The organism is Streptomyces sp. NPDC001848, assembly GCF_042891915.1.
Lineage (GTDB): Bacteria > Actinomycetota > Actinomycetes > Streptomycetales > Streptomycetaceae > Streptomyces.
In genome coordinates, this window is record NZ_JBIATP010000021.1 from 1 (window position 1) to 112,096 (window position 112,096).

Consider the following 112,096-nt stretch of genomic DNA (forward strand, 5'->3'; position numbering starts at 1 on the left):
ACCCCCCAGGTCATCCGTTCGACAGGGGGGAACAGCCATGCCGGGCCCGGAGGCCAGCGGCCCTCTTGCAGGACCGCGAAGAACATAACGGGGGCAGCTGCCGTGCGTATCCGTCGATGGGTGAACGGGCGCACGGTGGCGGGGCGCACGGTGGCGGGGCGCCCGGGGGTGGGGACGTGCGGGGGTGAGTATCGCTTCCCGGCGCCGGCAGGGTGCCGCTGCACCCACCCTCCCCCAACAAGCTCTCGGCTTCGCTCGAGCAGGGGACCCCCATCGCCCCAGCGGCACGAATGCCCGCAGCCACGAGTGGCAGATCTTGTCCCACCGCCCAAGAAACCCCAGCTCAGCCGCGTAAGTGACGTCCCGGCACATGGCGCAACACTTCGGCAACACAGCTTTCCCTACCGCATCGGTATGGTTCAAAACATGCCCTCCACCGACCGCATCCGAGACCACGCCGGTCAGGGCGCCGCGACCACCGTCGCCGCCCACCGCATGCGTCGCCGGCTGCGTGCGGACCAGGCCAGGCAGCTCGCCGATCTCCTCCGCCACCAGATCCTGACCGGCGGTTTCGCGGACGGTACGCTCCCCCACGAGACCACCCTCGGCGCCGACTACGGTGCCTCCCGCAACACCGTCCGCCAGGCCCTCGACCTCCTCCGCGCCGAGGGCCTGGTGGACCGGGTGCCCGGCGTCGGCACGGTCGTCGCCGCCCGCAAGTACCCCCATGGGCTGGACCGGCTGATGGGCCTCGCAGAGACCCTGCGCGAACACGGCCGCGTCACCAACGAGGTCCGCACCATGGGCCCCGCCCCCGCCCCCACCCCCGTAGCCGAACGCCTCCACGTCCCGCCCGGCTCCGACGTCCTCTACATCGAACGCCTGCGCAGACTGAACGGGCTCCCACTCTCCCTCGACCTCACCTACATCCCCCTGGACATCGGTACCTCCCTTCTGGATGCCGACCTGGAAAACACCGATGTCTTCCGCCTCCTGGAAGCCATCACCGGCCGGCGCCTCGGCCACGCCGAGATCACCCTGGAGGCGGTGAACGCGGACGCCCACTCCTCCGCCGTGCTCCAGGCTCCGCGCGGCGCCGCCGTGCTGATGCTGGAACGCCTCACCCACCTCGCCGACGGCCGGCCCGTCGACCTGGAGTTCATCCGCTTCCGCGGCGACCGCATCACCATGAGCGGTCTGCTGCACCGGTCTCGGTGACCCCTGTTCGCCCCCCTTTCGCCCTGTTCGCAGCACCTGCCTGGAGACAGCCATGCCCTTGGCGCCCCAGCGGGCCGACGTGCCCGTGACCATCGACGAGTCGAAGTGCATCGACGGCTGCACGCTGTGCGTGGACATGTGCCCGCTGGACTCCCTCGCCATCGACTCGGGCACCGGCAAGGCGTACATGCACGTCGACGAGTGCTGGTACTGCGGACCGTGCGCGGCCCGCTGTCCCACCGGAGCGGTCACGGTCAACATGCCCTACCTGCTCCGCTGAGAGGCCCGAACTCCCATGAAACGCACGGCAGTACCCCTCGCCACCCTCGCCCTCCTGCTCCCGCTCGCCGCCTGCGGCGGAGGCGCTCAGGCGGGCACCGGCTCCACGGTCACCGTCACCGTCGGCTACCAGTCGAAGACCATCAACACGGTCACCGCGGGCACCCTCCTGCGCTCCCTCGGCTACTTCGAGCAGCAGCTGAACGCCCTCCATGACGGCCACACCTACAGGGTCGTCTGGCAGGACTACGCGACCGGAGCCCCCATCACCGCCCAGATGACCGCCGGGAAGATCGACATCGGCTCGATGGGCGACTTCCCGCTCCTCATCAACGCGGCCCGCGGAAGGCAGCTGGGCCGCCCCACCCATCTGGTCTCCGTCACCGGCTACAACCTCCGCGGCGGCCTCAACACCATCGTCACCGCACCGGATTCGAAGCTCTCCTCGCTGCAGGACCTGAAGGGCAAGAAGGTCTCCACGAGCGTCGGTTCCGCCGCGGACGGCACCCTCGTACGGGCCTTGCAGCGTGCCGGCATCGACCCGGACAAGGGCATCGAGAAGCTCAACCAGCAGCCGGCGGTGGGCGCTTCGGCACTCGCGGCGGGCAGCGCGGACGCGCTGAGCCAGTTCGTGGCCTGGCCTGGCCTGCTCGCCTACCAGGGCAAGGCGAAGGCGCTGTACGACGGTGCGCGGCTCAACCTGCCGACGTTCCACGGCGTCACCGCGCGCGAGGACTTCGCGCAGCAGCGTCCGGCCGTCCTGGAAGCCTTCCTGAAGGCGCAGGCGCAGGCGACCGACTACCTGGGCGCCCATCCCGTGGCCGCGGCCGAGAAGGTCGCGAAGGCCACCGGCCTGCCCGCCGAGGTCGTCTACCTGTACAACGGCGCCCACGGCATCTCCACCTTCGACCCGGCCGTCAAGCCGCAGCAGGTGTCCGCGCTGAAGCAGGACGTGGCGGTCCTGAAGTCCGCGAAGCTGACGGGTGACATCGACGTGGACTCCTTCGTCGACGACCAGTACGTGAGGAAGGCGCTCGGCTCGGCGTACCCGAAGGATCTCGCTGCGACGCCTCCGCCGGCCGCCGGCGAGGTGTGGCCCAAGGGCGCGGAGACGACGCGTACCTTCAAGTCCGCCGATGAACTCCTGAAGTACGTGGCGCAGCACCGCCCGGACGTCCGTGCCGCGTACGTGCCCGACGCCACCACCGGCACCCTGTGGTTCGCCGACAAGGCGGTGTGGGTGGCGGACGGCAGCCGTCTGCTTCCCTTCGTCGCACCGGCCACCGCGCAGGCGTACGTCGGGGCGCACCCGGGGGCGCGTACGGTCTCGTACGCCGACGCGCTGGGACGGGCGTCATGAGCCGGTACCGCCGGTATGCGCTGAGGGTAGCGTCCCTGGCCGCCGCCCTCGGTCTGTGGCAGCTGCTCACCAGCCTGAAGGTGAACGTGTGGCTGCGCTTCTCGCAGTTCCCCACGGTCACCGAGGTGGCCCACGCCTTCGCCGGCCGGCTCGCCGGCGGCGACTACTGGACCGACCTGGCCGACAGCCTGACCCGCATCCTCACGGGCTTCCTGCTGGCGGCGGTCCTGGGGGTGGCCACGGGCGTGCTCGTCGCCCGCTCGCGCCTGGCCGAGGACCTGCTCGGCCCGCTGCTGGAGGTGGTCCGCCCGATCCCGGCGATCGCCCTGGTTCCCGTCGCGATCCTCCTCTTCCCCAGCAACGAACAGGGCATCGTCTTCATCACCTGCGCGGCCGCCTTCTTCCCCGTGCTGGTCTCGACCCGGCACGCGGTCCGCGCGCTGACCCCCGTGTGGGAGGAGGCGGTGCGGACCATGGGCGGCGGCCGGTGGCGGGTCCTCGGTTCGGTGGTCCTGCCGGGGGCGCTGCCCGGCATCTTCGGCGGCCTGTCCGTCGGCATCGGCGTGTCGTGGATCTGTGTGATCTCCGCCGAGATGATCTCCGGCCAGTACGGCGTCGGCTACCGCACCTGGCAGGACTACACGGTCGTCGACTACCCGGACGTCTTCGTCGGCATGGTGACGATCGGCGCGCTCGGCTGGGTGACGTCCACGGCGGTGGAGCTGCTCGGACGCCGTCTGACCCGCTGGCTCCCGCGGACCTCGTACGCCGCCTCGGACCGTGTTCCCCGGGAGCGCTTCGCCGCTTCCGCACCGATCACCAGCAGCCCCGAGACGACCGTTGCGGAGGTCCCCGATGACCAGCTCGTCTGACGTCCTGCCGCCGTCCCGCACCGGTGCCGGCCTCACCCTGCGGGCGGCCACGCTCGGCCGCCCCGGCGCACCCGCCCTCGAGGGCGTCGACCTGGACATCGCCCAGGGTGAGATCCTCACCGTCGTCGGCCCCTCGGGCTGCGGCAAGTCGACGCTGCTGCGGACCCTTGCCGGGCTGCTGCCGCCACTCGCCGGGACGGTGGAGCAGGACGGCCGCCCCCTGGACGGCCCTGCCGCGGACCGGGCTCTGGTGTTCCAGGAGGACGCCCTGCTGCCCTGGCGCACCCTGCGGGCGAACGTGGAACTCCCCCTCGCCATCAAGGGCGTTCCACGCACCGAACGCCGCACCCAGGCCGACGCCTGGCTGGACCGGGTGGGACTCGCCGACCGCGCACGACACCTGCCGCACCGCGTGTCCGGCGGCCAGCGCCAGCGCGCACAACTGGCGCGCGCCCTCGCCGCCGGCCCGCGCACCGTCCTCATGGACGAGCCCTTCGGCGCGCTCGACGCCCAGACCCGCGCCGGCATGCAGGACCTGCTGGTGGAGGTGTTGCACGGCACGGGCGCCACCGTCGTCTTCGTCACCCACGACATGGACGAGGCCCTGTACCTGGGCGACCGGGTGGCGCTGCTCGGCACGGGACGGCTCCTCGCCGTGCGGGACGTGCCGCGCCCGCGCGACCGTACGGCGCACCACGACCCGGCACGGCGCGCCCTGCGCCGCGAGGTCCTCTCCTCACTCGGTTCCTGAGCAAGCGAAAGGCGACCCTGGTGGACACCCCGATGGAGATCCCCGCCCTCACCGACGCCGAGGAACTGTCCTGTGACGTCCTCGTCATCGGTGGCGGCACGGCCGGCACCATGGCGGCACTGACGGCCGCCGAACACGGCGCGGACGTGCTGCTGCTGGAGAAGGCGCACGTCCGGCACTCCGGAGCGCTCGCCATGGGCATGGACGGCGTCAACAACGCGGTCGTCCCCGGGCGCGCCGAGCCCGACGACTACGTCGCCGAGATCACCCGCGCCAACGACGGCATCGTCGACCAGTCCACGGTCCGCCAGACCGCGACCCGCGGCTTCGCCATGGTGAAGCGGCTGGAGTCGTACGGGGTGAAGTTCGAGAAGGACGAGCACGGCGAGTACGCGGTCCGCCAGGTGCACCGGTCGGGCTCCTACGTCCTGCCGATGCCGGAGGGCAAGGACGTCAAGAAGGTCCTGTACCGGCAGCTGCGGCGGCGCGAGATGCGGGAGCGGATCCGGATCGAGAACCGCGTGATGCCGGTGAGGGTGCTGACGTCCGGGGGCCGGGCCGTGGGCGCGGCGGGCTTCCACACCCGTACCGGCCGCTTCGTGGCCGTCCGCGCGGGCGCGGTGATCCTCGCGACCGGCGCCTGCGGCCGCCTCGGCCTGCCCGCCTCCGGTTACCTGTACGGCACGTACGAGAACCCGACGAACGCGGGCGACGGATACGCGATGGCGTACCACGCGGGCGCCGAGCTGACCGGCATCGAGTGCTTCCAGATCAACCCGCTGATCAAGGACTACAACGGTCCGGCCTGCGCCTACGTCGCCAACCCCTTCGGCGGCTACCAGGTCAACCGGCACGGCGAACGCTTCGTCGACTCCGACTACTGGTCCGGGCAGATGATGGCGGAGTTCGCGGCGGAGGTTGCCTCGGACCGGGGCCCGGTGTACCTCAAGCTGAGCCATCTGCCGGAGGAGTCGATCTCGGCGCTGGAGTCGATCCTGCACTCGACGGAACGCCCGACGCGCGGCACCTTCCACGCGGGCCGCGGCCACGACTACCGCACCCACGACGTGGAGATGCACATCTCCGAGATCGGCCTGTGCGGCGGTCACTCGGCCTCGGGCGTCCGCGTCGACGACCACGCCCGGACGACGGTCCCCCGCCTGTACGCCGCCGGTGACCTGGCCTGTGTGCCGCACAACTACATGATCGGCGCGTTCGTGTTCGGGGAGCTGGCCGGCGTGGACGCCGCGCAGTACCAGGCGTACGAAGGCGAGTTGCCGCAGGACCAGCTCCGCGAGGCGCACGAGTTGATCTACCGCCCGCTGCGCAACCCGGACGGCCCGCCGCAGCCCCAGGTCGAGTACAAGCTGCGCCGCTTCGTGAACGACTACGTGGCCCCGCCGAAGTCCGGCGCCCGCCTCTCCCTCGCCCTGGAGGCGTTCGAGCGGATGCACGCCGACATCGCCTCCATGGGCGCCCGCACCCCGCACGAGCTGATGCGCTGCGCGGAGGTGACCTTCATCCGCGACTGCGCGGAGATGGCGGCCCGTGCCTCCCTGGCCCGCACGGAGTCGCGCTGGGGCCTCTACCACGACCGCATCGACCATCCGGGACGCGACGACGCGTCCTGGTTCCACCATCTCGATCTGCACAAGTCCCCCTCTGGTGCCATGGAGTTCACGGCCCGTCCCGTGGCTCCCTATCTGGTTCCGGTGGAAGGCTTCGCCCCCGTGGGCGGTGCCTCCCGGCGCCTCGGCGAGGTGCATGCCGAGCAGGTGGCGACGGCAGGGGCGCGCGAGGTGGCGCCCACCGCGGTGCAGGTGCGACCCGCGGCGAGCGACGAGACCGTCCGCCCCGCGGCCGACCCGGAGACACCGACGTCACCCCGCCTGCTCGACCTCCTCGCCCTGGCCGACGAGCAACCCGAACTCACCGCCCTGCGGCCGTACCTGGCCGACCCCGACCCCTCGGTCCGGCGCACCGCCGTCACGGTGCTGACCGAGACCGTGCCGCACGGCACCGGCCCCGCGCTCGCCTCCCTGCTCAGCGACACGGACGCCGACGTACGCGCCGCCGCGGCCGCCTCCCTGCGCGAACTCGTCGAGACGCTGCCACCGGAGCCGGCCCTGCGCGACCACCTCGCCACTGCCGTGTCCGAGCCGGACCCCGTCGTGCGCGCCGCCGCGCTGGACGTCCTACGGGCGCTGCGGCTGGGCGACGCCGACCTGTTCGCGGAGGCTCTCGCCGACTCCGACACGGCGGTCCGTATCGAGGCCGTGCGCGCCCTCGTCTCGATCGACACCGTCGCACCACTCGTGCGCGCCGCGACCGCCGACCCGTCCCGCGAGGTCCGGGTGGCGCTCGCCAAGGCCCTCGGCACGGTGGGCGCGGGAGGCCCCGGTGGCGGGGGCTCGCCGGGACCGGAAGGCGTTCTGTCCGCCCTCGCGGCCCTCACCGGCGACGCCGACGCCCTGGTCCGTGCGGCCGCCTATGGCGCACTGGCCGCTGTCGGCTGCCCGCCACCACTCGCCGACCGCGCCACGGCCGCCCTGTCCGACTCTGCCTGGCAGGTACGCGCCGGTGCCGCAGCCGCGCTGGCAGCCGCCGATCCCGAGCCGGCCGTCCCCGCCCTCGCCAAGGCCCTGGCCGACCCCAATGCGGACGTCCGGAAGGCGGCCGTCCTTGCACTGACCCGGCACAGCGGCGCCGATGACGCCCGCGCGGCCCTCGCCACGGCCACGACGGACTCGGACGCGGACGTCAGGGCGTATGCGGCCCGTGCGCTGTGAGCCCTGCCGGGCGGCTCGTACGCCGTCGCCTCATATCCAGTCGTCGGGCTCCGGCTCGTCGTCGGGCTCGGGCCAGTCGTCCGGGCCCGGTTCGTCGCTGGGCGCCGCGGCCTGCTGGGCGGCCGGCGGTCCGCCCAGTGAGGCGAGCACGTCGAGCACGCCCTCCCCGTAGGTGGCCAGCTTCTTCTCGCCGATTCCACTGATACCGCCGAGCTGGGCCACCGACGTGGGCCACACGGTGGCGATCTCCCGCAGCGTGGCGTCGTGGAAGATGACGTACGCCGGGACGCCCTGTTCCCGGGCCTGTTCGGCACGCCAGGCGCGCAGGGCCTCGAAGGCGGGGGCCAGCTCCGGGGGCAGCTCGGCGGCGGCCGCCTTCGGTTTGCGGTCGGACCGGGCGGAGGGCGACGACGAGCGGGGAGCGGCCGTCGGCTTCTGCGGCTCCTTGCGCAGCGGCACCTCGCGCTCCCGCCGCAGTACCGCCCCACTGGCCTCGGTCAGCACCAGCGTCCCGTACTCGCCCTCGACCGCGAGCAGCCCCTGTGCCAGCAACTGCCGGACGACGCCCCGCCATTCGCCCTCGGTCAGCTCCTCACCGATGCCGAACACGGACAGCTGGTCGTGGTCGAACTGGATGACTTTGGCCGTGCGCCGCCCCAGCAGGATGTCGACGATCTGCACCGCGCCGAACTTCTGCCTCCGCTCCCGGTCCAGCCGCCACACCGTGGACAGCACCTTCTGCGCCGCGATCGTCCCGTCCCAGGTGTCCGGCGGCTCCAGGCAGGTGTCGCAGTTGCCGCAGCCGCCCGGCTCCGGGTCCTGGCCGAAGTAGGCGAGCAGCTGGCCACGGCGGCACCGGGCGGTCTCGCACAGCGCCAGCATCGCGTCCAGGTGCGCCTGGGCCCGGCGGCGGAAGGACTCGTCGCCCTCCCCGGACTGGATGAGCTTGCGCTGCTGTATGACGTCGTTGAGCCCGTACGCCATCCAGGCCGTGGACGGCAGTCCGTCGCGGCCCGCACGTCCCGTCTCCTGGTAGTAGCCCTCGACCGACTTCGGCAGGTCCAGGTGCGCGACGAACCGCACGTCCGGCTTGTCGATACCCATCCCGAAGGCGATCGTCGCGACCACCACCAGGCCCTCCTCACGCAGGAACCGGGACTGGTGCGCCGCGCGGGTGCCCGCGTCCAGACCCGCGTGGTACGGCACCGCCTCGATGCCGTTGCCGGTCAGGAACTCGGCCGTCTTCTCCACCGAGTTCCGCGACAGGCAGTAGACGATGCCCGCGTCGCCCACGTGCTCCTCGCGCAGGAACGCCAGCAGCTGCTTCTTGGGGTCGGCCTTCGGCACGATCCGGTACTGGATGTTGGGCCGGTCGAAGCTGGCCACGAAGTGGCGGGCCTGCGGCATGTTCAGCCGCTGGGTGATCTCCTGGTGCGTTGCATGTGTGGCCGTCGCCGTGAGCGCGATCCGCGGGACGTCCGGCCACCGCTCGCCGAGCAGGGACAGCGCCAGGTAGTCGGGCCGGAAGTCGTGGCCCCACTGGGAGACGCAGTGCGCCTCGTCGATGGCGAAGACCGAGATCTTGCCGCGGGAGAGCAGGTCGAGGGTGGACTCCAGGCGCAGCCGCTCCGGTGCCAGGTACAGCAGGTCCAGCTCGCCGGCCAGGAACTGCGCCTCCACCACGCGCCGCTCGTCGAAGTCCTGCGTGGAGTTGACGAACCCGGCGCGCACACCGAGCGCCCGCAGGGCGTCGACCTGGTCCTGCATGAGGGCGATGAGCGGGGAGACCACGACTCCCCTACCGGGTCTGACCAGGGACGGAATCTGGTAGCAGAGCGACTTGCCGCCGCCGGTCGGCATGAGCACGACCGCGTCGCCGCCGGCCACCACATGCTCGACGACCGCTTCCTGCTCACCGCGGAAGGCGTCGTATCCGAAGACCCGGTGCAGCGTGGCCAGCGCCTCGCTCCCACCGTCCACCGCCGGCGCGCCCACCTCGGTCATCACAGCCGTCCCGTCCATCGCCCGTCCCCCGTCGGTCGCCCTTCGACCACTGCGTCCACGATAGGGGGCCGCGCCGACAGCCCTGGACTTATCCACAAGGCCCCTGGCCGACCCCGGTCAAGGACACGGCCATCGTTCACACGTGCGTGGGAGACCTGCCCGTTTCCGGTCGATAGTCTGAGTGGACCGGCGAGACTCCGTCCCATGGGAGCACTGATGAGCGTCGCACCGAAGGCGTCCACGCCCGCCTGGCCGATCCCGCCGGAGGGCGGCTGGACCGCCGACGACCTGGACCGGCTTCCGAATCTGCCTCCGCACACGGAACTGATCGACGGGAGCCTGGTCTTCGTGAGTCCGCAGACCATCTTTCACGAGCGTGCCATCGATTTCTTCAAGTGGCAGCTCCAGTCGCTGGCGCCTGCGGACCTCGAGGTGTTCCGCGAGTTCACCATCGATCTCGACAGCCAGAACCGGCCCGAACCCGACGTGGTGGTAGTGCACGGAGACGTGGTGGAGGACCCGGAGCAGACTCGCTTCCCGGCAGAGGCCGTCGTCCTGGCCATCGAGGTCGTCTCGGAGGACTCCGTATCACGCGACCGCGAGACCAAGCCCCTGAAGTACGCCCGGGCCAAGATCCCGCACTACTGGCGCGTCGAGAACGAGAAGGGCCGCGCGGCCGTGCACGCCTTCGAGCTTGAGCCCACCACCGGCACGTACACCAGCGTGGGGATCTTCAGGGAGCGGATGAAGATGGATGTTCCGTTCCCCGTGGACCTGGACCTCACCCAGATCAGGACGCGTCGCACCGACAGGCAGTAGCCCTGAGCAGCACACGGTCCGCCACCCCCCGAGCGGGTGCCGGACCGTTGCCCATAAGCGGCCGAACGCCTCAGCGCACGAACACCCCCGCCTGGCTCGCCAGGTCCAGGAAGTACTGCGGGGCCACGCCCAGCGCCACCGTGACCGCCACGCCGAGGCCGATCGCCGTCATCGTCAGCGGTGAGGGGACCGCCACCGTCGGACCCTCGGGGCTCGGTTCGCTGAAGAACATCAGGACGATCACCCGGATGTAGAAGAACGCTGCGACCGCCGAGGAGATCACACCGATCACCACCAGCGGGATCGCCCCGCCTTCCGCCGCCGCCTTGAACACCGCGAACTTCCCGGCGAAGCCGGAGGTCAGCGGGATGCCGGCGAAGGCCAGCAGGAACACCGCGAACACGGCGGCCACCAGGGGAGACCTGCGGCCGAGTCCGGCCCACTTGGACAGGTGCGTCGCCTCGCCGCCCGCGTCGCGGACCAGGGTGACGACCGCGAAGGCGCCGATCGTCACGAACGAGTACGCGGCCAGGTAGAACAGGACCGAGGACACACCGTCGCGGTTCGTCGCGATGACACCCGCGAGGATGAATCCCGCGTGCGCGATCGAGGAGTACGCCAGCATCCGCTTGATGTCGGTCTGCGTGATCGCCACGATCGCACCGCCCAGCATGGTGACGATCGCGATCGCCCACATCACCGGCCGCCAGTCCCAGCGCATGCCCGGCAGCACCACGTACAGCAGCCGCAGCAGCGCGCCGAACGCGGCCACCTTGGTCGCCGCCGCCATGAAACCGGTCACCGGGGTCGGCGCGCCCTGGTACACGTCCGGCGTCCACATGTGGAACGGCACCGCGGCCACCTTGAACAGCAGACCCATCACGACCATCGCGGCGCCGACCAGCAGCAGCGCGTCGTTGCCCATGGTGTTGGCGAGCGCCGGGTCGACGTTGGTGACCGTGCCGTCGACGACCTGCGCGATCCTGGCGTACGACACCGAGCCCGCGTAGCCGTACAGCAGGGCGATGCCGAACAGCGTGAACGCGGAGGCGAACGCTCCGAGCAGGAAGTACTTGACCGCGGCCTCCTGCGACATGAGCCGCTTGCGCCGGGCGAGCGCGCACAGCAGGTACAGCGGCAGTGAGAAGACCTCCAGGGCGACGAAGAGGGTCAGCAGGTCGTTCGCCGAGGGGAAGACCAGCATGCCGCCGACCGCGAACAGCAGCAGCGGGAAGGCCTCCGTCGTCGTGAACCCCGCCTTGACGGCGGCCTTCTCGCTCTCGCTGCCGGGTACGGACGCGGCCTGCGCGGCGAAGGAGTCGACCCGGTTGCCGTGTGCCTCGGGGTCGAGGCGGCGCTCGGCGAAGGTGAACACGCCGAGCAGGCCCGCCAGCAGGATCGTCCCCTGCAGGAACAGGGACGGTCCGTCGACCGCGAGCGCGCCCATCGCCGCGATATGGGCCTTGGTGGTGCCGTATCCGTCGGCCGCGAGCGCAACCACCGCGGCGAACGCGGCGGCGAGCGCGACCATCGATACGAACACCTGCGCGTAGTAACGGGACTTGCGCGGCACGAACGCCTCGATCAGCACCCCGATGAGCGCCGCGCCGATCACGATCAGGGTCGGCGACAACTGCCCGTATTCGATCTTCGGCGCCTGGATCTTCGCGATCGGGTCGGCCGCGGTTGTCCACAGGCTGTGGACGGCTACTGCGCTCACTTGGCCGCCTCCACCTCGGGCTTGGGATCGGTCTGGTGTACGTCGGACATGGTGTGCTGGACCGCCGGGTTGATCATGTCGGTCACCGGCTTCGGGTAGACGCCCAGGAAGATCAGCAGCGCGATCAGCGGTACGACGACCACGAGTTCGCGTACGCGCAGGTCCGGCATCGCGGCGACCTCCGCCTTCACCGGGCCCGTCATCGTCCGCTGGTACAGGACGAGGGTGTAGAGCGCGGCGAGGACGATGCCGAAGGTGGCGATGATCCCGATCGCCGGATGGCGCGTGAACGTGCCGACGAGGACGAGGAACTCACTGACGAACGGCGCGAGTCCCGGCAGGGACAGCGTGGCCAGGCCGCCGATCAGGAAGGTGCCGGCGAGCACGGGCGCGACCTTCTGCACGCCTCCGTACCCCGCGATCAGACGCGAGCCGCGGCGCGAGATCAGGAAGCCCGCCACCAGCATCCAGGCGGCCGTCGAGATGCCGTGGTTGACCATGTACAGCGTCGCCCCGGACTGGCCCTGGCTGGTCATCGCGAAGATGCCCATGATGATGAAGCCGAAGTGCGAGATCGACGCGTAGGCCACCAGCCGCTTGATGTCACGCTGGCCGACCGCGAGCAACGCCCCGTACAGGATGCTGATCAGGGCCAGGACCAGGATGACCGGTGTCGCCCACTTGCTCGCCTCCGGGAACAGCTGGAGGCAGAAGCGCAGCATCGCGAACGTGCCCACCTTGTCCACGACCGCCGTGATCAGCACGGCGACCGGGGCGGTGGCCTCGCCCATGGCGTTGGGCAGCCAGGTGTGCAGCGGCCACAGCGGCGCCTTCACCGCAAAGGCGAAGAAGAAGCCGAGGAACAGCCAGCGTTCGGTGCTGGTGGCCATGTGCAGCGAGCCGTTCACCCGCGCCTGCACGATCTCCGGGAGCGAGAAGTTGCCCGCCTGTACGTACAGGCCGATCACGGCGGCCAGCATGATCAGCCCACCGGCCAGGTTGTAGAGGAGGAACTTCACGGCTGCGTACGACCGTTGCGTGGACGCCGCCTTCTCGCCGTGCTCGTGGGCGCGGTCCCCGAAGCCTCCGATGAGGAAGTACATCGGGATCAGCATGGCTTCGAAGAAGATGTAGAAGAGAAAGACGTCGGTGGCCTCGAAGGAGAGGATCACCATCGCCTCGACGGCCAGGATCAGGGCGAAGAAGCCCTGGGTCGGCCGCCAGCGGCGGCTTCCGGTCTCCAGCGGGTCGGCGTCGTGCCAGCCCGCCAGGATCACGAACGGGATCAGCAGCGCGGTCAGCGCGATGAGCGCCACCGCGATGCCGTCCACGCCCAGCTCGTACCGCACCCCGAAGTCCTTGATCCAGGCCTGGGACTCGGTGAACTGGTAGCGGGCGCCGCCCGGATCGAAACGGAACCCGATCACCGCGGCGAGCGCGAGCGTGGCGAGCGAGACGACCAGCGCCAGCCACTTGGCGGCGGTGCGCTGCGCGGCCGGTACGGCGGCCGTGGCGATCGCCCCCACGGCCGGGAGCACCGCCGTCGCTGTCAGCAGGGGAAAGGACATCGCTATCAGACCGCCCTCATCAGCAGGGTCAGGGCGACGAGCACCGCCGCACCGCCGAACATCGAGACCGCGTACGACCGTGCGTAGCCGTTCTGCAGCCTGCGCAGCCGTCCGGACAGGCCGCCGACCGAGGCCGCCGTGCCGTTGACGACGCCGTCGACCAGGGTGTGATCCAGGTACACCAGGGAGCGGGTGAGGTGCTCTCCGCCGCGGACCAGGACGACATGGTTGAAGTCGTCCTGGAGCAGGTCCCGCCGGGCGGCCCGGGTGAGCAGGGAGCCGCGTGGGGCGACGGCCGGGACGGGCTTGCGGCCGTACTGCGCCCAGGCGATGGCGACGCCGATGACCAGGCACACCATGGTCGCTCCGGTGACCGTCAAGGCGCTGACCGGCGAGTGGCCCTCGCTGTGCCCGGTCACCGGTTCCAGCCAGTGCAGGAAGCGGTCGCCGATGCTGAAGAACGCGCCGCCGAAGACCGATCCGACGGCCAGCACGATCATCGGGATCGTCATGACCCCCGGCGACTCGTGCGGATGCGGCTCGGCGTGCTCGCCGCGGGTCTCGGCGGCGGGCTCCACGCTCGGCTCGGCCGGGGAGGGGGTCGGGGCGTGACGCCAGCGCTCCTCGCCGAAGAACGTCATCAGCATCACGCGCGTCATGTAGAACGCCGTGATGGCCGCGCCCAGCAGCGCCGCACCGCCCAGGATCCAGCCCTCTGTGCCGCCCTTCGCGAACGCCGCCTCGATGATCTTGTCCTTGGAGAAGAAGCCGGACAGGCCGGGGAAGCCGATGATCGCGAGGTAACCGAGGCCGAAGGTGACGAAGGTGATCGGCATGTACTTCCTGAGGCCGCCGTACCGGCGCATGTCGACCTCGTCGTTCATGCCGTGCATCACCGAGCCGGCGCCCAGGAAGAGCCCCGCCTTGAAGAAGCCGTGCGTCACCAGGTGCATGATCGCGAAGACGTAACCGATGGGGCCGAGGCCCGCGGCCAGCACCATGTAGCCGATCTGCGACATGGTCGAGCCGGCCAGCGCCTTCTTGATGTCGTCCTTGGCGCAACCGACGATCGCACCGAACAGGAGCGTGACCGCACCGACCACGGTGACGGCCAGCTGGGCGTCGGGCGCCGCGTTGAAGACGGCCCCGGAGCGGACGATCAGGTACACGCCCGCGGTCACCATGGTCGCGGCGTGGATCAGGGCCGAGACCGGGGTCGGGCCCTCCATCGCGTCACCGAGCCAGGACTGCAGCGGCACCTGGGCCGACTTTCCGCACGCGGCGAGCAGCAGCATCAGGCCGATGGCGGTGAGCTTGCCCTCGCTCGTGCCCCCGACGTGGCCGAGGACCGGCCCGAAGGCGAAGGTTCCGAACGTCGTGAACATCAGCATGATGGCGATCGACAGGCCCATGTCGCCGACGCGGTTGACGATGAACGCCTTCTTCGCCGCGGTGGCCGCGCTGGGCTTGTGCTGCCAGAAGCCGATCAGCAGGTAGGAGGCGAGACCGACGCCCTCCCAACCGACGTACAGCAGCAGGTAGTTGTCGGCGAGGACGAGCAGCAGCATCGCCGCGAGGAACAGGTTCAGATAGCCGAAGAAGCGGCGCCGGCGCTCGTCGTGCTCCATGTACCCGATCGAGTACAGATGGATGAGCGAGCCGACACCGGTGATCAGCAGGACGAACGTCATCGACAGCTGGTCGAGCCGGAAGGTGACGTCGGCCTGGAAACCGGCCACCGGGACCCAGCTGAACAGGTGCTGGGTGACGGTCCGGTGGTCGGCGGCCTTCCCCAGCAGGTCGGTGAAGAGGACCGCACCGAACACGAAGGAGACGGCCGCGAGCACGGTGCCGACCCACTGGCCGACCGCATCCAGCCTTCTGCCGCCGCACAGCAGGACGGCCGCTCCGAGCAGGGGCGCCGCGATCAGCAGCGCAATCAGGTTCTCCACGATTCTCCCGACCCCTTACAGCTTCATCAGGCTGGCGTCGTCGACCGAGGCCGAGTGGCGGGTACGGAACAGCGACACGATGATCGCGAGCCCGACGACGACCTCCGCGGCGGCGACGACCATCGTGAAGAAGGCGATGATCTGGCCGTCGAGGTTGCCGTGCATCCGGGAGAAGGTGACGAACGCGAGGTTGCAGGCGTTCAGCATCAGCTCGATGCACATGAACACCACGATCGCGTTCCGCCGGATCAGCACGCCGGTGGCGCCGACCGTGAACAACAGGGCTGCGAGATACAGGTAGTTGACCGGGTTCACTTCGACGCCTCCTCGGTCCTCTTGAGCGCCGGCCGCTTCTCCTCGGTGCGCTCCAGGCGCTCGGCGGCGTGCTGCTCCAGCGCCTTCAGATCACTGATCGCCTCGTCGGACACATCGCGGATCTGCCCGCGGGCGCGCAGCGTCTTGTTGACGGTCAGCTCGGACGGGGTGCCGTCCGGCAGGAGGCCCGCGATGTCCACCGCGTTGTGCCTGGCGTAGACGCCGGGGGCCGGCAGCGGCGGAACGTGCTTGCCCTCCCGTACGCGCTGCTCGGACAGTTCGCGCTGGGTGCGGGCGCGCTCGGTGCGCTCGCGGTGGGTGAGCACCATGGCGCCGACGGCGGCCGTGATGAGCAGGGCGCCGGTGATTTCGAAGGCGAACACGTACTTGGTGAAGATGAGGGCGGCCAGGCCCTCCACGTTGCCGTTCGCGTTCGCTCTCCCCGTGCCGGCGAAGTCCTTCAGAGAGGCGTTGGCGATGCCCGCGATCAGCAGGATGCCGAAGCCGAGTCCGCACAGGAGGGCCAGCCAGCGCTGACCCTTGATGGTCTCCTTCAGGGAGTCCGCCGCCGTGACGCCGACCAGCATCACCACGAACAGGAACAGCATCATGATCGCGCCGGTGTAGACGACGATCTGTACGATCCCCAGGAAGTAGGCGCCGTTGGCGAGGTAGAACACCGCCAGAACGATCATGGTGCCCGCGAGGCACAGCGCGCTGTGCACGGCCTTCTTCATGAAGACGGTGCCGAGGGCGCCGAGCACCGCGACGGTGCCGAGGACCCAGAACTGGAAGGCCTCTCCGGTGGAGGTGGAGTAGGCCGCGAGATCAGTCATCCGCCGATCACCTTCTTCGACGCCGGCTCGCCCTCGCCGAAGGTGGAGGCGGCCTCCTGCGGGACCTCGCCCTTGGAGACGGCGACCTGGCGCACCGTGCCGGGCGCGGCCTGAGTCACCAGGCCCCGGTAGTAGTCCTGCTCGTCCGTCCCCGGGTAGATGGCGTGAGGCGTGTCCACCATGCCCTCTTCGAGGCCGGCGAGCAGTTGCTCCTTGGTGTAGATGAGGTTGGCGCGGCTGGAGTCGGCCAGCTCGAACTCGTTGGTCATCGTCAGCGCGCGCGTGGGGCACGCCTCGATGCACAGGCCGCACAGGATGCAGCGGGCGTAGTTGATCTGGTACACCCGGCCGTACCGCTCGCCCGGCGAGTAGCGCTCCTCGTCCGTGTTGTCGGCGCCCTCGACGTAGATCGCGTCGGCGGGGCAGGCCCAGGCGCACAGTTCGCAGCCGACGCACTTCTCCAGGCCGTCCGGATGGCGGTTGAGCTGGTGCCGGCCGTGGAACCGCGGAGCCGTGGTCTTCTTCTGCTCCGGGTACTGCTCGGTGAGCCGCTTCTTGAACATGGCCTTGAAGGTCACGCCGAAGCCGGCCACCGGGTTCTGGAAGCCCGGCTTGGTGTCCTTGGGCTCGTCAGCCATCGGACGCCTCCTTTCCATCCGAAGATCCGTCACTGACAGTGTCCGACCCACCACTGACAATAAGCTCCCGCTCCCGGCGCGGGCGGCGCCTCAGCACCGGCGGAAGCGTCTGTCCCGGCAGCGGCGGCACGGGGAATCCGCCCGCCATCGGGTCGAAGGCGGCGGGCTCCTGCGCGGGCCGCTCCGCTTCCGCCTTGGCGCGGAACATGTCGACGACGAACGACAGCAGGAGCAGTGCGAGGACTCCGCCCGCGACGTACAGGGCGATATCGCCGAAACCGTAGTTTTCGTTACGAAGCGCCCGTACGGTCGCGACGAGCATCAGCCAGACCACGGAGACCGGGATGAGGACCTTCCAGCCGAGCTTCATCAGCTGGTCGTAGCGGACGCGCGGGAGCGTGCCGCGCAGCCAGATGAAGAAGAACAGCAGCAGCTGGACCTTGATGACGAACCAGAGCAGCGGCCACCAGCCGTGGTTCGCGCCCGCCCAGAAGGTGCTGATCGGCCAGGGGGCCCGCCAGCCGCCCAGGAAGAGGGTGGTGGACACGGCCGAGACCGTCACCATGTTCACGTACTCGGCGAGCATGAACATCGCGAACTTGATCGACGAGTACTCGGTGTTGAAGCCGCCGACCAGGTCGCCCTCGGACTCCGGCATGTCGAAGGGGGCACGGTTGGTCTCGCCGACCATCGTGACGATGTAGATGATGAACGACACCGGCAGCAGCAGGATGTACCAGCGGTCGTGCTGCGCCTCGACGATCCTCGACGTCGACATCGACCCCGAGTAGAGGAACACCGAGGCGAACGCGGCGCCCATGGCGATCTCGTAGGAGATCATCTGCGCGCAGGAGCGCAGGCCGCCGAGGAGCGGGTAGGTGGAGCCGGAGCTCCAGCCCGCCAGCACGATGCCGTAGATGCCGACCGAGGCCACCGCGAGGATGTAGAGCATCGCGATCGGCAGGTCGGTGAGCTGCATCGTGGTGCGGTGCCCGAAGATCGAGATCTCGTTGCCGGCGGGCCCGAAGGGGATCACCGCGATCGCCATGAAGGCCGGGATGGCCGCGACGATCGGCGCGAGGATGTAGACCACCTTGTCCGCGCGCTTGACGATGAGGTCTTCCTTCAGCATCAGCTTCACGCCGTCGGCGAGCGACTGGAGCATGCCCCAGGGGCCGTGCCGGTTGGGGCCGATGCGCAGCTGCATCCAGGCGACGACCTTGCGCTCCCAGACGATCGAGAACAGCACGGTCACCATCAGGAAGGCGAAGCAGAACACCGCCTTGATGACGACCAGCCACCAGGGATCGTGGCCGAACATCGAGAGGTCTTCAGCGGCGAGGTACGGGCTCATGCCTCCACCTCCTTGGGGGCTTCGGCGGCGGGCGTCGCCGGGCCGATGCGGACGAGGGTGCCGGGCTGCGCCCCGGTGTCGGAGGGGACGCCGCCGCCCGTGGAGTTCATCGGGAGCCACACCACGCGGTCGGGCATCTCGGTGATCTGCAGCGGGAGTTCTACGGTTCCGGACGGGCCGGTCACGGCCAGCAGGTCGCCGTCCTCGACGCCCGCCTCGGCGGCGGTGGCGGCGGACACACGCGCGCGTGCCGCGTGCCGGGTGCCGGCGAGCGCCTCGTCGCCGTCCTGGAGGCGGCCCTGGTCCAGCAGCAGCCGGTGACCGGCGAGCACGGCCTCCCCGGCGGCCGGGCGGGGCAGCTGTGCGCCGATCTCCAGAGGGTTGCCGGCCCGCGGACCGTCCCAGGCGCCGAGCCGGTCCAGCTCGATGCGGACGGTGCGCAGATCGGGCAGCCCCAGATGCACGTCCATCGCGTCGGCGAGCATCTGCAGCACGCGCGCGTCGGTCGGCATCAGCGGGCGGGTCATCTGGTCGGGCTTGAGCGCGGCCTCGAAGAAGCGGGCCCTGCCCTCCCAGTTGAGGAAGGTACCGGCCTTCTCGGCGACCGCCGCGACCGGCAGCACCACGTCCGCGCGCTCGGTGACCTCGCTGGGCCGCAGTTCCAGGGAGACCAGGAAGTCCACCGCGGAGAGTGCTTCACGCGCGCGTGCCGGATCGGGCAGGTCGGCGACCTCGACGCCGGCCACCACCAGGGCGCGCAGTTCGCCCGTGGCCGCGGCCTCGACGATCTGGCCCGTGTCCCGGCCGTAGCGAAGCGGAAGATCGGCCACGCCCCAGGCGGCGGCGACCTCCTCACGCGCGCGGGGATCGGTGGCCGGACGCCCGCCCGGCAGCAGCGAGGGCAGCGCGCCCACCTCGACCGCGCCGCGCTCCCCGGCCCGGCGCGGGATCCACACCAGCCGGGCGCCGGTCGCGGCCGCGGTCCGTACGGCGGCGGTCAGGCCGCCCGCCACGGCGGCGAGGCGTTCACCGACGACGATCACGGCACCCTCGGTGCGCAGCGCCTCCGCGGCACGTACGCCGTCCTCCTCCAGGCCGACCCGTCCGGCCAGCGCGTCCAGCCACTCGGTCTCGGTGCCGGGCGCGGCCGGCAGCAGCGTGCCACCGGCCTTCTGAAGGCCCCGGGTGGCGTGGGTGGCGAGCGCGAAGACCTGCTGCCCGTGCTTGCGCCAGGCCTTGCGCAGCCGCAGGAAGACGCCGGGCGCCTCCTCTTCCGACTCGAACCCGACGAGCAGGACGGCGGGCGCCTCCTCCAGGGAGGTGTACGTGACGCCCGTACCGTCCAGGTCGCGGCCCCGTCCGGCGATCCGGGCGGCCAGGAAGTCGGCCTCCTCGCCGCTGTGTACGCGCGCGCGGAAGTCGATGTCGTTGGTGTCGAGCGCCACGCGCGCGAACTTGCTGTACGCGTAGGCGTCCTCCACGGTGAGGCGGCCACCGGTCAGCACCCCGGCCCGGCCCCGCGCCGCGAGCAGCCCCCGGGCGGCGATGTCGAGCGCCTCCGGCCAGGACGCGGGCTCCAGCTCACCGCTCTCGCGCCGCACCAGCGGCACATCGAGTCGGTCCTTCAGCTGCGCGTACCGGAACGCGAACCGCCCCTTGTCGCAGATCCACTCCTCGTTGACCTCGGGGTCGTAGGCGGCCAGGCGCCGCATGACCTTGCCGCGCCGGTGGTCGGTGCGGGTCGCGCAGCCGCTGGAGCAGTGCTCGCAGATCGAGGGGGACGAGACCAGGTCGAAGGGGCGGGAGCGGAAGCGGTACGCCGCCGAGGTCAGCGCGCCGACCGGGCAGATCTGGATGGTGTTCCCGGAGAAGTACGACTCGAAGGGCTCGCCCTCGCCGGTGCCGACCTGCTGCAGCGCGCCCCGCTCCAGCAGCTCGATCATCGGGTCGCCCGCGATCTGGTGGGAGAACCGGGTGCAGCGGGCGCACAGCACACACCGCTCACGGTCGAGCAGCACCTGCGTGGAGATCGGGACCGGCTTCTCGTAGGTGCGCTTCTTCCCGTCGAAGCGGGACTCGGCGCTGCCGTGCGACATCGCCTGGTTCTGCAGCGGGCACTCGCCGCCCTTGTCGCAGACCGGGCAGTCCAGCGGGTGGTTGATGAGCAGGAGCTCCATCACACCCTTCTGGGCCTTCTCGGCGACGGGCGAGGTGAGGTGGGTCTTCACGACCATCCCGTCCGTACACGTGATCGTGCAGGACGCCATGGGCTTGCGCTGGCCCTCGACCTCGACGATGCACTGGCGGCAGGCACCGGCCGGGTCGAGCAGGGGGTGGTCGCAGAAACGGGGGATCTCGATGCCGAGCTGTTCGGCGGCGCGGATGACCAGGGTGCCCTTGGGCACGCTGATCTCGACGCCGTCGATCGTCAGCGTGACGAGGTCCTCCGGCGGGACCGCCGCCTCTCCCCCACCTGAGGGAGCGCTGGTGGTCACAGTCATGCGGTCACCTCCGCGGGCTTGTCCGCCCAGGCCGTGGACTTGGCCGGGTCGAAGGGGCAGCCCCGGCCCGTGATGTGGTCCTCGTACTCCTCGCGGAAGTACTTGAGGGAGGAGAAGATCGGCGAGGCGGCGCCGTCGCCGAGGGCGCAGAAGGACTTGCCGTTGATGTTGTCGGCGATGTCGGCGAGCTTGTCGAGGTCCGACATCACGCCCTTGCCGGCCTCGATGTCCCGCAGCAACTGCACGAGCCAGTACGTGCCTTCACGGCAGGGCGTGCACTTGCCGCAGGACTCGTGGGCGTAGAACTCGGTCCAGCGGGTGACGGCCCGGACCACGCAGGTCGTCTCGTCGAAGCACTGCAGGGCCTTGGTGCCGAGCATGGAACCGGCGGCGCCCACGTTCTCGTAGTCCAGCGGGACGTCGAGGTGCTCCTCGGTGAACATCGGCGTGGACGAACCGCCCGGCGTCCAGAATTTCAGCCGGTGACCGGGCCGCATGCCGCCGCTCATGTCGAGGAGCTGCCGCAGCGTGATGCCGAGCGGGGCCTCGTACTGGCCGGGGTTGGCCACATGGCCGCTGAGCGAGTACAGCGTGAAGCCGGGCGACTTGTCGGTGCCCATCGACCGGAACCACTCCTTGCCCCGGGTGAAAATGGCGGGAACCGACGCGATCGACTCGACGTTGTTCACCACAGTCGGGCACGCGTAGAGGCCCGCGACCGCAGGGAAGGGGGGACGGAGCCGCGGTTGACCACGGCGGCCTTCGAGCGAGTCGAGCAGTGCGGTCTCCTCACCGCAGATGTACGCGCCCGCGCCCGCGTGCACGGTGACGTCGAGATCGAGCCCGCTGCCGAGGATGTTCGCGCCGAGGTAGCCGGCCGCGTAGGCCTCGCGGACGGCCGAGTGCAACCGCCGCAGCACGGGGACGACCTCACCACGCAGATAGATGAAGGCATGCGACGACCTGATGGCGTAACACGCGATGACGATGCCCTCGATGAGGCTGTGCGGGTTCGCGAAGAGGAGCGGGATGTCCTTGCAGGTTCCGGGCTCCGATTCGTCGGCGTTGACAACGAGATAGTGGGGCTTGCCATCACCCTGGGGAATGAACTGCCACTTCATTCCCGTCGGGAATCCCGCGCCGCCACGCCCGCGCAGTCCGGAGTCCTTGACGTACGCGATCACGTCGTCCGGCGACATGGCGAGCGCCTTGCGGAGCCCCTCGTAGCCGTCGTGCCTGCGGTAGACGTCCAGCGTCCAGGACCTCTCCTCGTCCCAGAAGGCCGACAGCACGGGGACGAGCAGCTTCTCGGGGCTGGTTTCGTTGAGCTCGGGTGCCAAGGTCATCACTGCCCTCCCTCGTCGGCTACGGGCCCGGCCGGGTGGGACGGGTCGGAGGCCGACGTGTCCTGCGGCGCGTCGTGCGAGCTGAGGTGCTCGGCCGGGGACGGCTCGTGCACCGCCGCGTCCCCCGGAGCCTCGTCCCGTGGCTCGTCGTGCGGCCCGCCGTCCCGCGGGTGCACCACGCGTGCGGCGGGGGACTCCCCCTTGGCCAGCCGCAGGCCGACCAGGGAGGCCGGGCCCGCGCTGCCGGTCGCCTCGACGGCTCCGTCCCGTTCGTCGGGGAAGCCGGCCAGCATGCGGGCGGTCTCCTTGAAGGTGCACAGGGGGGCGCCGCGGGTGGGTGCGACCTGCCGTCCCGCGCGCAGGTCGTCGACGAGGCGCCGGGCGGTCTCGGGGGTCTGGTTGTCGAAGAACTCCCAGTTGACCATCACGACCGGTGCGTAGTCGCAGGCCGCGTTGCACTCGATGTGCTCCAGGGTCACCTTGCCGTCGTCGGTGGTCTCGCCGTTGCCGACGCCCAGGTGCTCCTGGAGGGCCTCGAAGATGGCGTCGCCGCCCATGACGGCGCACAGGGTGTTGGTGCACACACCCACCTGGTAGTCACCGGAGGGCCGCCGCCGGTACATGGTGTAGAAGGTGGCGACCGCGGTGACCTCGGCCGTGGTCAGGCCCAGCACCTCGGCGCAGAACCGCATCCCGGTGCGCGTGACATGGCCCTCCTCCGACTGCACCAGGTGCAGCAGCGGCAGGAGGGCGGACCGGGAGTCCGGGTAGCGGGCGACGATCTCGTGCGCGTCCCGCTCCAGCCGGGCCCGTACGTCGTCCGGGTAGTCGGGGGCGGGCAGTTCGGGCATGCCCAGGCTGACGCCCCGCTCCGAAGAAGAGGTGGTCACCGGTCGACGCCTCCCATCACGGGGTCGATGGACGCGACGGCGACGATCACGTCGGCGACCTGGCCGCCCTCGCACATCGCCGCCATGGCCTGCAGGTTGGTGAAGGACGGGTCGCGGAAGTGGACCCGGTAGGGGCGGGTGCCGCCGTCTGAGACGGCGTGCACGCCGAGCTCGCCCTTGGGCGACTCGACCGCCGCGTACGCCTGCCCCGGCGGGACACGGAAGCCCTCGGTCACCAGCTTGAAGTGGTGGATCAGGGCCTCCATGGAGGTGCCCATGATCTTCTTGATGTGGTCCAGGGAGTTGCCGAGCCCGTCCGGTCCGAGGGCCAGCTGGGCGGGCCAGGCGATCTTCTTGTCGGCGACCATGACCGGGCCGGGCTGCAGCCGGTCCAGGCACTGCTCGATGATCCTGACCGACTGGCGCATCTCCTCCAGGCGGATGAGGAAGCGTCCGTAGGCGTCGCAGGTGTCGGCGGTCGGGACGTCGAACTCGTACGTCTCGTAGCCGCAGTAGGGCTGTGCCTTGCGCAGGTCGTGCGGCAGGCCGGCGGAGCGCAGGATCGGTCCGGTGGCGCCCAGGGCCATGCAGCCGGCCAGGTCCAGGTAGCCGATGTCCTGCATACGCGCCTTGAAGATGGGGTTCCCGGTGGCGAGCTTGTCGTACTCCGGGAGGTTCTTCTTCATCTTCTTCACGAACTCGCGGATCTGGTCCACGGCGCCCGACGGCAGGTCCTGGGCGAGTCCGCCGGGGCGGATGTAGGCGTGGTTCATCCTGAGGCCGGTGATCAGCTCGTAGATGTCGAGGATCATCTCCCGGTCCCGGAAGCCGTAGATCATGATCGTGGTGGCGCCCAGCTCCATGCCTCCGGTGGCGATGCACACCAGATGCGAGGAGAGCCGGTTCAGCTCCATCAGGAGCACCCGGATGACCGTGGCGCGGTCGGGTACCTGGTCCTCGATGCCGAGGAGCTTCTCCACGGCGAGGCAGTACGCCGTCTCGTTGAAGAACGGCGTCAGGTAGTCCATGCGCGTCACGAACGTGGTGCCCTGCGTCCACGTGCGGTACTCGAGGTTCTTCTCGATGCCGGTGTGCAGGTAGCCGATGCCGCAGCGGGCCTCGGTGACCGTCTCGCCCTCGATCTCCAGGATGAGCCTGAGCACGCCGTGGGTGGACGGGTGCTGCGGGCCCATGTTGACGATCAGGCGCTCGTCGTCGGCGCGCGAGGCGGACTCGACGACCTCGTCCCAGTCACCGCCGGTGACCGTGTAGACGGTGCCCTCGGTCGTCTCACGCGCGGAGGCAGAGGAGGGGGTGTGCGTGCTCATGAGTACGACCTCCGCTGGTCCGGAGCCGGGATCTGGGCGCCCTTGTACTCGACGGGGATGCCGCCGAGGGGGTAGTCCTTGCGCTGCGGATGGCCCTGCCAGTCGTCCGGCATCATGATCCGCGTCAGCGCCGGGTGGCCGTCGAAGATCAGGCCGAAGAAGTCGTACGTCTCGCGCTCGTGCCAGTCGTTGGTGGGATAGACGGAGACGAGCGACGGGATGTGCGGGTCGGCGTCGGGCGCGCTGACCTCCAGGCGGATCAGCCGGTTGTGGGTGATCGAGCGCAGGTGGTAGACGGCGTGCAGCTCGCGGCCCTTGTCGCCCGGGTAGTGCACTCCGCTCACGCCCGTGCACAGCTCGAAGCGGAGCGCCGGGTCGTCGCGGAGGGTCTGGGCGACGGCGAGCAGGTACTCGCGTTCGATGTGGAAGGTCAGTTCGCCGCGGTCGACGACGGTCTTCTCGATGGCGTTCTCGGGGACGAGGCCCTGCTCCTCCAGGGCGCCCTCGAGCTCGTCGGCGACCTCGTCGAACCAGCCGCCGTAGGGGCGGGTGGCCGGGCCGGGGAGGCGGATCGAGCGGACCAGGCCGCCGTAGCCGGAGGTGTCGCCGCCGTTGTTGGCGCCGAACATGCCGCGCTGGACGCGGATCTCCTCGCCGCCCTCGCCGCGCCGGCCGGGGAGGTTGGCGGCGCCGAGGTCCTTCTCGGGGTTGACGCCGTTGCCGTTGACGCCGTGGCCGTTCACGCCGCCCGGCTGCGTGCCCGCGCCGTTGCCGTTCGCGTCGCTCATCGCAGCAGCCCCTTCATCTCGATCGTCGGCAGGGCCTTGAGCGCCGCTTCCTCCGCCTCACGGGCCGCCTCCTCGGCGTTCACGCCGAGCTTGGAGGACTGGATCTTCTGGTGGAGCTTGAGGATCGCGTCCATCAGCATCTCGGGCCGCGGCGGGCAGCCGGGCAGGTAGATGTCGACCGGGACGATGTGGTCGACGCCCTGGACGATCGCGTAGTTGTTGAACATGCCGCCCGAGGAGGCGCACACGCCCATCGAGATCACCCACTTGGGGTTCGGCATCTGGTCGTAGACCTGCCGAAGGACCGGCGCCATCTTCTGGCTGACCCGGCCCGCGACGATCATCAGGTCCGCCTGGCGGGGCGAGCCGCGGAAGACCTCCATGCCGAAGCGCGCCAGGTCGTAGCGGCCGGCGCCGGTGGTCATCATCTCGATGGCGCAGCAGGCCAGGCCGAAGGTGGCGGGGAAGACCGACGCCTTGCGCACCCAGCCCGCGGCCTGCTCGACGGTGGTCAGAAGGAAACCGCTCGGCAGCTTTTCTTCGAGTCCCATGACGTAAGGCCCCTCAGTCCCATTCCAGGCCGCCGCGCCGCCATACGTACGCGTACGCGACGAAGACGGTGAGCACGAAGAGCAGCATCTCCACGAGCCCGAAGATCCCCAGGGCGTCGAAGGTGACGGCCCAGGGGTAGAGGAAGACGATCTCGATGTCGAAGACGATGAAGAGCATCGCCGTCAGGTAGTACTTGATCGGGAAGCGCCCGCCACCCGCCGGCGTGGGGGTCGGCTCGATACCGCACTCGTAGGCCTCGAGCTTGGCGCGGTTGTACCGCTTCGGACCGATCAGCGTGGCCATGACCACGGAGAAGATCGCAAAGCCTGCCCCGAGGGCTCCCAGTACGAGGATGGGCGCATACGCGTTCACCGCTCCTCGCTCCTCTCAGTCGGCACTGACTGCTGGCGGTTGCGCTGGGCTCGCATCCGCCCCACATGCCCCGAAAGCCCCGCTCGCCCCAGCGAAGATCGCGGACATGTGAAGCAGGTCACAAGCCCAACTGCCGTGCATCTTATGCCCGCGGGTGTGTGATCTGCGACACGGGGGTCGGCACGTACTTTGTGATCTCCACCACCCGGCGAAGGATCATGAAGTCGGATGAGCGGTGATCTACGTACGCGAAGCAGTCGAGTGATCACCAAGAGGTGACATTTTCGCTCGTCTCCGCTGGTCGGGACGGTCGTGCACTATCAAACGGCAAGCTCTCAAAGCAAATTGGCGTTGGACCAGATCCCTTGCTAAGGGAGCGCGTTCACACATCAGAGGGAGGAGCGGGGCGAATGTGGACGTGTGCACGCGTTCACGAGCAGAGGGGTGGCTTCTCGCACAGAGGTGCATGCATTCACAAGCTGCGGGGCAGGCGACGGACCACGGCGATCCGCTGCGCGCGCGTGACGCCTGCATGACGGTGACCGTTCCGTGACCTGCGCCACACCTATGTGAGGGTTCAATAAAGCGGGCTTGGCCATCTGCCCCAACCGATGGTAGGGGCGGAGCAATTCGGTACGTAACGACGAAAGGCCATGATCACAGGCTTGATCGCCGCTGTCCGCTTTGCCCGTTACGGCGTCAATAAAGAACGACACGCCCGGGATTCAGGCCGCCCGTTGAACAACTGTGGCGCACCACACGTTTCTTGAAGGTATGGAGGAGTCCCTGGTACCGCTTGTCCCCATGTCCCACACCGCTCACATACGCAGCCACCGGAAGCCCCGCAATCGCAGCGCGTCGACCATCGCGATGCGGGCCGGAGTCGCCGGTGGTGTCCTCAGCACCCTGGCCGTGGCCGGAGCGTCGGCATCGGCCGACGCCGCAGAGCCGGTGACCCAGACGCTTGAGCTGCCGACCCTGACGGCAGACGTCGCCTCGCAGGTCGCACAGTCCGCGGCGGCCACCCAGCAGGCCGCGGCCAACTACCAGCTGCAGGTCGAGCGTGACGCGGCCGCCGCGAAGGCCGCCAAGCAGGCCCAGGCGGACCTGGCCGCGGCAAAGAAGAAGGAGGCCGAGGCCAAGCGGAAGGCCGAGGCGGAGCGCAAGCAGGCGGAGGCCGCCTCGCGCAGCAGCGAGCGGACCGTTCTCAGCGCCTCGGCCGACGTCTCGACCGGCTCCTCCACGGCCACCGGTTCGGCCGCGGCGGTCGTCGCCTTCGTCAAGGCGCAGATCGGCAAGGCGTACGTGTCCGGCGCCACCGGTCCGTCGGCGTACGACTGCTCCGGACTGGTGCAGACGGCCTTCAAGCAGGTCGGAATCAACCTTCCGCGGGTCTCCCAGGACCAGTCGACCGCCGGCACCCAGGTCTCGCTGAGCAACCTGCAGCCGGGCGACATCCTGTACTGGGGCGGTGCGGGCAGCGCCTACCACGTCGCGGTGTACGTGGGCGACGGCATGTTCGTCGGAGCGCAGAACCCCTCCAGCGGCGTCGGAGAGCACCCGCTGTCCTACGACCCGCCGTCCGGCGCGGTCCGCGTGCTCTGACCGAGCCGTCGTAAAGCGGTACGGGATCGCAGGGCCGCCGCCCCTCGAGGCGGCGGCCCTCCTGGCTCACCCTCAGCCGACCCGGCTCGCCCTCAGCCGGTTCCCCTCACCCCCAGGCGACCCGGCTCGCCCTCAGCCGGTTCCCCTCACCCCCAGCCGACCCGGCTCGCCCTCAGCCGATTCCGCTCACCCCAGCCGATTCCGCTCGCCCCCAGCCGATTCCGCTCATCCCACGTCGAACGTGTTCGGCAGGCCGAGCCGGTAGCGCACCTCGTCGACCCGCTTGAGCGGCTCCAGCTCCGGCGGGCGGTACAGCTCCCAGATCCGGCACCGCTCGGCGTCCGCACCGTCCGCGTCCAGCAGTGCGTTGACGGCCCTGCGCGCCGACTCGTTGGCGCCCTCCATCGTGGCCAGGTCCACATCCGTGCGGACGTAGTCGCCCGCGAGGAAGAAGTTCGGCACGGCCGTCCTCGCCGAGGGACGGTTGTAGAGCGTGCCCGTCGGATGAATGAGGAGCGGCTCGCGGTTCTGCGGGTCGGGGCCACCGAGACCGGTGACCGCGGGATCCATGAACCAGCCGAGACGGTCCTCGTCCCGGAGCGTGGTCTTCCCGGAGTCGTTGAGTCCGTCCTTCAACTGGGCCCACAGCTCGGCGACGATCTCCTCCTTGGTGCACTCGCGGGCCGTCTTGCCGTACAGGATGCCGGGCTTGTCCCACTCCGAGATGATCGCGGACAGGCAGTCCCGGGCCCGACCGTCGCCGTAGTCCCGCGCGAAGTCCCGTACGTCCCAGAACTGGGCCTGCCCGATCCCGGTCACCGACCAGGGTGAGTCCAGGCAGTTGATGTGTCCGTGGACGACGGGCGTGGGCGTGCGCAGATAGAACTGCACGCCGGTCATCCAGTCCGTCTTGAGCGCGTCACACCGGGCGAGCTGCGGGTCGGCGGCGCGTAGGGCGGCGCCCCAGGTGCGGCAGGCGTGCTCGACGGGCATCGCGGAGACGTAGTGGTCGGCCGTGACGGTGCGTTCGTCGCCGCCGTCACGGACGGCGACCCGTACGCCCGTGACGCGTCCGCCCGCGTACCGCACCTCGCGGACCTCGGTGCCGAGCACGAACTCGACCCCAAGGGAGCGCAGGTGCGCGGCCCAGGGGCCGATCCAGGCCTCGCTGGTGGGGGCGTTCAGGACGCGGTCGATGTCGGCGTCGCCGTCCAGGCCGCGGCCGAGCAGGCCCCAGAGGATGAGGGCCTCGATGATGACGCGGCCGACCGTGCGCGTGGACGCGACCTGCGCGCGCGTGGCGACGAGGTTGCGGGTCTGGCCGATGCCGAGGAGGGTCCGGTACTCCTCGCTCATCTCCTCGGCCCGGATGAAGTCCCACCACGAGGTCTTCTCCCACTGGTCCTCGCGGCGGGCGTCGCAGCTGGTGAGGTGGACCAGGAGGCGGTCGGCGAAGTAGGCGGCCTCGTGGGCGGGGAGGTGGGTGGCCAGGTCCAGTACGGAGAGGATCTGGTCGCGGAGCCAGGACGTGGTGATGTCTCCGGGAGCCGGCGGGGTGGTCACCCGGCGCAGCGGGAAGTGCAGGTCGGGGCGGCCCGAGCTGCGGGCGAACAACTCCTCGGTGCCACCTCGGAGGTTGTCGTGGACGCCGTTCGGATTGCCGGGGAAGGGGATGCGCCGCATGGTGTCCGGCAGGTTCCGGTAGAAGCCGGGGAAGAACCGGAAGCCGTGCTCGCCCGGCAGGGGCTTGCGGCCACCGGTCCCGGTGCCGGGCACGTCCATGGAGCGGGCCTTGCCGCCGAGGACGTCGTAGTACTCGTAGACGGTGACGGCATAGCCGCGCTCGGCGAGCTCCTGGGCGGCGCTGAGCCCGGAGACACCCCCGCCGAGCACGGCGACGCGCTTGCCGGTCGCCGCGGTGGCCGTGGTGGACCGTAACGAGAGGGCAGCGGCGGCTGCTCCGGCGCCGGCACCGGTGAGGAAGCGTCTGCGGGTGGGTCCCTGCTGTTCTGTTGTCATGGGCACCGGAGAGTAGGGAGAGACGGACCGCGACGGAAGGTCGCGGCCCGGTCACCCACAGCACCCTCACGTGCCGGTCACCCGTTCATGCCTTCGGGGCCACCTTCGACAGCCCGTTGATCACCCGGTCCATCGCGTCACCGCCCGTCGGGTCGGTCAGGTTGGCCAGCAGCTTCAGGGTGAACCTCATCAGCAGCGGATGCGTCAGGCCCCGCTGCGTGGCGACCTTCATCACCTTCGGGTTGCCGATGAGCTTCACGAAGGCGCGGCCCAGCGTGTAGTAGCCGCCGTAGGTGTCCTTCAGGATCTTCGGGTAGTTGTGCAGGGCGAGTTCGCGCTGGCCGGGGGTGGCGCGGGCCAGGGCCTGGACGATGACGTCCGCCGCGATCTGCCCGGACTCCATGGCGTAGGCGATGCCCTCGCCGTTGAAGGGGTTCACCAGGCCGCCCGCGTCGCCGACGAGCAACAGGCCCTTGGTGTAGTGCGGCTGGCGGTTGAAGGCCATGGGCAGGGCGGCGCCGCGGATCGGGCCGGTCATGTTCTCAGGGGTGTAGCCCCAGTCCTCGGGCATCGAGGCGCACCAGGCCTTGAGCACCTCACGCCAGTCCAGCTCCTTGAAGGAAGCGGAGGTGTTCAGTACGCCCAGACCGACGTTGCTCGTCCCGTCGCCCATGCCGAAGATCCAGCCGTAGCCGGGCAGCAGCCGCTCCTGGCCGCCGCGCCGGTCCCACAGCTCCAGCCAGGACTCCAGGTAGTCGTCGTCGTGGCGTGGGGAGGTGAAGTACGTACGGACCGCGACGCCCATGGGGCGGTCCTCGCGGCGGTGCAGGCCCATCGCCAGCGACAGCCGCGAGGAGTTGCCGTCCGCGGCCACCACCAGCGGCGCGTGGAAGGTGACCTCGCGCTTGTCGTCGCCGAGCTTGGCGTGCACGCCGGTGATCCGGCCGGTGCGGTCGTCGACGATCGGGGCGCCCACGTTGCACCGCTCGTACAGGCGCGCGCCCGCCTTCTGGGCCTGCCGGGCCAGCTGCTCGTCGAAGTCGTCGCGCTTGCGGACGAGCCCGTAGTCCGGATACGAGGCGAGATCCGGCCAGTCGAGCTGGAGCCGCACCCCGCCGCCGATGATGCGCAGACCCTTGTTGCGCAACCAGCCGGCCTCCTCGGAGATGTCGATGCCCATCGCGACCAGCTGCTTGGTGGCGCGCGGCGTGAGGCCGTCGCCGCACACCTTCTCGCGCGGGAACGCCGTCTTCTCCAGCAGCAGGACGTCCAGACCCGCCTTGGCCAGGTAGTACGCGGTGGTGGAACCGGCTGGCCCGGCCCCGACGACGATCACATCGGCGGTGTGTTCGGTAAGGGGCTGGGGCTCGGTCACGGCGGGTTCTCCCCAAGACTCGACGACGGCGACACCAGCGCCGGCCGCAGGCAGTGAGAAGGCCCCGGGGAAAGCGCGGCCAAAACGACGTGCTGACGGGCACTGGACATGGGCAGTCTATTCAGCGTCACCGACCTCCCGGCTGAAGGGCTGCCCCCATGAACCGAGCTCTCCCCGACGTACGGCTGCGCGTCCCCACCGACGAGGACGCCTTCGCCTGGCACCGGGTGTTCGCCGACCCCGAGGTCATGGAGTTCCACGGCGGCAAGGCCGCCGAGCTGTCCGTCTACGAGGAGCTCACCGCCCGCCAGCGTCGGCACGACGCCGAGTACGGCTTCTGTCTGTGGAGCGTGCTCGATGAGTCGGGGGAGGTCATCGGCTTCACGGGCGCGCAGCCGTGGCCGCGCGAGTGGGGCCCGAAGGGCGAGATCGAGATCGGCTGGCGGCTCGGGCGGGCCCACTGGGGCAAGGGGTATGTGACGGCGGCGGCCCGGATGACCCTGGAGCGTGTGCGCGCGGCGGGCGTGAGCAGCGTGGTGGCCATGGTCGACTCCCGCAACGCGCGGTCCATCGCGGTCACACAGCGGCTGGGGATGCGGCTCGCGGAGACCTACCTGACGCCGACGTCACAGCGGGAGGGCCACTGCTACCGCCTCGATCTGTGACCGACAGTCATCGACTGTCACAGAAAGACACCTGACGCTTCCGGGTGGCACCCCTGGCCGGTTACCCTTCCAGTACCGCTGGGGGTGACATCTGTGCCTATACCACCCAAAACACCCGAAGTGCGCGTGCCGCGGCTGATCGGTCTGATGGCGATGGACGCGCGCGAGGCCGCCAAGCAGCAGGGCGTCCTGCTCGCCGCGCCCGACCGGCCCGACTTCCGCCACACCGTCGTCGACTACGTCGTACGGCAGTACCCGCAGCCGGGCGCCGAGGTGCCGCGCGGTGCCGTCGTCACCGTCTGGTTCGACCTCGGCGAGGGCGAGGGCGGCGGAGGAGCGGGCGTACGCGAACCCCGCGTACCGCCACCACCCAGGGGCGGCCTGCAGCGCGAGCTGAACGAGCCGGGCGACCCGTACGCGGTCAGTCCTGCTTGAACCCCCGGTGCAGGGCCACGATCCCGCCGGTGAGGTTCCGCCACGCCACCTTCGACCAGCCCGCCCCGCGCAGCAGCCGCGCGAGGGCCGGCTGGTCGGGCCAGGCGCGGATGGACTCGGCGAGATAGACGTACGCGTCGGGGTTGGACGACACCGCGCGGGCCACCGGCGGCAGCGCACGCATCAGGTACTCGGTGTAGACCGTGCGGAAGGGCGCCCACGTCGGGTGCGAGAACTCGCAGATCACGACCCGCCCGCCGGGCCTGGTCACCCGGTACAGCTCGCGCAGCGCCGCTTCCGTGTCCTGCACGTTGCGCAGCCCGAAGGAGATGGTGACGGCGTCGAAGGTGTCGTCCTTGAACGGCAGCTTCGTCGCGTCGCCGGCGGTGAAGGGCATCCAGGGGTGGCGCTTCTTGCCGACCTGGAGCATGCCGAGCGAGAAGTCGCACGGCACGACGTACGCGCCCGTCCGGGTGAACGGGAGCGACGAGGTCGCCGTGCCCGCCGCGAGGTCCAGGACCTTCTGCGCGGGCCGCGCGTCGACCGCCTTCGCGACCTCCTTGCGCCACAGCCGCGCCTGCCCGAGTGACAGCACGTCGTTCGTCAGGTCGTACCGTTCCGCCACGTCGTCGAACATCGAGGCGACTTCGTGCGGCTGCTTGTCCAGGGATGCGCGGGTCACGGGGCCATTGTGGCAGCAGGGGGTACGGCGTCGTGTCGGCAGCCTCGCCATCGGCGCCGGTGCACCAGGCCTCGCTACCGGCGCCGGTGCACCAGACGTCCGGCGATGACGGTCGCCACGCACGTTCCGGCTCCACGTTCGGCGAGCGCCGCCTCGTCCGGGACGTCGAACACGGCGAACGTGGCGTCCATGCCGACGAGCGGCAGCGGCAGCAAGATCGCCTCCTCCAGGCTCCGCCCGGTCAGCGGATCGAGACGCGGCGGCCCCGTGGGAGCCCCGAACCGCTGCTCGACCGTCAACCCCGCCCGGTACACGGCGTCCACCACGGCGGGGCGCCGCAGGTCCCCCGCCACCGCGACGGTCCCGTACGCCAGCATCCGCTGCACCCCGCGCCGCGCACTGGCGCGCCAGCGGGCCTCACTCAGGGGGAGCGCCGCGAGGGCGTCGCCCGTGATCGGCTCGGTGCCCAGGTCGTCGGCCTCGCGGGGATCCGGGTGGTAGGCGTGCTCCAGCAGTTCGGGGCCGTAGGGATTCACCAACCCGGGGGCGAGCAGCCCCGGCCAACGCCGCACCCGGGCCGTCGGGTGGTCCGCCACCAGTTCCTCGTACGGGCCCACGGCCGCGCACTCCCGGCCGTCGACGAGCACGGCGCCGCCCGGCACGGGAGGCCGTTGCCGGTCCCCCGTCAGCACGAGGTCCGCGGCGTGAATCGTCAGCATCCGAGCCCTAGTCGGACGCCAGCAGCTTCAACTCCGGGTGAGCCGTGCCACCCTCGATCGCCGTCGACGAGATGTGCGACATCACGCGGTCGTCGACCGGGTCGTTGGCAGGGTCCTCGTGGACCACGAGGTGTTCGTACGTCGTCGACCGCTGGGCCGGGACGCGCCCCGCCTTCCGGATCAGGTCGATGATCTCCATGCGGTTGGAGCGGTGCTTGGCGCCCGCCGAGGAGACGACGTTCTCCTCCAGCATGATGGAGCCGAGGTCGTCGGCTCCGTAGTGCAGGGTCAGCTGGCCGACGTCCTTGCCGGTGGTCAGCCAGGAGCCCTGGATGTGCCGGACGTTGTCGAGGAAGAGGCGGGCGATCGCGATCATCCGCAGGTACTCGAAGACGGTCGCCTGGGTGCGGCCCTTCAGATGGTTGTTCTCGGGCTGGTAGGTGTACGGGATGAACGCCCGGAACCCGCCCGTGCGGTCCTGCACGTCGCGGATCATCCGCAGGTGCTCGATGCGTTCGGCGTTGGTCTCGCCCGTGCCCATCAGCATGGTGGAGGTGGACTCCACGCCCAGCCGGTGCGCGGTCTCCATGATCTCCAGCCAGCGCTCGCCGCTCTCCTTCAGCGGCGCGATCGCCTTGCGCGGCCGCTCGGGCAGCAGTTCCGCGCCGGCGCCGGCGAAGGAGTCGAGCCCGGCGGCGTGGATGCGGGAGATGGCCTCGTCCACGGACACGCCCGAGATACGGGCCATGTGCTCCACCTCGGACGCCCCCAGGCTGTGGATGACCAGCTGGGGGAACGCCTCCTTGATGGCCCGGAAGTGCTTCTCGTAGTACTCCACGCCGTAGTCCGGATGGTGGCCGCCCTGGAACATGATCTGGGTGCCGCCGAGTTCCACGGTCTCGGCGCAGCGGCGCAGGATGTCGTCGAGGTCGCGCGTCCAGCCCTTCTCGGTGTCCTTGGGCGCCGCGTAGAAGGCGCAGAACTTGCACGCCGTCACACACACGTTCGTGTAGTTGATGTTGCGCTCGATGATGTACGTCGCGATGTGCTCGATCCCGGCGTACTTGCGGCGGCGTACGGCGTCGGCGGCGGCGCCCAGCGCGTGCAACGGCGCGTCGCGGTACAGCGCGAGCGCTTCCTCGGGGGTGATCCGCCCACCGTCGGCGGCACGGTCGAGCACGGACTGCAGGTCGGCCTTCTCGGTCACCGGGCTCCCTTTCGGCGGGGGTGTGGACGGACACGTATGGGTCGTGAACGGACCGAATCAGCCTACGCCAGCGGTTTTACCAGGCCGCGCTCAGGCCGCGTACGCACCGATGAGCAGCCCGACGAACGCGCCCGCCATGAGGAACGGTCCGAACGGGATCGCGGTCCGCCGCCCGGCGCGCCGGGCGAGGACGAGCCCGAGCCCGTACAGCCCCCCGAACAGGAACCCGGCGAAGGTCCCGAGCACCACGGTCCCCCAGCCGTACCAGCCGAGCACCGCCCCGAGCCCGGGCGCCAGCTTGACGTCCCCGAAGCCCAGGCCGTGCGGGTTGAGGAGGAACAGCAGGAAGTACGCGCCGCCCAGCACCAGTGCGCCGAGCAGTGCGGTGCGCCACCGTCCCGCGTGTTCGGGCGCCAGCGCGGCCAGCCCCAGCAGGGCGGGGGCCGCTCCGGCCAGCGGCAGGGTCAGGACGTCCGGCAGGCGCTGCACCCGGAAGTCCACGATGGTCAGCAGAACGCCCACGGGGGCGAGCAGCAGCCACACGGCCAACTCCGGGCGGGTGCCGGTGGCGAGTGCGAGCACCCCGCACACCAGTGCGGTGACCGCGCCCACGAGCACCGTCCCGGGGCCGTACGCCCGCCCGTCCGCGCACCGCGCCCGCCCGACCCATCCGCCGACCGGGTGCCCGTCCGGGCACCGGTCCCGCCACGGCTGCCCGGGCTCGACGGACAGCCGGTACGCGGCCCGGGGCACCAGCGCACCGGCCGCCGCACCCCACACCGCGGCCCCGACGGCCGCCCAGAGGTCCAGATCCACCCGGACAGCGTAGGGACCGAGCGGTGAACTCCCCTACTGCTCTAGCAGCTTCACCTTCACGTCCGCCGGGAATCCGGTCGTGGGGCCGACCCGGCGGGCGAACTCGGCGACCGCCTCCAGTTGCGGTCCCCCGAAGCTGAAGTCGAGGGTCGTGAAGTACCGCTCCAGAACCTCCTCGTCGAAGGCCTCCCAGCGCGCCGCCTGTTCCGCGACCTTGCCGACCTCCTCCAGCGACAGGTTGCGGGAGGCGAGGAAGGCCTCGTGCACCTTGCGGGTGATGAGCGGCTCCCGCTCCAGGTAGTCGCGCCGGGCCGCCCACACCGCGAAGACGAACGGCAGGCCCGTCCACTCCTTCCACAGCGTGCCGAGGTCGTGCACGTCCAGGCCGTAGCGCGGTCCGTCGATGAGGTTGGCGCGCAGGGCGGCGTCGCCGATCAGCACGGCCGCCTCGGCCTCCTGCATCATCAGGCTGAGGTCGGGCGGGCAGGTGTAGTAGTCCGGCTTCACCCCGTACCGCTCGGCGAGCAGCAGCTGGGCGAGGCGTACGGAGGTCCGCGAGGTGGAGCCGAGGGCGACCCGGGCGCCGTCCAGCCGGTCCAGCGGGACCTGGGAGACGATCACGCACGACATGACCGGGCCGTCGCAGCCGACCGCGATGTCGGGGAAGGCGACCAGGTCGTCGGCGTTCCTGAGGAACTCGACCAGGGTGATCGGACCGATGTCGAGGTCGCCCTTCACGAGCTGCTCGCTGAGCTTCTCGGGCGTGTCCTTGGTCAGGTCGAAGTCGAGGAGGGTGCCGGTTCTCGCGAGCCCCCAGTACAGGGGCAGGCAGTTGAGGAACTGGATGTGGCCGACGCGCGGCCGGGTGCGAGAATTGTCCACATCGCGAGACTAGCTCCCACCCCATACGGCGCCGTCTTCACCCCTGCTGTCAAGGGTCCCCGGATCATTCAAACGTACGGGTGACGTGATCTTGACCTCTATTGCTTTCGGCTCCCCACGTGCTAAGCTCGCAGCAAGTTGCAGTTTGGTTTCCTTGCAGTACAGAGCCTGCGGAGCATGTGACCGCGGGCTCTCGTCGTTTTCAGACATATGCAGTTGTGCGGCGGTTCCGTTTTCACACTTGCAGTTCTGGAGCAGGGCGACCCTTTGGGCCCAAGGAGGGCTTATGGCTACCGGAACCGTGAAGTGGTTCAACGCCGAGAAGGGCTTTGGCTTCATCGCCCAGGAAGGCGGCGGCCCGGACGTCTTCGTCCACTACTCCGCGATCAACGCGAACGGCTTCCGTTCCCTCGAGGAGAACCAGCAGGTTTCCTTCGACGTGACGCAGGGGCCGAAGGGCCCGCAGGCGGAGAACGTCACCGCGATCTGAGATCGCTGAGTCCCCGATCCAGAACTGAGAGCAGTACCCAAGGAGCCCCGCGCCATTTGGCGGCGGGGCTCCTGCCTTTCGGTGAATTCTTTGCGAATTCACCGGGACGCCCCGGTCTCCGCCCGAGAGCCGCGCGCGTTCAGACGTGCTGCATGACGAGCACGAAGGCGCTTCCGGGCGCCAGCGCCTCGTACGAGTGGGCGACGTCACCGCGGAACGCCATGTAGTCCCCGGGACCCAGCTCCACCTCCGCGCCGCGCGGCCCGGCGAGCACCCGCCCCCCGCTCACCACCAAGTGCTCGACGCTGCCCGGGATATGGGGTTCGGACACGCGCGCGGGCCCCGGCTCCAGCCGGATGTGGTAGAGGTCCCGGCGCGCGCCGGGCGGGCTCGCGGACAGCAGGGTCGCCGCGTAGCCGGCCTGCTCCGAGTGCACGGTCGGGCCCTGGCCGGCGCGGATCACCTGAACGGCCGGGGCGGGCGGTTCGACCAGCGCGCTGAACGGCACACCGAGCGCGACGCCGAGCGACCACAAGGTCTCCACGCTGGGATTGCCGCCCGCCGCCTCCAGCTGGGACAGCGTGGACTTCGCGATGCCGGCGCGCTTGGCGAGCTCGGAGAGGGAGAGCCCGGCACGGGCGCGCTCCCGGCGCAGAGCGGTGGCGATCCATTCCAGCGGGAGGCGGGGCGGTGGGGTGGCGGTGTCGTCGGTCATCGGGCGTTCGCTCCGTCGGTACGTTCGTTCGTGTTGACGAACAGAGAGGCTACTGTCCATTGTAGAAAACATGCGTTCGCTCTTCCGAACACCCGACCTGTTCAGGACTCCGGATCTGCTCCGCCGACCGCCGGCCGTGGACCGTGCCCTGCTCCGCGACATCTCCCTCGTCTGCCTCACCAGTGGTGTGGTCGGCGTGTCGTTCGGGACGATCGCGGTCGCGGGCGGGCTGCCGGTGTGGGTACCGGTGGTGATGTCGCTGGTGGTGTACGCCGGCTCCGCCCAGTTCAGCGCGGTGGGGATCCTGCTCGCCGGGGGCGGCCCGGTGGCCGCGGCGGCGACGGGCCTGCTGCTGAACACCCGCACGGCGGCGTTCAGCCTCGCGGTGCCGGACGTACTGGGCGACGGGGGACGCGCGGCCCGGTTCCTGGGCGCTCACCTGGTGACCGACGAGACGGCGGCCTTCGCCCTGGCCCAGCGGGACCCGGCGCGGCGCCGGGCGGCGTTCTGGATCTCCGGGATCGGGATGTACACGGTGTGGAACCTGTCCGTGCTCGGCGGCGCCCTGGCCGGCGGCGCGCTCGGCGACACCGGCACCTTCGGGCTGGACGCCGCCTTCCCCGCCGTCCTGGCCGCGCTGGTCCTCCCGTCCGTACGGCACGACGCGGGCGTACGGCGGGCCGCGCTGGCCGGCGGTGCGGTGGCCCTCGCGGTCACGCCGTTCGTGCCGGCCGGACTGCCGGTGCTGCTGGCACTGGCCGGGCTGCTCGCGCTGGGGGGACAGGACTCGGGGAGGCGGGCATGACGGCGACGCTCGCCGCGATCGTGGCGCTGGCCGTGGGGACGTACGCCTTCCGGCTGGCGGGCCCGCTGCTGCACGGCCGCATCGAACTCCCCGACCGCCTCCAGCGGTTGCTCTCGGCGGGTGCGGTGGTGCTGCTGGTCGCGCTGCTGGCGACGGGCGCGCTCACCGAGTCGGGCGGCTTCGCCGGGTGGGCGCGCCCGGCCGGGGTCCTGGTGGGCCTGGGCCTGGCGTGGCGGCGGGCGCCGTTCGTGGTCGTCGTGCTGGGCGCCGCGGCCACGACGGCCCTGCTGCGGGCGGCCGGGGTGGCCTGACCGCCCGGCCGGCCCTACCAGGTCACCGGCAGCTCCAGCGGGAAGCGGCGGATGGTCTCCTTGTCCCAGCGGATCTCCTCCGCCGGCACCGCGAGGCGCAGCGTCGGGAAGCGCTCCACGAGGCGCCCGATGGCCACCTCCAGCTCCGCCATGGCCAGCGGCACGGCGATGCAGCGGTGGCCGCCCCAGCCGAACGTCATATGGGGCATGGGCGGCCGCTCCGGGTCGATGACGTCCGGGTCCGGGTAGCGCTTCGGGTCGCGGTTCGCCGTCAGGTACGACACATGGACGAAGTCGCCCTTGCGGATCCGTGCGCCGTCCATCTCCACGTCCTCCAGCGCCACCCGGGGGATGCCGACCCCCTTGCGGAACGGGATGTAGCGGAGCAGCTCGTTGATGACGTCCGTGAGGGACTCCGGCCGGGTCCTCAGGTGCTCCATCAGCTCGGGACGGGTCAGCAGCAGGTAGCAGATGTCGCTGATCTGGCAGGTGGCGGTGTCCTGCCCGCTGAGCACCAACGTCAGTGCCATGACCGCGAGTTCCTCGTCGTCGAGGGCGTCGTCGCCGTCCTTGGCCGCGGCCAGCGCGCTGATCAGGTCGTTCCCGGGGCTGCGCCGCCGCTGTTCGACCTGCTCCAGGAAGTAGGAGCGCAGGGCGGCCTTGGCGCTCGCGGCGGTCTCCCGGCTGTCCGGCCCGGTCTCCAGCAGCTGGTGCGCGTACTCCTGCATCCGCGCCCAGTCCTCGCGGGGGATGCCGAGGACGTCGTAGATGGTCTGCTGCGGGAGCTGGTTGGACAGGTGCTGGACGAGGTCCGCGGGCGGCCCGTGCTCGGCCATCTCCTCCAGCAGGGTGTCGGCCAGCCGGACGATCCGCTGCCGCATCCGCTCCACGTGTCCACGGGCGAAGCCCTGGGACGCCAGACGGCGCAGGCGGCTGCTGTGCGGCGGGTCCATGACGTTGATGGACTCCGGGGAGACGATGGGCTCCGGGGTCAGCCGCGGGTAGTCGTGCCCCATGATCGCCGCCCGGCTGAACCGCTGGTCGGTGGTCACCTGCCGTACGCCGTCGAAGTCGGTGATCAGCCAGGCGGCGCCGTCGCCGTACGGCAGCCGGATGCGGGTGACGGAGTCGCGGGCCATCAGTTCCGCGAGCGTGGGATCGAACTCCAGACCCTCGCTGAAGTCGAACGGGCACATCATCGGTTCGCTGCTCTGGGTCATCGCGGTGTTCTCCCTCTTCCACGTGCTCTGCTAGGCCCCCGGCGGTACCGGAAGCGGGGGATGACGTCTCTTCAGCCGGCCGGTGCCGCGTTGGTGGCGTCCACCGCGGGGCGCAGGCGCCGGGCCAGCGTGACGCCGTCCCCGACGGCCCAGAAGTGGGTGAAGAACAGGCGGGGTTCGTCCCTCAGCCCGTGGTTGTGCAGCTCGATCAGCTCGGCCCCGGCGCGTCTGAGCGCCGTGAGGACGTTCTGGACCTCCCCGGCGACCATCGCGACGTCGCCGCTGATCGCCACCCGGTCGCCGCCCAGCGGCTGCCAGTTGAACGCGGTGGTCGACCCCAGGCCCGGGGGCAGCGCCATGCCGCCCTCGGTGATGGTCTCGCGGCGGATGAAGAGGCTCTTGTAGACCCCGTCGTCCCAGGTGCCCTTGACGCCCAGCGCGGCCTCGATGCCCGCCGTGTTCAGGGTGTGGCTCGACGGTGCGGGACGCTGCGGGGGCGGGGTGCCGGTGCGGTCGAAGGCCGCGCGCAGGCCGCGCGCGACGGTCACCGGGTCGTGGCCGTGCGCGTGGACGTGCACCCACCAGATGTGGGGCATATGGGAGAGCAGGTGCTTGTGCAGCGCGGTCACCGCGATCCGCTGCTGTTGCAGGACGTCGAGGAACGGCTGCAGTTCCTGCTCGGTGACCACCAGGTCGCCCATCGTCATCGTGCTGCCGTCGGCGTAGCGGACGAACGACACATGGGAGCCCAGGGCGAGTTCCGGTTTGATGAGGACGCCCTTGGAGATCACCGACAGGTCCCGGCGCGGCAGGCCCGTGTGGTACATCAGATCGCGCTTCATGTCGCCGACGCGGCCCAGCGCACGGGCCACGTCCGCCCAGTCCGACAGGGCGGTGCGCACCGGTCTGACCGGCCCGTCACGGTGTTCGTGGTCCGCCGCGGCGGGCAGGGCACGGGCGGGGGCGGTGGGAGCGGCGGCCAGCGCGGGCGCCAGTGCGGCGGCCGCGGCCAGTACGCGCCTCCGGGACGCACCCGATCGGGCGCGGGTGTCCTGCTGTGGATCCTCGGCCATCATGTGAGCCTCCTCGACGCCTCTGGACGCGATGGAAGCACGGGGGGACCCGGAGCGCCGCCAGCAGCGCCGCCGCCTGCGGCCATGTGGGGTAGTCCCCGTCGGCGATCGGGTGAGGCCGCCGGGCGCCGGGACCGGGGGTGCGGGCCTACGGCGCGTACAGGCCCTCCACCTCCTGGGCGAAGTCGCGCATGATCACCGCGCGGCGCAGCTTCATCGACGGTGTGAGGTGCCCGGCCTCCTCCGTGAAGTCCACGGGCAGGACCGCGAAGCGGCGGATCGACTCGGGCCGGGAGACCAGCTTGTTGGCCTCGTCCACCGCACGCTGCAGGACCGCGTGGAGCTCCTCATCACCCAGCAGCAGTTCCGGCGGCACCGGGTGTTTGCCGTTCATCCGGCGCCAGTGGGTGATGCCGTCCGCATCGAGCGTGAGGAGGGCCGAGACATAGGGGCGGCCGTCGCCGATGACGAGGCACTGTGAGATCAGGGGGTGGGAGCGCAGCCAGTTCTCCAGCGGGGCGGGCGCCACGTTCTTGCCGCCCGCGGTGATCAGGATCTCCTTCTTCCGGCCGGTGATCGTCAGGTAGCCCTCGTCGTCCAGGCGGCCGATGTCGCCGGTCGGGAACCAGCCGTCGGGGGTGGCCGGGACCACCCCTCCCGCGTGCGGGTCCCAGTAGCCGCGGAAGACCTGGCCACCGGACAGCAGCACCTCGCCGTCCGCCGCGATCCGCACCCGGGTGCCGGGCAGCGGCCAGCCCACCGTGCCCAGCCGGGGCTTGAGCGGTGGCGTGACGGTGGCCGCGCCGGTCGACTCCGTCAGGCCGTAGCCCTCGAAGATCTGGATGCCGACGCCCGCGTAGAAGGCGGCGAGCCGGCTGCCCAGGGGGGAGCCACCACTGATCACATGGCGGACCCGGCCGCCCAGGGCGCCGCGGATGCGGCGGTAGAGGAGGGGGTCGTAGAAGGCGCGGGCCGCCTTCAGGGCGCGGCCGGGGCCGGGGCCGGTGCCGTGCTGCCGGGCCTCCAGCGCCTCGCCGTAGCGGCGGGCCACCGAGGCCGCCCGGTCGAACAGCGCGCCCCGGCCGCCGCGCTCGGCCGCGGCCCGCGCGTTGTTGTAGACCTTCTCCAGCATGTACGGGATGACCAGCAGGAAGGTCGGCCGGAAGCTCGCCAGGTCGGCCAGCAGGTCCTCCGCCCGCAGGCTGGGCGCGTGCCCGAGCCGTACCCGGGCGCGGATGCAGGCGACCGCGACCATACGGCCGAAGACGTGCGACATGGGCAGGAACAGCAGCGTCGACGGCTCCTCACCGCTCTTGGCGTGGAAGACCGGGTGGAGGAGCTGGGTGGCGTTGTCCACCTCCGCCAGGAAGTTGCCGTGCGTCAGCGCGCACCCCTTGGGGCGTCCGGTCGTGCCCGAGGTGTAGACGAGGGTGGCGAGGGTGTCCGGGCCGAGCACGCCCCGGCGGACGCTCACCTCCTGGTCGGGGACCGTCGCGCCCAGCTCGGCCAGCCGCTCCACGTGCCCCTTCTCGATCACCCAGGCGTGGCGCAGGTCGGGCAGGCGGTGGCGTTCCGGGCCGATGGCCGCCGCCTGGCCGACCGTCTCCGTGATCAGGGCCACCGCGCCGGAGTCCTGCAGGATCCAGAGGGTCTGGAACACCGAGGAGGTGGGGTAGACGGGGACCGTGACCAGGCCGGCCGCCCACGCCGCGAAGTCGAGCAGCGTCCACTCGTAGGTCGTGCGCGCCATGACCGCGATCCGGTCGCCCGGCATCAGGCCCTCGGAGATCAGCCCCTTGGCCAGAGCGAGCACCTGGTCGGCGAACTGGCCCGCCGTCACGTCCCTCCAGCCGCCGTCCGCGTCCCGGCGACTGAGGACCCGATGGCCGGGCGCCTCGCTCGCGTTCTCGAACGGCAGGTCGGCGAGCGAGCCGTGGGTCACCGCCGGCACCAGCGGCGGCACGTAGGCCTCGCGTACCTCCCCGTTCAGCCGCCGGGTCTCCGGCTCCACGAGCACCGGGCCGCCGTCGTGGTCGAGGTCGACCGGGACGGCGGGCAGGGGCGTGGACGAGTACGAGATGGGCATGGGCAGCTCCTGGGGCCTGCAGCTGGACACTGCTGTGCTGCATAGGTACGCGCCGTGCGCACCGAGACGTTCACCGGCGACGGCGGCTCGCTGTTACCGCCGGTTAGCACGTGCGATCGTACGGCGCCGGCGTGGGGAGTCTGTGCGGGTTCGGGGATGGTCCGGGGATGGGGGTGTGCAGGGGTTGCCAGGGCGATGTGAGGCGTCGTCAGGCGGTCGCCGATCGCCAGCGACATGGACTTACCGCCGGTAACATTACTCCGGAGCAAGCATTCGGGCGAGCAGGGAGCCGGGCCATGACGACCGAACGCCATCCGCGCGTCACCGGACTTCCGCCGGTCGCTTCCGCACCGCCGGTCGCGCCCACGCGACGAAGCCGCATGTCGATACAGCCCCGCCCCTGAAGGGGCGCGGCACCTCCCCCGGTTCCCCAGTCTGGAGACAACAGTGCTGCTTCCCGCCCTTCTCCGCGGTGCCCTTCTCTCCCCCTTCAAGCGGCCCCGCCCCGACGCCCCGTTCCCCCGTACGCCCCTCACCCTCCCCGGCGTACGCGTCGGCCTCCCGCACCTCGCCGCCTACGAGCGCGTCTGCGGATTCCCCACCGGTGTGGACGCCCTTCCCCTCACCTATCCGCACGTCCTCGCCTTCCCCCTCGCCATGCGGATCATGGCCGTCCCGGCGTTCCCGCTGCCCCTCCTCGGGCTGGTGCACACCTCCATCGAGATCACCCAGCGCGAACCCCTCGGACCCGACCGTGAGTACGAACTGACCGTGCGGGTGGCCGAGTTGGCGCCCCACCGGCGCGGTACCCAGGCCGTCGTCGTCACCGAGGCCCGTACCGGCGGACGGCTCGTGTGGGAATCGGCCGGCACGTATCTCGCCCGGCATCGCACGACCGCCCCGGCGGGATCCCCGCCCACCGAGGACCGCTCGCCCCTTCCCGCCCTCGCCGAGTGGCGGCTGGCCGAGGACGTCGGGCGGCGGTACGCCGCCGTGTCCGGGGACCGGAACCCCATCCATCTGCACCCGCTCACCGCGCGCCTCTTCGGCTTCCCCCGGGCCATCGCGCACGGCATGTGGACCGTCGCCCGGTGCCTCGCCGAGCAACCGGTCCTCGCCGACGTCCGTCTGCGGGTGGAGTTCAAGGCGCCGGTCCTGCTGCCCGGCACCGTCACCTACGCGGCCGACGACGGACGGTTCGAGCTGCGCGGCGGAGACAGGACGCACCTCATCGGGGAGCTGCGGCCTCCTGAGGCGGAGTGAGGCCGGGCGGTGACCAGGGCCGCCCCTCCATCAGGTTGCCCAGCCCCGCCCAGGCGAAGTTCATCAGGGTCGCCGCGGCCTGCCGGGCCGAGACACCGGGGGTGGCGTTCGCCCAGGCGGCGAGCGATTCGGCGGCCCCGACCAGGGCCTCGGCGAGCCCGGCGACCTCGTGCTCGGGCAGGTCGGGGTCGCGGTGGTCCCCCACGCTCTCAACCCCGTTCGAGCAGGGGGCACCCCCATCACGGGCCGCGACGGCGATGAGCCGGGTGACGAACGCGACGATCTCCTCGCGCATCGCGGTCACCTCGGCGGCGAAGGGTTCACCGTGGGTACGCGCCTGGAGATGCAGGACGGCCCAGCCGTCCGGGTTCCGCGCGGTGTGGGTGAAGAAGGCCTGGAGCCCTTCCCAGAGCCGGCGGTCGGCGGCGGTCCCCGGGCGGACGCCGGAGCGGACCGCCTCGGTGAGGGCGGCGGCCTCGCGGCGGATGCAGGCAGTGAAGAGGTCTTCCTTCGAGTTCAGGTACAGGTACACCAACGGCTTGGACACACCGGCGAGTTCGGCGATCTCGTCCATGGAGGCGGCCATGTAGCCGCGCTGCCCGAAGGTCTTCACGGCGGCATCGAGCATCTGCTGCTCCCGCACGGCCCGCGGCATCCGCTTGGTCTTCACGGAACCCATGCGGGCAAGACTACGGCCGGCCGGCCGCGGCACAGGGCCTCAGGCCCGGCCGTCGACTTCCCGTCTGCCGAGCGACGCCTCGGCCTAGGAGGTCTGCCCCTGCGCCCGGGACGTGTCGTCGGCCACGTCCTCCTGGCTGCGGTTCGCGTCCAGGTTCGCCTTCATACGGTCGACCCGCTGCACGATCTGCACCGACGCCCGGTCCCGCTCCTTGCGCAGCACCACGAAGCTGATCGGCGCCGAGATCACCAGCGCCAGAAGGATCATCCACAGGCCGTTGGAGTCGCCGAGGCCGCGCGGGGCGATGCCCGAGTAGACGAGGCCCCAGACGACCATGAAGCAGCCCGCGAGGATGCCGAGGCGCATCAGCGTGTAGCGGAGCATCTCAATCCACTCTTCCGTTCAAACGACGCCAAAGGGGCACCGTCCAGTGAAGCACGCCGGGGACCCGATCATGCAGTGGGGTGCGCGCGACCCTGGTCACCCCAGCGGCAGCAGCATGGTGATGTCGTCGCGGTCGTCCCCGGGGGCCACCCGTATCGCATCGGGGACCCGGCCCACCTCCTTGTAGCCGCAGGTGCCGTAGAACCGCTCCAGGCCCATGCCGCCGCGGCAGCTGAGCCGTATCGCCTCGATGCCGTCGAGGCCGCGGGCAGCGTCCGCGGCGGCGGCCAGCAGGTCACGGCCGTGGCCCCGGCCCTGGTGCCGCGGGTGGACCATGACCGTGTAGAGCCAGATCCAGTGGGTCATCAGCCGGTGCGTGTTGAAGGTGAGGAACGCCGTCGCGGCCACCCGCCCGTCCTCGTCGTGCCCGACGAGGAGCCGGCAGCGCCCCTCGATCATGGCCGCGAGCTGCTTCACCAGCTCGGGCCGTATCTCCTCCCGGGTGACCGGCGCCACGAACCCCACGGCTCCTCCGGCGTTGGTCACGTCGGCCCAGAGGTCGAGGATCCCGTCGCGCAGGGCAGGGGTCATGGCGGGGTCGAGCGTGAAGGTAAGAAGCATGGCCCGAGGCTACCCATTACAGGGTCGAAGGCTCAACGGAGTTCTCCGCCGGGGTCACACCCTCATCGGCTGCGGCTGCTCCCGGAGCGCCGGGTCCGGGCCCTCGTACTCCCGGATGATCTCGTACCGCGTGTTCCGCTCCACCGGCCGGAACCCGGCGTCGCGGATCAGCTCCAGCAGGTCCTCACGGGTCAGCTTGTTCGGCGTGCCGAAGTCGTCCGCGTCGTGCGTGATCTTGTACTCGACGACCGAGCCGTCCATGTCGTCCGCACCGTGCTGGAGGGCCAGTTGGGCGGTCTGGACGCCGTGCATCACCCAGAACACCTTCACGTGCGGGACGTTGTCGAAGAGCAGGCGCGAGACCGCGAACGTCTTCAGGGCCTCCGCGCCCGTCGCCATCTGCGTGCGGGCCTGCAGGCGGTTGCGGACCTTGCCGTCCTTCACGTCCACGAAGTCGTGCTGGTAGCGCAGCGGGATGAAGACCTGGAAGCCGTTCGTCTCGTCCTGGAGCTCGCGCAGCCGCAGCACGTGGTCCACGCGGTGGCGCGGCTCCTCGATGTGGCCGTACAGCATGGTGCACGGGGTCTTCAGACCCTTCTCGTGCGCCAGGCGGTGGATGCGCGACCAGTCCTCCCAGTGGGTCCGGTGGTCGACGATGTGCTGCCGGACCTCCCAGTCGAAGATCTCCGCGCCGCCGCCGGTCAGCGACTCCAGACCGGCGTCGATCAGTTCGTCCAGGATCTCGGAGGCCGAAAGACCGGAGATCGTCTCGAAGTGGTGGATCTCCGTCGCCGTGAACGCCTTCAGCGACACGTTCGGCAGCGCCTTCTTCAGCTCGCGCAGCGACCGCGGGTAGTAGCGCCACGGCAGGTTCGGGTGCAGGCCGTTGACGATGTGCAGCTCGGTGAGGTTCTCCGACTCCATCGCCTGGGCGAGCTTGACGGCCTCCTCGATGCGCATCGTGTACGCGTCCTTCTCGCCCGGCTTGCGCTGGAAGGAGCAGTAGGCGCACGACGCGGTGCACACGTTCGTCATGTTGAGGTGGCGGTTGACGTTGAAGTGGACCACGTCACCGTTCTTGCGCGTACGGACCTCGTGCGCGAGGCCGCCCAGCCAGGCCAGGTCGTCCGACTCGTACAGCGCGATGCCGTCCTCGCGGGTCAGCCGCTCACCGGAGCGGACCTTCTGCTCCAGCTCGCGCTTGAGCCCGACGTCCATGCGGATACCTCTTTCTGAGACAGACTCCGACAACCGTAGCCCTACGCCTGTTCCGGCAGGTCCCCGACCCTGTTCTCCCACTTCGTCGACAGCACGATCGTGGTACGGGTCCGCGAGACGCCCTTGGTGCCCGACAGCCGGCGGATGATCTTCTCCAGGCCGTCCACGTCCGTCGCCCGCACCTTGAGCATGAAGGAGTCGTCGCCGGCGATGAACCAGCAGTCCTCGATCTCGGGCAGGTCCTTCAGCCGGCGCGCCACGTCCTCGTGGTCGGCGGCGTCGGAGAGCGAGATGCCGATCAGGGCCGTGACGCCGAGACCGAGCGAGGCGGCGTCCACCGTGGCGCGGTAGCCGGTGATGACGCCCGCCGCCTCCAGACGGTTGATGCGGTCGGTGACGCTCGGTCCCGACAGGCCGACGAGGCGCCCCAGCTCCGCGTAGGAGGCCCGGCCGTTCTCCCTCAGGGCCTGAATGAGCTGCCTGTCCACCGCGTCCATGCGATCGAAGCCTTCCGGTGAAGAGAGATCCGATGAGAGATCTGCAGAGTTCCTGAAGTGATGAGTGGTGCTGCTACTGCGTGGTGCTCACGGGTACCGACGCCTCTCAGGCGGTACGGGAGCCGCCGAGTTCGCCCTCCCAGCGGCGGTACAGCCGGTGCGGCACCCCGGCCGCGTCCAGCACCCGCCCCGCGACGAAGTCCACCAGGTCCTGGATGTGCGTCGCCCCCGCGTAGAACGCCGGCGACGCGGGCAGCACCACCGCGCCCGCCTCGTCCAGCGCCACCAGGTGCTTGAGCGTCTGCCCGGCGAGCGGCGTCTCCCGTACGGCGACGACCAGGCGCCGCCCCTCCTTGAGCGTGACGCTCGCGGCCCGCTGCAACAGGTCCTTCGACAGCCCGAGCGCGACCCCCGCCACACACGCCGTGGACGCGGGCACGATCAGCATGCCCTTCGCGGGGTACGACCCGGAGGACGGCCCGGCGGCCAGGTCCCCGGCGCTCCAGTGCCGCACCCGGTCCCCGTCGACGTCGACCACGAACGTCCCGGGCTTTCCGTCGGCGCCCCGCCCCAGCCACTCGCGCAGGTCCTCCCGCCAGTGGGCGTCCCGGAAGGCGATCTGGGTCTCGTCGAGCAGGGTCAGCCGCGAGGCACGCGAGACGACGAGGTCGACGCTCTCCCCCGCGGCGAGGAGACCGCGCAGCACGGCGGCGGCATACGGGGTGCCGGAGGCACCGGACACCCCTACGATCCAAGGCGTACGCGGCGTCGCTCCTGGCTTGACTGGGTTCACGACACCGAGCCTATCCGGCGTCGCGGGGCGGGAACGGGCCAAGGGGCCGGTTCGACGGGCAGCGGACATGACGACGGCCCCACGCCCGCGAGTGGTTCGGGCAGGGGCCGTCCGAGGGGCTCCGGTCAGTGGCCGGGCGCGCACCGGTACAGCGTCTGGGCGGTGGCCGCTCCATCGGCCGTGCCCGGGGCGGAGTCCGTGCCGCCGTAGGCGGAGGCCGGGACCGGGGTGCAGGCCGACCGGACCCAGTCGGTGATCTGTGCCGTGGCCGTCGTCCCACTGCCGCCGCCGAACAGGGCGCCCGTGCCACGGCCACCGCCCAGCAGCACGTACCGCAGCCTGCCGGTGTCGACCAGGTGCCGGAACTGCGCCTCGGTCGGGAACGGCACCCTGCCGCTGAAGCCGCCGAGCGGCAGGACGCGGGCGCCGGTGGCCAGGATGTACGGGGACGCGCCGTTCCAGCTGGTGGTGGCGAACACGTAGTCGGCCGAGCCCTGGTGCGCGCTGGTGTAGTCGAGCACCTTCCGCTGGGCCGCGCTGAGTCCCCCGTGCACTCCGATGCCGCCGAATCCGCCGAAGCCGCCCATGCCGCCGCGGGTCGCCGTCGTGCCGCCTCTCGCGCCGCCGCCCCAGAACAGTCGGCCCGTCCGGCCGGCCGCCCAGCTCACCGAGCCGTGACCGCCGTTCGTGGCTGTCGGGCCGACCGCGCCCATGCCGGAGCTGCCGTAGGAGGGGTTGAACACCTGCACCGCCCACGCGCTCGGCGCGAGCAGCAGCGCCGCGAGGGACACGGCCGGCCCGACGAGGGCGAGCCGGCCACGGAAGGGTCCACGACCGGGACGGGCCCACACCAGCAGGGCGACGGCGCCGAGACCGAGCACGCCCACCGCGGGTGCCAGCCACGGCAGGAACGACGGGAACCGGCCGGCGAGGTACGCGCTCCACGCCGCCGTCGCCGCCACCGCGCCCGGCAGCGCCCCTGCGCGACGGCCACCGGCCCGGTAGGCGCGCCACATCAGCACGATCCCGCCTCCGGTGAGCGCGGCCAGCGGTACCGCGATCACGCCCATGTAGTACGTGTGACCGGCGACGCTGCCCGCGCTGAAGACCAGGAAGTACGTCGCCAGCCAGGTCCCCCACAGGACGAACCCGGCGCGGAGCCGGTCGGTGCGCGGCCTGCCCCGGCGCCACAGCAGACCGCACACGACGGCGACGGCGGCGATCGGGTAGAGCCAGCCGGTCTGCGAGGCGAGCGACGTACCGAACATCTTCGACCAGCCGTTCTGGTCACCGCCCCGGCCGCCACCGCCGCCCGCCTGACGCGCGGCGCCCGTCCGGGCTCCCGATGCCTGCGCGTAGGCGGCAACGCCCTGGGCGCGCCGGGTGCTTGCGGCGCCCATCGCCCCGGTACGGCGGGGGTGGGCGCCCTCGTCGGCTCCGGTGCCGCCCGCCCCGCCGGCCCCCTGCCACGGGCCGCCCCGCCCCCCTCCGCCGCCCTGTGTCGCGCTCACGCTGCCCGTGGAGGCCGCGCTGATACCGAGGGAGGAGAAGCGGTTCAGGAAGTTGTAGCCGACCACCATGCTGAACGCGGAGTTGTTGGTGGTGCCATCCACGTAGGGCCGGTCCTTGGCGGGGGTGAGCGTGACGGCGAGCATCCAGGACGCCGACACGGCGGTCATCACCACCGCGGACACGCCCAGATGCGCCAGCCGCCTGCGCAGGGTGATCGGTGCCGAGAGCAGATACACCAGGGTGAGCGCGGGCAGCACCGCCCACGCCTCCAGCATCTTGGCCTGAAAGCCGAGCCCGACCCACACACCGGCGAGCACCAGCGGGCGCAGCCGGCCGTCCCGGGCGGCACGCTGGGTGGCCTCGGCCGCCAGCAGCAGACACAACGTGAAGGCGGGGTCCTCGACGGCGGTGCGGAAGAGGCCCACGGCCACCGGGGTCAGCAGGAACGCCGTGCACGCGATCAGCGCCGCGTTCGCACCCGCCCAGCGGCGCACCAACCGGTACAGGACCAGCAGGCTCGCCACCCCCTCGACGACCTGGGGAAGGACCAGCGCCCAGGGATGGAATCCGAAGATACGGGCGGAAAGCGCCTGCGGCCACAGGAATCCCGGCAATTTGTCGAGCGTGATGGAATTCCCGGGGTCGAAAGAGCCGTAGAAGAAAGCCTTCCAGCTCTCCGTCATGCTGCGCACGGCGTTCGCGTAGAACGTGTGGTACTGAATGTGGTCGATCCCCCATGCGTAGAGCACGACGGCGAGCACGGTGATGACCAGCAGCGCCGGGCGCGCGTAGGCCGGCTGGCCCGCCGGCGATCTCCACGGCGCGCGGCGATCGGCACCGGTGGGCGGGTCGAGGACTGTCGTAACCATGCACAGCAGTCTTGGCGCATCGGGCGCGCGACACCCAGCGAAACGGCCCGTTTCAAGGAAACTCTCGCCAGAATCAGACGGATTCTTTAACCCGACCGGACGGCATTTCAATCCGCGAAGTGCCGCCCGTTACCAGCCCTTGCACATACCCAGCCCACATGAACAACACAGTGGACGCACAGCTTTGACGGTCCGCCTTGAGAGTCCGCCTTGAGAATCCGCCTTGAGAATCCGCCTTGAGAATCCGCTTTGAGAATCCGCCTTGAGAATCCGCTTTGAGAATCCGCGAGAGTGCGCCGCTTTCAGACCGTCAGACCGCGCACCAGCAAATCCAGGAGCGCGCACACGAACAGGGCGATGCCGATGAACCCGTTGACGCTGAAGAACGCCCTGTTGAGGCGGGTCAGGTCGTGTGGGCGGACGATTGTGTGCTCGTAGACGAAGGCGCCCGCCACGATCACCAGGCCCAGCCAGAAGAAGAAACCGGCGCCGGTGACGACCGCGTACCAGACGAACAGCGCCGTCACGATCGCGTGGCAGACGCGGGCGCCCCAGATCGCCGCCGGGATGCCGAAGCGGGCCGGCACCGACATGACCCCGATCTCGCGGTCCGTCTCCACGTCCTGGCAGGCGTAGATCAGGTCGAAGCCGCCGATCCAGATGCCGACGGCGAGACCGAGGATCACCGCCTCCCAGTCCCACCTGCCGCTGATTGCCAGCCAGCCGCCGATCGGGCCCATCGCCTGGGCCAGACCGAGGATCGCCTGCGGGAAGTTGGTGAACCGCTTGCCGTAGGGATACACCACCATCGGGATCACGGCGATGGGCGCGAGCGCCAGGCACAGCGGGTTGAGCAGGGCCGCGGCGCCCAGGAAGAAGACCAGCGCGACCAGCGCACCCGTCCATGCGTGCCGCACCGTCATGGCGCCGGTGACCAGCTCGCGGTGCGCGGTGCGCGGGTTGCGGGCGTCGATCTCGCGGTCGATGATCCGGTTCGCTGCCATGGCGAAGGTGCGCAGTCCCACCATGGCGACCGTGACGAGGAACAGCCGTCCCCAGTGGATGTTCCTGTCCCACTGGTACATCGCGGTCAGCGAGGCGATGTACGCGAAGGGCAGGGCGAAGACGGAGTGCTCGATCATCACCAGCCGCAGGAACGCCTTGGTGCGTCCGGGCTGTGGAATGGCGGCGGAGGCGCTGCTCACAGGCCGTACTCCGGATCACCCCCGCGTCGGCGGGGGAACCCCGTCTCCGCGCTGCCTGCTTCCAGCATGTCGATAGGCATCACAGCCCGTACTCCTTCCAGCGTCGCGTCACCCGTTCGGATGTCTCCGGATCGGACAGGACCATGTCGGGCCAGCCGCCGTCCCTGGTGTAGCCCTCCTCGGGCCACTTCTTCGTCGCGTCGATGCCCGCCTTGCCGCCCCAGAACTGCTGGTAGGAGGCGTGGTCGAGATGGTCGACGGGGCCTTCGACGACGGTGAGGTCACGGGCGTAGTCCGTGTTGCCGAGGGCGCGCCAGGCGACCTCGTGCAGATCGTGGACGTCGCAGTCGGCGTCGACGACCACGATCAGCTTGGTGAGGGACATCATGTGCGCGCCCCAGACGGCGTGCATCACCTTCTGGGCGTGCTTGGGGTACTTCTTGTCGATGGAGACGATCGCGCAGTTGTGGAAGCCGCCCGCCTCGGGCAGGTGGTAGTCCACGATGTCCGGCACGATGATCTTCAGCAGCGGCAGGAAGAAGCGCTCCGTGGCGCGGCCGAGCGGTCCGTCCTCCGTCGGCGGGCGGCCCACGACGATGGACTGGAGCAGCGGGCGGCGGCGCATGGTGACGCAGTCGATCGTCAGCGCCGGGAAGGGCTCCTGCGGGGTGTAGAAGCCGGTGTGGTCGCCGAACGGGCCCTCCGGCAGCATCTCGCCGGGCTCCAGCCAGCCCTCCAGGACCACCTCGGCGTTCGCCGGGACCTGGAGCGGCACCGTCTTGCAGTCGACCATCTCGATCCGCTTGCCCGCGATGAACCCGGCGAACAGGTACTCGTCGATGTCACCGGGCAGCGGCGCGGTGGCGGCGTAGGTCACGGCGGGCGGGCAGCCGAAGGCGATGGCGACCGGCAGCCTCTCGCCGCGCCGGGCCGCCACCTGGTAGTGGTTGCGGCTGTCCTTGTGGATCTGCCAGTGCATGCCGATGGTGCGCTTGTCGTGGCGCTGGAGGCGGTACAGCCCGAGGTTGCGGATCCCGCTCTCCGGGTCCTTGGTGTGGGTGAGCCCCAGGTTGAAGAAGGAGCCGCCGTCCTTGGGCCAGGTGAACAGGGCGGGCAGGGTGTCGAGGTCGACGTCGTCGCCGTGCAGCACGACTTCCTGGACGGGCGCGCTGTCGGCCTTCACCTTCCTGGGCGGCACGTGCGCCATCGCCCCGAGCTTCCCGAAGGCCTCGCGCACGCCGACGAACCCGTGCGGCAGCTCGGGCCTGAGCAGGCCGCCGATCTTCTCGGAGATCTCGTCGTACGACTTCAGGCCGAGGGACTTCAGCAGCCGCCGGTCGGTGCCGAAGACGTTCATCGCCAGCGGCATGCTCGACCCGCGCACGTTCTCGAAGAGCAGCGCGGGACCGCCGGACTTCTGCACCCGGTCGACGATCTCCCCGACCTCCAGATAGGGGTCGACCTCGGCTTTGATGCGCTTGAGGTCTCCCTCGCGCTCCAGCGCCCGGAGCAGGGACCGAAGATCGTCATAAGCCATGCGTCCCAGTATCTGCCACCCGCTACCCTGACCCCGTCACCGGGGCCCGTCGCACGCCCCTCGCCGTCTCCTGGGGGATCGCACCACCATGTTCAGGTATCTGCCCTTCCTGCTGGTCCTGGCGCTGTGGATATACGCCTTCATCGACTGCCTGAACACTCCCGAGGAGCAGGTGCGCGGGCTGCCGAAGGTGGTGTGGGTCATCGTCATCCTGCTCTTCGGCGAGGTGCTGGTCGGCCCGATCGCCTGGCTGGTGGCCGGCAAGCACCGGGGGCCGGTGGCGGCGAACGGCGCCACGCCCTCCGAGTGGCACCGCAACCACCGCACCACCTGGGTCGCACCCGACGACAACCCCGAGTTCCTGAAGTCCCTCAGGGAAGAGAACAAGAAGGACGAGGCCCTGCTCAAGGAGTGGGAGGCCGACCTGCGCCGCCGTGAGGAGGAGCTGCGGCGCCGGGAGCGGGGCGAGGGGCCCGCGGCCGACTGATGGAACTCAGGCTGCTGGTCACCTTCGAGAAGGTCGCCACCGTCCTGAGCTTCACCCGGGCCGCGGCCGAGCTGGCGTACGCGCAGTCCAGTGTGACGGCCCAGATCCGGGCCCTGGAGTCGTCGCTCGGCGTGGAGTTGTTCGACCGGCTGGGCAGCCGCATCCGGCTGACCGAGGCGGGCGAGCGGCTGCTGCCCTACGCCCGGCCGATCATCGAGCTCAGCGACGAGGCACGGGCGGCGGTGACCGGTGCCGAGGAGCCGGCCGGCACCCTGACCGTCGGCACCATGGAGTCGCTGACGTCGTACCGTCTGCCCCCACTGCTGGAGTTCTTCCACCACCGCTACCCGGGGGTGCGCCTGGCGCTGCGCACCACCATCGGCGACGAGACCCGGCTGGCGCTCCGGCAGGGGACGTACGACCTGGGCTTCCTGATGGAGGAGGAGGACGAGCACGCCGGGCTGGAGTCGGAGGTGCTGGCGGTGGAGCCGCTGGCGCTGGTGGCGGCGGCCACCCAGCCGACCTTGGCCGCGGTGAGCCGCTCGCGGAACAGCAGGGCGCCCAGCAGCACGACGTAGAACGGCTGTGTGTGGTACACGACCGTCGCCACGGAGATGGACGTGTTCCGGTACGACTCGAACAGCAGCACCCAGTTGAACACGATGAACACCCCGCCGAGGACGGCGAGGGCCAGGGTGCGTCGGGTGAAGCCGTGGCCGCGCAGCCGGCCGCGGGCCGTGACGTAGGCGCCGAGGGCGAGGGCGCCGAACAGGACGCGGAAGAAGACGACGTCGAAGGGTGAGGCGCCCGACTCGACGACGAAGACACCGAGGGTGCCGGAGAGCACCATGGCGGTCGTCAGCTGGGCCGTGCCCTTGGTCTCAGGGGTTCATGTCCTGGACGCTACGAGCGGGTGGGTGGACGGGTCCACGCGCTGGTGGGGCGTACTGCCGATGGGCCCATCGGCGCCGTCGACGGGCTGGGGACGCTCACGTCATGGTCGCGGGGCGGCCACCGTGACCAGTGGCCGCCCCGCTCGGCCGGCTACTGCCGGTGGGTCGTCCTGAAGCCGTCCAGGTGCGGGTCGGCGCCCATCGGGCCCGAGCGTGCCGCCGTCGTGGCGTCGCCGTCGGTGCGCGGCGCGAAGGCGCCCTGCGCCGAAGGGACGACGCCGTTGTAGAACGGGTGGTACACGTACTGTCCCGGGCCCGCGCTGATCGAGGCGCCCGCCGTGTTCAGCGTGGCCGCCGTGACGGAGCCGGTGCCGCCGAAGGTGGTCGCGAACTGCACGCTCGCCGACTCCTGCGTCAGGTAGCTGTTGACCGTGCCGGACAGGCTGGTGCCCGAGGTCCACAGCACCGGGCCGAAGACGTTCATCGCCGCGCCCGCGGAGAGTCCGTCGCGCCAGCTGCCGCTGCTCACGAGGGCGACCTGGCCGGGCGCGCTCCACCAGAACCTGGCGAGGGCGACCGCGGTGCCCTCGTCGGTGCTCGACGTGATCGGGTAGTACGTGTACGTCGAGGGCCAGTTGGAGAAGGACGTGTGGGTCAGCGCGTACTTCGCCGCGGAGTCCACCGTGATGATCATGGTCTTCTTGGGGTCGAGACCGTTGAGGTAGGCCTTCACCGACGCGGTCAGCTTGTTGCCGTTGGTGAGGACCACGCTGCCCGCGCTGCTCGTGCCGTCCGCGCCGGCCGCCGCGGCGGCGGCGAGGGCCGAGTGGTAGTCGGTGCCGGTGGCCAGGAACACGTACTTCGGCGCGCCGGTGACGGACTTGGCCACCTGGACCGAGGTCGCCCAGCGGTCGGCGCCCGCCAGCCGCTGCGGGGTGAAACCGAGCGCCTTCACCTGGGAGGCGACCGTGTTGCTCAGGATCGAGGTACCGCCGACGAGGTAGACGTTCGCCCCTCGCTTCAGCACCCGCTTCAGCTCGTTCTTCACCGCCGAGGTCAGCCCGGTCCCCGGCGTCATCAGCACCGGCCCGCCCTTCTTGCCGGCCAGCGCGGGCGCGGTGAGCGAGTAGGCCGAGACGTCCCGGTTGACCAGCACCGCGGCCCTGGCGTTCATCAGGCCCGGCACGCTCGGGGCGCCGACGGTGTTCCAGGTCCAGCGCGACCCGGCGACGGTGGTCGCGGAGGCGTCGGCGCCCCACACCCGGCCGGTGCTGTTCTTGCGCAGCGGCTGCCAGCTCGGGTTGTAACCGAAGGAGCCGTAGGGGTGGTCGGCGACCTTGGTGACCGCCCCGTCGGCCAGGTCCACGTACTCGGTGGTGTGCACGCCGATGCTGTCGCCGGAGGTGTCGGCGTCGACGAGGATCCGCTTGCCGGTGGGCGACCAGGACGGGTTGGCGTACCAGCGGGCGTCGGTGGTGCGCTGCTGGACGTCGGTGCCGTCGGCGTTCGCCGTGAAGATCTGGGGGTGGCCGCCGGCGTCCTTGCGGACGAAGGCCAGCTTGGTGCCGTCCGGCGAGTAGGCGGGCTGCCCGGCGTCGGTCAGAACGCGCTTGAGCGTCTTCGTGGCCGGGTCGTAGACGTAGACACCGTCGTTGTCGTAGCAGCCGTAGTTCTTGCGGCGCTCGAAGGCGACGAGGCCCTGCGGGCTGACGGTCGGGTCGGTGTCACAGATGGTGGACGGCTCCTGTGTGGCCGACAGCAGCGGGCGCGGTGCGAACGAGCCGTCGGAGGGGCCGTAGGCGAGCTGTCCGCCGGTGGAGAAGACGACGAAGCGGCCACCCCACCAGAAGGTCAGGTCCTGGTACTCGGCGCTGGAGCGCACACCCTGCGCCCAGGGAAGGGTGATCCTGGCGGTCCCGTTGGGCCGGATGCTGGAGATCTGACCGGCGGAGGCGATGAGCCGGCTGCCGTCCGGGGCCCAGGCGGCGTAGTCGCCGCCCTGGTTCGGCACCTGGGTCGTGGCACCGGTGGCCGGGTCGATCAGCGCCGGCCCGTCGACGAGGATCTTGCCCTCGGTGCCGGGCCACGGGCCCGCGTCGTCGGCGGCGGCACCGGGCGCGGCCGCCAGGGTGCCCACCGCGGCGAGCGCCGCCGCGGTCGCGAGCGCCGCGGCGCGGCGGCGCGTGAACAGTCTCAAGTTGTCGACCCCCCATGGATCGGATGCGTGGCATCGAAAGAAGTGGGCCGCGCGGGGCGGGTCGGCGTACGTCCCCCGGTCGACTCGCAGTCGCACCACAACGGCTGGGCAACTGTAGTGCCCGCCGAGGCCGCAGGGGAACAGAGTTACGAATGAGGGGTGTTCTGCGGGTCCGGGCGCAGCACCAGGTCGAGGAGCCCCGGGAAGCGGGCGTCGAACTCCGCGCGCCTGAGGCGGTTGACGCGCCTCGGCCCCTCGTCGCGCTGTTCCACCAGGCCCGCCGCCCGCAGCACCGTGAAGTGGTGGCTCAGCGCGGCCTTGCCCACGGGCACGTCGAAGCTGCCGCAGCTGCGGGACCAGTCGGGGCAGCCCGCCAGCTCCCGGACCAGCGTGAGGCGTACGGGGTCGGCGAGGGCGGCGAGCGCGACCTGGACGGGAACGTCGTCCGGGTGGACGTGCTCGGGCGCGACACGATGCCCGGTGGTGCCGCGTTGCGCCATGCCGTCCTCCCGGAATCCGCTTGCCGAGTGTTCGATCAAAACCATACACTCCCGAGTGTTCGCTTTCTGTTGAACACTCATGGAGGAGCGTGCCATGCGCGCGGTCGAGTTCGTGGAGCACGGCGGTCCCGAGGTCCTGAAGGTGGTGGAGGCGGACGTCCCCGAGCCGGGCCCCGGCCAGGTGAGCATCGACGCCGCCTACGTGGGCGTGAACTTCGCCGACCTCAAGGCACGCTCCGACGGCTACCGGGTGCCGTCCCTCCCCTTCCGGCCCGGCCTTGAGCTCTCCGGACGCGTACGGGCCCTCGGCGCCGGTGTCAGCGGTCTCGCCGTCGGCCAGGAGGTGGCCGCGCTGACCCAGGGCGGCGCGTACGCGGACGTGGTAGTCGCCGACGCCGCGACCACGTTCCCCCTGCCGGACGGGGTCGGCCTGCGCACCGGCGCCACCCTGCCCTCGGTCCTGCCGACGGCGTACGCGCTCGTCCACACGGTGGGCCGGCTGCAGCCCGGCGAGACGGTCCTCGTGCAGGGGGCCGCGGGCGGAGTGGGGACGGCGGTGGGCCAGTTGGCGAAGGCCGCGGGGGCCGCGGGGGTGTACGGGGTGGTCTCCGGCGCGGCGAAGGCGGCGTACGCGCGGCGGTACGGCTACGACGACGTGTTCGTGGGCGACTTCGAGGAGCCGGTGCGCGCCGCCACGAACGGCCGTGGCGTCGACCTCGCCCTGGACCCGGTCGGCGGCGCGACGCTCCGCGCCGGCCTGGCGTCGCTGGCCCGCTTCGGCCGCCTGGTCTCCTACGGCAACGCGAGCGGGGAGGCGGCCTGGACGGTCGGTCAGCCGGAGCTGTACCCGCGCGCGCTGTCGGTGGCCGGCTTCTCCGTCCTCACCCTCGCCGAGACGGCCCCGGACGACCTGCGCACCCTGGCCGAACGCGCCTTCGCGACGGCACTCGACGGCACGGTGACCCTGCCCGTGACGGCGGAGTTCCCCCTTCAGGAGGCGGCAGAGGCGCACCGGCTGATGGGGGCCCGCACCAGCACGGGGAAGCTGCTGCTGCGGGTGGCGGCCTCCTGAGCCCTCTTCCTCGGTCTGACGCGCGACCTCTTCGGGAAAAACCCGGTTCTGTGGAGTGAGCACTGCGGCATCGACTTCAGGCAGGAGCACGACCGTGACCGAGCCCCGTATCCCCACCATCGACCTGCGCCCCTGGCTGGACGGCGCCCCCGACGCCCGCGCCCGGACCGCCCGTACCGTCGACGAGGCCCTGCAGACCGCCGGGTTCCTGCTCGTCACCGGCCACGGCGTGGACCCGTCCCTGCGCGAGCAGATCCGTGCGGTCGCGCGGAGCTTCTTCACCCTGCCCGTCGAGGTCAAGGAGAAGTACGCGGCCAAGGTCGGCGGACGCGGCTGGCTCGGTCCGGGGGCCGAGGCCAACGGCTATGCGGAGGGCACCGAGACCCCGCCCGACCTGAAGGAGTCGCTGACGTTCGCGACGCGGGAGCCGTTCGAGGACCCGAAGGTCAACGCGGAATGGTACGCGCCCAACGTGTGGCCGGCGGAGGTGCCCGAGCTGAGCGGGCTGTGCGAGGAGTACCTGACACGGATGACGCGGCTGGAGAACCACCTGCTGTCGCTGCTGGGTGAGGCCCTGGGCCGGCAACCGGACTTCTTCACGCGCCACATGGGCCACCCGACATATGGCTTCAACATCAACTGGTATCCGGGCACGGAGGTGGTGGGTGAGCCGGAGCCGGGCCAGTTCCGCATCGGCCCGCACACCGACTTCGGCACCGTCACGATCCTGGACCGGCAGGCGGGCAAGGGCGGTCTGCAGGTGTGGACGGACGACGGCGGCTGGGAGGACGCCCCGTACGACCCGGAGGCGTTCACCATCAACATCGGTGATCTGATGGCCCGTTGGACCGGCGACCGCTGGCGCTCCGGCCGCCATCGGGTGCTGCCGCCCCCGGCGGACTCCCCCACCGAGGAGCTGATGTCCCTGGTCTACTTCGGCGAGTGCACCCCGGGGACGATCGTGGAGTCGGTGCCGGCGCCGGTGGGACGGGTGGCGTACGAGCCGGTGGACTCGCACGTGTATCTGCGGCAGAAGCTGGACTCGATCACAGTGGGCTGAGGACCGGTCCGAAACGGAGAACTTCCGCGACCCGACCGTCACGCTGTGCCCCGGTCCGGATCAACTGCCCATTTTTCAACGGTGGTCTGGGTATACCTCCCTTCTGGGTATGGCTCACATCTGGGTACGGCTCACATCTGGGTACGGCTCACGCCTGGGTACGGCACAGATCTGGGTACGGCTCACGCCTGGGTACGGCACAGATCTGGGTACATCCCACAGCAGCACATCGAAGCGGACCGCGCCGGGGGGAGATGCGGTGGACGACAGACGGCTGCACGGCCGGGAGCCTCTGTTCGACACCGAGCCGCCCGGGCTCGCCTCGCGGCTCGTCGGTCTGCGGCCGCACCAGCTCCGCTCCTGTCCGTACGAGCACGAGGGCGACCTGCCGTTCGTGGTGTTCGCGGGCGGGCGCGGCCTGGGCAAGAGCGCCCTGCTCGCCGAGGTGCGGGCCGCCTACCGGGGGCACACGCCCGTCGCGTTGATCGACGGTGAGGAGCCGCAGTTCGCCGGGCCGCCGCCGGAGCGGCCCGGCGAGGTCTGGTCACCGGTCGCGCAGGCGCTGACCACCGTCGCCGAGCAGCTCGCCGAGCCGGTCACGGGCGCCCGGCGGATCGGGTTCCCCAGGCTCGCCTCCGGGCTGCTCGCGGTCGCGGCGGGCGGCTGGGGCGACCGAGACGTACCGCGCATCCGGCAGGAGGCCGAGCGGATCCTGCTGCTGAACGACTCCCGGTCCTTCCTGGACGGCTTCGCGGGCCGCTGGGTGAGCAAGGTGGTCGCCAAACTGATCGCGTCCATGTCGAACACCGGGCCCGTCGTCGAGCCGATCATCGAGGCGACCCTGGAGTCCTTCAGCGAGGGCGTCTCGCCCACCCACCGCCGGCTGCGCAGGGCGGCCACCTGGTACCGCGACTACCCGAACGCGGGCGGCAACCCCAAGCTGGGGCTCATCCTGCTGTCCGGACACTTCCGGGCCGGCGGCGACTCCCGCACCCACGCCGAGCGCCACCTCGTCCGGGCCCTGCTCGCCGACCTCGACGACGCCTACGCCGGGGTGGTGCAGCGCTCCCGCCGCGTCGGCCGCCCGGTGATCCTGGTCGACAACGTGCAGGAACCCGCCGGGCGCGGCCTGATGGAGTGCGTCCTGCGCGACCGCGCGGACGGCATCCGCGACCAGGTCGTCTTCTTCGCGGCCCTGCGCGGCTACACCCTCCCGCACTCTCGACTTCACTCGAGTGGGGGGACCCCCATGGCACTGCGCAACGCCGCCCGCCGCACCCTGACCGAGGTCGCCCGCACCACCGGCTGGGAGCCCGGCGCCTCCCCGTCCTCCCGGGCGCTGCTCGTGTCGCTGCCGCCGCTCAAACCGGACGACACCCTGCACATCGTGGGCGCGGTGTGCCGGGGCGTCGACGTACCGCCCCAACTCCCCCACGCCACACACCGGCTCACCGGCGGCAGTCCGCTCGGCATCACCCTGCTCGCCGAGTCGGCCCGGCAGAACCTGCCGCGCGGGGCCGCGTCCCTCGGCGCCCTGCTCACCGGGGACGTCACCGTCCACGACGACCACGACGGCCGCCCCGCCTACCAGGAGCTGCTGGACCGGCTGGTCCCGGGCGGGCGGCTCGACGAGCTGACGGTACTCGCGACCGCCCACGACCGCCCGTCCGCGCTGGCGCTCGCCCGGGACCGCCTCCCGGACGACTTCGGCGCGGCCGGGGTGCTCGGTCTGGAGGAACGGCTCGCCGCGGAGGGGTGGCCGAGCGCGCCCGGCCAGTTCGTCGGTGACCCGTTCCTGCGTGCGCTGCTCCTGCTGCGGCTGCACCACCTCGACGCGGACCACGCCCAGTGGCAGGCGGCGCACCGCACGCTCGTCGACCACTACGGCGAGCAGGGCGGGGCGGACGCCGCACGCTACCGGCTGCACCACGAACTCGCCCTCGGCAAGGCGGACTTCGCGGTGGCCCATCTGCGCGACACCTTCACCGGAACGGATGTCGGCACGTGGCTGTCCGCGCTGGTGTTCATCGCGTCCGCGCCCTACTTCCACGCGCACGACCCCGAGGGCCGGGACTTCGACGGCGGTCACGGCCACGACCACCGGGCCGCGGTCGCGCTCGGCCGCACGGACGCCGAGCAGCGGCCGCCGCAGGGCGTGGATCCCGTCCTGCACCTGCGGGTGCGGCGGCTGCTGCACGCGGTGTGGCAGCTCACCGACCCGCTGGTGCTGCCCGATGTGAAAGTGGCCGAGCGGCTGCGCTTCGAACTGGAGCAGCTGTCGAACCTGCGGCCCTCGGGGACCGCCCTGCTGTGGCGGGCCTCGCGGGACTGGCCGACGGACGCGCTGGCCGGACGGCCGCTGCGCATCCCCGGCGACGACGAGGACGGGGACCGGGGAGGGGCGGCGTGACGGTGGGCCGGTGCGGACCGTGTGGCCGGAGTGGTCGCGGTGACCAAGGTGGTCCCTGCGGACCGTACGAGAACGGGGGGCGATGATGGCGGCACGCTGGTGGACCTGGCTGCGCGAGGACGTCTGGGAGATCCGCTTCCGCCGGTATGCGGCGCTGCTGCTCGCCGCGGTGCTGGTGGCCGGCACCGCGTGGGCCGTCGTCACCTACGTCGGACGGCAGCCCTCCTGTGCCCCGGGCGTGGCCCGCCTGGACGGCGGCGACTGCGTGGGCGTGTCCACGACGGCGTACGACTTCGGTCAACCGCGGTTCGCCGACGTCGTGAAGGCGGTGTACCGGGAGAACGACGCTCTTAAGTCCGGCGGTTACGTCACCGTCGCGCTGTTCGAACCGTTCACCGCGCAGGACCCGGACAGCGTCGACGACACACTGCACGAGATCCAGGGCGCCTACCTCGCCCAGTACCGGGCCAACCACGGTGCCACCGGCGAGACCCCGCAGATCCGGCTGGTGCTCGCCAACACCGGCCGCGACGGGTCCTACTGGCCGCGCGTGGTCGACCGGCTGGCGCGGATGGCCGAGGGCGCCGACCGGCTGCGGGCGGTGACCGGGATAGGGCTGAGCACCGACAACAACCGGGCCGCCGTCAAGGAGCTGACCCACCGCGGCATCCCGGTCGTCGGCTCCTCCATCACCGCCGACAGCCTCGCCAACGGGGCCGACGGCAAGGACCCCTACCCGGGACTCGCCCGGGTCGCCCCCACCAACAGCGACTCGGCGCGCGCGCTCGCCTCCTTCGCCCGGGTCTCCGGCGGCAACGCACTGCTGGTCTACGACAAACCGGGCGACCCCTACACGCGGACCCTGCAGAGCGCGTTCGAGAAGCTGGTGGCCGGATCGCCGTACCAGGCGCAGCCGTTCACGCCACCTGATGACCGCACGCAGGAGGGCACGACCGCGAACCAGTTCCGGCAGATCACCCAACTGGTCTGTGACACCCCGAAGTCCACCGACACCGTCCTGTTCGCCGGGCGTCACACCCAGCTGCGGCAGTTCGTCAACGCGCTGGGCGGGCGCGGCTGTATGGACCACCGGCTCACCGTGCTCACGGGCGACGAGGGCTCGTACCTCAACGGGGACAAGCGGCTCGACTGGAAAGCCCTCAGCCGCAACCTGTCCGTGCGCTACACCGCGCTCGCGCATCCCGACGCGTGGAAGAAGGAGACGGCCCGGACGGGCGGCAGCGCGGCGGACGCACAGGAGCTGGACGGACTGATCGCTCGCGGCGCGAAGCAGCCGGTGGGGCCGATCGGGCCGGTGGATCTCGCCGACGGACAGCTGATCATCGCGTACGACGCCATGCGGCTCGCGGTGCAGGGGCTGCGGGAGGCCACGCCGACCGGGGCCGCGATGCCGGCGCTGACGGACGTGGTGAACGAGTGGGCGTTCATGAAGGGCTCGCACCGGGTGGACGGGGCGAGCGGATGGATCTGCCTCGACGTGCACGGGAACCCGTACGACAAGGCCGTACCGATCGTGGAGCTCACCCCGTCCGGGGGTGCGTGGTTCGTGCGGATCGCCTGGCCCGAGGGCCGTCCGCCGGCCAAGGAGTGCCTGCCGCCCGCCTGATCCCTGTCGACGGAACGTCTGGTTCCGCACCGGAGTACTTGGCTAGGCCAAGGCCCCCAACAGGCGTTCGAACCGTTCCCGCCAGCCCGGGTCCCTGTCCTGCCCGCTCTCGTGCGTGAACCGAACCGTCGTCCCCGTCGGACGGCCGGGCTCCAGGTGGAAACGGATACGGCCGCGGCCCTCGACCGTGTACTCGGCGACCCGTTCCACGTCCCAGGCCGTGATCCGGCCCTCGGCCGGACCGTCCGGGAGCCGCAGTCCGACCGCCCCGCCGAGCCGTGGTTCGAACGGCTCGGCGGGGGCCAGCCACTCCGCGAGGCCCGCGGCGGAGGCCAGCACCGGCCAGACCTCCTCCACCGGGCGGGGCAGGCGCAGCAGGTAGTGCCGTACGAACGCGTCCCCCCGGCGCTCGGCGGTGCCCTCTTCGATCGGATCGGTCACGACACCAGCGTCACTCCCGGGGGAACGTTCCGCATCCTTGCCCGGCGTACGGCAGAGGCAGGGACGGCGGGACTCACACGCCCGCGTACGAGTGCTTGCCGCCGACGAAGATGTTCACGCCGTAGTAGTTGAACAGCCAGCAGCCGAAGGCGATGAGCGCGATGTACGCCGCCTTGCGGCCCTTCCAGCCGGCCGTGGAGCGGGCGTGCAGGTAGCAGGCGTAGGCGACCCAGGTGATGAACGCCCAGGTCTCCTTCGGGTCCCAGCCCCAGTAGCGGCCCCAGGCCGACTCCGCCCAGATGGCGCCCGCGATGATCGTGAACGTCCACAGCGGGAAGACGGCGGCGTTCACGCGGTAGGAGAACTTGTCCAGGGACGCCGAGGACGGCAGCCGCTCCAGGACGGAGGTGGCGAAGGTGCCGGGCGTGCCGCCGTTCGCCAGCTTGTTCTCGTAGGAGTCCTTGAAGAGGTAGAGGATCGTGCCGACCGCGCCGACGTAGAAGACCGCGCCGCAGACGATCGCGGTGGAGACGTGGATGTACAGCCAGTACGAGTGCAGGGCCGGGACCAGCTGGTCGCTCGCCGTGTACAGGACGGTGACGGCGAGGCCGAGGTCGAGCAGGACCGTGGTGGCCAGGAAGAGGCCGAGCCAGCGCACGTTCTTCTTCAGCGCGAGCAGCGCGAGGTAGACGCCGACGGCGACCGTGGAGAACGTGATGTTGAACTCGTACATGTTGCCCCACGGCGCCCGCTGCACGGAGGCCGCCCGGGCGATCACACCGCCGAGCTCGACGAGGAAGGCGAGCACGGTGAGGGACACCGCGACCCGGCCGTACAGGTCGCCCTGCTCGTCGCCGCCGTGGGCGCCGGGGCCGTCCGGCACGTCACGGGCGCCGGCCGCGGCACGGGTGACCACCTTGGGCCGCTCCAGGACCGCGGTGCCCCCGGCCTTCTTGACCGTGACCGCGGGCGCCTCGGTCTTCTTCGCGGCGTCGGCGGTGAGCGCGGCGGCGGTGCGGGCCACCTTGCTGCGGCTGCCGAACAGCCATTCGGCGATGTACGCGAAGAAGGCCAGGGTGTAGACGGCCATCGCGGAGTAGATCAGTGTGTTGCTGATGTTCGCGAGGTGTTCGTTGGTGGCGGTGGCGAGGGTCACTTTTTCTGAGCCCCTTCAGCGGCAGGTACGGGGGTTGCGGCGTCCGGCTCCTGTTCGGGGTCGGCGTCGGGGGTCACGTCGTCGGCGGACTCGTCGGATGATTCGGTCTCGTCGGACGATTCCGTCTCGTCGCTCTCGTCGGTCTTCGTGGGGGCGTGCTCGTGGACCAGCGCGGCCAGGTCGCCCAGTTCCTCGGGCACCTTCGCGGACTCACTACGGCCGAGGGCCGCCATCTCCACGACGGTGACGCCGTCGGCGCCGGTCGTCGCGCGCACCCACACGCGGCGGCGCTGGATGAACAGCGAGGCGGCCAGGCCGAAGATCGCGGCGATCGCGCCGCCGAGCGCCCACCCGGTGCCGGGCTGTTGCACCACCTGGAAGCCGGCCCACTCCTTGATCTGCTTGTCGAAGGTGATCGAGCCGTTGCCGCCCGGCAGCTTCATGGTCTCGCCGGGCAGCAGGCGGGCCTTGACGATGTCGCCCTTGGCGTCCTTGTACGGCTTCAGGCCCCTGGCCTTGGTGTCCAGCTGGTACACGTTCTGCGGGATGCCCGCGTTGACGCCCAGGTCGCCGTGGTACGCGGACACCGCGAGCACCGGGTAGTCGAGCGCCGGGAACTGGGAGAACATCGTGCCCTGGCCGGCGCCCGCGAAGGTCGGCACGAAGAACGCGGGGAAGCCGAGCTGCTCGGACTGGCCCTGGGCGTTCTTGAAGCCGTCGAGGACCTTGATGGCGCCCTGCGAGGTCACGTTGGGGTCGATCGGCAACAGCGGCACCGCGTCATGGAAGACGACGTTCCCCTTGCCGTCGCGGACGGTGACGACGGGCGCGTAGCCGTGGCTGACCAGGTAGACCTTGGCGTCACCGATGTTCAACGGCTCGTTGACCTTGATGGTGGTGTTCTTGTCCTTGCCGTAGGCGCCCACGCTGTAGGTGATGTTCGCCTGGTAGGTGCGCGGGGTGCCCTTGTTGGGGCCGTTGCGCTCGTAGGTGCCGGTGAACTTGTTGAGGGTGAAGCTGAACGGCACCAGGTCGTCGTCGGTGAAGAGGTTGCCGGACTTGAAGTCGTCGTACTGGGTGAGGGTGTTGGAGAACCCGTCGCCCTCGACGATCAGCTTGTTGCCCTCGGTCTTGTACAGCTGGCCCCAGGCGAAGGCGACCAGCATCACCACGAGCGCGATGTGGAAGAGCAGGTTGCCGGCCTCGCGCAGATAGCCCTTCTCGGCGGCCACCGCGTCCCCGGCGACATGCGCGCGGAAGCGGCGCCGCCCCAGCACCGCCAGCGCGGCCTCGCGGACCTGCTCGGGGTCGGCGTCGGTGCGCCAGGTCGCGTACGCGGGCAGCCGGGTCAGCCGCTTGGGGGCGGCCGGCGGGCGGCTCCTGAGCTGCCCCACGAACTGCCCGGTGCGCGGCACGATGCAGCCGATGAGCGAGATGAACAGCAGGATGTAGATCGCGGAGAACCACACCGAGCTGTAGACGTGGAACAGCCCGAGCTTGTCGTAGATCTCGCCGAGCGTCTTGTGCGAGTTCTTGAAGTCCTGGACCTTCAGCGCGTTCTGGCCGGTCTGCGGGATCAGGGAGCCGGGGACCGCGGCGAGCGACAGCAGGAACAGCAGGATCAGCGCGACCCGCATGGAGGTGAGCTGCCGCCAGAACCAGCGGGCCCAGCCGATGATCTCCCGTGCGGTCCAGGTGATCCAGCCCTTGGCGCCGGGGGCGCGGGAGCCGCCGAAGGACCCGGGCACGGCCGTCTCGACGGGGGCTGTGGACAGTTGCGAACCGGCCGCACCGAGGTCGTCCGCGGCGGTGTCCGCGGGCTCGGCGGCGGCCGGCGTCTCGGCGGTGTCCGTGGTCTCGCTCTGCACGTCGGTGCTCCGTGTGTCGCTCATGGATCAGACCCCCACCGTGAAGCCGTCGGACCAGCTCTGCATCTGCTGCACGATGCCGTCCCAAGCACCGGTGACGAGCAGCAGCCCGGTCGCGATCATCATGCCGCCGCCGATGCGCATCACCCACTGGTAGTGCCGCTTGACCCAGCCGAACGCGCCGAGCGCCTTGCGGAAGGCGACGGCGGCGAGCACGAAGGGCACGCCGAGGCCCAGGCAGTAGGCCACGGTGAGGAGGGCGCCACGGCCGGCGCTGCCCTGGTCGGAGGAGAGCATCAGCACCGAGGACAGGGTCGGGCCGATGCACGGGGTCCAGCCGATGCCGAACAGCGCGCCCAGTACGGGGGCGCTGACCAGGCCCGCCACGGGCCGCTTGTGGAAGCGGAACTCCCGCTGGGTGAACCAGGGCATCGCCCCCATGAAGAAGAGGCCCATGAGGATCATGAAGGCGCCCAGCACCTTGGACAGGACGTCCTTGTGTTCCTGCAAGGTGGAGCCGAAGAACCCGAACAGCGCCCCGCTGGAGACGAACACGGCGGTGAAGCCGAGCACGAACAGCGAGGCGCCCGCGACCATCCGCCCGCGCCGGGCCTCGGCCAGGTCGGTGCCGGTGACCCCGGTCACATACGACAGATAGCCGGGGACGAGCGGCAGGACGCACGGGGAGAAGAAGGAGACGAGACCGCCGAGCAGGGCGACGGGGAGGGCGACCAGCAGGGCTCCGTTGAGCACCGTGCCGTTGTAGCCCTCGGCGGCGAGCGTGGAGACGGCCGTCACGTCACTTCTCCGCGACGACCGGGTCGAGCATCTCGCGCAGCTTGTCCTCGGTGAGGGCCTGCAGCGTGCGCGCGGCGATCTTCCCGTCCCGGTCGATGATCAGCGTGGACGGGATCGCCTGCGGGTTGAGCGTGCCCTTCTTGAAGCGGAGCATCAGCTTGCCGGTCGGGTCGTACAGGCTCGGGTACGGGACCCCGTACTGCTGCTCGAAGGCGCGGGCCGGGCCGGTGCTGGTGTCGCGGGTGTTGATGCCGACGAACTGGACGCCCTTGCTCGCGGTGTCCTTGGCGACCTTGACGAAGTTGGGCGCCTCGGCGCGGCAGGGCGGGCACCAGGAGCCCCAGACGTTGATGACGACGACCTTGCCCTTGTAGTCGGCGACGTCCAGCTTCTTGCCGTCGATGGTGGTGCCGGACAGGTCGGGGGCACCGGCCCGCCGACCCTTCTCGACGGTCGCGATGCCGTCCTTGCCGAGGATGAAGTTGGTGTTGCCCGAACCCCCGGAGGTGCCGCCGGATCCGCAGGCGGACAGGGCGAGCGCCGCGACGGCGGCCCCGGCGGTGGCCAGGACGGCGCGTCGGCGGCTGCGGCTACGGGTGCGGTTCAGGCGCTGGGGGGCGCGGCAGGCGGCACTCATGTGAAAAGTTTCGCATGTCCGTTCCGGGGATCTTGCCCACCCCCCTTGTGGGCGGAAACCCGCATTTCAGGCGGGGTTCGAGGAGCTGCCCGTGGTGGTGCCCGAGGTCTTCCTGCCGGTGCCGGAGGTTTCGGAGAGGAACGCCTTCCAGCCGCCGGTCGGCTGCTGCCCCACCCCGAGCGTGCGCAGCTTGGCGAGCACCTCGGGCTTCTGGACGTCGAGCCAGTCGACGAACTGCCGGAAGGAGACCATGCGCACGTCGGCGCCCCTCTCCTTCTCGCGCGCGATGTGCTTGAAGGCCTCCTCGACGGAGTCCATGTAGATGCCGCCGTTCCAGTGCTCGAAATGGTTGCCTATGAAGAACGGTGCCCGGTTTGTCTCATATGCCCGCTGGAATCCGGCTATGTAGGCCCCGGCGGACTGCTGGCGCCAGGCTGGGTAGTTGTAGGCGGGCGCCTTGGTGGAGTTCAGCGACTGGTTGGCCATCATGTTGTAGTCCATCGACAGCACCTCGAACTTGCGCCCCGGGAAGGGCACCTGCTGCAGCGGCAGGTCCCAGAGCCCGTGTCGCTTCCTCGGCCACACCTGGATGCCGCCGGGCGAGGAGGCGTCGTATCGCCAGCCCAGCTCCCGGGCGGTGGGCAGCAGGTTGTCCTGGCCGAGCAGACAGGGCGTACGGCCGCCGACGAGCTCCCTGTCGTAGTCGAACGGCAGGGGCGGCAGGTCGTGCCAGCCGGTGTTGGTCTTCCACTGCTTGACGAAGGCCTTGGCCTGGTCGATCTCGCTGCGCCACTGCTTGGGCGTCCACCACTTGACCGAGCCATGCTTCTCCCCGCAGAAGTGGCCGTTGAAGTGGGTCCCGATCTCGTGGCCTTCCAGCCAGGCGCGGCGCACGTTGGTCAGCGTCGCCTTGATGTGCTCGTCGCTGAAGTAGCCGATGTCCGAGGCACCGCGCACGTTGTTCGGCGGGTCGTAGAGGCGCTTCTTCGACTCCGGCAGCAGGTACAGCCCGGAGAGGAAGAAGGTCATGTGCGCGCCATGGTCCTTGGCGAGGTCCAGGAAGCGCGGGAAGAGGCCGTTGCCGACCTCACCGGCGCCGTCCCAGGAGAAGATCACGAACTGCGGAGGGGTCTGGCCCGGCTCCAGCGGCACCGGCTTGTCCGGCTGGTTCGGCTGCTTGCCCGTGTCGGCGGTGGAGCCGTCACCCAGCAGGCGCGCGGTGGCCGTGGGGCTGCTGGAATCGCCGGAGCCGTCGGATCCCCCCTTGCCGGAACCGTTGGCGGGGCCCGCACCGTCGTGCTGGGTACCGCACGCGGCGAGTCCCATCGCTGCCGCCGCACCCGCGCCGAGTCCTATCAGTCCCCGTCGGCTGAACTCCCGCATTCCGTCCCCATCTCATAGCGCCCTCTCAGTGGTCGCACAGTGAGAGGGCGCGATGGAGAGGCCGGTTCCGCTGAAACCGCATACCTGTAGCGGATTTTACGAAGATACTGCCTGATGCCAGGACTGGATACGGGTTGTGACGAAGCGTACGCCGAGCCGTAAACCGTAGGACATGGAGAGTTGGCCCACCTCCGCTGCCGGCGCCCGCTCTCAGGCCCCGAACGCCTTGCCGTTCCCCGGGGCGGACTTCCCCTTCGCCGGCTTGGCGCCCGCGCGCAGATGCGGCGGCACCAGGTCGCGAGCCGGCTCGGTGTAGCCCACCGACACGATCTTGTCGCCCTGGTACGTGAACGTGGTGAGGGAGGCGAGCGTGCACTGCCGCTTGCGCGGGTCGTGCCACAGCCGCCGCCGCTCCACGAAGCTGCGCACGATCCAGATCGGCAGCTGGTGGCTCACGCACACGGCCTCGTGCCCGCGCGCGGCGTCCTTGGCGGCGTTCAGCGCCGCCATCATCCGCACGACCTGCTCCACGTACGGCTCGCCCCAGGACGGCTTGAACGGGTTGACCAGGTGCTTCCAGTTCTCGGGCCGCCTGAGCGCCCCGTCACCGACCCCGAAGGTCTTGCCCTGGAACACGTTCTCGGCCTCGATGAGCCGCTCGTCGGTCGCGAGGTCGAGACCGTGCGCCTTGGCGATCGGGGTGGCCGTCTCCTGCGCCCGCTCCAGCGGGGAGGAGACGACATGGGTGATGTCCCGGGAGGCCAGGTGCTCGGCGACCCGCTCGGCCATCTGCCGGCCGAGCTCGGAGAGGTGGTATCCGGGGAGTCTCCCGTACAGGATCCCGTCCGGGTTGGCGACCTCGCCGTGCCGCATCAGGTGGACGACGGTGATGTCACTCATGCCGCGGTTGCCTCCGCTGCTGCCCGGGCCGCCGCCGGAAGGGCGTCGGCGATCCGCTGGATGGCCCGCTCGTCGTGCGCGGTGGAGACGAACCAGGACTCGAACGAGGAGGGCGGCAGGTAGACGCCCTGGGAGAGGAGGGAGTGGAAGAAGGCGGTGAAGCGGAAGGACTCCTGCGCCTTGGCGTCCTCGTAGTTGCGCACCGGCCGGTCGGTGAAGAACACGGAGAACATGTTGGAGGCGCTCTGCACCTGGTGGGCCACGCCCTCCTTGCCGAGGGCCTCCGTGACGAGCGTACGAACCTCGTCGGCGACCGCGTTCACCTTCTCGTAGGCGGCGTCGTCGAGCAGCCGCAGCTGGGCGAGGCCGGCGGCGGTGGCGACCGGGTTCCCGGAGAGCGTACCGGCCTGGTAGACGGGCCCGGCGGGGGCGAGGTGCGCCATGACGTCCGCCCGGCCACCGAACGCGGCGGCGGGGAAACCGCCCCCCATGACCTTGCCGAAGGTCATCAGGTCGGGCTCGACCCCGTCGATGCCGTACCAGCCCGCCCTGCTGGTGCGGAACCCGGTCATGACCTCGTCGGAGATGTAAAGGGCGCCGTTGTCCCGGCACAGATCCTTGAGCCCCTGGTTGAAGCCCGGCAGCGGCGGGACGACCCCCATGTTCCCGGGGGACGCCTCGGTGATCACACAGGCGATCTCGCCGGGGTGCGCGGCGAAGGCGGCGCGGACCGCGTCGAGGTCGTTGTACGGCAGGACGATGGTGTCGCCGGCCTGGGCGCCGGTGACACCGGGGGTGTCGGGCAGCGCGAAGGTGGCCACCCCGCTCCCCGCCGCGGCCAGCAGCGAGTCGACGTGCCCGTGATAACAACCGGCGAACTTGATCACCTTCGACCGCTGGGTGAACCCGCGGGCGAGCCGGATGGCGGACATGGTGGCCTCGGTGCCGCTGGAGACGAGCCGGACCTGCTCGACGGGCGCGACCCGGGCGACGATCTCCTCGGCGAGAGCGACCTCGCCCTCACCCGGCGTACCGAAGGACGTACCGCGGGCGACGGCCTCCTGGACGGCGGCGATCACGTCCGGGTGGGAGTGCCCGAGGATCACGGGCCCCCACGAACAAACAAGATCGACATATTCGCGCCCATCGGCGTCCGTCAGATACGGACCATGACCGGACACCATGAACCGGGGCGTACCGCCCACGGCGCGGAAGGCGCGCACCGGAGAGTTCACGCCGCCGGGCGTGACGGCCGCCGCGCGCTCGAAAAGAGTCTGCGAAACTGGGGCTTCGTACGGATAGCTCACACTAGCCATGGTGTCAGAGGCCTCGAAGATCCCGCGGACAGGTGGTTGAACGCACGTTTCGGCGGGCGGCCGTGGGGGAGGTCACTGACACGATGATCGGGTTGCGCGGCGGGGGCCACGCGTCCTAGAAAAGCAGTCGGGTGGAGATATGCATCGCGGTGGCGGACTGGGCGAGGGGACCGATGACCTGGGTCCTCGGCGTGCCCGGCGGGGAAGGCACCGGCGCGACGCGGAGGAAACGAGCGAGACACGGCAGACTCAGGGTTCGCAGGGTGCACCTGCCGGGCCCGGTGGACTCGGCGGCCCCGGCGGATCTGGTGGCCCTGGTGGACCTGAGCGGATCGACCGCCTGACGCGTATGGATGGCATGGACCATGTGAACCGTAGGCGGGATCGGCTCGGGGCAGGAAGCGGGAATGGTGGTCGGGTGGGGGTGACGTACAAGTACTTCGGCGCGCCGGACGGCGCCACGGCAGCCCGCGTCCCGATCTCGATGCGTCCCGAGGAGCTCGGCGGCGACGAGCTCGGCATGGGCGGCATGTTCACCAAGATCAAGCCGGAGACGATGGCTGCGATGGTCCTCACGGGCATCGAGGGCGTACCGCTGCACAAGGTGCCCCCGCTGGAACTGGTGGTCCTGCACCCCGACTACGCGGTCGTCAAACTCCCCATGACGGTCGTGGACCCCCTGCGCGGCATAGGCGAGGAACAGGTGGGCGCCGCGGCCTTCATCTGGTCGACGGTGCCGGACCGGGGCGGGCCGCGGGACGCGTTCAACGTGTACCAGTTGCTGCACGAGTGGCAGGACTTCTCGCATCGGTTGCATGAGGCGGGGCATCAGCCGTACTGCTTGGTGTGGCCGTGAGCTGAGGTTTCGTGTCGGTTGGGCGGGGGTTCGGACCCCGCCCTCGTCGTGTGTCGGAAGGAGCGTCAGGCGCCCAGGGCACGAGGCCGTGCGGCACAAATGGAGCGCGGCCCAGGCATTCGTGCTCCCGTCGCCACGTCTACAATCGCGGCGGTCGGACACTCGCCACAGGCGGCGGTGACCATGACTCGGGAAAGCCACGCGTTGGCCTGGCCAAGTTCCCGCGCGTACTCCCTGGAATCGCGAGCCCGCATTGAGGACGACAAGCAGTTCCGCAACCCTGCGGCAGTAGGTGCGCAGCGACACGCCGAGTTCCCGGGCGGCGGCCTCGTCGGTGGCGCCGGAGCCCAGGGCGCGCAGGACCCGGGCGGTCTGGGCGTCGATCCGGGGTCGTTCCGTACTCAGGAAGGCTTGCGAGGTCGGTCGCGCTCTCGGCTTCGAAGAGCGTGTAAGCCCCACCGACCCGCGCAGGCGCGGCGCTCGTGGTGTAGTGGCGTCGACCATGAGCAGCCGTGGCGGGGAGCACCGGGTCGGTGCATCGACGGCCCTGATCGCCGCGGCCGGGGACCCCACCAAGCCCGGCCACGCCAGCCACGAGGCATGGGCCGCACCGGCCGGATGACCCAGCCGCAGGCCGTGGTCGTAGCCGTAGCCGTTCACCGCGACGGGCGGTATTCAGCCCACGTCTTGGGTGTCTCCGAGACCTTGACCGCCGTCAACTCGGGATACCGTTCGATCCAGAGGTCGAAGATCCATGCAGCCAAGTTCTCCGCTGATGGGGAGATTCCCCCCCCCATCGCCTCATTCAAGTGACGATGGTCGAGCGTCTCATCCAACCATTTCTTGAAGGCGTCGAGCTCACGGTAGTCACGGACGAATCCCGCGTCGGTGAGGTCGTCACGGTGGGCCGAAAGCTCCAGCACAACGACATAGTTGTGGCCGTGCATGCGGGCGCAGGAGTGCCAGCTCGGCAGCCGGTCGAGCACGTGGCTGGCCGAGAAGTGGAACTCCTTGGTGATCGTCAGCATGACGGCTCCAGTCTGCCAGCCGCTGTCAAGGCACCTCGCCGACCGCCCGGCCTGGTCACTGGTCGACCCCTTCCCTCTGACGGATGGCCTCGTTGAGGGGGACCCGTGTGAGGAAGCGGTCGCGCAGCGCATCGTCGGTGACCAGGTCCGCCTTGCGGGCAACCTCGCTCCGGGCCCGCTCAAGGAGCGCGTGCGCCTCCTCCCGTACGCCCCCGGCGGCCAGCACCACGGCGGAGTGGTACAGCACCTCCTCCGTACGAAGGGCGGGCATGTCCCCGACCTCGTCCAGGATGCGGACAGCCTGGCGGGCCTGGTCCTGGGCCGCGACTGTGTCGCCTTGTCGCAGCAGGATGCGGCTGCGCAGGGAGTGGGCGGCGATCTCGCTGCGGACCATGCCACTGCGCTGGGTCTCGACGCAGGTGGCGACCGCCAGCCGGTCGGCCTGGTCGAGGAGTTCCCCGGAACCGTCAGCGGCGATCAGCAGGATCTCGGCGTACAGGTTGCGGACGATGGGAACGAGGTTGGCCAGCCAGGTCCGCTCTGTCTCCGCCCATGCGTCGGCGATGAGTTCCAGGGCCTGGTCACGCCCTTCCGGCCGCTGAACAAGGAGGTGGGCGAGCAGCGCCCCGTTGTAGGCGTGCCAGCCGCTGTCACCTCCGCGGCCGGCCTCGAAGTCGAGAGCCTCCCGCAGGACCTCCTCGGCATCCTGGTACCCGCCGAGGCCCGTGTGCACCTGTGCCAGGTAGTTGAGCGCCATGGGCAGCTCGGCCTTGAGCGGCTCGTCGCGCAGCCGCTGGACACAGCGGCTCAGCCGGGTCAGCGCCTCGCTGAGGTGCCCGCTGTCGTAGAGGGTGATGCCGAGCTGCATCTCCCCCAGGTTGCGCGCGTGCTGGAGCACCGGGTCACCGGTGCCGCCGAGGCGCGGGTCGGAGGCGTACAGGCGCTCGGCCTCCCACAGCTGGGCCAGGCCGTCGGCCAGCCGTCGCTTGGACACCTGCCGTCCGTATTCGACCCGCGCCACGAAGAGCGGGACGGGATCGCCGTGCTGCTCGGCCAACTCGACGGCCGAGCGGAGCTTGTCCAGGGACGGCACCAGGCCCTGGGTCGCCAGCAGGGTCTTGCCGCGCAGGAGCGTCGTGCGGATCGCCAGTTCCGGGGTGCCACAGCGCCTGGCCGCTGCTTCGGCCTCGGCGGCCAGGGCGTCGATGTCCGGGCCGCCGGCCGGCTGGTGCTGGCCGCGCCAGCGCACCTCGGTCAGGGACAGCAGCAGTTCCACGGCCTGGATGAGCCACCGGTCCCGGCTTTCATCGTGCTCCGGCAGGTCCCGGACTGCTTTGATCACTTCTTCGCAGTGCCGCTCCGCCTCGGCGAAGGACAACCCCTCCATCGCGGCGTCCCGGGCCAGCCCGTAATGCACCTCGGCCGAGGCGAGCGAGCACTCGGGGCCGCCGCAGCGAAGATGGCGGGCGATCTCCAGTCGGCGCTCCAGCGGCATACCGTCCAGCGGCCCGGACGTGAGCGCCGCCGCGATACGGGCGTGCCGGGACCGCATCTGCTGAGGGGTCTGCCGGTCGTACACCACGCCCCACAGCGCGCCGTGCTCGAACCGGTAGCAGTCGGACGCCTCCCACCGCGCCCACCCGGGAGGCTCTGTCGGCAGGATCAGCCGGTGCTGTGTGGCGATGAGCCGCAACCGCTCCATCACTTCGTCGTGCGGTGCTCCCTTGACCTCGGCAACCGTGCGTGACAGGAACGTCTCGCCCTGAGTCGATCCGATCATGAGCAGTTCGCGGTCCGGCTCGGTGAGCAGCCGCAGACGGTCTTCCACCACGCGCGACAGACTGCTGGGCAGTTCGACGACAGGTCCGTAGTCCGGACGCCACTCTTCCAGGCAGAGGGTGACGAAGACGGCGTGGCCGGCGGTCAGCCGACTCAGCTGCTCCGACAGAGCCGGCGGAGCCTCCGGGTGCCGGGAGCGCACCAACTCGGCGACCGCGTCCCGTGGCAGGCCCTGCAACATCCGCCGCCGCAGGAGTCCTTCCTTCGCCCAGTCGTGCAGAAGGTCCTCGACCGTGGATGCCGGCCCATCGACGTAGGCCGCGTCCGTGCTGTGGCTGAGCACCAGACCGAGCGGTTCGCCGGGCAGCCGCAGCAGCAACCGGTCGAGAACCAGCAGGCTGCTGGGATCGCCGTATTGGATGTCGTCGATGAGCACGACCGTGGGCGGCCCCTGCCGCACGAGATCCAGCAGAGCGTCCACGATCTGTGCGGCAGCTCCCTGCTGGAAAGGCAGCAGGCTGTCGAACGGCATCGAGCCGGAAGCGAGGGACGCTTCCGCGACCTCCTTGCCCAGGGTGAACAGCGCCCCCAGGCCGGGCACGATCGCGGAGAGGACCTCCGGGGCCGAGCGGACGACGCCCTGACCGGTGAAACTCAGCAGCCGACGGAAGATGCCCGGCTGCTTGACCTCCTGATCCTGGGCCAGCCGCAGGAGCAGTTCGACAATCGCTCCGTAGTGCAGCCCCGACCCGATCGACGGCTGACACCGCACGGATACGACACGACAGGCACCCGGCCCGTGAGAGGTGGCGACCTCCGCCTCGAACGCCCGCAGCAGCGCCGACTTGCCCATGCCCGAGGTGCCGTCGACCACGAGCGCCCGGCCACCGCGCCCCTCGGTCACGTCCGCCATCAGCGCGCGCAGCTCGTCCATGTGTTCCACGCGGTCGACAAACCCGGTCCGCACCACAGCCCCCGTCTCGGTCATCCGTCACGGAACTTCCGTATGCACAGCGGTATTTGCTGCCCACGGTAGATCATGTGAGAGGCGTCTCCGACTCGGCTCAGCCAAGTTCCCGCGCTCAACTCACCCGTTGACGGCCCTCATACGGTGGCCCCCGGGCCTGTGACGGCGCTCCTACGTCCGCCGACCCGCTCGGCCCACGTCCCTCAGCCCCGTCGCCCGGCCCTCCTCGTCCCACTCGACCTCCAGGATCCGCGTGACGGCGTCGCGGTCGACCGGGCCGAACACATGGGGGAACAAGGTGCCCTCGGCCACGCCGGGCGGCGGCGTGGGGACGGCCTGCTCCCACTCGCACCGCGCGGTGAGCCGGTTCTCGTCGAGGAGCAGCGCCAGCAACGGCCTCGGCGCGCCGCGGTAGAACGCGTTGACGACGGCCAGCGTCGTCTCCTCGTCGGGAGAGCAGTGGACGAAACCGTCCTCCGCGAGGGAGGCGGGGGCGTACGGGCGGTCGGGAGCCGCGTTCCAGTCGGTGAGCGGTACGACGTGGTAGATCATGACCCGATTGAACAACGGCACGCGCGCGGAGGCGGGGACGCCCCGGTCGGGACGTCCCCGCTTCCTCACGGCGTCACTTCACGGTGATGGTCACCGTCCGCGACATCGTCTTCCCGTGGACCACACGCAGCATCTCCTTGCCCATCCCGGTCAGCTTGATGACCAGGGTGTAGGTGGCCTTGCTGCCCTTCTTGACCGTGGCGGTCTTCACGGTGACCCACTTCTTGCCGTCGAAGCGCTGGAGGTCGAGCCGGTCGCCGGCCTTCAGGCCGTTGGTCTGGCCCGTGAACGTCACCGACTGACCGGACTTCACCTCGGTCCTGTTGGCGCGGATGGTGATCGAGGCCGCGGTCACGGCCGGCTTGTGGGTGGGCTTGCTCGACTTCGTCGCCGTGGGGCTCGGCGCCTTCGTCGACATGCTGGCCGCCGGGTCGGGTGCGACCGGGTCCGCGGCGAACGCGGTGGCCGCCGCGGACGTCAGCAGCGCGACGGAGAGCGCACCGGCGGCAAGGCCACGGGTGGAGCGGGTGCGAAGTGAGGATTTCACGTTTGTCTCCTGTGCTTCGACAGTTCCCCCACTGACGGACTCCCCCAGCGCGCGCACTCCTGAGGCTTCCATGTAACCGACCCCGCTGCGACCCGGATGTCACCGCATTGCAGTAACGCCCAAGCCCCCAAACCGGTTACCTCTCGTGATCAGACCAGGTGGATCGGGTCACCTTGGCGAGTTATTTCTTACCTTCCGCCGTGCGCAGGCCCTCGTCCCTCCCTCTGCCTACGCTGGTAGCGCGGTCCCCTTCATGGCTGGGTATGGGATATATGTGCCATATATGCCATATGTTCCGTATTGCCTATACGGCCGGGGCCGTTCGTAGAGCCGTAGCGCAGGAGTGCACGCCGATGGCCGCCACGGAGCACGCTCGCCCGAGCCGGTTGCGGGCGTGGATGCTGCAGGGGCTGTCCGACATGGGCAGGGCGGACGTCCCGCAGGGTCCGCACGCCCAGCCCGAACCCCCGCACAAGGGCCGGCGCTGGTGGCGGGTGATGTGCCTGACCGGTGTCGACTACTTCTCCACCCTCGGCTACCAGCCCGGCATCGCCGCCCTCGCCGCCGGACTGCTCTCCCCCGTCGCCACCGTCGTCCTGGTCGCCGTCACCCTGGCCGGCGCCCTGCCCGTCTACCGCCGCGTCGCCGAGGAGAGCCCGCACGGCCAAGGCTCCATCGCCATGCTGGAACGCCTGCTCTCCTTCTGGCAGGGCAAGCTGTTCGTCCTCACCCTGCTCGGCTTCGCCGCCACCGACTTCCTGATCACCATCACCCTCTCCGCCGCCGACGCCTCCACCCACCTGATCGAGAACCCCCACCTCACCGGCGCCCTGCACGGCCACCAGATGCTGATCACCATGCTGCTGATCGCCCTCCTCGGTGCCGTCTTCCTCAAGGGCTTCCTGGAGGCGATCGGCGTCGCGGTCGCCCTCGTCGGCGTGTACCTGGCGCTGAACGCCGTCGTGGTGGTCGTGGGCCTGTGGCACGTCCTGACCGCCGAGCACCTGGTGGTCGACTGGACGGGCGCACTGACCACCCAGTACAGCAGCGCGTTCGTCATGGTCGGGGTGGCGCTGATCGTCTTCCCGAAGCTGGCGCTCGGCCTGTCCGGCTTCGAGACCGGCGTCGCCGTCATGCCGCACGTCCAGGGCGACCCCGGCGACACCGAGGAGAAGCCCACCGGCCGGATTCGCGACACCAAGAAGCTGCTGACCACGGCCGCCTTCATCATGAGCGTCTTCCTGATCACCACGAGCTTCATCACGACGCTGCTGATCCCGGCACCCGCGTTCAAGCCGGGCGGCCCGGCCAACGGGCGGGCGCTGGCGTACCTGGCGCACCAGTACCTGGGGGCCGGCTTCGGCTCGGTCTACGACATCTCCACGATCGCGATCCTGTGGTTCGCGGGCGCCTCCGCCATGGCCGGGCTGCTCAACCTGATGCCCCGCTACCTGCCCCGCTACGGCATGGCCCCGCACTGGGCCCGCGCGGTGCGCCCCATGGTCATCGTCTTCACGCTGATCGCCTTCCTGGTCACCTGGATCTTCGACGCCAACGTCGACGCCCAGGGCGGCGCCTATGCCACCGGCGTCCTGGTGCTGATCAGCTCCGCCGCGATCGCGGTGACCATCGCCGCCCACAAGGCCCGCCAGCGCCGTCTGGTGGTCGTCTTCTCGGCGATCTCCGCGGTCTTCCTGTACACGACGGTCGTGAACGTCCTCGAACGGCCGGACGGTGTGAAGATCGGCGCCTGCTTCATCGCCGGGATCATCCTCGTCTCACTGCTGTCCCGGCTCGCCCGCTCCTTCGAACTGCGCGTGACCAGCGTGACGCTCGACGACATGGCGGAACGCTTCGTGAGGGACATCGCCAGCCGTCGTATCCGCTTCATCGCCAACGAGCCGGACAACCGGGACTTCGAGGAGTACCGGGGGAAGATCGAGCAGATCCGCAACGACAACGACCTCCCGCTGCAGGAGGACTTCGTCTTCGTGGAGGTGACCGTCGGCGACCCCTCGGAGTTCGAGTCGAGCATGACGGTCCGCGGCGAGGTCCTGCACGACCGCTACCGGGTGCTCACCCTGGAGTCGTCCTCGATCCCCAACGCCCTCGCGGCCCTGCTGCTGCACGTCCGGGAGAGCACCGGCTGCATCCCGCACATCTACTTCGAGTGGACCGAGGGCAACCCGTTCGCCAACTTCCTGCGCTTCTTCCTCTTCGGCCAGGGCGAGGTGGCGCCGGTCACCCGGGAGGTCCTGCGGGAGGCGGAGCCGAACCGCGCGCGCCGGCCACGCGTGCACGTCGGGTGACCCCTCAGTCGTCCCCGGCCCTGGTTCGCCCGCCCACCGTGAACCCGATGACCGCACCGCCGCCCACGCGCCGGTACGCGAACGGCGCACCCCCGTGCGAGGTGGCGACCTCCCGCACGATCGAGAGTCCCAGTCCCGACCCGGGCAGACTCCGCGCGTCCGCGGCCCGGTAGAACCGGTCGAAGATCCGCATGAGATCCGCCTCCTCGATCCCGGGCCCCCGGTCCAGCACCTCCACCCGTACGATCCCCAGCGGCGCCCCGCTCTCCGGCTCGTCCGAGTCCTCCAGCTGGAGCGGATGCTCCGGACCGGTCACGACGATCTCGATCGGCGCCTTGGCGTCGCGGTCGAACTTCGCCGCGTTCTCCAGCAGGTTCGACACCGCCCGCTGCAACGCCGTGGTACGGCCGTCGACCGTCGTGTCGCCACTGGACCGGACGACGATCTCGCGCCCCGTACGCCGCCGGGCGATCGTCGCCGCGTCCTCCGCGACATCGGCCAGCGTCAGCCGCTGCACCGGCTCCGTGTCCGACTGCCCGGCCGCGAGCGCGACCAGCTCGTTCACCAGGTCGGTCAGCTCACGGGACTCCTCGGCGAGGTCGGCGACCAGCTCCTCGCGGGCGGCGGCAGGCAGCTCGTCTATCCGGCGCAGCAGGGAGATGTTGGTCCGCAGCGAGGTGAGCGGCGTGCGCAGCTCGTGGCCCGCGTCCTGCACCAGGCGCCGCTGGTCCTCCTCCGACTGGGCGAGGCGCCCGAGCATGCGGTCGAAGGAGCGGCCCAGGCGGCCCACCTCGTCGTTCCCGGTGACCGGCACCTGGATGCCGAGCCGCCGGGTGCGCGCCACGTCCTCGGCGGCACCGGCCAGGACGACCAGCCGCCGGGTGATCCGCCGGGCCAGCCACCAGCCGAACAGGCCGGCCGCTATCACGACCGCCCCCATCAACAGGGCCGTGCGCTGCTGGAGGCTGCGGAGCAGGTCCTCGGTGGAGCTGAGCTCCTGGGCGACCTGCACCCCGCCCTGGCCGCGCCCGAGCGCGACGGTCGCGACCCGGTAGACGTCACCGCCGACGTCGACGTTCTTGTGCTCCACCAGCTTGGCGGCCTTGGCGCTCTCGGCGATCTTGCGGTCGTCGGCGCCCACGGGCAGCGGCGGGTTGGAGTGGTCGACGACCGTGCCGCCGGGACCGAGCACCTGCACGACCGTGCGAGCGGGCCGGATGATGTCGTCCCGCGGGGTGTCGTGGTCCTTGTCGGAGATGGCGAAGTCGTCCGGCATCAGCTGCTTCTGGCTGACCTGGTCCCGCAGGTCAGCCACGACCTGGGCGAACACGGTCTGCTGGTCCACGCGCACCAGGCGGGCGGCGGCGTCGTAGCTCAGGAAGCCGACCAGGACGGTGACACCGGCGGCGACGGCCGCGAACGACAGGGTGAAGGTCGTCCGCAGCGAGGACACCTTGCGCAGCCGGGCCCGCAGCCGCAGCCGACGGCGCAGCCCGGGTGGCAGCCGGTGCCACAGGCGCATCCAGAACCCGACGTCCGCGTCGGCGCCGGAACGGGCTGGTGGAGGCACCTAGTCCTCCCTCAGGACGTACCCCACGCCGCGTACCGTGTGGATGAGCGCCGGTGCGCCCGGCTCGTCGAGCTTGCGCCGCAGATAGCCCACGTAGACGGCGAGGTTCTTGGATCCGGGGCCGAAGTCGTAACCCCAGATGCGGTCATAGATGGTGGCGTGGTCGAGGACGATGCCGGCGTTGCGGGCGAGCAGTTCCAGCAGGTCGAACTCGGTGCGGGTGAGTTCCAGCTCGCGCTCGCCGCGCCAGGCCCGCCGAGCCTGCACGTCCATGCGGAGCCCGGCGACGGACACCTGGCCGGTGGGGGTCTTGTCCTCTTCCCTGGGGGCCTCGAAGGAGCCGCCGTTGGTGCGGCGCAGCAGGGCCCGGAGCCGGGCGAAGACCTCCTCGATGTCGAACGGCTTGACGACGTAGTCGTCGGCGCCCGCGTCCAGGCCGGCGATGCGGTCGGCGGTCTCGACGAGTGCGGTGAGCATCAGGATGGGCGTGCGGTCGCCCTCGGCGCGCAGCACGCGGCACACCTGGAGGCCGTCGATGCCGGGCATCATCACATCGAGGACGAGCACGTCGGGGCGGCTGCGGTGGGCCTGGGCGAGGGCCTCCACCCCGTCGGCCACGGCGGTCACCTGGTAACCCTCCAGTGTCAGTGCACGTTCCAGGGCATGGCGGATGGCGCGGTCGTCCTCAGCGAGCAGCACTGTCTGGGTCACGCCCCCAGTCTGCCAAGGTCACGGAGGTGCACCAGCGGGTGGGTGGAGCGGCGAGGGGGCTTCTTACCCGCCTCTCACCGCCCGGAACGCGGTGACTTACCTGGTCGGGCCAGCGTGTCGGCCATGTCACGCCGCCGCGCGCCCCTTGCGGGAGGGGACGCGGAGGGCCGTCGAGGCGGGCCGCGACACAGCGGCTGCGGGCGTCGACCGACGGGGGCCCGTCACCGGGCACCACGCGCCGAGCTCCCGGTTCCGCCGCGTCCCCGAGCCCACCCGGCCCGCCATCCCAGGGCGTGGCCGGGTGACGGTCCGCCCGACCGGTCCCGGATCCCCCCGGTCCGGAGACCGGCCGACGCGCACGGGTGGGCCGGTACGGCACGACGGCGGCGGCCCACCCTCACCCACGCCCAGGGCCCCGCCGGGTACCGTCCGGCCCGCCCGTTTCTCTCAGCCGCGCAGGGCGGCCAGCTGCTCCTCGAAGGGGACCACCCGGAAGCCGTGCGAGACGGTCGCACCGCGGCCGTCCCGAGCAGGCGCCCCCTCGCCGTCCGCCCCGGCCGCGCTCTCCGCTGCGGCCGGTCCCCGGTGGGCACCGGCAGGCTCCGCCACGGACCCGGTGGTCTCGGCGAAGGAGCCGCGCGGCTCAGGTGCGGAAGGGGTGGGGACCGTCCCGTACAGCCCCTCGCCGGGGGACCCCGCGCCCATCAGCCCGGCCAGCTCCCCCGCCGCCCGTTCGATCCGTTCCGGCAGGCCCTCCGCGCCCCAGTCCTCCGACGCCGCGTAGACGCCCGTCGGGGCGACCACCGCGCGCAGGTAGGAGAAGAGCGGACGCAGCGCGTGGTCCAGGACCAGGGAGTGGCGGGCGGAGCCGCCGGTCGCGGCGATCAGGACCGGCTTGCCCACCAGCGCGTCCTTGTCCAGCACGTCGAAGAAGGACTTGAACAGCCCGCTGTACGACGCCGAGAACACCGGCGTGACGACGATCAGCCCGTCCGCCTCCGTCACGGCCTCGAGTGCGGCGGCCAGCGCCCGGCCCGGAAAACCGTTCGTGAAGTTGTGCGCGATCTCCACGGCGAGGTCCCGCAACTCCACGACCCGCACCGACACCGGCGCCCTGTCCTCCACCGCGGCGGCCAGCCGGTCCGCGAGCAGCCGCGTGGACGACGGCACGCTCAGCCCCGCCGAGACGACGACGAGCTTCATACGGTGCTCACCCCTTCCGCGGCGGACTTCTCCGCGCTCTCCTCCGCGCTCTTGCCGGCCTCCTCGGCGGCCAGCAGCGAGGCGTGCGTCGGCGCCTCCGGCACCCCGGCCGGCCGGTCCTTCGCGAACTCCTTCCGCAGCACCGGCACGACCTCCTCGCCGAGCATGTCGAGCTGCTCCAGCACGGTCTTCAGCGGCAGTCCCGCGTGGTCCATCAGGAACAGCTGCCGCTGGTAGTCCCCGGCGTACTCGCGGAAGGACAGCGTCCGCTCGATCACCTGTTGCGGCGAGCCGACGGTCAGCGGCGTCTCGGCCGTGAAGTCCTCGAGGGACGGCCCGTGCCCGTAGACGGGCGCGTTGTCGAAGTACGGGCGGAACTCGCGCACCGCGTCCTGCGAGTTGCGGCGCATGAACACCTGGCCGCCCAGACCCACGATCGCCTGCTCGGGCGTGCCGTGCCCGTAGTGGGCGAAGCGCTCCCGGTAGAACTCGACCATGCGCTTGGTGTGGTCGGCGGGCCAGAAGATGTTGTTGTGGAAGAACCCGTCGCCGTAGAAGGCCGCCTGCTCGGCGATCTCCGGGGAGCGGATGGAGCCGTGCCAGACGAACGGCGGTACGCCGTCCAGCGGGCGCGGCGTGGAGGTGAAGCCCTGCAGCGGTGTGCGGAACTTGCCCTCCCAGTTCACCACGTCCTCGCGCCACAGCCGGCGCAGCAGCGCGTAGTTCTCGATGGCGAGGTTGATGCCCTGCCGGATGTCCTGGCCGAACCACGGATACACCGGCCCGGTGTTGCCGCGCCCCATCATCAGGTCCACCCGGCCGTCCGCGAGGTGCTGGAGCATCGCGTAGTCCTCGGCGATCTTCACCGGGTCGTTGGTGGTGATCAGGGTGGTGGACGTGGAGAGGATCAGCTTCTCGGTGCGCGCGGCGATGTAGCCGAGCATCGTGGTCGGGGACGACGGCACGAACGGCGGGTTGTGGTGCTCACCCATCGCGAAGACGTCGAGGCCCACCTCCTCCGCCTTCAGCGCGATGGCGACCATGGCCTTGATCCGCTCACGCTCGGTCGGCGTCCGGCCCGTCGTCGGGTCCGGCGTGACATCGCCGACGCTGAAGATCCCGAACTGCATGGTCGCTCACCCTCCAGGTTGTTTACGATTCAACTACACCCCCAAACGGGTCCACCCCTCTCTCTATTCCTGCACTGTCAGTGGCCCCCCGTACGATCCGGACATGGCCGCCCCACGCCGTGACACCCGAGGCATCGTCGACGCGGCGGAGCTCTTCGCACGCGTGGACTTCCGCCGCCGCGAACCGGCCGCACCCCTGCGGCCGTACCTGGAGCACTACTGGCTGATCGACTGGGACCTGACCCGGCCGTACGCCTCACACGTGGTGCCGCACCCGTCCGTGAACATCGTCTTCCAGCAGTACGAGGACAGGGAGCCCTGCGCCGAGATCGCCGGCATCGGTCTGGAGCTCTTCACCCAGAAACTGGAGGGAAAGGGCCGGGTCTGCGGCATCCAGTTCCGCCCGGGCGGCTTCCGCCCCTTCTTCCCCGACCGGCCGGTGTCACAGTGGACGGGCAAGCGGATCCCGCTCCCGGAAGCCGACGTGGACGCCGTCCTCGCCCCCGACGACGAGGACGCCCGCGTCGCCGCCCTGGACACCTTCCTCCTGAACCTCGCCCCCCGCCCCGACCCCCAGGCCGACCTCGCCATGGCTCTGGTCGACCGCATCCGCACGGACCGCACGATCCGCCGCGTCACCGACTTCGCCCGGTCGCAGGGCATGTCCGTACGGGTCATGCAGCGCCTGTTCGCCGCGTACGTGGGCGTGGGCCCGAAGTGGGTGATCCTGCGCTACCGCATCCACGAGGCCCTGGAACGCGCGGAGACCGAGAGCGCGGTGGACTGGGCGGGCCTGGCGGCCGACCTGGGCTACGCGGACCAGGCCCACCTGGTGAGGGACTTCACGGCGACGGTGGGGGTACCTCCCACGGCCTACGGCCGGCACAGCCCCCGTCAGTCCCCTCCGCCCCCTCCGGCTCCCTAGAAGGCGTACTCGTCCCCCGTCTCCAGAGCGAGCACGTGCTGCCGGTCGCCGGCGGGGTCCCGGTCGGCGGCGTCGCCGTCGCGCAGGGTGTCGACCTCCAGCCGCACCTCGGCCGGTGCCCCCTCAAGGCCCACCCGCAGCCGGATCTCCCGGCCCACACCGCCCCCCGGGAGCGGACCCGTCCCGCACCACACCGTGCTCGGATCGGCCACCGCACAGCCCTGAGGCAACTGCTGCGCGCCGTCCAGGGCTCGCGAGAAGTGCAGCCGTACGGTCGCACCGGCGACGGCGGCCCAGCCGTCGTTGCGCGGGGTGAGGCGTACGTCGGCCCGGCCGCCGCTCAGGGACACATACCCGTGAGAGGCGAGGGCGATCCTGGGCCCTGTCACCGCCGCCACGGCGGGCACGGCGGCACCCACCGCCAGGGCCGTGCCCAGCACACCTGCGATCCGCTTCCGCATACGTCACTTCCTCCGCGTCGGCCCCCGCACATCACCGCATGTATGCCACGCCGACGACAGGACAGGCGCCGCCGGGCAGGTGAGGCGAGGAAGCCGAAGGGATCGCCGGGCCCACGGGAAACGGCGTGCGAAGGTGGCCGCATGCTGATCCTTCGCTCCGCCGCCCTGTTCCTCCTCGCAGCGCTGTTCGAGATCGGCGGCGCCTGGCTCGTCTGGCAGGGCGTGCGCGAACACCGCGGATGGCTGTGGATCGGCGCGGGCGTGATGGCCCTCGGCGTCTACGGCTTCGTCGCCACCTTCCAGCCGGACGCCCACTTCGGCCGCGTCCTGGCGGCGTACGGCGGTGTCTTCGTGGCCGGTTCACTGGCGTGGGGCATGGTGGCGGACGGCTACCGCCCCGACCGCTGGGACGTGACCGGTGCGCTGATCTGTCTCGCCGGAATGGCCGTGATCATGTGGGCGCCGCGGGGCCACTGACCACGCTTCGGGCGCCCCGCCGGGCGCGTGCCCCGCCACCTATCCTGGGTCCAAGACGCTCGTACGCCCGCGTGAACGAGCAACTGCCGCACGACCGTCGAGGAGTCGCCCATGACCGCCGCAGCACCCTCCGCCGCTTCCCGCATCGCCGTCGTCACGGGCGCGAGCAGCGGAATCGGCGCCGCGACGGCCCGTCAGCTCGCGGCCGCCGGCTACCGCGTCGTCCTCACCGCCCGCCGCAAGGACCGCATCGAGGCGCTCGCCGAGGAGCTGACGAAGGCCGGCCACTCGGCGACGGCGTACGCGCTCGACGTCACCGACCGCGCGGCGGTCGACGAGTTCGCCACGGCCTTCAAGACGATCGGCGTCCTCGTGAACAACGCGGGCGGCGCGCTCGGCGCCGACCCGGTGGCGACCGGCGACCCCGAGGACTGGCGCCGGATGTACGAGACGAACGTCCTCGGCACCCTCAATGTCACCCAGGCCCTGCTCCCCGCCCTGACGGCGAGCGGCGACGGCACGGTGGTCGTCGTCTCCTCCACCGCCGGCCACGCCACCTACGAGGGCGGCGCCGGCTACGTCGCGGCCAAGCACGCCGAGCACGTCCTCGCCGAGACCCTGCGTCTGGAGATCGTGGGCACCCCGGTCCGCGTGATCGAGATCGCGCCCGGCATGGTGAAGACGGACGAGTTCTCGCTGACCCGCTTCGGCGGCGACCAGGAGAAGGCCGCGAAGGTCTACGAGGGCGTCGCCGAGCCCCTGACGGCGGACGACGTGGCCGACACGATCACCTGGGCGGTCACCCGCCCCAGCCACGTCAACATCGACCTCCTGGTGGTCCGCCCCCGCGCTCAGGCCTCGAACACCAAGGTCCACCGGGATCTGTGATGCCCGACCCCGACGCCGACCCCGACCGCACGGCGGAACAGCAGCGCCTCGCCCTGGAGAAGAAACGCGAACGCTACGTCTGGTACTACCTGGCGTACTTCCTCTTCGGCATCCACCTCGTGGCGTTCGTGATGATCTACGCCGTGCGGCACGCCAAGTAAAGAACCCAAGGGCCCCTGCCTCAGCCCTTCACGCAGACGACCTGCTTCAGCTTGGCCACGACCTCCACGAGGTCGCTCTGCTGCTCGATGACCTTCTCGATGGGCTTGTAGGCACCCGGGATCTCGTCCACGACGCCGGAGTCCTTGCGGCACTCGACGCCCCGCGTCTGGTCCTCCAGGTCCTTCGCCGTGAACCGGCGCTTGGCCGCATTGCGGCTCATGCGCCGACCGGCGCCGTGGGAAGCGGAATTGAAGGCGAGCTCGTTGCCGAGGCCCTGCACGATGTACGAACCCGTGCCCATCGAGCCCGGGATGATCCCGTACTCGCCGTGGCCGGCACGGATCGCGCCCTTGCGGGTGACGAGCAGGTCCATGCCCTCGTACCGCTCCTCGGCCACATAGTTGTGGTGGCAGGAGATCTCCGGCTCGAACGTCGGCTTCGCCTTCTTGAACTCCTTGCGGATCACGTCCTTCAGGAGCGCCATCATGATCGTGCGGTTGTACTTGGCGTACTCCTGCGCCCAGAACAGGTCGTTGCGGTAGGCCGCCATCTGCGGGGTGTCCGCCACGAAGACGGCGAGGTCACGGTCGACCAGGCCCTGGTTGTGCGGGAGTTTCTGGGCCACGCCGATGTGGTGCTCGGCGAGTTCCTTGCCGATGTTGCGGGAGCCGGAGTGGAGCATCAGCCAGACGGAACCGTCTGTATCTGTGCACACCTCGACAAAATGGTTCCCGGATCCAAGCGTTCCCATCTGCTTGAGGGCCCGCTCCTCACGGAACCTCACCGCCTCGGCCACCCCACCGAACCGCCCCCAGAACTCCCCCCACCCCGAGGTGGCGAACCCGTGCAGTCGCCCCGGATCCACCGGGTCGTCATGCATCCCCCGCCCCACCGGAATCGCCTGCTCGATCTTCGAGCGCAGTCGCGACAGATCCCCCGGCAGGTCGTTCGCCGTCAGTGACGTCTTCACGGCCGACATCCCGCAGCCGATGTCCACCCCCACCGCCGCCGGGCACACCGCGTCCCGCATCGCGATCACCGAGCCGACCGTCGCGCCCTTGCCGTAGTGGACGTCCGGCATGACCGCCAGGCCCTCGATCCACGGCAGCGTCGACACGTTCCGCAGCTGCTGCATCGCGGCGTCCTCGACCGTCGCCGGATCCGTCCACATGCGGATCGGGACCTTCGCCCCCGGCACCTCTACGTACGACATATCGTCCTCAATCCCCCGGAATCACAACAGAAGTCTGTAAACGCAAAAACCGGCGCCAAGGTCGACGTAAAGGACAACGGACCGGCGTCCACGGCAGTGCGTGCGATACACATTGTCTCCAGGGGTCCGCCCCGTGCGGCAACCGAATAACCAGCGGCCCCACCCCGCGGAACACCGTCGAGAGGAGCCTCACCGTGCAGCGGAAGGCGTACGTACCGGGCGCCGCCGTGCTCCTCGCGGCCCTGTTGGCCGCCTGCACCGGCGGTTCCGGCAGTGGTGGCCGGGCCACGGACCCCAAGGCCGGTTCCACCACGAGCGCCGCCGCGCCGCAGCCGGGCAAGTACCGCACCCTCGCCGACGCCTGCGGTGCGGTCGGCCATGACACCCTCGACTCGCTCCTGCCGGGCCTGAAGCAGATAGCGGACCAGGAGCAGCGCGACAAGGCGTACCAGGGCGAGGCCGCCCTCACCTACAACAACGACCGTCGCTCGGGCTGCCGTTGGAAGGCGGAGTCCCCCGACGCCACGGACCATCTGTTCGTCGACTTCGAGCGGGTGGTGTCGTACGACAACACGGTCTCCGACGACGACGCCGCCCACCAGGTCTACGTCACCAAGGAACTGGCCGCGCATCTTCCCGAGCCCGGTGCCGGGGCCGGTGCCAGTTCTGGCTCCAGCTCCAGCTCGGGTTCCAGTTCGAGCCCGGGTGGTGGTTCCGGCTCCGGTTCCTCCGCGTCCCCGTCCGCCGCCGGCGCCAGTGGCAGTTCCAAGCCCTCCGCATCGGCCTCCGGATCCCCCTCCGGCAGTCCCTCCGTCACCGGAACCCCGGCCGATCTGCAGCCCCGCACACTCGACGACCTCGGCGACGAGGCGTTCATCGACGACCAGCTGAGCACCGCCCAGCAGCGGACCGTGACTGTGGTGTTCCGCACGTCCAACGTGATCGTGACCATCGAGTACGACGAGCAGCCGACCACCCCCGGAACCACCCCGAGCAGCAAGGACATGCAGGACAAGGCCAGGAAACTGGCCGGACAGCTGGCCGGCTCGCTCGGCTGACGGACGCCCTCGCACCGCCCCCGCGAGGGAACCGAACCTCACCCCGCATGCGTCCCCACCGCGTACCGTGGCCCCTCGGAACCGTTCCGACCGCACGACCACGAGCGTCACAAGCGTCATGAGTGAAGGAACCATGCACCGACCTGCACAGCGAGACCAGAACGATCACAGCGATCAGGGCGAGCGCCGGCCGGGCCGGCGGGGTTCGCGCGTGAGCCGCCTCCTCGTCTGCGCGGCGGCCGTCCCGGTGGTGCTCGTCGCCGCCGGTTGTTCCTCGGGCTCCTCCGGTTCGGGCTCGGGCGGTGACGCGAAGCCGCAGGCGCAGGAGTCGAGCGCGCAGCCGTCGAAGAGCGCGTCGGCGAACGCGGTGCAGGCCGCCGCGTACGCGACGCTGCCCCAGCCGTGCTCGGTGCTGTCGCAGAAGACCCTGGGCGACCTGGTCCCGCAGGGTGTGAAGTCCGGCAAGGCGGGCTCGACGGACGACGCGAAGACGCGGTCCAGCTGCTCGTGGAGCAGTCTGCAGAACAACGGCGTCAAGGGCTCCCAGTTCCGCTGGCTGAACGTCTCCCTGCTGCGCTTCGAGTCGGACGCCACGCGTGGTGACGGCAACAAGCTGGCGCAGCAGTACTACGACCAGCAGGTGCAGGACGCCAAGGCGGTCGAGGGAGCGAAGAACACGAAGGCGGTTCCGGTTTCCGGGGCGGGCGACGCGGCGACGGCCGTGGCGTACGACCTGAACAAGAAGGAAGGCGACTTCAAGCAGCAGACGGTGGTGGCGCGCGTGGAGAACGTCGTGGTCACCGTCGACTACAACGGCGCGGGCCTGGCCGGCGACAAGACGCCGAACGCGGACGACCTGACCAAGGCGGCGGAGAACGCCGTCAAGGAGGTGGTGTCCGCGGTGTCGGCGGCGAACGGCGACGGCGGAAAGGCGGGGGGCGGGTCTCCGTCGCAGGGGGCGTCGAAGAGCGCCTCGCCGTCGAAGTCCGCGTCGGCGTCGTCGTCCGCGTCGGCGAGCCCCGGGAAGAGCGGGTCCCCGTCGGCGTCCGCCTCGCCGAAGAGCTGAGCCGGCCGCCGCGGAACGCTTGGCGCGCAGGGCGGTCGCGGGGGCCGGTCCGGTGCGTGTGTGGGGTCTCCCCATACCGGCCACCCGTTCACCGCACGCGTGTGCCACCCTGTTGCGCGCAACAACAGGCACTGGGAGGGGAGTACAGGTGGCCGCGCCACTGCAGTTGACACGGATGCACCGGGTTCTCATCGGTGTGGTCGTCACCGGTGCTGTCATCATCGCCGGGATCGGCTTCGCGGGCTCGTACGCGGCCGTTCGTGAGCTGGCCATCAAGAAGGGCTTCGGGAACTTCAGTTACGTGTTCCCGGTCGGCATCGACGCGGGCATCTGTGTGCTGCTGGCTCTGGACCTGCTCCTGACGTGGATCCGCATCCCCTTCCCGCTGCTGCGTCAGACGGCGTGGCTGCTGACGGCGGCGACGATCGCGTTCAACGGTGCGGCGGCGTGGCCGGACCCGCTGGGTGTGGGCATGCACGCGGTGATCCCGGTGCTGTTCGTGGTCGCGGTCGAGGCGGCCCGGCATGCGATCGGCCGGATCGCGGACATCACGGCGGACAAGCACATGGAGGGCGTCCGTCTGACCCGCTGGCTCCTCTCGCCGGTCCCGACGTTTCTGCTGTGGCGGCGGATGAAGCTGTGGGAGCTGCGGTCGTACGACCAGGTGATCAAGCTGGAGCAGGAACGTCTCGTCTACCAGGCGCGCCTGCGCTCCCGCTTCGGCCGGGCGTGGCGTCGTAAGGCCCCGGTGGAGTCGCTGATGCCGCTGAGGCTGGCGAGGTACGGCGTCCCGCTGGCGGAGACGGCGTCGGCGGGCCTGGCGGCGGCGGGCATCGAACCGGCGCTGATACCCTCGGCGCCGCAGCTGAGCGCCGCTGCGGGCAGTCGTGGTGCCGGGGCGGCACCGGCCCCGCAGCCGGCCGCACCGCTCGGCGGGCAGCGCCCCCAGCTCGAGGGCGACCCCGGGTATCCGGGATACGAGGAGCCGGACGACCAGAGCCCCTGGTTCCAGGCCCCACGCCAGGTGGACTACCACGGCGACTACGACCCGACGTACGAGCCGGAGCCCCCGTACGACGACTGGTACGAGGAGCAGCACGCGGAGCAGTTCGAGCAGACCGTCCCGCAGAAGTTCCAGGCGCCCGTCCCGCAGGGCTTCCAGCAGTCCGGCCCGCAGGGGCCCCCGCAGCCCTCCCCCGAGGACACCGGCAGCTTCCCCATCCCCGTCGGCCCGAACCGCACCCGGGAACTCGGCGAGGGCGGCGGCACCCCCCAGCCGGAGCCGACCGAGGAGGACTACTACCAGGTCTTCCGCAAGTCGATAGACGGCAGCTTTCCCACCCCGCACCAGTTCGCCGACGCGGTGGAGGCGACCTACGGCACCACTCTCCCCGCCCGTGAGGCCGACCGCATGGTCAACCGCTTCACGAACCGCTTCAACGCGGAACTGGAAGAGGACCACATCGCATAGAGCGGGAGTGGACTGACGTACCACGACGGGGGGCGCCCGGTGACACCGGGCGCCCCCCGTCACATGTACAAGGAGACTAGGCGCCGAGCAGCTTGCGCACCCGGTCCTGGCCCACCGCGAGCAGCAGCGTGGGCAGGCGCGGGCCGGTGTCGCGGCCGACGAGCAGGTGGTAGAGGAGCGCGAAGAACGACCGCTGGGCCGTCTTGATCTCCGGCGGCAGCTCCTTCGGCGTGGCGTCGGCGGAGAATCCGGCCTGCACCTTCGGTACGCCGTAGACGAGATGCGTCAGCCCGTCCAGCGACCAGTGCTCCTCCAGGCCGTCGAGCAGCAGCCGGATCGACTGCTGGGAGGGCTCGTCGAGGGACTTCAGCAGCTCGACGTCGGGCTCGTCGCGGACGATGGTGCGCTGGTCGGCGGGGACGTGGGTGTTGATCCACGCCTCGGCCTTGTCGTACCGGGGGCGGGCCTCGTCGAGCGAGGCCAGCGGGTTGGCCGGGTCGAGGTCGGACAGGATGCGCAGCGCCTGGTCCTGGTGGCCGGCGGTGATGTCGGCGACGGACGCGAGGGTGCGGTACGGCAGCGGGCGGGGCGTCTTCGGCAGCTCACCGGCGGCGGTGCCCACCGCGCGCGTGTACGCGGCGACGTCGCCCGGGAGGGCGGAGCCGTCGGCGACCTTGCCCGCGAGCTTGTCCCACTCGTCGTAGAGGCGCTGGATCTCCTGGTCGAAGGCGATCTTGAAGGACTGGTTGGGCCTGCGGCGGGCGTACAGCCACCGCAGGATCTGCGGCTCCATGATCTGCAGGGCGTCGGCCGGGGTCGGGACGCCACCGCGCGAGGACGACATCTTCGCCATGCCGGAGATGCCGACGAAGGCGTACATGGGCCCGATGGGCTGCTTGCCGCCGAAGATCCCGACGATCTGCCCGCCGACCTGGTACGACGACCCGGGGGACGAGTGGTCGACGCCGCTCGGCTCGAAGATCACGCCCTCGTAGGCCCAGCGCATCGGCCAGTCGACCTTCCAGACCAGCTTGCCGCGGTTGAACTCGCTCAGCCGGACCGTCTCGGAGAAGCCGCACGCGGTGCAGGTGTACGTCATCTCGGTCGAGTCGTCGTCGTATGCGGTGACCGTGGTGAAGTCCTTGCCGCACTCGCCGCAGTAGGGCTTGTACGGGAAGTAACCGGCGGCGCCGGAGCTGCCGTCGTCCTCGGAGGCGGCGCCCGAGCCCTCCTCGGCCTCCAGCTCGGCCTCGTCGACGGGCTTCTGCTGCTGCTTCTTGGCGGGCTTCGGCTTGGTGCGGTACTGGGCGAGGATCGCGTCGATGTCGCCGCGGTGCCTCATCGCGTGCAGGATCTGGTCCCGGTACGCGCCGGAGGTGTACTGCGCGGTCTGGCTGATGCCGTCGAACTCCACGCCCAGCTCGGCGAGCGAGGCGATCATAGCGGCCTTGAAGTGCTCGGCCCAGTTCGGGTACGCCGAGCCCTTCGGGGCCGGGACGGAGGTGAGCGGCTTGCCGATGTGCTCGGCCCACGACTCGTCCACGCCCGCGACACCGGCCGGCACCTTCCGGTACCGGTCGTAGTCGTCCCAGGAGATCAGGTGCCGCACCTCGTAGCCGCGCCGGCGGATCTCGTCGGCGACCAGGTGCGGGGTCATGACCTCGCGCAGGTTCCCCAGGTGGATGGGGCCGGACGGCGAGAGTCCGGACGCGACGACGACCGGTTTGCCCGGGGCCCGACGCTCCGACTCCTCGATGACCTCATCCGCGAAACGGGAGACCCAGTCGGTGGTCTCGGTGCTCTGAGCCACGATCGGCACGTCCTCTTTTTCTGAAGGTTCTCCACGAGCAGCCGGTACGGTCGCACGGCTGACCGCTCCATTGTCCCAGGCTGCGGCACATCCACGAAAACGCCTTTTCAACGCGTTGGACGGGCGGACGGGGCCCGCCGTTCACCCGGCGAGAGGAAAATTCGCTTTACCCCCCATGGGATACTGGCCGTGTCTATCCATCCCCACGAGGAGAACGGCACCCATACCTATGGCCTCGGTCACGTCCCTCACGTCCGCCGTCCACCAGCGCCTCGCGTCCGCCCTCTCGGCTGCCCTGCCCGAGGCCGCCGACGCGGACCCGCTGCTGCGACGCAGCGACCGGGCGGACTTCCAGGCCAACGGGATCCTGGCGCTGGCGAAGAAGGCGAAGGCGAACCCGCGGGAGCTGGCGACACAGGTCGTCGGCCAGGTGGTCACCGGTGACGTGATCGGGACCGTCGAGGTCTCGGGCCCCGGCTTCCTCAACATCACGGTCACGGACAAGGCGATCACCGAGAACCTCGCCGCCCGCGCCGCCGACCCCGAGGGCCGCCTCGGCGTGCCGTACACCGAGCGGCCGGGCACCACGGTGATCGACTACGCCCAGCCGAACGTGGCGAAGGAGATGCACGTCGGTCACCTGCGCTCCGCGGTGATCGGCGACTCGGTCGTCAAGCTGCTGGAGTTCACCGGCGAGACGGTGATCCGCCGGCACCACATCGGCGACTGGGGCACCCAGTTCGGCATGCTCATCCAGTACCTGGACGAGCACCCGCACGAGCTGGACCACAAGGCCGCCGAGGTGACGGGCGAGGAGGCGATGTCGAACCTCGACCGCCTCTACAAGGCCGCGCGCAAGCTGTTCGACTCCGACGAGGAGTTCAAGACGCGGGCGCGGCGCCGGGTGGTCGACCTGCAGGCCGGCGACCCGCACACGCTCGCCATGTGGCAGAAGTTCGTCGACGAGTCGAAGATCTACTTCTTCTCGGTCTTCGAGAAGCTGGACATGGAGATCCGGGACCCCGACATCGTCGGCGAGTCCGGCTACAACGACATGCTGGCCGAGACCTGCCGCCTCCTGGAGGAGTCGGGCGTCGCCGTCCGCTCCGAAGGGGCGCTCTGCGTCTTCTTCGACGACATCAAGGGCCCCGACGGCAAGCCGGTCCCGCTGATCGTGCAGAAGTCGGACGGCGGCTACGGCTACGCGGCGACGGACCTGTCCGCGATCAGGGACCGCGTCTTCAACCTGAAGGCGAACTCGATCATCTACGTCGTGGACGCCCGCCAGTCGCTGCACTTCAAGATGGTCTTCGAGACCGCGCGGCGGGCCGGCTGGCTGAACGACGACGTGAAGGCGTACCAGCTCGCCTTCGGCACGGTCCTCGGCAAGGACGGCAAGCCGTTCAAGACCCGTGAGGGCGAGACGGTGCGGCTGGTGGACCTGCTGGACGAGGCGATCGACCGCGCCTCGTCCGTCGTCCGGGAGAAGGCGCAGGACCTGTCCGAGGAGGAGATCGCCGAGCGGGGTGCCCAGGTGGGCATCGGCGCGGTGAAGTACGCGGACCTGTCGACGTCGGCGAACCGGGACTACAAGTTCGACCTGGACCAGATGGTGTCGCTGAACGGTGACACGTCCGTGTACCTGCAGTACGCGTACGCCCGTATCCAGTCGATCCTGCGCAAGGCCGGCGACGTACGGCCGTCGGCGCACCCGGAGCTGGCTCTGACGGACGCGGAGCGTGCGCTCGGCCTGCACGTGGACGCCTTCGCGGAGACGGTGGCGGAGGCGGCGGCGGAGTACGCCCCGCACAAGATGGCGGCGTACCTCTACCAGCTGGCGTCCCTGTACACGTCGTTCTACGACAAGTGCCCGGTCCTGAAGGCCGAGACCCCCGAGCAGGTGGAGAACCGCCTGTTCCTGTGCGACGTCACGGCCCGGACGCTGCACGAGGGGATGGCGCTGCTGGGGATCCGGACGCCCGAGCGGCTCTGACCCCCGGCACCCACCGTCACACGGAAGGCCGCGGCCCGTCCTCCCCCCCGTGGGAGGACGGGCCGCGGCCTTGTGGACAGCACCCCTCAGGACCCCTCAGGACCCCTCAGGACTCTCAGGACTCCTCAGGCCCCCGCGGGCAGCCGTTGTCAGGCGTAGTGGTCGGCGAACCTCTTGAAGGCGGCCTTGGTGTCCCTTCCGGCGATTCCGTCGATCTTGCCCTTGTAGCCGCCGTACTTCTTCAGCATGCGCTGCAGCGCCTTCACCGTGTCGCTTCCGACGACACCGTCGATCTTCTTGTTGTAGCCCCAGTACTTGTGCAGGTAGCGCTGCATCGCCTTCCAGCTCTCGGTGCCGAGCAGGCCGTCGATCTTGCCCGTGTAGCCCCAGTTCTCCTTCAGCACCCGCTGGATACCCTTGGCCTCCTTGGTGTTGAGGCCCAGGTTGTCCACCGACTGCGCGGAGACGTCCTGGGCGCTCACCGCCGGCTTGGCGGCCGGCGCGGGGGCCGCGAAGCCGGCGGTCGCACCCGCGAGGCTTCCGGCGGCGATCCCGGCGACGGCGGTGGCGGCAACGAGGGTCCTGGCCATGAGGTTCGGTCGCATGCGTGTCCCTTTCGGGTGATCGGGCGGCGTCCGACGTGGTGGGCGCCGCTGACGACTCGAGAGTGCGGGGTCGGCGGCGAGGTCCGCCACGAGCACCGCCGAATTGACGTCCTCGCGGGACGTCCCAGGCTCTGACCTGCGGGGATGCGCCCTCTCAGGACGCCTGGCCGGGACGCTTCGACGGCCCGTCGGCGGGGACGGCTCGGGCGGGCGGGTGGCCTGTTCGGTGCCGGGACGGGAACCGGTATGTGGGGCACGCCGTGAGAGTTCATGCAGAATGCGGCGGAAACAGGGACCCATCGGCCAGGGTCCCGGGACGCGAGTAGGGGGAACATGTCCCGTTGGAAAGCGCTGCCCGCAGATCTGGATCCGCGTGTGCGGCAGTTGGTGGTGCGATTACGGCGGCTGAAGGACCACGGCGATCTGAGCATGCACCGGCTGGCCGCGAAGACCGGCTACAGCCAGAAGTCGTGGGAGCGGTATCTGAACGGCAGGTCGCTGCCGCCCCGGGAGGCCGTGGAGGCGTTGGCCCAGGTGGGCGGCGAGGAGCCGACACGGCTGCTGGTGCTGCACGAACTGGCCGCGGAGGCCTGGGAGAAGCGGCGGCGGGGCGCGACCGGGGCGGAGGCGGACGAAGAGGCCGCTTCGGAGACGGAGGCGGACGAAGAGTTCACTTCGGAGACGGAAGCAGAAGGGGGCGAGGAGACCCCGTCCCCGGCGGACGGCAAGACGGCGCGACCGCACGGACGTTCGTTGCGCATCGCGGTGGCGGCCGGGGCCGTGGCCCTCGCACTGGCCATCGTCTCGGCGGTCCTCCTGGTGGTCCGCCTCACGGACCACGGCACGGACAACCGAGCGGCGACGCCCCGGCCCGCGTCGTCCGCCGGGTCCTTTCCGACGTCGGGGTCGGCGCCCTCGTACACCTGCCGCATCCAGCGGATCGACGGCCACTGGTATGCGGGCAACAGCCGTACGCACGACGCGATCCTGGCCCAGGGCCTGGCGGGGCCGGACGTGGCCGAGGCGCAGTGTCTGCTGCGCCGGGCGGGCTTCGCCCCGGGTGGTGTCGACGGCGTCTACGGTCCGCTGACCGAGCGTGCGGTCAAGGACCTGCAGAAGCGGGCCGGCCTGCCCGCGGACGGCATCGTCGGACCGCACACCTGGAAAGCGCTGCGCAAATGACCCGGCCGACGGGGGCGCGGGGGACGACGTCTCCGGAACGGACGCGGCTGGTCGCCGAACTGCGCGAGCTGAAGGCACGCACCGGCCTGAGCCTGGCCCGCCTCGAGGAGCGCACCCCCTACAGCAAGTCGTCCTGGGAGCGCTATCTCAACGGCAAGACGCTGCCGCCGCGCCAGGCCGTACTGGACCTGTGCCGCCTCGCCGACGAACCCGCCGGTCGCTGTCTGGCCCTGTGGGAGCTGGCGGAGTCGGAGGCGAGCGGACGCGCACGGGAGGAGGGGCCCGCCACGGCCCCGGCACCGCAGTCGCCCCCACCGGCGCCTCCCGCTTCCTCCCCCTCCCCGGACGCGGACACGGCAAGGGCCACGGACGGGAACCCGGACGGGGACACGGCGGAGGCCGCGAACACCCGCCGGGACCCGGCGGAAGAAACCGGCCACGCCATCCGGAAGGGCACGGCCACCGCGCTGCTCGCCGCCGTATGCGCCCTCGCCACCGGAGCCGTCGCCCTGGCCCTCTTCCTCCTGCCGCACCCCGGCGGCGCGCCACGACCGTCCCCGCCCGCACCCGCGCCCGTGCTCGCCCCGCTCTGCCGGGGCGCCGCCTGCGAGGGCGGGGACCCGCTGGCCCTGCACTGCGGTCCCCACCCGGACACCCTGGCGTCGCACCACACCATCGCCGGCGTCGGCATGGAACTGCGCTATAGCGTGGGGTGCGGCGCGAGTTGGGCCCGGATGTGGGGCGCCCACATCGGCGACCGGATCGAGGTGACCACCGAAGGGCGTACCCAGTCCGCCCGGGTCAAGGACACCGACGATGCCCAGCTCTACGTCTACACCCCCATGACCGCCACCCGCGCCGGCACCGCCGTCCGAGCATGCTTCCGACCGGCGCAGGGCGGGCAACCGGAGTGCTTCGAGGGCCGCGTGACGGCGCGGTAGCTACTCGCGCACCGCTTCGAACTCACACCACACCACCTTGCCCGGGTCCCGCTCCCCCACCCCCCACTTGTCCGAGAGCGCCGCCACCAGCAGCAGCCCCCGGCCGCCCCCCTCCGCCTCCAGCGGAATGCGCGGCTCACCCGGGCCGCTGTCGTGCACCTCCACCCGCAGCACCGCGCCGTCGTACCGCAGGAACACCCGGAAGCAACGGCCCGGCGGCACCCCGTGCACCAGCGCGTTCGTCGCCAACTCGCTGACACACAACAGCACGTCGTCGCTCCGCTCGGCCTGCGCCAGTCCCCAGCCGGCCAGCGCCTCGCAGGCGAACTGCCGCGCGGCCGGGACGGATCGGCGTTCCCGCCGGAAGAACCTCTCGCGCAGCGGCGGGAGTTGGATCATCTCGTTCACGAGACGAGTGTTGCGGAGAGTCACTACCGTGGATCACTGAGTGAACCCGTACCAATTTTTTGTACGGGTTCGTTCGAGGTCGCGCACGAGCACGGGTGGGGAGTGGGACCAGCATGACCTCCAGGAAGCCTCCACGGAAGAAGAACGTCTCGGCCATGAAGATGCTGGGCGTCCAACTGGGCACGGCACGGCGTGCGGCGGGGTACACGCAGGGGTCCCTGGCCAGGGAGCTGATGGTCGACGAGGAGACCATCGCGTCGATCGAGCAGGGGCGACGGCCGCTGAAACCGGACCTGGCCGACGCGCTGGACGAACTTCTCGACACGAAGGGGTTGTTGACGGCCGGGGTGGCCAACCTCCCGGAGATCGACCAGTTCCCGATGTGGGCCGAGTTGTACATCCACCACGAGCGTGAAGCCATCTCCCTGTCGTGGTATGACGCGACGGTCCTGCCCGGCCTGCTCCAGACCGAGGACTACGCACGGGCAGTACTGCGCGAACGGGTCCCCGCGTACGACGAGGACGAGGTCGAGACCCGGACGGCAGCCCGGGTCGAGCGGCAGGAGATCCTGCATCGGAAGGTCCCGCCCACGCTCAGCTTCGTCGTGTGGGAGCCGGTGCTGTACCTGAGCATCGGCAGTCCGAGCGTGCGCAGCGAGCAGCTACGGCACCTTCGCGCAATCGCCGAACTGCCAGGACTGGCCCTGCAGTTTCTTCCGCTGAGCAGCCCGCATCACGCAGGACTCAACGGCCCCTTCACCCTCCTCGAGACCCCGGACCACCAACACCTCGCCTACACCGAGTCCCAACGCGGCAGCCAGTGGGTTTCCGACCCGGATGAGGTGTCCATCCTGGCGCGCAAATATGCGATGCTGCGAACACAAGCCCTGACGACTCACGACTCCATGGGGCTGCTCGACCGCCTGCTAGGAGATACATGAGCACCGAATCGCTTCAGTGGTTCAAGTCGACCTACAGCGGTGACGAGGGTGGCCAGTGCCTCGAAGTCGCCTACATCTGGCACAAGTCCAGCCACAGCGGCAGCGAAGGCGGCCAGTGCGTAGAGGTCGCCGCCTGCCCCCACTCGGTCCACATCCGCGACTCCAAGAACCCCACCGGCCCCACCCTCCAGATCTCCCCCGAAACCTGGGCCGCCTTCACCACCTACGCCGTCCGCTAGGACCGGTTGTCAGTGGCTGCCCCTAAAGTCACTGGCATGGCGACACTTCCCAACCTCCTGCCCAAGTTGGCGGCCGACCCCAGCGGGCGTGCGCTCGGGCTTGAGCTCCCGCCCGGGAGACTGATCGACTCCACGGACGAGGGGGCATGGCACGAGCCGCTGCTGTGGCATGCCGGGCGCCCGGCGTCCTCCGGCAACTGGGCGCGGCTGGGGGCGCTGGCCGCGCGGGCCGGGCTGCTGCGGGTGCTGGTCGACGTCGGTGACAGCGGAGGCGGGCCGGAGGCCTGGCCGTTGATGCCCGGCAGGATGTCGTATCCCGGGGATCACGACGCCGAGGAGGTGCTGGCCGAGCTGTGGGAGGACTACACCGCGGACGCGTCCGGCGTGGACGACGACCCGGAAGAGCTCGCGGAGACGCTCGCCCCCTTCGGCCGTGAGTGGCCGGGCCTGGCCCCCGCGCCCCGGCTGGAGGCGGACCCCGACGCCCGTGCCGCCGAAGTCGCGGACCACTTCCTGGACGACGGCTCCTGGTTCGAGGAGCCGCGCCTCGCCCTCGTCCCGGCCCGTCGCTCCGCGGACATCCCCGCGGCCATGGGCTGGACCGGTGCGCTCAACTACGAGAGCGACACGGCCGTCCTGTGTTCCGTGCTCCGCTCGTGGGAGGACCGCTTCGGCATACGGGTCGTCGCGCTCACCTTCGACCGGCTGGTCCTCTCGGTCGCCGCACCGCCCACCACCATGACCGAGGCGGAGGCGGTGGCCGCCGAGCACTTCGCCTTCTGCCCGGACACCATCACCCAGGGATACCACGAGACGCTGCGCGCCTACGCGGCGCACGCGGTCCTGGGCCAACGGGTCTGGTCGTTCTGGTGGGACTGAGCCGCAAGGCACGGGAAGGGGCTCAGGCCAGGCCCTTCCCCAGCCTCCGCAGCCCCTCCTCGATCTCCACGGGCGTGTGGGTGACGAAGCAGAGCCGCAGGGTCGACCGGTCGGGCGCGTCGGCGTAGAACGGCGCGCCCGGGACGTACGCCACGTCGTGTTCCACCACCCGCGGCAGCAGCGCCGTGGTGTCGTACCCCTCGGGCAGCCGCGCCCAGAGGAACATGCCGCCCGCAGGGCGGTTCCAGACCGAGCCCTCGGGCAGGGCGTCCGCGAGGCCGGCGAGCATCGTGTCCCGGCGGTCGCGGTAGACCGCGGCCACCCGGGCGACGTGCGCGTCGAGGTCGCGGTCCGCCAAGTACCGTGCGGCGGCCAGCTGGTTGACGGTCGGGGTGTGCAGATCCGCGGCCTGCTTGGCGATCGCGCAGGCCCGCCGCAGCGCCGCCGGTGCCCGCAGCCAGCCGAGCCGCAGGCCGGGGGCCATCACCTTGGAGAAGGAGCCGAGGAGGACGGCGCGGTCGTACGCGTCCTCGTACGAGGCGATCCACGGCACCCGCTCGCCCTCGAAGCGAAGCTCCCCGTACGGGTCGTCCTCGACGATCCACAGGCCGTGCCGGACGGCGGCGCCGGCGATCGCGGCGCGGCGGTCGGCGGGGAACGTGCGGCCGGTGGGGTTCTGGAACGTGGGGACGGTGTAGAGCAGCTTGGGGCGCTCCCGGCGCACGAGTTCCACCAGCGCTGCCGGGTCGAGGCCGTCCTCGTCGCCAGGGACGGCGACGACCCTGGCGCCCGCGAAGCCGAAGGACTGGAGGGCGGCGAGATAGCAGGGGTTCTCGACGAGGACCGTGTCGCCGGGCTCCAGCAGGGCGGTCGCGAGCAGGGAGAGGGCCTGCTGGGAGCCGGTGGTGACGAGCAGGTCGTCGGGGCCGGTGGCGAGGCCGCGCGCGGTGGTGCGGTCGGCGAGCGCGGCGCGCAGCGCCGGTTCGCCCTCGGTCGTCGCGTACTGGAGGGCCCGCTGCGGAGCCTCCGTCAGCACGGCCTGGAACGCGGCGGCGACGCCCTCGCTGTCGAAGAGCTCGGGGGCGGGCAGGCCGCCCGCGAAGTTGACGACTTCGGGACGCGCGGTGACGGCGAGGATGTCCCGAACGGGGGAACCGCCGACCGAGGCGACCCGGGCGGCGAGCGCGGGCTGTGGCGGACCGCTGGGCGTGCTGTCGCTGGAGGTCACGAGGGCGGCTCCTGGTGGGTGGGGCGTTCCCGGACGGAACACGTCATGTGGAACACCATTCGAAAACGGCTCGTTCGTGCACCTTAGGGATATCGCTGCCCCCTACAACAGTCTCGTTTCGCCATGCGGACGACGGTCCGTGGGCCCTAGCATGCGGCGCATGCTGCCGAGCGTGGACACGAACGACGAGTTGACAGCCATGGCCTCGGACGAGGGGGTGTTACGCCCGGCCGTGCTGCATCTGCTCGACCAGGTGGGCCTCGTCGGACTCGCGGTGCGCCGCTTCCCGGACGGGACCCTGCCCGTGTACGCCGTCGGGGGCGACATGGTGCTGAAGCTGTATCCGCGCTTCGAGGCGCGGGCGGCCGTGCGTGAGGCGCGGGTGTTGCACCACCTGTGGGGCCAACTCAAGCTGCCCACCCCGCGCCTGATCGGCACCGAGGAGTTCGTGAACGGCTGGCGGTGGGTGCTGATGTCCCGGCTGCCCGGCTGGACCCTCAACGACGTCTGGCACCGGCTGACCGCGGCGGAACAGGACCGTATCGTCACGGAGTCGGCCGAGGCGCTGGCCTCGCTGCACGGGATGTTCTGGAACCCTCTGACGGACATCGTGGGGCCGCAGGACTGGACGGCGTTCCTGCGGGAACAGCGCGCCGCTGCGGTCGAATGGCACCGTCAGCGCGGGGTCACCGAGCCCTGGCTGAGCCGGATCCCCGACTTCCTGGACTCCGTGCCGCTGCCCGCGTCCACCGAACGCGTGCTGCTGCACACCGAGTTCATGAGCGAGCACCTGACCATCGACATGCGCGGCGGGCGCGTGCTGACCGGGCTGTTCGACTTCGAGCCGGCGATGATCGGCGATCCGGCGTACGACTTCGTCAGCGCCGCCCTGTTCATCACCCGCGCCGACCCGCGCCAGCTGCGCCGCTTCTACGAGGCCTACGGACGCGCCCCGCACGACCCGGACCAGCTGATGGCGTACGCGCTGCTGCACGTCTTCAGCGATCTGCCCTTCTACCTCCACGAGCTGCCGCATCCGGCCGAACCACGTTTCGACGCGCTCGCCGAGCTGTGGTTCGGCACGGACGGCTGAGGCCCTCACCGGAGCCTGGACGGCCCGGCGTCAGGCCTTCCGGCCGCCGGCCGCGTACACGTTGATGTCGGCGTCGGTGACGTCGTTGATGTCGCGGTAGCGGACCTTCTCGATGTCGTCGAGGGTGGCGAGGTAGGCGGGGTCCACGGCCGCCGGGAGAGGTGCCGCGCCGTCCTGGTGCCAGTGGTGGACCGGGACGACGCCCGGCTCGTCCAGCGTGACGCCGGGGGTGCCGGTGAAGAACCGGGCGACCTCGTCCTTGGAGCGCAGCACGAAGGTGAAGCCGCGCTCGGTGTAGGTGCGCTGAACGGCGCGGATGTTCTCCGGGTTGAGGTCCTCGGTGAGGTGGCTGAGCACCAGCCGGCTCCCGGAGGGCAGCGCGTCCATCAGCGCGCGCACGATCGGGTACGCCTTTTCGTCCTCCACGAAGTGCAGCACCGCCACCAGCACGAGGGCGATCGGCTCGTCGAAGTCGAGGGTCCTGGCGGCCTGTTCGAGGATTCGGGCGGGGTCCTGGAGGTCGGCGTCCAGGTAGTCCGTACGGCCCTCGGGTCCGCTGGTGAGCAGGGCGCGGGCGTGCGCCAGGACGACCGGGTCGTTGTCGACGTAGACGACCCGTGAGTCGGGGTTGATGCGCTGGGCGATCTGGTGGACGTTCTCCCCGGTCGGCAGGCCGGTCCCGATGTCGAGGAACTGCCGGATGCCGTCCTCCTTCGCCAGCCGGGTCACGGCGCGGCGCAGGAAGTCGCGGTTGTGCCGGACGTCGAGGTAGCCGCGCGGGTTCGCGGCGAGCGCGGCGGCGGCGGCCGCGCGGTCCACCGGGTAGTTGTCCTTGCCGCCGAGGAAGACGTCGTAGACGCGGGCCGGATGGGCCTTGGTGGTGTCGATCCGCTTGCGCAGCTCGGCCGGGTCGTGGCTGAGGGCGTCCTCGGACATGGCGTCTCCCTGGTGGTCGGCGGGTCGGCGTAAGGAGTCGGTCGTTCCATCGGTCGGCCGGCCGTCCCCCGGTTGTGCCTGAAGCGACCGATGTGATGGTCAACAACGTAACTCCTGAGGCCAGTTGGAAGTGCCCGACCGCTTCCGGCCAGGGACCGCCGTCCCGGATTCCCCTCCCAGGGGACGGCGTTTGTGCAGGTCGAGAGGCGTCCCGCCGCCCCGGCGTCCCGAATTCGGCGGCGACTGTGGCGGGCGGGCGAACCACCGGTCAAGCTGGGCCGTCGAGGCCTCCGCTCCCGCCGACCGGTCGAGCGGAGGTGTCACCCCCCAACTCGCATGTCCGAAGGGCCCCGACCATGTCCTCCGCTCGTACCGCCCGCCCCATCCGCGCCGCCCGTCCCCGGCTGCTCGCCGCCGTCACGGTCGCGCTCGCCGCACTTGCGCTCTCGGCCTGCGAGAACGGCGAGGGCGTACGGGACGAGGGCCCCTCCTCACTGCCCGGTTCCTCCGTACACGACACCGGGCGTCCCGACAGGGCGGTCCCCTGCTCGGGCAGGCACATGCGGACGGCGGTGACGCGGGTGAGCGAGCCGGTGAACCACCTGCTGCTGACGGTGACGAACACGGGTGCCGTGAACTGCTCCCTCAACGGCTACCCGATGGCCCGCTTCGGCGAGTCCGGTCTCCTCGCGCCGCCGGCCGGCGGACCGAAGCCCCGTGGGCACTGGATCACACTCTCCCCCGGCAAGTCCGCCTACGCGGGCGTGCTGCTGTCGGCGGCGAACGGCACCGGCGGGCACGGCCACACCGTCACATCCCTCACGATCACGCTCCCCACCGGCCCGGCCGCCCGCCCGTCGCTCCCGTCCAAGGGCGTGTACGTGGACGACACACTGCGGGTGACGTGCTGGCTGCCGAGCCCCAAGGCGGCGCTGACCTACTGAGCCCGGCGAAAGACGCCCTCAGCCCGTCGGCACCGTCTGGCCGGCCCAGACGGCCGGCAGGCGCAGTGCCGTCTGAGAGGGCGAACCCTCCTCCACCGTGTGGGCGATCAGCGCCTGGTCCGGGTCGTCGGGCGCTGCGCGAACACCTCGCCGGCGGCCACCACCGGCACTTCCGGCAGGTCCTGGACCTCGTCCTCGCCGAACCGGAGACCGTACGGACGCTGACTCCGCCCGGCGCGGCCCGGCCGTGAAAACCCCGCCGGTGAACCGGCCACGGGGGCACACCGCAGGAGGAGCCCGCCGGTGTGCCCCCGCCCGAGGGCAGCGGACGTTCCCGCGCGCCCCTGGGGCCTCTCGTTCGGATCATGCCGGGCTCGCGGGGCCTGGCACGCACTCCCCCACTGCCTCAAGGGCGTGGGGGGACCCCCAGCGGCGTTGCCGTCGGCGCCAACTCCCCCACGCTCGAACACGCTCGCGCGCAGGCACCCCCATGGCCCCGCTCCCTGATCCGGCCTGATCCGAACGGAAGACCCTAGGCGTCCTGGCGGAGCTTGCGGGCGACCTCGGTGGCCCAGTACGTGAGGATGTTCCGCGCACCGGCGCGCTTGATGCCGGTCAGGGTCTCCAGGATGGCCCGGTCGCGGTCGACCCAGCCCTTCTCGGCGGCGGCCTCGACCATGGCGTACTCACCGGAGATCTGGTACGCGGCCACGGGCACGTCCACGGCGTCGGCCACCCTCGCCAGGATGTCGAGGTAGGGCCCGGCGGGCTTCACCATCACCATGTCGGCGCCCTCCTCGAGGTCGAGGGCGAGTTCGCGCAGGGACTCACGCCAGTTGGCGGGGTCCTGCTGGTACGTCTTCCGGTCGCCCTTCAGGGAGGAGGCGACGGCCTCGCGGAACGGCCCGAAGAAGGCGGAGGAGTACTTGACGGTGTAGGCGAGGATCGCGACGTCCTCGCGCCCGATCTGGTCGAGGGCGTCACGGATGACCCCGATCTGCCCGTCCATCATCCCGCTGGGCCCCACCACGTGGGCGCCGGCGTCGGCCTGGACCTGGGCCATCTCGGCGTACCGCTCGAGGGTGGCGTCGTTGTCGACCCGGCCCCTGGCGTCGAGCACGCCGCAGTGCCCGTGGTCGGTGGTCTCGTCCAGGCACAGGTCGGACATGACGAGGAGGTCGTCACCGACCTCGGCGCGCACGTCCCTGATGGCGACCTGCAGGATCCCGTCCGGGTCGGTACCCGCGGTCCCCACGGCGTCCTTCTTCGACTCCTCGGGCACCCCGAAGAGCATGATGCCGGAGATCCCGGCCTCCACGGCCTCCAGCGCGGCCTTCTTCAGGCTGTCCCGGGTGTGCTGCACGACACCGGGCATGGACCCGATCGGCACGGGCTCGCTGACGCCCTCCCGCACGAAGGCCGGGAGGATGAAGTCGGCCGGGTGCAGCCGGGTCTCGGCGACCATACGGCGCATGGTGGGGATGGTGCGCAGCCGCCGGGGACGTGTACCAGGAAATGATCCGTACTTCGTCATGCCTCCTACGCTACGCCCGCCCCACCGATGCCTTTACCGACGCTCTGTCGCCGCCCCCTCGGCGATCGGAGGATCTGTGCCACAACGTGGGCCGGTAGCCTGCGCCTTCGGGGGCCGCGCCTGGCACGAACCCTCCGCTCGCGGCCCGCAAGCCGCGCCACGGCCGCCCGCCCGGGCGGAGCGGGTGAAAACGCGTGGTGGCGGGACGCGCCCCGTACGGCACGTTCCGCCACCACCCGGTCTCACATCCTCACGTCGTAGACCGACGCCTCCGCGCGCCCGGCCTCCGCTCGCTCGGCCGCGTCACCGGGTCCCCGGCCGCCAGCGCCGCGGCGCGGCGCTTCATGCCGAAGTCCGCCAGCGCCTCCGCCAGCTTGTGGACCGACGGCTCCGGGGCCATGACGTCCACCCGCAGGCCGTGCTCCTCCGCCGTCTTCGCGGTCGCCGGGCCGATGCACGCGATCACCGTCACGTTGTGCGGCTTGCCCGCGATGCCGACCAGGTTCCGGACCGTGGAGGAGGAGGTGAACAGGACCGCGTCGAAGCCGCCGCCCTTGATCGCCTCACGCGTCTCGGCCGGCGGAGGCGAGGCGCGGACCGTCCGGTAGGCCGTCACGTCGTCGACCTCCCAGCCGAGTTCGATCAGGCCCGCCACCAGGGTCTCGGTGGCGATGTCGGCGCGCGGCAGGAACACGCGGTCGATCGGGTCGAAGACCGGGTCGTACGGGGGCCAGTCCTCCAGGAGCCCGGCCGCCGACTGCTCGCCGGAGGGGACCAGGTCGGGCTTCACGCCGAAGGCCACCAGGGCCTTCGCCGTCTGCTCGCCGACCGCGGCGACCTTGATGCCCGCGAAGGCGCGCGCGTCCAGGCCGTACTCCTCGAACTTCTCCCTCACCGCCCTGACCGCGTTGACCGACGTGAACGCGATCCACTCGTAGCGGCCCGTCACCAGACCCTTGACCGCCCGCTCCATCTGCTGGGGCGTGCGCGGCGGCTCGACGGCGATCGTCGGCACCTCGTGCGGCACCGCCCCGTAGGACCTCAGCTGGTCGGAGAGCGACGCCGCCTGCTCCTTCGTGCGCGGCACGAGGACCTTCCAGCCGAACAGCGGCTTGTTCTCGAACCACGACAGCTGGTCGCGCTGGGCGGCGGCGCTGCGCTCACCGACCACGGCTATCACCGGCCGCCCGCCCTCGGGGGACGGCAGGACCTTCGCCTGCTTCAGCGTCTGCGCGATGGAGCCGAGCGTGGCGGACCAGGTGCGCTGCCGGGTGGTCGTACCGGCGATCGTCACCGTGATCGGGGTGTCCGGCTTGCGGCCCGCGGCCACCAGCTCCCCGGCCGCGGCCGCCACCGAGTCCAGCGTCGTGGACACCACGACCGTGCCGTCGGACGCGCCGACCTCCGTCCAGCAGCGGTCGGAGGCGGTCCGGGCGTCCACGAACCGGACGTCCGCGCCCTGCGGGTCCCGCAGCGGCACACCCGCGTACGCGGGCACGCCGACAGCGGCGGCGATGCCGGGCACGACCTCGAACGGCACGCCCTCGGCGGCGCACGCCAGCATCTCCCCGGCCGCGTACGCGTCCAGGCCGGGGTCGCCGGACACCGCACGGACGACCCGCTTGCCGCCCCGCGCAGCCTCCATGACAAGATGTGCGGCATCCCGCAACGCGGAGGCACCAGCGGTTGTTGACTCGCCGTCAACAACCGTCAGCTGTGGCGTGCCCACGCCCGGATACGTACCCGTGGAGGCATCCGTGTCCGTGTTGAGCACGGCGACGCCCGCTCTGGCATGCGTGCGCACGACGTCGAGCACCTCGTGCTCGCCGACGAGGACGTCCGCGTTGGCCAGCGCCTCCACGGCGCGCAGTGTGAGAAGCCCCGGATCTCCGGGTCCGGCACCGAGGAAGGTGACGTGCCCGTGTTCAAGGCCGGCGGGAAGGGTGGTGGGGCTCAATGTGCTCGCTCCCCCATCAGACCGGCCGCGCCCTTGCTGAGCATCTCGGCGGCGAGTTCGCGACCGAGCGCCATTGCCTGGTCGTGCGTCTCGGGCACGGGACCGGTGGTGGACAGCTGCACCAGCGTGCCGCCGTCGGGCGTACCGACGACACCGCGCAGGCGCATTTCCTTGACAACCTGCCCGTCGGCCAACAGGTCGGCCAGCGCGCCCACGGGGGCGCTGCAACCGGCCTCCAGGGCGGCGAGCAGGGACCGCTCGGCGGTCACGGCGGCCCGTGTGCACGGGTCGTCGAGCTCGGCGAGCGCCGCGATCAGGTCCGCGTTGTCCGCGGTGCACTCGATCGCCAGTGCCCCCTGGCCGGGGGCGGGCAGAACCGTGTCGACCGACAGGAAGTCGGTCACCTCGTCGATCCGCCCGATGCGGTTGAGCCCGGCCGCGGCGAGGACCACCGCATCCAGCTCACCGGCGCGGACGTATCCGATCCGGGTGTCGACGTTGCCGCGGATCGGGACGGTCTCGATGTCGAGGCCGTGGCCGCGGGCGTACGCGTTCAGCTGCGCCATGCGGCGCGGGGAACCGGTGCCTATGCGCGCCCCCCGGGGGAGGTCGGCGAACTTCAGGGCGTCGCGCGCCACGAGCACGTCACGCGGGTCCTCACGCACAGGCACGGCGGCCAGCGTCAGCTCCTCGGGCTGCGCGGTCGGCAGATCCTTCAGCGAGTGCACCGCGAAGTCGACCTCGCCGCGCAGCAGCGCGTCCCGCAGGGCCGTCACGAACACACCGGTGCCGCCGATCTGCGCGAGGTGCTCGCGGGAGGTGTCCCCGTACGTCGTGATCTCCACGAGCTCCACGGGCCGTCCCGTCACCCGGCGCACGGCGTCCGCGACCTGCCCGGACTGGGCCATGGCCAGCTTGCTGCGCCTGGTCCCGAGCCTCAGTGGTGAATGCTCACTCATGCTCGCCCTCGGTTCTTGGCGTTCTCGGTGTTCTCGATGCTCTTGGCGTCGTCGGCCCGGGAGACGGAGGCGACCGTCTCGGGGTCCAGGTCGAACAGGGTGCGCAGCGCGTCCGCGTACCCGGCACCGCCGGGCTCGGCCGCGAGCTGCTTGACCCGTACGGTCGGGGCGTGCAGCAGCTTGTCGACGACGCGCCGCACGGTCTGCGTGATCTCGGCACGGTGCTTGTCGTCCAGGCCGGGCAGCCGCCCTTCCAGGCGCGCGATCTCACCGGCCACCACGTCGGCAGCCATCGAGCGCAGCGCGACCACGGTCGGCGTGATGTGGGCGGCGCGCTGGGCGGCGCCGAACGCGGCGACCTCGTCGGAGACGATACGCCGCACCTGGTCGACGTCGGCGGCCATCGGTGCGTCGGCGGAGGCCTCGGCGAGCGACTCGATGTCGACGAGCCGCACTCCGAGCAGCCGGTGCACGGCCGCGTCGATGTCGCGGGGCATCGCCAGGTCCAGCAGCGACAGCACGGGCGCGGGGCGGGGGGTCTCGACGACGGGCTCCCGGCGGCGGCGCTCCGGGATCCGGCCGATCGTGGCGACGGTCGCGGCGAGCGCGCCGATCAGCTCGGCCTCGCTCTCCGGGTCCGCCACGACGGCCGTACGACCGGCGCGCGGCTCCTCGGCGCCCTTGTCGACCCAGGCGGCGTGCTGCTCCAGCTCGGCGGCCGGCATCCCGGCGACGGCGGCCTCGCCGAGCACCGAGAAGTGGGCGGTGCCCTGCACGGCCGACTTCTCCAGCGGGCAGCCGTCCTCGGTGCCGAGGCTGGTGGGCGGCAGGTCGCGGTGTATGGGGGCCGGGCCGGTGGTGCGCGCGGCAGGCGCGGATCCGGTGTCCGGGGCGACCGGTCCCGGCACCCGGCCCTCCAGGGCCGCGGCGATCGCCTGGGCGGTGAGGACGAGACCGGTCGCGCCCGTACAGGACACCACGACATCGGCACGTGTCAGCTCGTCCGGAACCGTCTCCATCGGCACCGCACGCGCCCGTACGTCCGTGTCGTCCCCTTCGGTGAGGATCTGCGCCAGGTGCTCCGCGCGCTCCAGGGTGCGGTTGGCGATCACGACCTCGGCGACCCCGGCCCGCGCGAGCGTCGCGGCGGCCAGCGACGACATGGAGCCGGCGCCGATCACCAGGGCACGCTTGTCCTTGGCCCACGTCTCCACCGGCGCACCGGCCGCGAGCTGCTCCAGGCCGAAGGTGACCAGGGACTGCCCGGCGCGGTCGATGCCCGTCTCGGAGTGGGCGCGCTTACCGACCCTGAGGGACTGCTGGAACAGGTCGTTCAGCAGGCGTCCGGCGGTGTGCTGCTCCTGCGCGGTGGCCAGGGAGTCCTTGATCTGCCC

At 70.8% G+C, this 112,096-nt stretch carries 101 protein-coding genes and 1 pseudogene (1 of these 102 cut by a window edge); 37 read left to right on the forward strand and 65 right to left on the reverse strand.

Going from position 1 to position 112,096, the window contains the following annotated elements; genetic code table 11:
- Positions 1-426: 426 nt before the first annotated feature.
- The 6 genes from ACFYZJ_RS33265 to ACFYZJ_RS33290 are packed head-to-tail and all read left to right on the forward strand — an operon-like array spanning position 427 to position 7,269.
- Positions 427-1,218: a GntR family transcriptional regulator gene (locus ACFYZJ_RS33265; protein WP_388574326.1), complete on the forward strand. Its 792-nt coding sequence runs from the start codon at positions 427-429 to the stop codon at positions 1,216-1,218.
- A 52-nt stretch (positions 1,219-1,270) separates the two neighbouring features.
- Complete coding sequence (locus tag ACFYZJ_RS33270) at positions 1,271-1,498, forward strand: ferredoxin family protein (RefSeq protein ID WP_388574328.1); 228 nt, start codon at positions 1,271-1,273, stop codon at positions 1,496-1,498.
- Positions 1,499-1,513: 15 nt separating this feature from the next.
- Entirely contained in the window at positions 1,514-2,857 is a 1,344-nt protein-coding gene (locus ACFYZJ_RS33275; protein ID WP_388574331.1) for an ABC transporter substrate-binding protein, read from the forward strand.
- Entirely contained in the window at positions 2,854-3,729 is an 876-nt protein-coding gene (locus tag ACFYZJ_RS33280) for an ABC transporter permease (protein WP_388574333.1), read from the forward strand. Before ACFYZJ_RS33275 ends, ACFYZJ_RS33280 begins: the two co-directional genes overlap by 4 nt.
- Positions 3,713-4,480, forward strand: coding sequence for an ABC transporter ATP-binding protein (locus ACFYZJ_RS33285; RefSeq protein WP_388574334.1), 768 nt, complete (start codon positions 3,713-3,715; stop codon positions 4,478-4,480). The genes ACFYZJ_RS33280 and ACFYZJ_RS33285 overlap by 17 nt, the downstream gene beginning before the upstream one ends.
- A gap of 32 nt (positions 4,481-4,512) precedes the next feature.
- Positions 4,513-7,269 (forward strand): fumarate reductase/succinate dehydrogenase flavoprotein subunit, encoded by a 2,757-nt coding sequence (locus ACFYZJ_RS33290; RefSeq protein ID WP_388574610.1) that lies wholly within the window; start codon positions 4,513-4,515, stop codon positions 7,267-7,269.
- 30 nt (positions 7,270-7,299) lie between these two features.
- Here ACFYZJ_RS33290 and recQ read toward each other — a convergent pair whose 3' ends face one another.
- On the reverse strand, positions 7,300-9,291 hold the full coding sequence (recQ, locus tag ACFYZJ_RS33295; protein WP_388574336.1) for a DNA helicase RecQ: 1,992 nt from the start codon (positions 9,289-9,291) through the stop codon (positions 7,300-7,302).
- 198 nt (positions 9,292-9,489) lie between these two features.
- On the opposite strand from recQ, the gene ACFYZJ_RS33300 reads away from it, so the two are divergent.
- Complete coding sequence (locus ACFYZJ_RS33300) at positions 9,490-10,092, forward strand: Uma2 family endonuclease (protein WP_388574339.1); 603 nt, start codon at positions 9,490-9,492, stop codon at positions 10,090-10,092.
- A 70-nt stretch (positions 10,093-10,162) separates the two neighbouring features.
- Here the strand turns inward: ACFYZJ_RS33300 and nuoN are convergent, their stop codons facing one another.
- From nuoN to ACFYZJ_RS33370, 14 genes are read right to left on the reverse strand one after another with little or no spacing between them, the layout of a single operon-like run.
- Positions 10,163-11,812, reverse strand: coding sequence for an NADH-quinone oxidoreductase subunit NuoN (nuoN, locus tag ACFYZJ_RS33305; protein WP_388574342.1), 1,650 nt, complete (start codon positions 11,810-11,812; stop codon positions 10,163-10,165).
- Positions 11,809-13,380: an NADH-quinone oxidoreductase subunit M gene (locus ACFYZJ_RS33310; RefSeq protein ID WP_388574345.1), complete on the reverse strand. Its 1,572-nt coding sequence runs from the start codon at positions 13,378-13,380 to the stop codon at positions 11,809-11,811. The genes nuoN and ACFYZJ_RS33310 overlap by 4 nt, the downstream gene beginning before the upstream one ends.
- 5 nt (positions 13,381-13,385) lie before the next feature.
- Positions 13,386-15,332 carry an NADH-quinone oxidoreductase subunit L gene (nuoL, locus tag ACFYZJ_RS33315; RefSeq protein WP_388574348.1) on the reverse strand — a complete coding sequence of 649 codons (1,947 nt, stop codon included), beginning with the start codon at positions 15,330-15,332 and terminating at the stop codon, positions 13,386-13,388.
- Positions 15,333-15,347: 15 nt separating this feature from the next.
- On the reverse strand, positions 15,348-15,647 hold the full coding sequence (gene nuoK, locus ACFYZJ_RS33320; protein ID WP_388574350.1) for an NADH-quinone oxidoreductase subunit NuoK: 300 nt from the start codon (positions 15,645-15,647) through the stop codon (positions 15,348-15,350).
- Complete coding sequence (locus ACFYZJ_RS33325) at positions 15,644-16,483, reverse strand: NADH-quinone oxidoreductase subunit J (RefSeq protein ID WP_388574353.1); 840 nt, start codon at positions 16,481-16,483, stop codon at positions 15,644-15,646. The genes nuoK and ACFYZJ_RS33325 overlap by 4 nt, the downstream gene beginning before the upstream one ends.
- Positions 16,480-17,121, reverse strand: coding sequence for an NADH-quinone oxidoreductase subunit NuoI (nuoI, locus tag ACFYZJ_RS33330; RefSeq protein ID WP_388574355.1), 642 nt, complete (start codon positions 17,119-17,121; stop codon positions 16,480-16,482). Before nuoI ends, ACFYZJ_RS33325 begins: the two co-directional genes overlap by 4 nt.
- Positions 17,114-18,475 (reverse strand): NADH-quinone oxidoreductase subunit NuoH, encoded by a 1,362-nt coding sequence (nuoH, locus tag ACFYZJ_RS33335; protein ID WP_388574358.1) that lies wholly within the window; start codon positions 18,473-18,475, stop codon positions 17,114-17,116. Before nuoH ends, nuoI begins: the two co-directional genes overlap by 8 nt.
- Positions 18,472-20,976 (reverse strand): NADH-quinone oxidoreductase subunit G, encoded by a 2,505-nt coding sequence (locus tag ACFYZJ_RS33340; RefSeq protein ID WP_388574361.1) that lies wholly within the window; start codon positions 20,974-20,976, stop codon positions 18,472-18,474. Before ACFYZJ_RS33340 ends, nuoH begins: the two co-directional genes overlap by 4 nt.
- Positions 20,973-22,322, reverse strand: coding sequence for an NADH-quinone oxidoreductase subunit NuoF (gene nuoF, locus ACFYZJ_RS33345; RefSeq protein ID WP_388574364.1), 1,350 nt, complete (start codon positions 22,320-22,322; stop codon positions 20,973-20,975). The genes ACFYZJ_RS33340 and nuoF overlap by 4 nt, the downstream gene beginning before the upstream one ends.
- Positions 22,322-23,212 (reverse strand): NADH-quinone oxidoreductase subunit NuoE, encoded by an 891-nt coding sequence (gene nuoE / locus ACFYZJ_RS33350; RefSeq protein ID WP_388574367.1) that lies wholly within the window; start codon positions 23,210-23,212, stop codon positions 22,322-22,324. The genes nuoF and nuoE overlap by 1 nt, the downstream gene beginning before the upstream one ends.
- Entirely contained in the window at positions 23,209-24,540 is a 1,332-nt protein-coding gene (locus ACFYZJ_RS33355) for an NADH-quinone oxidoreductase subunit D (protein ID WP_388574370.1), read from the reverse strand. The genes nuoE and ACFYZJ_RS33355 overlap by 4 nt, the downstream gene beginning before the upstream one ends.
- Complete coding sequence (locus ACFYZJ_RS33360; protein WP_388574372.1) at positions 24,537-25,328, reverse strand: NADH-quinone oxidoreductase subunit C; 792 nt, start codon at positions 25,326-25,328, stop codon at positions 24,537-24,539. Before ACFYZJ_RS33360 ends, ACFYZJ_RS33355 begins: the two co-directional genes overlap by 4 nt.
- Positions 25,325-25,879, reverse strand: coding sequence for an NADH-quinone oxidoreductase subunit B family protein (locus ACFYZJ_RS33365; protein ID WP_007383964.1), 555 nt, complete (start codon positions 25,877-25,879; stop codon positions 25,325-25,327). Before ACFYZJ_RS33365 ends, ACFYZJ_RS33360 begins: the two co-directional genes overlap by 4 nt.
- A gap of 13 nt (positions 25,880-25,892) precedes the next feature.
- Positions 25,893-26,252, reverse strand: coding sequence for an NADH-quinone oxidoreductase subunit A (locus ACFYZJ_RS33370; protein WP_003992243.1), 360 nt, complete (start codon positions 26,250-26,252; stop codon positions 25,893-25,895).
- Between the two features lie 804 nt (positions 26,253-27,056).
- On the opposite strand from ACFYZJ_RS33370, the gene ACFYZJ_RS33375 reads away from it, so the two are divergent.
- Complete coding sequence (locus tag ACFYZJ_RS33375) at positions 27,057-27,857, forward strand: C40 family peptidase (protein ID WP_388574376.1); 801 nt, start codon at positions 27,057-27,059, stop codon at positions 27,855-27,857.
- Between the two features lie 225 nt (positions 27,858-28,082).
- Here ACFYZJ_RS33375 and ACFYZJ_RS33380 read toward each other — a convergent pair whose 3' ends face one another.
- Both ACFYZJ_RS33380 and ACFYZJ_RS33385 read right to left on the reverse strand, forming a co-directional pair.
- Positions 28,083-29,876 carry an FAD-dependent oxidoreductase gene (locus ACFYZJ_RS33380; protein ID WP_388574378.1) on the reverse strand — a complete coding sequence of 598 codons (1,794 nt, stop codon included), beginning with the start codon at positions 29,874-29,876 and terminating at the stop codon, positions 28,083-28,085.
- An 85-nt stretch (positions 29,877-29,961) separates the two neighbouring features.
- On the reverse strand, positions 29,962-31,251 hold the full coding sequence (locus tag ACFYZJ_RS33385; protein ID WP_388574381.1) for a geranylgeranyl reductase family protein: 1,290 nt from the start codon (positions 31,249-31,251) through the stop codon (positions 29,962-29,964).
- A gap of 158 nt (positions 31,252-31,409) precedes the next feature.
- Between ACFYZJ_RS33385 and ACFYZJ_RS33390 the strand changes: the two genes are divergently transcribed.
- Together ACFYZJ_RS33390 and ACFYZJ_RS33395 are read left to right on the forward strand one after the other, a co-directional pair.
- Complete coding sequence (locus ACFYZJ_RS33390) at positions 31,410-31,916, forward strand: GNAT family N-acetyltransferase (protein WP_388574385.1); 507 nt, start codon at positions 31,410-31,412, stop codon at positions 31,914-31,916.
- A gap of 93 nt (positions 31,917-32,009) precedes the next feature.
- Positions 32,010-32,351, forward strand: coding sequence for a PASTA domain-containing protein (locus ACFYZJ_RS33395; protein WP_388574388.1), 342 nt, complete (start codon positions 32,010-32,012; stop codon positions 32,349-32,351).
- Here the strand turns inward: ACFYZJ_RS33395 and ACFYZJ_RS33400 are convergent.
- The 5 genes from ACFYZJ_RS33400 to ACFYZJ_RS33420 all read right to left on the reverse strand — a co-directional run bounded on the left by ACFYZJ_RS33400 (position 32,338) and on the right by ACFYZJ_RS33420 (position 36,657).
- On the reverse strand, positions 32,338-33,033 hold the full coding sequence (locus ACFYZJ_RS33400) for a demethylmenaquinone methyltransferase (protein ID WP_388574391.1): 696 nt from the start codon (positions 33,031-33,033) through the stop codon (positions 32,338-32,340). The two genes, ACFYZJ_RS33395 and ACFYZJ_RS33400, sit on opposite strands and share 14 nt — an antisense overlap.
- A gap of 74 nt (positions 33,034-33,107) precedes the next feature.
- Complete coding sequence (locus ACFYZJ_RS33405; protein ID WP_388574394.1) at positions 33,108-33,752, reverse strand: hypothetical protein; 645 nt, start codon at positions 33,750-33,752, stop codon at positions 33,108-33,110.
- A 7-nt stretch (positions 33,753-33,759) separates the two neighbouring features.
- The gene (mqnC, locus tag ACFYZJ_RS33410) at positions 33,760-34,959 is read right to left on the reverse strand and encodes a cyclic dehypoxanthinyl futalosine synthase (protein WP_388574397.1); all 1,200 of its coding nucleotides are present in this window, start codon (positions 34,957-34,959) and stop codon (positions 33,760-33,762) included.
- A gap of 90 nt (positions 34,960-35,049) precedes the next feature.
- A complete protein-coding gene (locus tag ACFYZJ_RS33415; RefSeq protein ID WP_388574400.1) occupies positions 35,050-35,775 on the reverse strand; it encodes a prepilin peptidase in 726 nt (241 codons plus the stop codon).
- A 33-nt stretch (positions 35,776-35,808) separates the two neighbouring features.
- On the reverse strand, positions 35,809-36,657 hold the full coding sequence (locus ACFYZJ_RS33420) for a menaquinone biosynthetic enzyme MqnA/MqnD family protein (RefSeq protein WP_388574402.1): 849 nt from the start codon (positions 36,655-36,657) through the stop codon (positions 35,809-35,811).
- 286 nt (positions 36,658-36,943) lie between these two features.
- Between ACFYZJ_RS33420 and ACFYZJ_RS33425 the strand changes: the two genes are divergently transcribed.
- The gene (locus ACFYZJ_RS33425; RefSeq protein ID WP_043442843.1) at positions 36,944-37,147 is read left to right on the forward strand and encodes a cold-shock protein; all 204 of its coding nucleotides are present in this window, start codon (positions 36,944-36,946) and stop codon (positions 37,145-37,147) included.
- Between the two features lie 139 nt (positions 37,148-37,286).
- Here ACFYZJ_RS33425 and ACFYZJ_RS33430 read toward each other — a convergent pair whose 3' ends face one another.
- Positions 37,287-37,862: a helix-turn-helix domain-containing protein gene (locus tag ACFYZJ_RS33430; RefSeq protein WP_388574406.1), complete on the reverse strand. Its 576-nt coding sequence runs from the start codon at positions 37,860-37,862 to the stop codon at positions 37,287-37,289.
- A 70-nt stretch (positions 37,863-37,932) separates the two neighbouring features.
- Here ACFYZJ_RS33430 and ACFYZJ_RS33435 point away from each other — a divergent pair, with 70 nt between their 5' ends.
- Entirely contained in the window at positions 37,933-38,667 is a 735-nt protein-coding gene (locus ACFYZJ_RS33435; protein WP_388574408.1) for an AzlC family ABC transporter permease, read from the forward strand.
- Positions 38,664-38,978 (forward strand): AzlD domain-containing protein, encoded by a 315-nt coding sequence (locus tag ACFYZJ_RS33440; protein ID WP_388574409.1) that lies wholly within the window; start codon positions 38,664-38,666, stop codon positions 38,976-38,978. The genes ACFYZJ_RS33435 and ACFYZJ_RS33440 overlap by 4 nt, the downstream gene beginning before the upstream one ends.
- A gap of 14 nt (positions 38,979-38,992) precedes the next feature.
- Here the strand turns inward: ACFYZJ_RS33440 and ACFYZJ_RS33445 are convergent, their stop codons facing one another.
- The 3 genes from ACFYZJ_RS33445 to ACFYZJ_RS33455 all read right to left on the reverse strand — a co-directional run bounded on the left by ACFYZJ_RS33445 (position 38,993) and on the right by ACFYZJ_RS33455 (position 43,357).
- Positions 38,993-40,198 carry a cytochrome P450 gene (locus tag ACFYZJ_RS33445; protein WP_388574412.1) on the reverse strand — a complete coding sequence of 402 codons (1,206 nt, stop codon included), beginning with the start codon at positions 40,196-40,198 and terminating at the stop codon, positions 38,993-38,995.
- A 71-nt stretch (positions 40,199-40,269) separates the two neighbouring features.
- On the reverse strand, positions 40,270-41,274 hold the full coding sequence (locus ACFYZJ_RS33450; RefSeq protein ID WP_388574415.1) for a DUF1259 domain-containing protein: 1,005 nt from the start codon (positions 41,272-41,274) through the stop codon (positions 40,270-40,272).
- A gap of 145 nt (positions 41,275-41,419) precedes the next feature.
- Positions 41,420-43,357, reverse strand: a complete 1,938-nt coding sequence (locus ACFYZJ_RS33455; RefSeq protein WP_388574417.1) for an AMP-dependent synthetase/ligase — start codon at positions 43,355-43,357, stop codon at positions 41,420-41,422.
- Between the two features lie 435 nt (positions 43,358-43,792).
- On the opposite strand from ACFYZJ_RS33455, the gene ACFYZJ_RS33460 reads away from it, so the two are divergent.
- A complete protein-coding gene (locus ACFYZJ_RS33460) occupies positions 43,793-44,620 on the forward strand; it encodes a MaoC family dehydratase (RefSeq protein WP_388574613.1) in 828 nt (275 codons plus the stop codon).
- Here the strand turns inward: ACFYZJ_RS33460 and ACFYZJ_RS33465 are convergent.
- From ACFYZJ_RS33465 to ACFYZJ_RS33505, 9 genes are all read right to left on the reverse strand, one after another.
- A complete protein-coding gene (locus ACFYZJ_RS33465) occupies positions 44,586-45,299 on the reverse strand; it encodes a TetR/AcrR family transcriptional regulator (RefSeq protein ID WP_388574420.1) in 714 nt (237 codons plus the stop codon). The two genes, ACFYZJ_RS33460 and ACFYZJ_RS33465, sit on opposite strands and share 35 nt — an antisense overlap.
- A gap of 84 nt (positions 45,300-45,383) precedes the next feature.
- Entirely contained in the window at positions 45,384-45,683 is a 300-nt protein-coding gene (locus tag ACFYZJ_RS33470; protein ID WP_388574423.1) for a DUF4229 domain-containing protein, read from the reverse strand.
- A 96-nt stretch (positions 45,684-45,779) separates the two neighbouring features.
- Positions 45,780-46,304, reverse strand: a complete 525-nt coding sequence (locus tag ACFYZJ_RS33475) for a GNAT family N-acetyltransferase (RefSeq protein WP_388574426.1) — start codon at positions 46,302-46,304, stop codon at positions 45,780-45,782.
- 54 nt (positions 46,305-46,358) lie between these two features.
- A complete protein-coding gene (gene mqnE, locus ACFYZJ_RS33480; protein ID WP_388574429.1) occupies positions 46,359-47,522 on the reverse strand; it encodes an aminofutalosine synthase MqnE in 1,164 nt (387 codons plus the stop codon).
- A gap of 41 nt (positions 47,523-47,563) precedes the next feature.
- Positions 47,564-48,019, reverse strand: a complete 456-nt coding sequence (locus ACFYZJ_RS33485; RefSeq protein ID WP_200418719.1) for an Lrp/AsnC family transcriptional regulator — start codon at positions 48,017-48,019, stop codon at positions 47,564-47,566.
- 106 nt (positions 48,020-48,125) lie between these two features.
- Positions 48,126-48,812, reverse strand: coding sequence for a UbiX family flavin prenyltransferase (locus ACFYZJ_RS33490; RefSeq protein ID WP_388574432.1), 687 nt, complete (start codon positions 48,810-48,812; stop codon positions 48,126-48,128).
- Between the two features lie 125 nt (positions 48,813-48,937).
- The gene (locus tag ACFYZJ_RS33495) at positions 48,938-51,193 is read right to left on the reverse strand and encodes an ArnT family glycosyltransferase (protein WP_388574434.1); all 2,256 of its coding nucleotides are present in this window, start codon (positions 51,191-51,193) and stop codon (positions 48,938-48,940) included.
- Positions 51,194-51,495: 302 nt separating this feature from the next.
- Positions 51,496-52,398 (reverse strand): menaquinone biosynthesis prenyltransferase MqnP, encoded by a 903-nt coding sequence (gene mqnP, locus ACFYZJ_RS33500; protein ID WP_388574437.1) that lies wholly within the window; start codon positions 52,396-52,398, stop codon positions 51,496-51,498.
- A gap of 79 nt (positions 52,399-52,477) precedes the next feature.
- Positions 52,478-53,935 (reverse strand): menaquinone biosynthesis decarboxylase, encoded by a 1,458-nt coding sequence (locus tag ACFYZJ_RS33505; protein ID WP_388574440.1) that lies wholly within the window; start codon positions 53,933-53,935, stop codon positions 52,478-52,480.
- Between the two features lie 88 nt (positions 53,936-54,023).
- Here ACFYZJ_RS33505 and ACFYZJ_RS33510 point away from each other — a divergent pair, with 88 nt between their 5' ends.
- Both ACFYZJ_RS33510 and ACFYZJ_RS33515 read left to right on the forward strand, forming a co-directional pair.
- The gene (locus tag ACFYZJ_RS33510) at positions 54,024-54,422 is read left to right on the forward strand and encodes a PLD nuclease N-terminal domain-containing protein (RefSeq protein ID WP_388574443.1); all 399 of its coding nucleotides are present in this window, start codon (positions 54,024-54,026) and stop codon (positions 54,420-54,422) included.
- Positions 54,422-55,000: a LysR family transcriptional regulator gene (locus tag ACFYZJ_RS33515; protein WP_388574445.1), complete on the forward strand. Its 579-nt coding sequence runs from the start codon at positions 54,422-54,424 to the stop codon at positions 54,998-55,000. The genes ACFYZJ_RS33510 and ACFYZJ_RS33515 overlap by 1 nt, the downstream gene beginning before the upstream one ends.
- Here ACFYZJ_RS33515 and ACFYZJ_RS33520 read toward each other — a convergent pair.
- The 3 genes and pseudogenes from ACFYZJ_RS33520 to ACFYZJ_RS33530 form a co-directional block, all read right to left on the reverse strand.
- A pseudogene (locus tag ACFYZJ_RS33520) lies at positions 54,925-55,272 on the reverse strand (EamA family transporter); the annotation flags it as partial. The gene ACFYZJ_RS33515 and the pseudogene ACFYZJ_RS33520 sit on opposite strands and share 76 nt — an antisense overlap.
- Before the next feature lie 194 nt (positions 55,273-55,466).
- Positions 55,467-57,512, reverse strand: coding sequence for a cell wall-binding repeat-containing protein (locus tag ACFYZJ_RS33525; RefSeq protein WP_388574448.1), 2,046 nt, complete (start codon positions 57,510-57,512; stop codon positions 55,467-55,469).
- 146 nt (positions 57,513-57,658) lie between these two features.
- Positions 57,659-58,012, reverse strand: a complete 354-nt coding sequence (locus ACFYZJ_RS33530; RefSeq protein WP_388574451.1) for an ArsR/SmtB family transcription factor — start codon at positions 58,010-58,012, stop codon at positions 57,659-57,661.
- Positions 58,013-58,106: 94 nt separating this feature from the next.
- Here ACFYZJ_RS33530 and ACFYZJ_RS33535 point away from each other — a divergent pair, with 94 nt between their 5' ends.
- The 4 genes from ACFYZJ_RS33535 to ACFYZJ_RS33550 all read left to right on the forward strand — a co-directional run bounded on the left by ACFYZJ_RS33535 (position 58,107) and on the right by ACFYZJ_RS33550 (position 64,181).
- On the forward strand, positions 58,107-59,084 hold the full coding sequence (locus tag ACFYZJ_RS33535) for a zinc-binding alcohol dehydrogenase family protein (RefSeq protein WP_388574454.1): 978 nt from the start codon (positions 58,107-58,109) through the stop codon (positions 59,082-59,084).
- A gap of 94 nt (positions 59,085-59,178) precedes the next feature.
- Positions 59,179-60,144 (forward strand): isopenicillin N synthase family dioxygenase, encoded by a 966-nt coding sequence (locus ACFYZJ_RS33540; protein WP_388574456.1) that lies wholly within the window; start codon positions 59,179-59,181, stop codon positions 60,142-60,144.
- Between the two features lie 259 nt (positions 60,145-60,403).
- Positions 60,404-62,554 (forward strand): hypothetical protein, encoded by a 2,151-nt coding sequence (locus tag ACFYZJ_RS33545; RefSeq protein WP_388574459.1) that lies wholly within the window; start codon positions 60,404-60,406, stop codon positions 62,552-62,554.
- A gap of 85 nt (positions 62,555-62,639) precedes the next feature.
- Positions 62,640-64,181 carry a hypothetical protein gene (locus ACFYZJ_RS33550; RefSeq protein ID WP_388574616.1) on the forward strand — a complete coding sequence of 514 codons (1,542 nt, stop codon included), beginning with the start codon at positions 62,640-62,642 and terminating at the stop codon, positions 64,179-64,181.
- Positions 64,182-64,223: 42 nt separating this feature from the next.
- Here ACFYZJ_RS33550 and ACFYZJ_RS33555 read toward each other — a convergent pair whose 3' ends face one another.
- The 8 genes from ACFYZJ_RS33555 to hemL form a co-directional block, all read right to left on the reverse strand.
- On the reverse strand, positions 64,224-64,622 hold the full coding sequence (locus ACFYZJ_RS33555) for an SRPBCC domain-containing protein (RefSeq protein WP_388574462.1): 399 nt from the start codon (positions 64,620-64,622) through the stop codon (positions 64,224-64,226).
- A 73-nt stretch (positions 64,623-64,695) separates the two neighbouring features.
- Complete coding sequence (gene ccsB / locus ACFYZJ_RS33560) at positions 64,696-65,778, reverse strand: c-type cytochrome biogenesis protein CcsB (protein ID WP_388574465.1); 1,083 nt, start codon at positions 65,776-65,778, stop codon at positions 64,696-64,698.
- Positions 65,775-67,670 (reverse strand): cytochrome c biogenesis protein ResB, encoded by a 1,896-nt coding sequence (locus ACFYZJ_RS33565; RefSeq protein WP_388574468.1) that lies wholly within the window; start codon positions 67,668-67,670, stop codon positions 65,775-65,777. The genes ccsB and ACFYZJ_RS33565 overlap by 4 nt, the downstream gene beginning before the upstream one ends.
- Positions 67,671-67,673: 3 nt before the next feature.
- The gene (locus ACFYZJ_RS33570) at positions 67,674-68,444 is read right to left on the reverse strand and encodes a cytochrome c biogenesis CcdA family protein (RefSeq protein WP_388574470.1); all 771 of its coding nucleotides are present in this window, start codon (positions 68,442-68,444) and stop codon (positions 67,674-67,676) included.
- A 1-nt stretch (position 68,445) separates the two neighbouring features.
- On the reverse strand, positions 68,446-69,081 hold the full coding sequence (locus tag ACFYZJ_RS33575) for a TlpA family protein disulfide reductase (protein ID WP_388574473.1): 636 nt from the start codon (positions 69,079-69,081) through the stop codon (positions 68,446-68,448).
- A 66-nt stretch (positions 69,082-69,147) separates the two neighbouring features.
- A complete protein-coding gene (locus ACFYZJ_RS33580) occupies positions 69,148-70,464 on the reverse strand; it encodes a hypothetical protein (protein WP_388574475.1) in 1,317 nt (438 codons plus the stop codon).
- Between the two features lie 210 nt (positions 70,465-70,674).
- The gene (locus tag ACFYZJ_RS33585) at positions 70,675-71,364 is read right to left on the reverse strand and encodes a histidine phosphatase family protein (RefSeq protein ID WP_388574478.1); all 690 of its coding nucleotides are present in this window, start codon (positions 71,362-71,364) and stop codon (positions 70,675-70,677) included.
- Positions 71,361-72,680 carry a glutamate-1-semialdehyde 2,1-aminomutase gene (gene hemL / locus ACFYZJ_RS33590; RefSeq protein WP_388574481.1) on the reverse strand — a complete coding sequence of 440 codons (1,320 nt, stop codon included), beginning with the start codon at positions 72,678-72,680 and terminating at the stop codon, positions 71,361-71,363. Before hemL ends, ACFYZJ_RS33585 begins: the two co-directional genes overlap by 4 nt.
- A gap of 139 nt (positions 72,681-72,819) precedes the next feature.
- Between hemL and ACFYZJ_RS33595 the strand changes: the two genes are divergently transcribed.
- Entirely contained in the window at positions 72,820-73,536 is a 717-nt protein-coding gene (locus ACFYZJ_RS33595) for a hypothetical protein (RefSeq protein ID WP_388574483.1), read from the forward strand.
- A 656-nt stretch (positions 73,537-74,192) separates the two neighbouring features.
- Here ACFYZJ_RS33595 and ACFYZJ_RS33600 read toward each other — a convergent pair.
- From ACFYZJ_RS33600 to ACFYZJ_RS33615, 4 genes are all read right to left on the reverse strand, one after another.
- Positions 74,193-74,564 carry a 6-pyruvoyl tetrahydropterin synthase family protein gene (locus ACFYZJ_RS33600; protein WP_388574486.1) on the reverse strand — a complete coding sequence of 124 codons (372 nt, stop codon included), beginning with the start codon at positions 74,562-74,564 and terminating at the stop codon, positions 74,193-74,195.
- Positions 74,565-74,619: 55 nt separating this feature from the next.
- Complete coding sequence (locus ACFYZJ_RS33605; RefSeq protein ID WP_388574489.1) at positions 74,620-77,331, reverse strand: AAA family ATPase; 2,712 nt, start codon at positions 77,329-77,331, stop codon at positions 74,620-74,622.
- 150 nt (positions 77,332-77,481) lie between these two features.
- On the reverse strand, positions 77,482-77,862 hold the full coding sequence (locus ACFYZJ_RS33610) for a DUF952 domain-containing protein (RefSeq protein ID WP_388574491.1): 381 nt from the start codon (positions 77,860-77,862) through the stop codon (positions 77,482-77,484).
- A gap of 73 nt (positions 77,863-77,935) precedes the next feature.
- Entirely contained in the window at positions 77,936-78,409 is a 474-nt protein-coding gene (locus ACFYZJ_RS33615; RefSeq protein WP_388574493.1) for a hypothetical protein, read from the reverse strand.
- Positions 78,410-78,762: 353 nt separating this feature from the next.
- On the opposite strand from ACFYZJ_RS33615, the gene ACFYZJ_RS33620 reads away from it, so the two are divergent.
- A complete protein-coding gene (locus ACFYZJ_RS33620; protein WP_388574495.1) occupies positions 78,763-80,718 on the forward strand; it encodes an amino acid transporter in 1,956 nt (651 codons plus the stop codon).
- Positions 80,719-80,722: 4 nt separating this feature from the next.
- Here the strand turns inward: ACFYZJ_RS33620 and ACFYZJ_RS33625 are convergent, their stop codons facing one another.
- The 4 genes from ACFYZJ_RS33625 to ACFYZJ_RS33640 form a co-directional block, all read right to left on the reverse strand.
- A complete protein-coding gene (locus ACFYZJ_RS33625) occupies positions 80,723-82,240 on the reverse strand; it encodes an ATP-binding protein (protein WP_388574619.1) in 1,518 nt (505 codons plus the stop codon).
- 48 nt (positions 82,241-82,288) lie between these two features.
- Positions 82,289-82,999, reverse strand: coding sequence for a response regulator transcription factor (locus tag ACFYZJ_RS33630; protein ID WP_388574498.1), 711 nt, complete (start codon positions 82,997-82,999; stop codon positions 82,289-82,291).
- Positions 83,000-83,446: 447 nt separating this feature from the next.
- The gene (locus tag ACFYZJ_RS33635) at positions 83,447-84,202 is read right to left on the reverse strand and encodes an FMN reductase (protein ID WP_388574501.1); all 756 of its coding nucleotides are present in this window, start codon (positions 84,200-84,202) and stop codon (positions 83,447-83,449) included.
- Entirely contained in the window at positions 84,199-85,332 is a 1,134-nt protein-coding gene (locus ACFYZJ_RS33640) for an LLM class flavin-dependent oxidoreductase (protein WP_388574504.1), read from the reverse strand. Before ACFYZJ_RS33640 ends, ACFYZJ_RS33635 begins: the two co-directional genes overlap by 4 nt.
- Positions 85,333-85,435: 103 nt before the next feature.
- On the opposite strand from ACFYZJ_RS33640, the gene ACFYZJ_RS33645 reads away from it, so the two are divergent.
- Positions 85,436-86,257 carry a DUF6597 domain-containing transcriptional factor gene (locus ACFYZJ_RS33645; protein WP_388574506.1) on the forward strand — a complete coding sequence of 274 codons (822 nt, stop codon included), beginning with the start codon at positions 85,436-85,438 and terminating at the stop codon, positions 86,255-86,257.
- On the opposite strand, the gene ACFYZJ_RS33650 is transcribed toward ACFYZJ_RS33645, so the two are convergent.
- Complete coding sequence (locus ACFYZJ_RS33650; RefSeq protein WP_388574509.1) at positions 86,254-86,718, reverse strand: hypothetical protein; 465 nt, start codon at positions 86,716-86,718, stop codon at positions 86,254-86,256. The two genes, ACFYZJ_RS33645 and ACFYZJ_RS33650, sit on opposite strands and share 4 nt — an antisense overlap.
- Positions 86,719-86,859: 141 nt before the next feature.
- On the opposite strand from ACFYZJ_RS33650, the gene ACFYZJ_RS33655 reads away from it, so the two are divergent.
- From ACFYZJ_RS33655 to ACFYZJ_RS33665, 3 genes are all read left to right on the forward strand, one after another.
- The gene (locus tag ACFYZJ_RS33655; protein ID WP_388574512.1) at positions 86,860-87,195 is read left to right on the forward strand and encodes a YnfA family protein; all 336 of its coding nucleotides are present in this window, start codon (positions 86,860-86,862) and stop codon (positions 87,193-87,195) included.
- 111 nt (positions 87,196-87,306) lie between these two features.
- The gene (locus tag ACFYZJ_RS33660; RefSeq protein ID WP_388574515.1) at positions 87,307-88,083 is read left to right on the forward strand and encodes an SDR family NAD(P)-dependent oxidoreductase; all 777 of its coding nucleotides are present in this window, start codon (positions 87,307-87,309) and stop codon (positions 88,081-88,083) included.
- Entirely contained in the window at positions 88,083-88,244 is a 162-nt protein-coding gene (locus ACFYZJ_RS33665) for a hypothetical protein (RefSeq protein WP_388574517.1), read from the forward strand. Before ACFYZJ_RS33660 ends, ACFYZJ_RS33665 begins: the two co-directional genes overlap by 1 nt.
- A 20-nt stretch (positions 88,245-88,264) precedes the next feature.
- Here ACFYZJ_RS33665 and ACFYZJ_RS33670 read toward each other — a convergent pair whose 3' ends face one another.
- A complete protein-coding gene (locus tag ACFYZJ_RS33670; RefSeq protein WP_388574520.1) occupies positions 88,265-89,458 on the reverse strand; it encodes an RtcB family protein in 1,194 nt (397 codons plus the stop codon).
- Positions 89,459-89,652: 194 nt separating this feature from the next.
- Here ACFYZJ_RS33670 and ACFYZJ_RS33675 point away from each other — a divergent pair, with 194 nt between their 5' ends.
- The 3 genes from ACFYZJ_RS33675 (at position 89,653) to ACFYZJ_RS33685 (ending at position 93,053) form a co-directional block, all read left to right on the forward strand.
- Positions 89,653-90,516: a DUF3558 domain-containing protein gene (locus tag ACFYZJ_RS33675; RefSeq protein WP_388574522.1), complete on the forward strand. Its 864-nt coding sequence runs from the start codon at positions 89,653-89,655 to the stop codon at positions 90,514-90,516.
- 118 nt (positions 90,517-90,634) lie between these two features.
- Positions 90,635-91,582, forward strand: a complete 948-nt coding sequence (locus ACFYZJ_RS33680; protein ID WP_388574525.1) for a DUF3558 family protein — start codon at positions 90,635-90,637, stop codon at positions 91,580-91,582.
- A gap of 175 nt (positions 91,583-91,757) precedes the next feature.
- Complete coding sequence (locus tag ACFYZJ_RS33685) at positions 91,758-93,053, forward strand: DUF2637 domain-containing protein (RefSeq protein ID WP_388574622.1); 1,296 nt, start codon at positions 91,758-91,760, stop codon at positions 93,051-93,053.
- A 76-nt stretch (positions 93,054-93,129) separates the two neighbouring features.
- Here ACFYZJ_RS33685 and lysS read toward each other — a convergent pair whose 3' ends face one another.
- Positions 93,130-94,872 (reverse strand): lysine--tRNA ligase, encoded by a 1,743-nt coding sequence (gene lysS, locus ACFYZJ_RS33690; RefSeq protein WP_388574527.1) that lies wholly within the window; start codon positions 94,870-94,872, stop codon positions 93,130-93,132.
- 220 nt (positions 94,873-95,092) lie between these two features.
- On the opposite strand from lysS, the gene argS reads away from it, so the two are divergent.
- Positions 95,093-96,856 (forward strand): arginine--tRNA ligase, encoded by a 1,764-nt coding sequence (gene argS, locus ACFYZJ_RS33695; protein WP_388574530.1) that lies wholly within the window; start codon positions 95,093-95,095, stop codon positions 96,854-96,856.
- A 149-nt stretch (positions 96,857-97,005) separates the two neighbouring features.
- Here the strand turns inward: argS and ACFYZJ_RS33700 are convergent, their stop codons facing one another.
- Positions 97,006-97,461, reverse strand: a complete 456-nt coding sequence (locus ACFYZJ_RS33700; RefSeq protein ID WP_388574533.1) for a peptidoglycan-binding domain-containing protein — start codon at positions 97,459-97,461, stop codon at positions 97,006-97,008.
- Between the two features lie 333 nt (positions 97,462-97,794).
- Here ACFYZJ_RS33700 and ACFYZJ_RS33705 point away from each other — a divergent pair, with 333 nt between their 5' ends.
- Positions 97,795-98,643, forward strand: coding sequence for a peptidoglycan-binding protein (locus tag ACFYZJ_RS33705; protein ID WP_388574535.1), 849 nt, complete (start codon positions 97,795-97,797; stop codon positions 98,641-98,643).
- The gene (locus ACFYZJ_RS33710; protein ID WP_388574538.1) at positions 98,640-99,584 is read left to right on the forward strand and encodes a DUF2690 domain-containing protein; all 945 of its coding nucleotides are present in this window, start codon (positions 98,640-98,642) and stop codon (positions 99,582-99,584) included. The genes ACFYZJ_RS33705 and ACFYZJ_RS33710 overlap by 4 nt, the downstream gene beginning before the upstream one ends.
- Here ACFYZJ_RS33710 and ACFYZJ_RS33715 read toward each other — a convergent pair whose 3' ends face one another.
- The gene (locus ACFYZJ_RS33715; protein WP_388574541.1) at positions 99,585-99,992 is read right to left on the reverse strand and encodes an ATP-binding protein; all 408 of its coding nucleotides are present in this window, start codon (positions 99,990-99,992) and stop codon (positions 99,585-99,587) included. It lies immediately after the preceding gene.
- 113 nt (positions 99,993-100,105) lie between these two features.
- On the opposite strand from ACFYZJ_RS33715, the gene ACFYZJ_RS33720 reads away from it, so the two are divergent.
- From ACFYZJ_RS33720 to ACFYZJ_RS33730, 3 genes are read left to right on the forward strand one after another with little or no spacing between them, the layout of a single operon-like run.
- Positions 100,106-100,933: a Scr1 family TA system antitoxin-like transcriptional regulator gene (locus ACFYZJ_RS33720; protein WP_388574544.1), complete on the forward strand. Its 828-nt coding sequence runs from the start codon at positions 100,106-100,108 to the stop codon at positions 100,931-100,933.
- A complete protein-coding gene (locus tag ACFYZJ_RS33725) occupies positions 100,930-101,172 on the forward strand; it encodes a DUF397 domain-containing protein (RefSeq protein ID WP_388574548.1) in 243 nt (80 codons plus the stop codon). Before ACFYZJ_RS33720 ends, ACFYZJ_RS33725 begins: the two co-directional genes overlap by 4 nt.
- Positions 101,173-101,208: 36 nt before the next feature.
- Positions 101,209-102,051, forward strand: a complete 843-nt coding sequence (locus tag ACFYZJ_RS33730) for a DUF4253 domain-containing protein (protein WP_388574550.1) — start codon at positions 101,209-101,211, stop codon at positions 102,049-102,051.
- A 22-nt stretch (positions 102,052-102,073) separates the two neighbouring features.
- Here ACFYZJ_RS33730 and ACFYZJ_RS33735 read toward each other — a convergent pair whose 3' ends face one another.
- On the reverse strand, positions 102,074-103,279 hold the full coding sequence (locus ACFYZJ_RS33735) for a PLP-dependent aminotransferase family protein (protein ID WP_388574553.1): 1,206 nt from the start codon (positions 103,277-103,279) through the stop codon (positions 102,074-102,076).
- A gap of 160 nt (positions 103,280-103,439) precedes the next feature.
- Here ACFYZJ_RS33735 and ACFYZJ_RS33740 point away from each other — a divergent pair, with 160 nt between their 5' ends.
- Positions 103,440-104,372, forward strand: coding sequence for a phosphotransferase family protein (locus ACFYZJ_RS33740; protein WP_388574555.1), 933 nt, complete (start codon positions 103,440-103,442; stop codon positions 104,370-104,372).
- A gap of 30 nt (positions 104,373-104,402) precedes the next feature.
- Here the strand turns inward: ACFYZJ_RS33740 and ACFYZJ_RS33745 are convergent, their stop codons facing one another.
- Complete coding sequence (locus tag ACFYZJ_RS33745; protein WP_388574558.1) at positions 104,403-105,308, reverse strand: SAM-dependent methyltransferase; 906 nt, start codon at positions 105,306-105,308, stop codon at positions 104,403-104,405.
- A gap of 356 nt (positions 105,309-105,664) precedes the next feature.
- Here ACFYZJ_RS33745 and ACFYZJ_RS33750 point away from each other — a divergent pair, with 356 nt between their 5' ends.
- On the forward strand, positions 105,665-106,252 hold the full coding sequence (locus ACFYZJ_RS33750; protein WP_388574561.1) for a DUF4232 domain-containing protein: 588 nt from the start codon (positions 105,665-105,667) through the stop codon (positions 106,250-106,252).
- Positions 106,253-106,784: 532 nt separating this feature from the next.
- Here the strand turns inward: ACFYZJ_RS33750 and hemB are convergent.
- The 4 genes from hemB to ACFYZJ_RS33770 all read right to left on the reverse strand — a co-directional run.
- Positions 106,785-107,786: a porphobilinogen synthase gene (hemB, locus tag ACFYZJ_RS33755; RefSeq protein WP_388574564.1), complete on the reverse strand. Its 1,002-nt coding sequence runs from the start codon at positions 107,784-107,786 to the stop codon at positions 106,785-106,787.
- A 250-nt stretch (positions 107,787-108,036) separates the two neighbouring features.
- Positions 108,037-109,743: a uroporphyrinogen-III synthase gene (locus ACFYZJ_RS33760; protein ID WP_388574567.1), complete on the reverse strand. Its 1,707-nt coding sequence runs from the start codon at positions 109,741-109,743 to the stop codon at positions 108,037-108,039.
- Positions 109,740-110,702 carry a hydroxymethylbilane synthase gene (gene hemC, locus ACFYZJ_RS33765; RefSeq protein ID WP_388574570.1) on the reverse strand — a complete coding sequence of 321 codons (963 nt, stop codon included), beginning with the start codon at positions 110,700-110,702 and terminating at the stop codon, positions 109,740-109,742. The genes ACFYZJ_RS33760 and hemC overlap by 4 nt, the downstream gene beginning before the upstream one ends.
- Positions 110,699-112,096 carry the 3' portion of a glutamyl-tRNA reductase gene (locus ACFYZJ_RS33770; protein ID WP_388574573.1) on the reverse strand. 354 nt of this gene lie beyond the right edge of the window, so 1,398 of the gene's 1,752 nt are visible here — the last part of the coding sequence; the start codon falls outside the window, past its right edge — the gene reads right to left on this strand; it ends in the stop codon at positions 110,699-110,701. The genes hemC and ACFYZJ_RS33770 overlap by 4 nt, the downstream gene beginning before the upstream one ends.

What these genes read in the sequence shown, in the direction of transcription:
- ACFYZJ_RS33740 (WP_388574555.1), top strand. Translation starts at nt 103,440, where the DNA reads ATGCTGCCGAGCGTGGACACGAACGACGAGTTGACAGCCATGGCCTCG.
- ACFYZJ_RS33585 (WP_388574478.1), bottom strand. Translation starts at nt 71,364, where the DNA reads ATGAGTGACATCACCGTCGTCCACCTGATGCGGCACGGCGAGGTCGCC.
- ACFYZJ_RS33705 (WP_388574535.1), top strand. Translation starts at nt 97,795, where the DNA reads ATGTCCCGTTGGAAAGCGCTGCCCGCAGATCTGGATCCGCGTGTGCGG.
- ACFYZJ_RS33580 (WP_388574475.1), bottom strand. Translation starts at nt 70,464, where the DNA reads ATGCGGGAGTTCAGCCGACGGGGACTGATAGGACTCGGCGCGGGTGCG.
- nuoH (WP_388574358.1), bottom strand. Translation starts at nt 18,475, where the DNA reads ATGAGCCCGTACCTCGCCGCTGAAGACCTCTCGATGTTCGGCCACGAT.
- ACFYZJ_RS33355 (WP_388574370.1), bottom strand. Translation starts at nt 24,540, where the DNA reads ATGAGCACGCACACCCCCTCCTCTGCCTCCGCGCGTGAGACGACCGAG.
- ACFYZJ_RS33425 (WP_043442843.1), top strand. Translation starts at nt 36,944, where the DNA reads ATGGCTACCGGAACCGTGAAGTGGTTCAACGCCGAGAAGGGCTTTGGC.
- ACFYZJ_RS33340 (WP_388574361.1), bottom strand. Translation starts at nt 20,976, where the DNA reads ATGACTGTGACCACCAGCGCTCCCTCAGGTGGGGGAGAGGCGGCGGTC.
- ACFYZJ_RS33405 (WP_388574394.1), bottom strand. Translation starts at nt 33,752, where the DNA reads ATGCTGACGATTCACGCCGCGGACCTCGTGCTGACGGGGGACCGGCAA.
- ACFYZJ_RS33505 (WP_388574440.1), bottom strand. Translation starts at nt 53,935, where the DNA reads ATGGCTTATGACGATCTTCGGTCCCTGCTCCGGGCGCTGGAGCGCGAG.
- ACFYZJ_RS33530 (WP_388574451.1), bottom strand. Translation starts at nt 58,012, where the DNA reads ATGGCGCAACGCGGCACCACCGGGCATCGTGTCGCGCCCGAGCACGTC.
- ACFYZJ_RS33610 (WP_388574491.1), bottom strand. Translation starts at nt 77,862, where the DNA reads ATGATCTACCACGTCGTACCGCTCACCGACTGGAACGCGGCTCCCGAC.
- ACFYZJ_RS33725 (WP_388574548.1), top strand. Translation starts at nt 100,930, where the DNA reads ATGAGCACCGAATCGCTTCAGTGGTTCAAGTCGACCTACAGCGGTGAC.
- ACFYZJ_RS33270 (WP_388574328.1), top strand. Translation starts at nt 1,271, where the DNA reads ATGCCCTTGGCGCCCCAGCGGGCCGACGTGCCCGTGACCATCGACGAG.
- ACFYZJ_RS33470 (WP_388574423.1), bottom strand. Translation starts at nt 45,683, where the DNA reads ATGCTCCGCTACACGCTGATGCGCCTCGGCATCCTCGCGGGCTGCTTC.
- ACFYZJ_RS33620 (WP_388574495.1), top strand. Translation starts at nt 78,763, where the DNA reads ATGGCCGCCACGGAGCACGCTCGCCCGAGCCGGTTGCGGGCGTGGATG.
- ACFYZJ_RS33635 (WP_388574501.1), bottom strand. Translation starts at nt 84,202, where the DNA reads ATGAAGCTCGTCGTCGTCTCGGCGGGGCTGAGCGTGCCGTCGTCCACG.
- ACFYZJ_RS33510 (WP_388574443.1), top strand. Translation starts at nt 54,024, where the DNA reads ATGTTCAGGTATCTGCCCTTCCTGCTGGTCCTGGCGCTGTGGATATAC.
- argS (WP_388574530.1), top strand. Translation starts at nt 95,093, where the DNA reads ATGGCCTCGGTCACGTCCCTCACGTCCGCCGTCCACCAGCGCCTCGCG.
- ACFYZJ_RS33445 (WP_388574412.1), bottom strand. Translation starts at nt 40,198, where the DNA reads ATGACCCAGAGCAGCGAACCGATGATGTGCCCGTTCGACTTCAGCGAG.
- ACFYZJ_RS33745 (WP_388574558.1), bottom strand. Translation starts at nt 105,308, where the DNA reads ATGTCCGAGGACGCCCTCAGCCACGACCCGGCCGAGCTGCGCAAGCGG.
- ACFYZJ_RS33515 (WP_388574445.1), top strand. Translation starts at nt 54,422, where the DNA reads ATGGAACTCAGGCTGCTGGTCACCTTCGAGAAGGTCGCCACCGTCCTG.
- nuoI (WP_388574355.1), bottom strand. Translation starts at nt 17,121, where the DNA reads ATGGCTGACGAGCCCAAGGACACCAAGCCGGGCTTCCAGAACCCGGTG.
- nuoF (WP_388574364.1), bottom strand. Translation starts at nt 22,322, where the DNA reads ATGACCTTGGCACCCGAGCTCAACGAAACCAGCCCCGAGAAGCTGCTC.
- ACFYZJ_RS33720 (WP_388574544.1), top strand. Translation starts at nt 100,106, where the DNA reads ATGACCTCCAGGAAGCCTCCACGGAAGAAGAACGTCTCGGCCATGAAG.
- ACFYZJ_RS33700 (WP_388574533.1), bottom strand. Translation starts at nt 97,461, where the DNA reads ATGCGACCGAACCTCATGGCCAGGACCCTCGTTGCCGCCACCGCCGTC.
- ACFYZJ_RS33670 (WP_388574520.1), bottom strand. Translation starts at nt 89,458, where the DNA reads ATGTCGTACGTAGAGGTGCCGGGGGCGAAGGTCCCGATCCGCATGTGG.
- ACFYZJ_RS33325 (WP_388574353.1), bottom strand. Translation starts at nt 16,483, where the DNA reads ATGACTGATCTCGCGGCCTACTCCACCTCCACCGGAGAGGCCTTCCAG.
- ACFYZJ_RS33710 (WP_388574538.1), top strand. Translation starts at nt 98,640, where the DNA reads ATGACCCGGCCGACGGGGGCGCGGGGGACGACGTCTCCGGAACGGACG.
- ACFYZJ_RS33440 (WP_388574409.1), top strand. Translation starts at nt 38,664, where the DNA reads ATGACGGCGACGCTCGCCGCGATCGTGGCGCTGGCCGTGGGGACGTAC.
- ACFYZJ_RS33550 (WP_388574616.1), top strand. Translation starts at nt 62,640, where the DNA reads ATGGCGGCACGCTGGTGGACCTGGCTGCGCGAGGACGTCTGGGAGATC.
- ACFYZJ_RS33565 (WP_388574468.1), bottom strand. Translation starts at nt 67,670, where the DNA reads ATGAGCGACACACGGAGCACCGACGTGCAGAGCGAGACCACGGACACC.
- ACFYZJ_RS33650 (WP_388574509.1), bottom strand. Translation starts at nt 86,718, where the DNA reads ATGCGGAAGCGGATCGCAGGTGTGCTGGGCACGGCCCTGGCGGTGGGT.
- ACFYZJ_RS33285 (WP_388574334.1), top strand. Translation starts at nt 3,713, where the DNA reads ATGACCAGCTCGTCTGACGTCCTGCCGCCGTCCCGCACCGGTGCCGGC.
- ACFYZJ_RS33300 (WP_388574339.1), top strand. Translation starts at nt 9,490, where the DNA reads ATGAGCGTCGCACCGAAGGCGTCCACGCCCGCCTGGCCGATCCCGCCG.
- ACFYZJ_RS33730 (WP_388574550.1), top strand. Translation starts at nt 101,209, where the DNA reads ATGGCGACACTTCCCAACCTCCTGCCCAAGTTGGCGGCCGACCCCAGC.
- ACFYZJ_RS33575 (WP_388574473.1), bottom strand. Translation starts at nt 69,081, where the DNA reads ATGAGTGCCGCCTGCCGCGCCCCCCAGCGCCTGAACCGCACCCGTAGC.
- ACFYZJ_RS33665 (WP_388574517.1), top strand. Translation starts at nt 88,083, where the DNA reads ATGCCCGACCCCGACGCCGACCCCGACCGCACGGCGGAACAGCAGCGC.
- ACFYZJ_RS33430 (WP_388574406.1), bottom strand. Translation starts at nt 37,862, where the DNA reads ATGACCGACGACACCGCCACCCCACCGCCCCGCCTCCCGCTGGAATGG.
- ACFYZJ_RS33595 (WP_388574483.1), top strand. Translation starts at nt 72,820, where the DNA reads ATGCATCGCGGTGGCGGACTGGGCGAGGGGACCGATGACCTGGGTCCT.
- ACFYZJ_RS33280 (WP_388574333.1), top strand. Translation starts at nt 2,854, where the DNA reads ATGAGCCGGTACCGCCGGTATGCGCTGAGGGTAGCGTCCCTGGCCGCC.
- ACFYZJ_RS33465 (WP_388574420.1), bottom strand. Translation starts at nt 45,299, where the DNA reads ATGGGTTCCGTGAAGACCAAGCGGATGCCGCGGGCCGTGCGGGAGCAG.
- ACFYZJ_RS33660 (WP_388574515.1), top strand. Translation starts at nt 87,307, where the DNA reads ATGACCGCCGCAGCACCCTCCGCCGCTTCCCGCATCGCCGTCGTCACG.
- ACFYZJ_RS33645 (WP_388574506.1), top strand. Translation starts at nt 85,436, where the DNA reads ATGGCCGCCCCACGCCGTGACACCCGAGGCATCGTCGACGCGGCGGAG.
- hemB (WP_388574564.1), bottom strand. Translation starts at nt 107,786, where the DNA reads ATGACGAAGTACGGATCATTTCCTGGTACACGTCCCCGGCGGCTGCGC.
- recQ (WP_388574336.1), bottom strand. Translation starts at nt 9,291, where the DNA reads ATGGACGGGACGGCTGTGATGACCGAGGTGGGCGCGCCGGCGGTGGAC.
- ACFYZJ_RS33360 (WP_388574372.1), bottom strand. Translation starts at nt 25,328, where the DNA reads ATGAGCGACGCGAACGGCAACGGCGCGGGCACGCAGCCGGGCGGCGTG.
- ACFYZJ_RS33475 (WP_388574426.1), bottom strand. Translation starts at nt 46,304, where the DNA reads ATGCTTCTTACCTTCACGCTCGACCCCGCCATGACCCCTGCCCTGCGC.
- ACFYZJ_RS33600 (WP_388574486.1), bottom strand. Translation starts at nt 74,564, where the DNA reads ATGCTGACGATCACCAAGGAGTTCCACTTCTCGGCCAGCCACGTGCTC.
- ACFYZJ_RS33275 (WP_388574331.1), top strand. Translation starts at nt 1,514, where the DNA reads ATGAAACGCACGGCAGTACCCCTCGCCACCCTCGCCCTCCTGCTCCCG.
- ACFYZJ_RS33680 (WP_388574525.1), top strand. Translation starts at nt 90,635, where the DNA reads ATGAGTGAAGGAACCATGCACCGACCTGCACAGCGAGACCAGAACGAT.
- mqnE (WP_388574429.1), bottom strand. Translation starts at nt 47,522, where the DNA reads ATGGACGTCGGGCTCAAGCGCGAGCTGGAGCAGAAGGTCCGCTCCGGT.
- ACFYZJ_RS33495 (WP_388574434.1), bottom strand. Translation starts at nt 51,193, where the DNA reads ATGGTTACGACAGTCCTCGACCCGCCCACCGGTGCCGATCGCCGCGCG.
- ACFYZJ_RS33625 (WP_388574619.1), bottom strand. Translation starts at nt 82,240, where the DNA reads ATGCGCCTGTGGCACCGGCTGCCACCCGGGCTGCGCCGTCGGCTGCGG.
- ACFYZJ_RS33375 (WP_388574376.1), top strand. Translation starts at nt 27,057, where the DNA reads ATGTCCCACACCGCTCACATACGCAGCCACCGGAAGCCCCGCAATCGC.
- ACFYZJ_RS33605 (WP_388574489.1), bottom strand. Translation starts at nt 77,331, where the DNA reads ATGACCGAGACGGGGGCTGTGGTGCGGACCGGGTTTGTCGACCGCGTG.
- ACFYZJ_RS33310 (WP_388574345.1), bottom strand. Translation starts at nt 13,380, where the DNA reads ATGTCCTTTCCCCTGCTGACAGCGACGGCGGTGCTCCCGGCCGTGGGG.
- ACFYZJ_RS33435 (WP_388574408.1), top strand. Translation starts at nt 37,933, where the DNA reads ATGCGTTCGCTCTTCCGAACACCCGACCTGTTCAGGACTCCGGATCTG.
- ACFYZJ_RS33265 (WP_388574326.1), top strand. Translation starts at nt 427, where the DNA reads ATGCCCTCCACCGACCGCATCCGAGACCACGCCGGTCAGGGCGCCGCG.
- ACFYZJ_RS33380 (WP_388574378.1), bottom strand. Translation starts at nt 29,876, where the DNA reads ATGACAACAGAACAGCAGGGACCCACCCGCAGACGCTTCCTCACCGGT.
- hemL (WP_388574481.1), bottom strand. Translation starts at nt 72,680, where the DNA reads ATGGCTAGTGTGAGCTATCCGTACGAAGCCCCAGTTTCGCAGACTCTT.
- ACFYZJ_RS33365 (WP_007383964.1), bottom strand. Translation starts at nt 25,879, where the DNA reads ATGGGACTCGAAGAAAAGCTGCCGAGCGGTTTCCTTCTGACCACCGTC.
- ACFYZJ_RS33455 (WP_388574417.1), bottom strand. Translation starts at nt 43,357, where the DNA reads ATGCCCATCTCGTACTCGTCCACGCCCCTGCCCGCCGTCCCGGTCGAC.
- ACFYZJ_RS33750 (WP_388574561.1), top strand. Translation starts at nt 105,665, where the DNA reads ATGTCCTCCGCTCGTACCGCCCGCCCCATCCGCGCCGCCCGTCCCCGG.
- hemC (WP_388574570.1), bottom strand. Translation starts at nt 110,702, where the DNA reads ATGAGTGAGCATTCACCACTGAGGCTCGGGACCAGGCGCAGCAAGCTG.
- ACFYZJ_RS33485 (WP_200418719.1), bottom strand. Translation starts at nt 48,019, where the DNA reads ATGGACGCGGTGGACAGGCAGCTCATTCAGGCCCTGAGGGAGAACGGC.
- ACFYZJ_RS33535 (WP_388574454.1), top strand. Translation starts at nt 58,107, where the DNA reads ATGCGCGCGGTCGAGTTCGTGGAGCACGGCGGTCCCGAGGTCCTGAAG.
- ACFYZJ_RS33685 (WP_388574622.1), top strand. Translation starts at nt 91,758, where the DNA reads ATGCACCGGGTTCTCATCGGTGTGGTCGTCACCGGTGCTGTCATCATC.
- ACFYZJ_RS33290 (WP_388574610.1), top strand. Translation starts at nt 4,513, where the DNA reads ATGGAGATCCCCGCCCTCACCGACGCCGAGGAACTGTCCTGTGACGTC.
- ACFYZJ_RS33390 (WP_388574385.1), top strand. Translation starts at nt 31,410, where the DNA reads ATGAACCGAGCTCTCCCCGACGTACGGCTGCGCGTCCCCACCGACGAG.
- ACFYZJ_RS33450 (WP_388574415.1), bottom strand. Translation starts at nt 41,274, where the DNA reads ATGATGGCCGAGGATCCACAGCAGGACACCCGCGCCCGATCGGGTGCG.
- ACFYZJ_RS33640 (WP_388574504.1), bottom strand. Translation starts at nt 85,332, where the DNA reads ATGCAGTTCGGGATCTTCAGCGTCGGCGATGTCACGCCGGACCCGACG.
- ACFYZJ_RS33655 (WP_388574512.1), top strand. Translation starts at nt 86,860, where the DNA reads ATGCTGATCCTTCGCTCCGCCGCCCTGTTCCTCCTCGCAGCGCTGTTC.